Origin of the sequence: Ideonella aquatica, assembly GCF_018069755.1 — a bacterium.
GTDB classification, from domain to species: Bacteria; Pseudomonadota; Gammaproteobacteria; order Burkholderiales; family Burkholderiaceae_C; genus Ideonella; species Ideonella aquatica.
In genome coordinates, this window is record NZ_JAGQDE010000001.1 from 390,815 (window position 1) to 483,110 (window position 92,296).

Annotated in this window: 80 protein-coding genes, 1 tRNA gene and 3 pseudogenes (1 of these 84 only partly in view); 53 read left to right on the plus strand and 31 right to left on the minus strand. The window is 67.3% G+C overall.

Annotated elements, in window-relative coordinates; all coding sequences use genetic code 11:
* On the minus strand, nt 1–822 hold the 5' portion of the coding sequence (locus KAK06_RS01780) for a LysR substrate-binding domain-containing protein (RefSeq protein WP_210800024.1). The gene continues 87 nt to the left of window position 1, outside the view; the window shows 822 of its 909 coding nt (coding positions 1–822); the start codon lies at nt 820–822; its stop codon lies beyond the left edge, outside the window.
* A gap of 9 nt (nt 823–831) precedes the next feature.
* On the minus strand, nt 832–1,341 hold the full coding sequence (locus KAK06_RS01785) for a hemerythrin domain-containing protein (RefSeq protein ID WP_210800025.1): 510 nt from the start codon (nt 1,339–1,341) through the stop codon (nt 832–834).
* Nucleotides 1,342–1,436: 95 nt separating this feature from the next.
* Between KAK06_RS01785 and KAK06_RS01790 the strand changes: the two genes are divergently transcribed.
* Together KAK06_RS01790 and KAK06_RS01795 are read left to right on the plus strand one after the other, a co-directional pair.
* Nucleotides 1,437–1,856, plus strand: a complete 420-nt coding sequence (locus tag KAK06_RS01790) for a YbaN family protein (RefSeq protein ID WP_210800027.1) — start codon at nt 1,437–1,439, stop codon at nt 1,854–1,856.
* A complete protein-coding gene (locus KAK06_RS01795; RefSeq protein ID WP_210800028.1) occupies nt 1,853–4,576 on the plus strand; it encodes a serine/threonine-protein kinase in 2,724 nt (907 codons plus the stop codon). Before KAK06_RS01790 ends, KAK06_RS01795 begins: the two co-directional genes overlap by 4 nt.
* Here the strand turns inward: KAK06_RS01795 and dinB are convergent.
* Together dinB and KAK06_RS01805 are read right to left on the minus strand one after the other, a co-directional pair.
* Entirely contained in the window at nt 4,555–5,709 is a 1,155-nt protein-coding gene (dinB, locus tag KAK06_RS01800) for a DNA polymerase IV (RefSeq protein ID WP_210800030.1), read from the minus strand. The two genes, KAK06_RS01795 and dinB, sit on opposite strands and share 22 nt — an antisense overlap.
* 61 nt (nt 5,710–5,770) lie before the next feature.
* Nucleotides 5,771–7,039, minus strand: a complete 1,269-nt coding sequence (locus KAK06_RS01805) for a glycosyltransferase (protein ID WP_210800031.1) — start codon at nt 7,037–7,039, stop codon at nt 5,771–5,773.
* 267 nt (nt 7,040–7,306) lie between these two features.
* On the opposite strand from KAK06_RS01805, the gene KAK06_RS01810 reads away from it, so the two are divergent.
* The 3 genes from KAK06_RS01810 (at nt 7,307) to KAK06_RS01820 (ending at nt 10,727) form a co-directional block, all read left to right on the plus strand.
* Nucleotides 7,307–8,545 carry a DUF5666 domain-containing protein gene (locus tag KAK06_RS01810; protein ID WP_210800033.1) on the plus strand — a complete coding sequence of 413 codons (1,239 nt, stop codon included), beginning with the start codon at nt 7,307–7,309 and terminating at the stop codon, nt 8,543–8,545.
* A 101-nt stretch (nt 8,546–8,646) separates the two neighbouring features.
* Nucleotides 8,647–9,531 carry a DUF6502 family protein gene (locus KAK06_RS01815; protein WP_210800035.1) on the plus strand — a complete coding sequence of 295 codons (885 nt, stop codon included), beginning with the start codon at nt 8,647–8,649 and terminating at the stop codon, nt 9,529–9,531.
* A 23-nt stretch (nt 9,532–9,554) separates the two neighbouring features.
* Nucleotides 9,555–10,727 carry a DUF5666 domain-containing protein gene (locus KAK06_RS01820; protein WP_210800037.1) on the plus strand — a complete coding sequence of 391 codons (1,173 nt, stop codon included), beginning with the start codon at nt 9,555–9,557 and terminating at the stop codon, nt 10,725–10,727.
* A gap of 45 nt (nt 10,728–10,772) precedes the next feature.
* Here KAK06_RS01820 and argH read toward each other — a convergent pair whose 3' ends face one another.
* Nucleotides 10,773–12,203, minus strand: a complete 1,431-nt coding sequence (gene argH / locus KAK06_RS01825; RefSeq protein WP_210800038.1) for an argininosuccinate lyase — start codon at nt 12,201–12,203, stop codon at nt 10,773–10,775.
* 58 nt (nt 12,204–12,261) lie between these two features.
* Between argH and KAK06_RS24470 the strand changes: the two genes are divergently transcribed.
* Genes KAK06_RS24470 through KAK06_RS01840 form a run of 3 tightly spaced genes read left to right on the plus strand, consistent with a single transcriptional unit; the run spans nt 12,262 to nt 15,301 of the window.
* The gene (locus tag KAK06_RS24470; RefSeq protein ID WP_210800040.1) at nt 12,262–13,326 is read left to right on the plus strand and encodes a sensor histidine kinase; all 1,065 of its coding nucleotides are present in this window, start codon (nt 12,262–12,264) and stop codon (nt 13,324–13,326) included.
* A 2-nt stretch (nt 13,327–13,328) separates the two neighbouring features.
* On the plus strand, nt 13,329–14,099 hold the full coding sequence (locus tag KAK06_RS01835) for a LytR/AlgR family response regulator transcription factor (protein ID WP_210800042.1): 771 nt from the start codon (nt 13,329–13,331) through the stop codon (nt 14,097–14,099).
* Nucleotides 14,096–15,301: a hypothetical protein gene (locus KAK06_RS01840; protein WP_210800043.1), complete on the plus strand. Its 1,206-nt coding sequence runs from the start codon at nt 14,096–14,098 to the stop codon at nt 15,299–15,301. Before KAK06_RS01835 ends, KAK06_RS01840 begins: the two co-directional genes overlap by 4 nt.
* On the opposite strand, the gene ppc is transcribed toward KAK06_RS01840, so the two are convergent.
* Entirely contained in the window at nt 15,302–18,151 is a 2,850-nt protein-coding gene (gene ppc / locus KAK06_RS01845) for a phosphoenolpyruvate carboxylase (protein WP_210800045.1), read from the minus strand.
* Nucleotides 18,152–18,230: 79 nt separating this feature from the next.
* Between ppc and hemC the strand changes: the two genes are divergently transcribed.
* The 5 genes from hemC to KAK06_RS01870 all read left to right on the plus strand — a co-directional run bounded on the left by hemC (nt 18,231) and on the right by KAK06_RS01870 (nt 22,529).
* The gene (gene hemC / locus KAK06_RS01850) at nt 18,231–19,181 is read left to right on the plus strand and encodes a hydroxymethylbilane synthase (protein WP_210800047.1); all 951 of its coding nucleotides are present in this window, start codon (nt 18,231–18,233) and stop codon (nt 19,179–19,181) included.
* Nucleotides 19,178–19,984 carry a uroporphyrinogen-III synthase gene (locus KAK06_RS01855; protein WP_210800048.1) on the plus strand — a complete coding sequence of 269 codons (807 nt, stop codon included), beginning with the start codon at nt 19,178–19,180 and terminating at the stop codon, nt 19,982–19,984. The genes hemC and KAK06_RS01855 overlap by 4 nt, the downstream gene beginning before the upstream one ends.
* A gap of 88 nt (nt 19,985–20,072) precedes the next feature.
* Complete coding sequence (locus KAK06_RS01860; protein ID WP_310741013.1) at nt 20,073–21,095, plus strand: uroporphyrinogen-III C-methyltransferase; 1,023 nt, start codon at nt 20,073–20,075, stop codon at nt 21,093–21,095.
* Nucleotides 21,096–21,098: 3 nt separating this feature from the next.
* Nucleotides 21,099–22,346, plus strand: coding sequence for a heme biosynthesis HemY N-terminal domain-containing protein (locus KAK06_RS01865; protein WP_210800052.1), 1,248 nt, complete (start codon nt 21,099–21,101; stop codon nt 22,344–22,346).
* Nucleotides 22,347–22,452: 106 nt separating this feature from the next.
* Nucleotides 22,453–22,529 (plus strand) — tRNA-Arg (locus KAK06_RS01870).
* 40 nt (nt 22,530–22,569) lie between these two features.
* Here KAK06_RS01870 and KAK06_RS01875 read toward each other — a convergent pair.
* The 5 genes from KAK06_RS01875 to KAK06_RS01895 form a co-directional block, all read right to left on the minus strand.
* Complete coding sequence (locus tag KAK06_RS01875) at nt 22,570–23,640, minus strand: tyrosine-type recombinase/integrase (protein ID WP_210800053.1); 1,071 nt, start codon at nt 23,638–23,640, stop codon at nt 22,570–22,572.
* A complete protein-coding gene (locus tag KAK06_RS01880; RefSeq protein WP_210800055.1) occupies nt 23,637–24,038 on the minus strand; it encodes a hypothetical protein in 402 nt (133 codons plus the stop codon). The genes KAK06_RS01875 and KAK06_RS01880 overlap by 4 nt, the downstream gene beginning before the upstream one ends.
* Nucleotides 24,035–25,177 carry a hypothetical protein gene (locus tag KAK06_RS01885; RefSeq protein WP_210800057.1) on the minus strand — a complete coding sequence of 381 codons (1,143 nt, stop codon included), beginning with the start codon at nt 25,175–25,177 and terminating at the stop codon, nt 24,035–24,037. The genes KAK06_RS01880 and KAK06_RS01885 overlap by 4 nt, the downstream gene beginning before the upstream one ends.
* 2 nt (nt 25,178–25,179) lie before the next feature.
* Nucleotides 25,180–26,046, minus strand: a complete 867-nt coding sequence (locus tag KAK06_RS01890; protein WP_210800058.1) for a phage integrase N-terminal domain-containing protein — start codon at nt 26,044–26,046, stop codon at nt 25,180–25,182.
* Between the two features lie 643 nt (nt 26,047–26,689).
* Nucleotides 26,690–26,890 (minus strand): hypothetical protein, encoded by a 201-nt coding sequence (locus KAK06_RS01895; RefSeq protein ID WP_210800059.1) that lies wholly within the window; start codon nt 26,888–26,890, stop codon nt 26,690–26,692.
* Between the two features lie 444 nt (nt 26,891–27,334).
* Here KAK06_RS01895 and KAK06_RS01900 point away from each other — a divergent pair, with 444 nt between their 5' ends.
* The 6 genes from KAK06_RS01900 (at nt 27,335) to KAK06_RS01925 (ending at nt 40,750) form a co-directional block, all read left to right on the plus strand.
* Nucleotides 27,335–31,138: a DEAD/DEAH box helicase gene (locus tag KAK06_RS01900; protein ID WP_210800061.1), complete on the plus strand. Its 3,804-nt coding sequence runs from the start codon at nt 27,335–27,337 to the stop codon at nt 31,136–31,138.
* A gap of 409 nt (nt 31,139–31,547) precedes the next feature.
* On the plus strand, nt 31,548–33,101 hold the full coding sequence (locus tag KAK06_RS01905) for a class I SAM-dependent DNA methyltransferase (RefSeq protein ID WP_210800063.1): 1,554 nt from the start codon (nt 31,548–31,550) through the stop codon (nt 33,099–33,101).
* Nucleotides 33,091–34,359 (plus strand): restriction endonuclease subunit S, encoded by a 1,269-nt coding sequence (locus KAK06_RS01910; RefSeq protein WP_210800064.1) that lies wholly within the window; start codon nt 33,091–33,093, stop codon nt 34,357–34,359. The genes KAK06_RS01905 and KAK06_RS01910 overlap by 11 nt, the downstream gene beginning before the upstream one ends.
* Nucleotides 34,359–36,083, plus strand: coding sequence for a DUF8451 domain-containing protein (locus KAK06_RS01915; RefSeq protein WP_210800066.1), 1,725 nt, complete (start codon nt 34,359–34,361; stop codon nt 36,081–36,083). Before KAK06_RS01910 ends, KAK06_RS01915 begins: the two co-directional genes overlap by 1 nt.
* 303 nt (nt 36,084–36,386) lie before the next feature.
* Nucleotides 36,387–37,568 (plus strand): Fic family protein, encoded by a 1,182-nt coding sequence (locus KAK06_RS01920; protein WP_210800067.1) that lies wholly within the window; start codon nt 36,387–36,389, stop codon nt 37,566–37,568.
* On the plus strand, nt 37,565–40,750 hold the full coding sequence (locus KAK06_RS01925) for a type I restriction endonuclease subunit R (RefSeq protein ID WP_210800069.1): 3,186 nt from the start codon (nt 37,565–37,567) through the stop codon (nt 40,748–40,750). The genes KAK06_RS01920 and KAK06_RS01925 overlap by 4 nt, the downstream gene beginning before the upstream one ends.
* A gap of 296 nt (nt 40,751–41,046) precedes the next feature.
* Here the strand turns inward: KAK06_RS01925 and KAK06_RS01930 are convergent.
* From KAK06_RS01930 to KAK06_RS01985, 12 genes and pseudogenes are all read right to left on the minus strand, one after another.
* Nucleotides 41,047–41,970, minus strand: a pseudogene (locus KAK06_RS01930) (IS5 family transposase); the annotation flags it as partial.
* A 27-nt stretch (nt 41,971–41,997) separates the two neighbouring features.
* Nucleotides 41,998–42,819, minus strand: coding sequence for an IS3 family transposase (locus tag KAK06_RS01935; RefSeq protein WP_210800072.1), 822 nt, complete (start codon nt 42,817–42,819; stop codon nt 41,998–42,000).
* The gene (locus tag KAK06_RS01940; RefSeq protein ID WP_210800074.1) at nt 42,816–43,130 is read right to left on the minus strand and encodes a DUF1153 domain-containing protein; all 315 of its coding nucleotides are present in this window, start codon (nt 43,128–43,130) and stop codon (nt 42,816–42,818) included. Before KAK06_RS01940 ends, KAK06_RS01935 begins: the two co-directional genes overlap by 4 nt.
* Before the next feature lie 52 nt (nt 43,131–43,182).
* A pseudogene (locus tag KAK06_RS01945) lies at nt 43,183–43,656 on the minus strand (transposase); the annotation flags it as partial.
* Nucleotides 43,657–44,817 carry an IS30 family transposase gene (locus KAK06_RS01950; protein WP_210800075.1) on the minus strand — a complete coding sequence of 387 codons (1,161 nt, stop codon included), beginning with the start codon at nt 44,815–44,817 and terminating at the stop codon, nt 43,657–43,659. It lies immediately after the preceding pseudogene.
* Between the two features lie 336 nt (nt 44,818–45,153).
* On the minus strand, nt 45,154–47,694 hold the full coding sequence (locus KAK06_RS01955) for a M23 family metallopeptidase (RefSeq protein WP_210800077.1): 2,541 nt from the start codon (nt 47,692–47,694) through the stop codon (nt 45,154–45,156).
* 1,149 nt (nt 47,695–48,843) lie between these two features.
* Nucleotides 48,844–49,887, minus strand: coding sequence for a site-specific integrase (locus tag KAK06_RS01965; protein WP_210800079.1), 1,044 nt, complete (start codon nt 49,885–49,887; stop codon nt 48,844–48,846).
* 65 nt (nt 49,888–49,952) lie between these two features.
* Nucleotides 49,953–50,132 (minus strand): annotated as a pseudogene (locus KAK06_RS24690) (helix-turn-helix domain-containing protein); the annotation flags it as partial.
* Nucleotides 50,129–51,223: a hypothetical protein gene (locus KAK06_RS01970; RefSeq protein WP_210800081.1), complete on the minus strand. Its 1,095-nt coding sequence runs from the start codon at nt 51,221–51,223 to the stop codon at nt 50,129–50,131. The pseudogene KAK06_RS24690 and the gene KAK06_RS01970, both read right to left, overlap by 4 nt.
* Before the next feature lie 3 nt (nt 51,224–51,226).
* Nucleotides 51,227–52,093, minus strand: a complete 867-nt coding sequence (locus tag KAK06_RS01975) for a phage integrase N-terminal domain-containing protein (protein WP_210800083.1) — start codon at nt 52,091–52,093, stop codon at nt 51,227–51,229.
* A 644-nt stretch (nt 52,094–52,737) separates the two neighbouring features.
* Nucleotides 52,738–52,938 (minus strand): hypothetical protein, encoded by a 201-nt coding sequence (locus tag KAK06_RS01980; RefSeq protein WP_210800084.1) that lies wholly within the window; start codon nt 52,936–52,938, stop codon nt 52,738–52,740.
* A 639-nt stretch (nt 52,939–53,577) separates the two neighbouring features.
* Nucleotides 53,578–53,841, minus strand: a complete 264-nt coding sequence (locus KAK06_RS01985; protein ID WP_054018167.1) for a heavy-metal-associated domain-containing protein — start codon at nt 53,839–53,841, stop codon at nt 53,578–53,580.
* A 178-nt stretch (nt 53,842–54,019) separates the two neighbouring features.
* Between KAK06_RS01985 and cueR the strand changes: the two genes are divergently transcribed.
* The 29 genes from cueR to KAK06_RS02130 all read left to right on the plus strand — a co-directional run bounded on the left by cueR (nt 54,020) and on the right by KAK06_RS02130 (nt 82,008).
* Entirely contained in the window at nt 54,020–54,469 is a 450-nt protein-coding gene (cueR, locus tag KAK06_RS01990; protein ID WP_054018168.1) for a Cu(I)-responsive transcriptional regulator, read from the plus strand.
* Nucleotides 54,470–54,529: 60 nt separating this feature from the next.
* On the plus strand, nt 54,530–54,952 hold the full coding sequence (locus KAK06_RS01995) for a hypothetical protein (protein ID WP_054018169.1): 423 nt from the start codon (nt 54,530–54,532) through the stop codon (nt 54,950–54,952).
* A 99-nt stretch (nt 54,953–55,051) separates the two neighbouring features.
* Nucleotides 55,052–55,411 (plus strand): hypothetical protein, encoded by a 360-nt coding sequence (locus KAK06_RS02000; RefSeq protein ID WP_157548467.1) that lies wholly within the window; start codon nt 55,052–55,054, stop codon nt 55,409–55,411.
* A complete protein-coding gene (locus KAK06_RS02005) occupies nt 55,408–56,859 on the plus strand; it encodes a TolC family protein (protein ID WP_054018171.1) in 1,452 nt (483 codons plus the stop codon). The genes KAK06_RS02000 and KAK06_RS02005 overlap by 4 nt, the downstream gene beginning before the upstream one ends.
* A gap of 17 nt (nt 56,860–56,876) precedes the next feature.
* Complete coding sequence (locus tag KAK06_RS02010; protein ID WP_054018172.1) at nt 56,877–58,301, plus strand: multicopper oxidase family protein; 1,425 nt, start codon at nt 56,877–56,879, stop codon at nt 58,299–58,301.
* A gap of 47 nt (nt 58,302–58,348) precedes the next feature.
* Nucleotides 58,349–58,852, plus strand: a complete 504-nt coding sequence (locus tag KAK06_RS02015; protein WP_054018173.1) for a cupredoxin domain-containing protein — start codon at nt 58,349–58,351, stop codon at nt 58,850–58,852.
* The gene (locus KAK06_RS02020) at nt 58,849–59,250 is read left to right on the plus strand and encodes a copper-binding protein (protein ID WP_310741014.1); all 402 of its coding nucleotides are present in this window, start codon (nt 58,849–58,851) and stop codon (nt 59,248–59,250) included. Before KAK06_RS02015 ends, KAK06_RS02020 begins: the two co-directional genes overlap by 4 nt.
* Complete coding sequence (locus KAK06_RS02025; protein ID WP_157548470.1) at nt 59,247–59,660, plus strand: hypothetical protein; 414 nt, start codon at nt 59,247–59,249, stop codon at nt 59,658–59,660. Before KAK06_RS02020 ends, KAK06_RS02025 begins: the two co-directional genes overlap by 4 nt.
* An 89-nt stretch (nt 59,661–59,749) precedes the next feature.
* The gene (locus KAK06_RS02030; protein ID WP_054018176.1) at nt 59,750–60,178 is read left to right on the plus strand and encodes a hypothetical protein; all 429 of its coding nucleotides are present in this window, start codon (nt 59,750–59,752) and stop codon (nt 60,176–60,178) included.
* 140 nt (nt 60,179–60,318) lie between these two features.
* A complete protein-coding gene (locus KAK06_RS02035; protein ID WP_210800086.1) occupies nt 60,319–60,783 on the plus strand; it encodes a hypothetical protein in 465 nt (154 codons plus the stop codon).
* 24 nt (nt 60,784–60,807) lie between these two features.
* A complete protein-coding gene (locus tag KAK06_RS02040) occupies nt 60,808–61,095 on the plus strand; it encodes a DUF2933 domain-containing protein (protein WP_210800088.1) in 288 nt (95 codons plus the stop codon).
* Nucleotides 61,092–61,751 carry a methyltransferase family protein gene (locus tag KAK06_RS02045; RefSeq protein WP_210800089.1) on the plus strand — a complete coding sequence of 220 codons (660 nt, stop codon included), beginning with the start codon at nt 61,092–61,094 and terminating at the stop codon, nt 61,749–61,751. The genes KAK06_RS02040 and KAK06_RS02045 overlap by 4 nt, the downstream gene beginning before the upstream one ends.
* 89 nt (nt 61,752–61,840) lie before the next feature.
* Nucleotides 61,841–62,104: a DUF2933 domain-containing protein gene (locus KAK06_RS02050; RefSeq protein WP_210800091.1), complete on the plus strand. Its 264-nt coding sequence runs from the start codon at nt 61,841–61,843 to the stop codon at nt 62,102–62,104.
* Between the two features lie 10 nt (nt 62,105–62,114).
* On the plus strand, nt 62,115–64,568 hold the full coding sequence (locus KAK06_RS02055; RefSeq protein ID WP_375140868.1) for a heavy metal translocating P-type ATPase: 2,454 nt from the start codon (nt 62,115–62,117) through the stop codon (nt 64,566–64,568).
* A 14-nt stretch (nt 64,569–64,582) separates the two neighbouring features.
* On the plus strand, nt 64,583–65,134 hold the full coding sequence (locus KAK06_RS02060; protein WP_210800093.1) for a metal-dependent hydrolase: 552 nt from the start codon (nt 64,583–64,585) through the stop codon (nt 65,132–65,134).
* A 236-nt stretch (nt 65,135–65,370) separates the two neighbouring features.
* On the plus strand, nt 65,371–65,928 hold the full coding sequence (locus KAK06_RS02065) for a hypothetical protein (protein WP_310741015.1): 558 nt from the start codon (nt 65,371–65,373) through the stop codon (nt 65,926–65,928).
* A 138-nt stretch (nt 65,929–66,066) separates the two neighbouring features.
* Nucleotides 66,067–67,380 (plus strand): TolC family protein, encoded by a 1,314-nt coding sequence (locus KAK06_RS02070; protein ID WP_210800095.1) that lies wholly within the window; start codon nt 66,067–66,069, stop codon nt 67,378–67,380.
* Nucleotides 67,381–67,382: 2 nt separating this feature from the next.
* Entirely contained in the window at nt 67,383–69,032 is a 1,650-nt protein-coding gene (locus KAK06_RS02075) for an efflux RND transporter periplasmic adaptor subunit (protein ID WP_210800167.1), read from the plus strand.
* Nucleotides 69,029–72,199, plus strand: coding sequence for an efflux RND transporter permease subunit (locus KAK06_RS02080; protein ID WP_210800097.1), 3,171 nt, complete (start codon nt 69,029–69,031; stop codon nt 72,197–72,199). The genes KAK06_RS02075 and KAK06_RS02080 overlap by 4 nt, the downstream gene beginning before the upstream one ends.
* Before the next feature lie 132 nt (nt 72,200–72,331).
* On the plus strand, nt 72,332–72,679 hold the full coding sequence (locus KAK06_RS02085) for a copper-binding protein (protein ID WP_210800098.1): 348 nt from the start codon (nt 72,332–72,334) through the stop codon (nt 72,677–72,679).
* 183 nt (nt 72,680–72,862) lie between these two features.
* Nucleotides 72,863–73,819 (plus strand): patatin-like phospholipase family protein, encoded by a 957-nt coding sequence (locus KAK06_RS02090; RefSeq protein ID WP_210800100.1) that lies wholly within the window; start codon nt 72,863–72,865, stop codon nt 73,817–73,819.
* Between the two features lie 243 nt (nt 73,820–74,062).
* On the plus strand, nt 74,063–74,425 hold the full coding sequence (gene czcI / locus KAK06_RS02095; RefSeq protein WP_210800102.1) for a cation efflux protein, CzcI family: 363 nt from the start codon (nt 74,063–74,065) through the stop codon (nt 74,423–74,425).
* A 145-nt stretch (nt 74,426–74,570) separates the two neighbouring features.
* Nucleotides 74,571–75,854, plus strand: a complete 1,284-nt coding sequence (locus KAK06_RS02100; RefSeq protein WP_210800104.1) for a TolC family protein — start codon at nt 74,571–74,573, stop codon at nt 75,852–75,854.
* A 62-nt stretch (nt 75,855–75,916) separates the two neighbouring features.
* Complete coding sequence (locus KAK06_RS02105) at nt 75,917–76,477, plus strand: hypothetical protein (RefSeq protein WP_210800105.1); 561 nt, start codon at nt 75,917–75,919, stop codon at nt 76,475–76,477.
* Nucleotides 76,474–77,604, plus strand: a complete 1,131-nt coding sequence (locus KAK06_RS02110) for an efflux RND transporter periplasmic adaptor subunit (RefSeq protein WP_210800107.1) — start codon at nt 76,474–76,476, stop codon at nt 77,602–77,604. Before KAK06_RS02105 ends, KAK06_RS02110 begins: the two co-directional genes overlap by 4 nt.
* 1 nt (nt 77,605) lies before the next feature.
* Complete coding sequence (locus KAK06_RS02115) at nt 77,606–80,725, plus strand: efflux RND transporter permease subunit (RefSeq protein ID WP_210800109.1); 3,120 nt, start codon at nt 77,606–77,608, stop codon at nt 80,723–80,725.
* Between the two features lie 66 nt (nt 80,726–80,791).
* Nucleotides 80,792–81,172: a type 2 periplasmic-binding domain-containing protein gene (locus KAK06_RS02120; RefSeq protein ID WP_210800110.1), complete on the plus strand. Its 381-nt coding sequence runs from the start codon at nt 80,792–80,794 to the stop codon at nt 81,170–81,172.
* 11 nt (nt 81,173–81,183) lie between these two features.
* A complete protein-coding gene (locus KAK06_RS02125) occupies nt 81,184–81,738 on the plus strand; it encodes a hypothetical protein (protein ID WP_210800112.1) in 555 nt (184 codons plus the stop codon).
* A gap of 18 nt (nt 81,739–81,756) precedes the next feature.
* A complete protein-coding gene (locus KAK06_RS02130; protein ID WP_210800114.1) occupies nt 81,757–82,008 on the plus strand; it encodes a hypothetical protein in 252 nt (83 codons plus the stop codon).
* 14 nt (nt 82,009–82,022) lie between these two features.
* Here KAK06_RS02130 and KAK06_RS02135 read toward each other — a convergent pair whose 3' ends face one another.
* Nucleotides 82,023–82,358 (minus strand): DUF4148 domain-containing protein, encoded by a 336-nt coding sequence (locus KAK06_RS02135; protein WP_210800115.1) that lies wholly within the window; start codon nt 82,356–82,358, stop codon nt 82,023–82,025.
* 154 nt (nt 82,359–82,512) lie between these two features.
* Between KAK06_RS02135 and KAK06_RS02140 the strand changes: the two genes are divergently transcribed.
* Together KAK06_RS02140 and KAK06_RS02145 are read left to right on the plus strand one after the other, a co-directional pair.
* Nucleotides 82,513–83,199 (plus strand): heavy metal response regulator transcription factor, encoded by a 687-nt coding sequence (locus KAK06_RS02140; RefSeq protein ID WP_210800117.1) that lies wholly within the window; start codon nt 82,513–82,515, stop codon nt 83,197–83,199.
* Nucleotides 83,196–84,560 carry a heavy metal sensor histidine kinase gene (locus tag KAK06_RS02145; protein ID WP_210800119.1) on the plus strand — a complete coding sequence of 455 codons (1,365 nt, stop codon included), beginning with the start codon at nt 83,196–83,198 and terminating at the stop codon, nt 84,558–84,560. The genes KAK06_RS02140 and KAK06_RS02145 overlap by 4 nt, the downstream gene beginning before the upstream one ends.
* 40 nt (nt 84,561–84,600) lie before the next feature.
* On the opposite strand, the gene KAK06_RS02150 is transcribed toward KAK06_RS02145, so the two are convergent.
* Together KAK06_RS02150 and KAK06_RS02155 are read right to left on the minus strand one after the other, a co-directional pair.
* Complete coding sequence (locus KAK06_RS02150) at nt 84,601–84,933, minus strand: DUF3703 domain-containing protein (protein WP_247652575.1); 333 nt, start codon at nt 84,931–84,933, stop codon at nt 84,601–84,603.
* Between the two features lie 20 nt (nt 84,934–84,953).
* Entirely contained in the window at nt 84,954–87,227 is a 2,274-nt protein-coding gene (locus KAK06_RS02155; RefSeq protein WP_259373585.1) for a heavy metal translocating P-type ATPase, read from the minus strand.
* Nucleotides 87,228–87,304: 77 nt separating this feature from the next.
* On the opposite strand from KAK06_RS02155, the gene cadR reads away from it, so the two are divergent.
* A complete protein-coding gene (gene cadR / locus KAK06_RS02160) occupies nt 87,305–87,748 on the plus strand; it encodes a Cd(II)/Pb(II)-responsive transcriptional regulator (protein WP_210800124.1) in 444 nt (147 codons plus the stop codon).
* The gene (locus KAK06_RS02165) at nt 87,748–88,089 is read left to right on the plus strand and encodes a YnfA family protein (protein WP_210800125.1); all 342 of its coding nucleotides are present in this window, start codon (nt 87,748–87,750) and stop codon (nt 88,087–88,089) included. Before cadR ends, KAK06_RS02165 begins: the two co-directional genes overlap by 1 nt.
* A gap of 84 nt (nt 88,090–88,173) precedes the next feature.
* Here the strand turns inward: KAK06_RS02165 and arsA are convergent, their stop codons facing one another.
* From arsA to KAK06_RS02190, 5 genes are all read right to left on the minus strand, one after another.
* A complete protein-coding gene (gene arsA / locus KAK06_RS02170) occupies nt 88,174–89,949 on the minus strand; it encodes an arsenical pump-driving ATPase (protein WP_210800132.1) in 1,776 nt (591 codons plus the stop codon).
* A gap of 18 nt (nt 89,950–89,967) precedes the next feature.
* Nucleotides 89,968–90,336, minus strand: coding sequence for an arsenite efflux transporter metallochaperone ArsD (gene arsD / locus KAK06_RS02175; RefSeq protein ID WP_210800134.1), 369 nt, complete (start codon nt 90,334–90,336; stop codon nt 89,968–89,970).
* A 64-nt stretch (nt 90,337–90,400) separates the two neighbouring features.
* The gene (locus KAK06_RS02180) at nt 90,401–91,048 is read right to left on the minus strand and encodes an aquaporin (protein WP_210800136.1); all 648 of its coding nucleotides are present in this window, start codon (nt 91,046–91,048) and stop codon (nt 90,401–90,403) included.
* A gap of 11 nt (nt 91,049–91,059) precedes the next feature.
* Nucleotides 91,060–91,548: an arsenate reductase ArsC gene (locus tag KAK06_RS02185; RefSeq protein WP_210800137.1), complete on the minus strand. Its 489-nt coding sequence runs from the start codon at nt 91,546–91,548 to the stop codon at nt 91,060–91,062.
* Complete coding sequence (locus tag KAK06_RS02190; RefSeq protein WP_210800138.1) at nt 91,548–91,736, minus strand: hypothetical protein; 189 nt, start codon at nt 91,734–91,736, stop codon at nt 91,548–91,550. The genes KAK06_RS02185 and KAK06_RS02190 overlap by 1 nt, the downstream gene beginning before the upstream one ends.
* Here KAK06_RS02190 and istA point away from each other — a divergent pair.
* A partial coding sequence (gene istA, locus KAK06_RS02195) for an IS21 family transposase (protein WP_210800139.1) occupies nt 91,729–92,296 on the plus strand: 568 nt, incomplete at its 3' end. The genes KAK06_RS02190 and istA overlap by 8 nt on opposite strands.

Sequence of the window (92,296 nt, forward strand, 5' to 3'; positions counted from 1 at the left end):
GTTGCAGCGCGCCAGACGGTAGGCGAAGGCCGACGTGCTGCCCGGCGTCCTGCCGGCGCCCAGCAGCGGCTGCAAACGTCCGGCGCGCAGCCAGGCGCGGGCGATCGACGGCCGTGACAGTGCCACGCCCTGGCCGCAGGCCGCGGCCTCCAGCGTCATGCCCAGGTCGACCAGGCGCGGGCCGCGGTCGGGTTCGGGCCAGTCCAGGCCCTGGGCACGGAACCAGGGCAGCCACGGCTCGGCCGGGGTGCGCAGCAGCGGCAGTGTGCGCAGCACATCCAGCGAATCGGGTGGCACGCCGTCGGCCAGCAGCGCCGGGCTGAGCAGCGGCAGCACCGGGTCGTGCATCAGCAGCTCGCCCTCGTCGGTGGCCAGGTAGCGCACCTCCAGGTCGGGGTCGCTGAGCGGGCCCTCGAGGTAGGGCACGGTCAGCGTGATCTCGAGCTCGATGTCGTCATGGGCGCGGGTGAAGGCGGGCAGTGCCGGCACCAGCACCTCGCGCGCGAAGGTGGGCGGCGAGGACAGGCGCACCTTCTGCCGCCGCTGGGCGCTGCGCCGGTGCAGCGGCACCGCCGACAGCAGGGCCAGCGCGGCGCGCACCTGCTCCAGGTACTCCTTGCCCACCGCGCTGAGCGACAGCGCCTTGGGGCCGCGCAACAGCAGCGGTGTGCCCAGCAGGTCTTCGAGCGAGGCGATGCGCTTGCCGATCGCGCTGGCGGTGACCGACAGCTCGTCGGCGGCGCGCTCGAAGGTGCCCAGGCGCGCGGCGGCCTCGAAGGCGCGCAGCGCGTCGATCGAGGGCAGGCGCAGGTCGTCGGCCATGCGGGGCGGTCAGGCCGCGGCAGGCTGCTCGGCGGGGGAGGGCGAGCAGCTGCTGCCGCCGCAACCGGTCTGGGCATCTTCGGCCACCGGCGGCCGCGCCATCACCCCCGTGGCGGGGTCGAAGCCCACCTGCTGCAGGTGCGAGGCCAGTGCCGCATCCATGCTCTGCGCATGCTGAACGAACCACTTGGCCAGCTCGGGCAGCACGCGGGTGAGTGGGCCGAAGTCCTGCTCGTCCTGGGCCAGCCGGGTCACCTCCTGCATCAGCTCGAGCACCTGGCCGTGCTGGTAGCTGTGGCAGTTCTCGGGCGCGAAGCCGGTGGCCGCCATCCAGCGGTCTTCCTGGCCGAAATGGCCCACGGTGTGCTCGACCAGGTGGCGGTAGGCCGCCAAGCCCTCGGCGGGCGAGCGGGCCAGCGCTTCCTCGGAGGCGGCCAGCAGGTCGACGAACTCCTGGTGGGTTTGGTCCATCTCGGGATGGTCCAGGGCGATCTCGGGACTCCAGTGCAGCGAGGGCATGGCGGCGGTGTGATGCAGTCGGAATGGGCAGGATTGTCGCCCAGCTGCTGTCCGGGCGGTCTGCGCTGGCGCAGGGGCGGCTACCATCGGCGCCGATGTCTGCTCCGCCCGCCCTGCCGCCCGTCACCCGCTCGCGCTGGCCCTGGGTGCGGCCACTGTGGTTGCTGGCCGGTGCGCTGGCCCTGGTGACCGGCATCGTGGGCATCTTCCTGCCCTTGCTGCCCACCACGCCGTTCGTGCTGTTGGCGGCGGCTTGTTTTGCCCGGGGCAGCGCGCGCTGGGAGGCCTGGCTGCTCGGCCACCCGCGCTGGGGCCCGATCGTGCGGGAATGGCGCGCGCACCGCGCGCTGCCGCTGCGCGCCAAGCAATGGGCGACCGCCATGATGACGGTCAGCAGCCTGTGGGCACTGTGGGCGCTGCCGACGCCCTGGTGCTGGGTGCCGGCCGTCTGCTGCAGCGCGGTGGCAGCCTGGATGTGGTCGCTGCCGACCCGCGGTCACGCTGAGCACCGATGACGACCCCCTCCACGCCCTGGAGCGGACTGGACGCACCGTCCTGGCAGCGCCTGCGCGGCCTGCTGGACCAGGCCCTGGCGCTGCCGGCGCCGCAGCGCCAGGCCTGGCTGGACGCGCTGCCGCCCGACGCTGGCGACCTGCGCGAGCCGCTGCAGCGCCTGCTGACCCTCAGCGAGGACGAGGCCAGCCGCCTGGAGGCGCTGCCGGCCATGGGGCCGCCCGGCCCGGAACCGCTGGCGCCCGGCCACCTGATCGGGCCGTACCGGCTGCTGCGGCCGCTGGGCCAGGGTGGCATGGCCGAGGTCTGGCTGGCCGAGCACCGGCAGCTGCTGCAGGGTCGACAGGTGGCGCTGAAGCTGCCCTTCGCCCAGGCCTGGCGCAGCGGGCTGCCCGAGCGCTTTGCCCGCGAGCGGGCCATTCTGGCCACGCTGGCGCATCCCAACATTGCGCGCCTGTATGACGCCGGCGTCGACGAGCAAGGTCGGCCCTGGCTGGCGCTGGAGCTGGTGCAGGGCCAGCCGCTGGACCTGCACTGCCAGCAGGCCGAGCTGGACGTGCCCGCACGCATCGGCCTGATGCTGCAGGTGATGGATGCGGTGGCCTATGCGCACGCCAGCCTGGTGGTGCACCGCGACCTCAAGCCCGGCAACATCCTGGTCAGCGCCGACGGCCAGGTGCGGCTGCTGGATTTCGGCATCGCGCGGCTGCTGGAGGACGGCGTGGCCGAGGACAGCGAACTGACCCGCGAGCTGGGTCGCGCGCTGACCGTGCCTTACGCGGCGCCGGAGCAGCTGTCGGGCGGTGCGATCGGCACCGCCGCCGATGTCTATTCGCTGGGCGTGGTGCTGTTCGAGCTGCTCAGCGGCACGCGCCCCTACCGCCTGGACCGCGGTACCCGCGGCGAGCTGGAGCAGGCCGTGCTGCATGCCGAGCCGCGCCGCGCCAGTGAGGCCGCCACCCCCCCTGCGCTGCGGCGCGCGCTGCGCGGTGACCTGGACACCATCCTGGCCACCGCGCTGCAGAAGGACCCGCGCCAGCGCTACCCCAGCGTTGATGCCTTTGCTGATGACCTGCGCCGCCACTTGCAGCACCTGCCGCTGCGCGCCCGGCGCGAGCCCTGGTGGGTGCTGGCGCGCAAGGCGGTGTGGCGCCACCGTGTGGCCTCGGTGGCGGCGGCAGCCACCACGCTGGCGGTGCTGGGCGGGGCCGGGGCCGCCTGGTGGCAGGCCGAGGAGGCGCGTGCCCAGCGTGACGCCGCCGTGCTGGCGCGCGAGCGCGCCGACCGCGAGGCCGAATCGGCCCGCCGCGCCGAGCATCTGGCGGCGGCCCAGGCCGACCTCTCGAGCTTCGTGCTGTCCGACTTTGCCGGGCGCCATGCCGATGAGGAGATGGTCAAGCAGCTTGACAGCGCCTTGCTGATGGTGCGCGCCCAGTACCGCGACGACCCCGGCCTGCGCGGCGCGCTGCTGCTGGGTGTGGGCGAGCAGTTCCGCTGGATCTCGGAGCAAGGCCGCGCCAATGAGGTGTTCGATGAAGCGGCACCGCTGTTGCAGCAGCACGGCGATGCCGGTGCGCTGGCGCAGCTGATGTGCATCCGTGCCGCCATGCACGCGATGGCGGGTGACTCCGACGCGGCGCAGGCGCTGCTGAAACAGGCGCAGGCGCTCAATCCCCAGCAGACCGCCGGCCAGCTCACCGCCCGCGCCGAGTGCCTGCTGGAAGAAGCGCTGATGGCGCGCATCGTTGGCCAGCCCGGCCAGGCGGTGGCCCTGATCGGCCAGGCCCTGGCGCTGCAGCAGCGCGCCGGCCTGTCGCGGCGCGAAGCACACTCCGAGGCGCTCAACGCACTGGCCCGGGCGCAGCTGGAGGCCGGGCAGTTCGCCGATGCGGTGCGCAGCACGCGGCGCAGCATCGCGCTGCTGGACGACATCGGACGCGCCAACACGCCGGGGCTGCGCAATGCCTGGGGCGTGCTGGCCAGCGCGCTGCGCGAGGGCGGTCAGGCGCGGCAGGCCGAGGCGGCGCATGGCGGCGAGGGCCGCTTCAGCGCCGCCGAGGGCAGCCAGCCGCTGCCGGTGCGCATGGAGCTGGCCACAACCTGGCTGGCGCTGGGCCAGTGGCAGCGCGCAGCCACGGCGCTGGAGCAACTGGCCGGCGAGGCCCTGCGGCAGGAGGCGCCGGGCAATGCGCGTTTCTCGCTGGTCCAGGCGGGCCGGGCGCGGTTGGCGCTGGGCGATGTGGCGGCCGCGCGGCGCGACCTGGCGCGCGCCGAGGTGTTGGTGGCCGCCGCCCGCCAGGCCGGGCGGCCACAGGCGCGCTCGGTGCTGATGCTGGCGATCGATGTGGCGCTGGCCGAGGGGCAGCTGGACCAGGCCCAGGCCCTGCTTGACGAGACGCAGACCCTGCTGCAGCGCACCGCGTCGACCACACCGCATGTCTGGAGCCCCTGGCACCGCTCACGCGCCGTGCTGGCCTGGCGCCGCGGCGACCTCGACCAGGCCCTGCAAGCGGCTGCCACCGCGCTGGCGCTGGCGCAGCGGCATGTGATCGACCCGCAGGCCAGCGTGGTGGTGGCCGAGGACCTCTGGCTGCGCGCCCGCCTGCGCCGGGCCAGCGGCGACAGCAGCGGCGCCCGTGAGGACGCCCACCTGGCGCGCCAGCACCTGGAGGCCGCTGCCGGCCCGGCGCACCCCTTGATTCAGGTGATCGACCGCTTCTGACCCGGCTCCAGCCGGGCCACCCGCACGCCCAGCAGGCGCAGCCGCCTGGACAGGTCCACCCGCTTCAGGCACAGGCCGGCGGCGTGGCGGATCGCCGCTGCGTCCTGGGTGGCCTCGGGCAGCGTCAGGTCGCGCGTGACGGTGCGGAAATCGTCGAAGCGCAGCTTGATGCCCACGGTGCGGCCGGCATAGCGCTTTCGGGCCAGGTCGGCCGCCACCTGCTCGCACAGCTGGGTGAAGATGCGGCCCAGCTCGGTGCGGTCGCGCACCGCGTGCAGGTCGCGCTCGAAGGTGGTCTCGCGGCTCATCGACACCGGCTCGCTGTCGGTGACCAGCGGCCGATCGTCGCGGCCATGCGCGGCCTCGTGCAGCCAGGCGCCGTAGCTGCGGCCGAAACGGGTGACCAGGTCGGCACGCGGGTGGGCGGCGAGCTGGCCGATGGTCTCGATGCCCATGGCCTGCAGCCGGGCACCGGCCTTGGGGCCGATGCCGTTGATGCGCCGCACCGGCAGCGGCCAGATGCGCTCGGGCAGTTCGTCGGCCATCAACAGGGTCAGGCCGTCGGGCTTGTCCAGCTCGGAGGCGATCTTGGCGAGCAGCTTGTTGGGCGTGACGCCGATCGAGCAGGTCAGGCCGGTGGCGCGGTGCACGTTGTTCTTGATCTCGCGCGCCAGCGCGCGCACGCCGCCCAGTGGGTCGTGGCCGACGGTGTCCTGGGCGCCGGGCACCTGGGTCAGGTCGATGTAGATCTCGTCGATGCCGCGGTCCTCGATCACCGGCGCCAGCTCGGCCACCGCGGCCTTGAAGCGGCGCGAGCAGGCGCGGTACAGCTCGAAATCCACCGGCAGCAGCACCGCCTCGGGGGCGCGCTGGGCAGCCTTCATCATGCCCATGGCCGAGTGCAGGCCGCGGGCCCGGGCCTCGTAGGTGGCGGTGGTGATGACGCCGCGGCCGGTGTAGTCACCCAGGCGGGCGAAGCGCCACTGGCCGTCGGGGCCGCGCTCGGGCTGGTGGCGCCGGCCGCCGCCGATGACCACCGGCTGGCCGCGCAGCTCGGGGTAGCGCAGCAGCTCGCAGGACGCGTAGAAGGCGTCCATGTCGAGGTGGGCGATCAGGCGGCGGGGCGGTGACATGGCAGGGGCTGTATGGATCTCCAGTGTAGCCAGCGCACCGGTTTGCGGCGAGCGGCGCGGTTCAGCGCATCGCGGCGTCCACCACGTCGGCCGCGGCAGCGCTGGCGTGCTCCCCGTCCGGCAGCGTGGCCGCCAGGGTCAGGCAGTGCGCGCGCAGCGCGGCATCGGTCCGCAGCGTCTGGATCTGCCGCGCCAGCCGGCCGACGCCGGCGGTGGGCGGCAGCACCCGCGCCACACCCAGGCGCTGCAGGCGCGCGGCGTTGTCGACATGGTCGAAGGCCCAGGGCACCAGCAACTGCGGCACGCCCGCCGCCAGCGCCAGCGCGGTGGTGCCCACGCCAGGGTGGCTGACCAGCAACTCGGCGTGCGGCAGCACGGCGCGCAGCGGCAGTTGCACGGCGTGGCGGCAATCGCCGGGCCAGCAGGCATCGGCCGGCGCCGGGCCCAGCAGCAGCAGCGGGCGGCCCAGGCGCTCGGCCGCCTGGGCCAGGCGGTGCTGCCAGGCGCTGGCCTGCCACATCGCGCTGCCAGCCAGCCCGACGATCGGCCGGCGCTCGACCAACCAGTCGGCCCAGCCCGCGGGCAAGGGTGCATTGGCCGGGTGGCCATCGAACAGCGTGAAGCCGGTGCACTGCAGGCGCCGTGTCCACGGCGGGCCGGCCCAACCCTCGGGGAACAGGCCCAGCAGCGGGCCCGGGCTGGCCAGCTGGCGGCTGATCAGTTGGCGCGCGGGCAGCGCGGGCAGGTCCCAGGCTTGGCGCAGCGCCGCCCAGCCGGGGTCCAGCAGCGGATCCAGCCAGGTGCGCTCGGCCCAGCGCCAGGCTGGCGCGCGCCAGGTGGCGGGCAGGGCACGCAGCCAGGCGGCGCCCGGCAGGTGCGGGAAGTCGTGCGGATTGAACAGCCAGGCCGGCGCGCCGTGGGCGGTCACCCAGGGCAGGCGCCAACGTTCGGCCGCGAGGCGCGCGCCCAGGGCCAGCGTGCTGCCCAGCAGCAGGGGTCGGGCGCCGGCGCGTACCAGCGGATGCAGCGTGGCCAGCGTGGCCTGTGCGGCGCTCAGGGCCATCGGCCACAGGGCCTGCGCGGCGCGGGCAGGCAGCCACAGTGCTGGATCGGCCAACAGCGCGTGTTCCTCGTCAGCGCTCAGCAGCGGCGAGACGGCCAGGCCCAGCGCTGACAGCGGGGCCTGCTGCGAGGTCGGGCACAGCATCCGCACCCGTCGGCCGCGGCGCTGCAGCGCCAGCGCCACGGCGGCCAGCGGCAGCACATCACCACGGGAGCCGACGGCCACCACCACCACCTCAGGCAGCGGGTCTGCGCAGGGTGCTGTCATGGGGCGGGCCCGGTCATGGTCGGCATTGTAGGAACGCCCGGCACGGCGGGTGGCCGCCGCGGTCCGCATCGAAAGACCATCCCAGGATACAGGTCTTTGGTGATGCCTCTTGAAAAGTGCAAACAGCACATTTATTATTCAAGCACGCTGATTCACAGCGCTACCACCGGCTCCCGGGCCGGATCCAGGTTCAGGCATCGGGCAGGGATGCAGGAATCACCATTCAGCCAGCGTGCCCCGCAGGGGTACTGGCATGAGGAGTGACTCATGGTCCGCATCGCATCCCGTTCTTCCGTTCCTGCCGCTGCTCGTCGGCAATTCCTGGGTCGTCTCAGCGCCCTCACCCTCAGCCTGGGCCTGGCGGCCTGCGGCGGCGGCGGTGGCGGCGGCGGCAACGACGACTCCGGCAACACCGGCGGCTCGAATCCCGCCGTCTCATTCACCTCGGGCGTGATCAGTGGCTTCGGCTCGATCATCGTCAACGGCGTGCGCTTTGACGACAGCGCCGCCACCGTGCTCGATGACAAGGGGGGCCGACTCTCCCGTGACGACCTGCGCCTGGGCGCCCAGGTCGAGATCGAGGGCGGCTCGATCGACCGTGCCAGCGGCCGCGCCACGGCGCTGACCATCCATGTCGGCAGCGAGCTCAAGGGCCGCGTGACCGCCGTGAACCCGGGCGCTCAAAGCCTGAGCATGCTGGGTCAGACCGTGCTGATCACCTCCACCACGGTGTTTGACGACAGCCTGGGTGGCGGCCTCTCGGCCATCAGCGTGGGCCAGTTGCTCGAGGTGTATGCACGCTACGACGCGTCGCAGGGGGCCTACATCGCCACCCGCATCGAGCGTGAGGGCAGCAGCAGCGAGTTCAAGCTGCGCGGTGTGGTGTCGTCGCTGGACACCTCGACCCAGACCTTCCGCATCGGCAGCGCCGTCATCAACTACGCCGCCGTCACCAGCGTCCCGACCACCCTGGCCAATGGCGCCTGGCTGCGGGTGCGCGTGCAGCCGACCCAGGTGGCGGGCCAGTGGGTGGCCACCGCGCTGGAGGACGGTCGCCACCGCTCGGGTGACGACCGCTCGGAGACCGAGGTCAAGGGCTTCATCACGGCCTGGACCTCGGCCACGCGGTTCAGCGTTGACGGCATGCCGGTCAATGCCGACAGCGCCGAGTTCAAGGACGGCCGCTCGGTCATCGTGCTGGGCGCCTTCGTCGAGGTCGAGGGTGCGCTGCGCGACGGCGTGCTGGTGGCCCGCGAAGTCAAGCTCGAGGACGACGACGACGGCCACCATGGCGAGGACTTCGAGTTGCACGGCCAACTCTCCGGCCTGGACACCGTCAACCAGCGCTTCACGCTGCGCGGCGTGAGCGTCGATTACAGCCAGGTCAGCGAATGGCGCGACCTGAGCGAAGCGTCGCTGGTGGACGGCCTGCGCGTAGAGGTCAAGGGCGGCCTGTCGTCGGACGGCAACACGCTGATGGCCTGGCGCATTTCGCGCGAAGACTGAACCGCATCCCCGTCACCTCGATGGGATAGCCCCAAGCGGCCCGTGGGTCTGTGTGTAATTCGCACATTTCCACGGGCTTGGCGGTAAGATCTCACTTGCCCATGAGCCAGGAACTCCCCGACGAACTGCCGGCCGACCAGCAGGCCATGCTGGAAGCCGCCAACGCCACGCTGCTGCCGCTGGCCCGGCTGGCCGTGGCGCGCGGCGTGCATTTCGGTGTCATCGAGGAGCGCCTCAAGCAGGCCTTCGTGCAGGCCGCCCGCGAGGCCAATCCGGGTACCCAGCCGCACCGCCAGGTCAGCCGCGTCAGTGCCACCACCGGCATCAACCGCCGCGAGGTCACCCGCCTGATCCACGGCCAGTTGCAGCAGGCCCGGCCACGCCGGCCGGTGGCGGCCGAGATCTACCTGCATTGGCAGATCGACCCCGACTACCGCGACCGCCAGGGCCAGCCGGCCACGCTGCCGCGCCAGGGCGCCAAGCCCAGCTTCGAGACGCTGGCGCGGGAGATCACCTCCGATGTCCACCCGCGCAGTCTGCTGGACGACATGGTGCGCCTGGGCTACTGCCGGCTGGTCGAGGACGGCGCCAAGGTCGCCTTCGTGCGCGATGGCGCGGTGCCCACCAACGACCTGCCGCGCCTGATCCGGGTGCTTGGCGACAACGTCGGTGCGCACTTCATGGCCGCAGTCGAGAACGCGCTGCGCGACGACAAGCCCTTCTTCGAGCGGGCCCTGGTGGCGCACGAGGTGCCAGCGTCGGCTGTGCCCGAGGTCAAGCGCCTGGTGTCCGAACACTGGGCCGAGTTCCGGGGTCGCGTGGTGCCGGCGCTCGAACGCCTGATCGACGAAGGCGCCAACAGCGATGAGCCGCGGCGACGCCTGCTGCTGGGCATCTACCATCATGACGCGACCGAGACGCCCCCGCCGGCGCCCGCTACCATGCCTTCGGAGCCGCCCGCCGACCCATCGGCCCCGGCGCGCTGAGGCATCGCACAGAAAGTCCGACCATGAACCTTCTTCATCCCTTCCCGCTGCGCCGCGCGCTGGCCGCGGCGCTGGGCAGCCTGGCGCTGCTGGTGGCCTGCGGCGGCGGTGTGTCCGAACAGGGCACCGGTACGCAGCCGGTGTATGCCTCGGGGCCGATCAGCGGCTTCGGCTCGGTCATCGTCAATGGCGTGCGCTATGACGACACCGGCGTCACCGCCAAGGACGACAGCGGTGCCAGAGTGGACCTGTTGCTGGGCATGGTGGTGCAGATCGATGGCGAAAACCTCGACCGAAGCACCACGCCGCTGCCCACCGCTACCGCCAAGGCGATCACCGTGGTCAGCGAATTGCTGGGCCGGGTGGATGCGCGCGACGACGTGGCCGGCACGCTGACCATCCTGGGTCAGACCGTGTCCATCCTGCCGACGCCGGCCACCGACCGTGCCGTCGCCGTGGGTGACCTGGTCGAGGTCTACGGCCTGTACGACGTGGCCAACCAGCGCTACACCGCCACCCGCATCCAGCACCGCTCCGGCGTCAGCGCGCTGCGGCTGCATGGCAAGGTCGGCAGCGTGGGCAGCAACAGCTTCACCGTGGGCGGCGCCACCATCCGCTTCACCACCGCCCCCGACGGCCTGGCGGTGGGCGCGGTGCTGCGGCTGAAACTGGCCACCACGCCGGTGGCGGCCAACACCTGGACCCTGGTGAGCGCCCAGACCTCGACCGCCAAGGTGCCCGCAGACGACACCGAGGTGGAGGTCGAGGGTGTGATCTCCAGCTACACCTCGCTGTCCAGCCTGGTGGTGCAGGGCATCACGATCGATGCCAGCGGGGCCCGGCTCGAAGGCGGTACCACCCTGACAGCGGGCATGACGATCGAGGCCGAAGGCGTGATGCAGGGCGGCGTCCTGCGGGCCACCAAGGTCGAGATCAAGCAGGACGAGGACGGCGGCGGCGGTGGCGGCACCGAGCCCACCGAGGTGGAGATCACCAGCGCCATCGCCAGTGTGAACACCGCGAGCAAGACCCTGGTGTTGAGCAAGGGCGCGCAGAAGGTGGACTACTCGACCGCGCGCTTGAAGGAGGGCCTGCTTGAGTCGCAGCTCGTGGCCGGCCTGCGCATCGAGGTCAAGGGCGTGCTGTCCAGCGACGGCAGCACCGTGCTGGCCTCGGAGATCAAGGTCGACGACTGATCCCCGGGCGCTGCCCGGCGGCGCCGAACCCGGCGCCGACCGGGCTCAGCCCAGGCGTGCCAGGTGCCGCTCGATCTGGGCGCGTGCCTGCTCGGGTGCCGTGCCACCCAGTGTGCGGCGCGCGTCCATCGAGCCGCGCAGCGTCAGCACCTCGAACACATCCTCGCCAATGCGGGCGTCAAAGCCCTGCAGCGTGGCCAGCGGCAGCTCGGCCAGGTCCAGGCCGGCGCGCAGGCCTTCCTTCACCGCATGGGCCACGACCTCGTGGGCATCGCGGAAAGGCAGGCCCTTCTTGACCAGGTAGTCGGCCAGGTCGGTGGCGGTGGCGTAGCCGCGCAGCGCGGCGGCCTGCATGGCCTCGGCTTTCACGGTGAGTCCACCGCTGCGCGAGCCATCGGCCGCCAGCTCGCCACCCACCATTTCGGCCATGATGCGCAGCGTGTCCTTGACCGTGTCCACGGTGTCGAACAGCGGCTCCTTGTCTTCCTGGTTGTCCTTGTTGTAGGCCAGCGGCTGGCCCTTCATCAGCGTGATCAGGCCCATCAGGTGGCCCACCACGCGGCCACTCTTGCCGCGCGCCAGCTCGGCCACGTCGGGATTGCGCTTCTGCGGCATGATCGACGAGCCGGTGCAGTAGCGATCACTCAGGTTGATGAAGCCGAAGTTCTGGCTCATCCACAGCACGATTTCTTCCGCCAGGCGCGAGACGTGCACCATCACCAGGCTGGCGAAGGCGCTGAACTCGATCGTGAAGTCGCGGTCGCTGACGGCGTCCAGGCTGTTCTGGCACACGGCCTCGAAGCCCAGCGTGCGGGCCACGCGCTCGCGGTCCAGCGGGTAGCTGGTGCCGGCCAGCGCGGCGGCGCCCAGCGGCAGGCGGTTGACCCGCTTGCGCAGGTCGGCCAGGCGTTCGGCGTCGCGGGCAAACATCTCCACATAGGCCAGCAGGTGGTGCGCAAAGCTCACCGGCTGCGCCACCTGCAGGTGGGTGAAGCCCGGCATCACGGTCTCGGTGTTCTGCGCGGCCACCGCCACCAGGGCGCGCTGCATGTCGGCCAGCAGCTCGGCGATCTGGTCGATCTCGCCGCGCAGCCACAGGCGCACGTCGGTGGCCACCTGGTCGTTGCGGCTGCGGCCGGTGTGCAGGCGCTTGCCGGCATCGCCCACCAGCTGGGTCAGGCGGGCCTCGATGTTCAGGTGCACATCCTCCAGCTCGAGCTTCCACTCGAAGGCACCGGACTCGATCTCGGCGCGGATCTGCGCCATGCCGCGCTGAATGTCGGCCAGGTCCTGGGCGCTGATCACGCCCTGGGTGGCCAGCATCTCGGCGTGGGCCAGGCTGCCGTCGATGTCGGCGGCCCACAGGCGCTTGTCAAAGAACACGCTGGAGGTGTAGCGCTTGACCAGCTCGCTCATCGGCTCCGAGAACAGGGCCGACCAGGCCTGGGATTTCTTGTCGAGTTGGTTGCCGCTCATCGTGCCACGGGGAGTTCGGGGAAAACGCGCATTCTACGAACCGGGCGAGAATCCGCGCGTGAGCACCGCCCCCGACACCGGACACAGCACGTTGTTCGACGACCTGCGCGACGCGGTCGAAGCCGGCGTCAGCGCGGCCGAGCCGGCCTCGCTGGGGCCGCTGTGCCGCGTCGGCATGGTGCTGCGGGCGCTGCTGGTGGCGGTGAGCGTCACGGCCATCGGGCTGGCTTTCAGCCATCCTCGTCCGCTCGACTGGGCGCTGGCCATGGGCTCCTGGGCCCCGTGGGTGGTGCCATCGACCTTGCTGTGGCTGCTGCTGGCCTGTGCGGCCGGCCAGTTGCTGGCGCAGCGGCGGCCGGACTGGGTGGCCCCGTTGCAGGCGCTGGCCGGAGCGCTGGCGGCGGCACTGGTGTGGTTGGTGCTGGACCAGTGGCGCCTGGCGCCTCGTCCGTCCACGCTGCTGGCGCCGGCACTGGCCGGCGGCGCGCTGGCACTGCTGATGGTGCGCACGGTGCGCTGGCGCGAGCGGGCGCGTCTGCCGGCCACTGCTGCCGCGCAACTGGCTGACCTGCAGACCCGCATCCGTCCGCACTTCCTGTTCAACACGCTGAACACCGCGATCGCACTGGTGCAGCACGACCCGCGCCGCGCTGAAGAGGTACTGGAAGACCTGGCCGAGCTGTTCCGCGCCACGCTGGGCACGCTCAACCGCGCCTCCACGCTGGCCGAAGAGGCCGAACTGGCGCGCCGCTACCTGTCGATCGAGGAGCTGCGCTTCGGCGCGCGCCTGTGCGTGCGCTGGGACCTGGACCCCAATGCCGCTTCGGCGCGCCTGCCCACGCTGGCGCTGCAGCCGCTGGTGGAGAACGCGGTGCGCCACGGTGTGGAGCCGGCCGCGCGCGGCGGCACGATCGAGGTGCGCAGCCGTCGCCGGCGCGACCGCGTGCTGCTGTCGGTCACCAACACCGTGCCGGTGGACGCCCCGCCCCGCCCGGGGCACGGCATCGGTCTGGCCAGCGTGCGCGAGCGCCTGCGCCTGCTGCATGACCTGGACGCCGACCTGCACAGCGGCATCATCGAGGACGGCCGCTGGCGGGTGAGCCTGTCGCTGCCGGCGGAGTGAACATGCCCGACACCGTGTTGACCGTGCTGATCGTCGACGACGAGCCCTTGGCCCGCATGCGCCTGCGCGGCCTGCTGGCCGACGCCACCCAGCCTCGGCTGCAGGTGCTGGCCGAGGCTGGGAGCGCCGCCGAAGCCCTGCACGCGCTGGCCCGTCAGCCGGTGGACCTGGTCCTGCTGGACATCCACATGCCCGGCCTGGATGGCTTGGGCCTGGCCGAGCGGCTGCGCGAGCAGCAACCGGCGCCGGCCGTGGTCTTCGTCACCGCCCATGCCGAGCACGCGCTGCGCGCTTTCGAGCTGGAGGCGGTGGACTACCTGACCAAGCCGGTGCGCCGCGAGCGATTGGCCCAGGCCGTGCAGCGCGTCGCGGCGCGACGCGGTCAACGTCCCGTCCCCACGGCGCCGGTCGATGAGCGGCCCATGCTGGTGGTCAGCGACCGCGGCCGCGTGCTGCGCATCCCGCTGTCGGAACTGGTGTACCTGCGCGCCGAGATGAAGTACGTCACGCTGCGCACGCGCTCGCACAGCTATGTGCTGGACGACTCGCTGGGTGAGCTGGAGCAGCGCCTGGGCGAGGCGGTGATCCGCATCCACCGCAGTGTGCTGGTGGCGCGCCAGGCGGTGCGGGCGCTGGCCCGCCATCCGCTGGACACTGGTGAGGACACCGGCGAGGGCTGGGCCGTGCAGGTTGAGCCCACCGGCGAGTGGCTGCCGGTGTCGCGGCGCCAGTTGTCGGCCGTGCGGGATGCGCTGGCCGGCGGGGCGGCGTGAAGCGTCGCTGGGTGGGCGTCGGCGCCGGCCTGGCCATCGGGCTGTGGCTGCTGTGGATGCGGTGGCCCGAGGCCATGCCGGCGGTCACGGACCAGGCGGTGCCAGCGGCCTCCCAGGCTGTCGCGCCAAGGGTGCCCTCGGCGTCCACCGCGGGGGTCAGAGCCGCCCGTGGCGAAGTCGCTGATCCAGTCGATCCTGAGCTGCCGGCGCTGGGACCGGCTTGCGGCTACGGCCCCTGGCTGGGCGACGACGCGCTGCCCGATGCCGTCGCCCGGGCCCGCGTCGACCGGGCGCTGGGCCGGCAAGTGGTGAGCACATTGCAGCAATCCTCATCCGAGCTGGACCAGGCGGTAGGCTGGTGGCTGGCGTCCACGCCCTTCAATGTCATCGAGCCCGCCTTGCAGGACTGCACGGGCCGAGGCTGTCAGACGGCCCTTCAGCAAGCGCAAGAGCGCGTCGAGCGGGCGGCGCCCCGGCGTGACCAGGCCTCGGAGAAACTGTTGAGCCTGGCCCAGGCCAGCCAGGATCCCGCGGTGGTGGCGTTGGCCCTGAGCCAGTGCGCATCGGCGCCGCAGCCACCGGCCTGTCGGGCTGAGCTGTCGGCGCGTTGGGTGGCGCTGGAGCCCGACAACGCGGCGGGATGGCTGGCGCAGGCTCAGGTGGCCCAGGAGGCCGGTGACCCGGCTGGCGTGGTGGTCGCCTTCCACCAGGCCACTCAGGCGGCGCACAACCGTCCCCCCAGCGCCTGGGTGGCCCGCCATGTGGTCGCGCTGCTGCCCGCCGAGTGGCAGGGCCTGCCGCGCCTGAGCCTCCAACTGCAGTTGCTGGGCAGTGTCGCCAGGCTGCAGGGTCCGAATGCGGCGATGTTCGAACACTGCCGGGACGCCGGAGCCGCCGGGCAGGCCAATCGCCAGCAGGCCTGCGAGCGCCTGGCCGAGCGCCTGCTGCGCGATGCGCCGGATCTGTTGTCGTGGGCCGTGGCCACCGGCTTGGGGCGCCAGGCGCGCTGGCCCGCAGAGCGCCTGGCGGCCCTGAAGGCCGAGCGCGAGCAACTGGAGGCGCTCTTCAACCCCCTGAGGCTGGAACACCCCCCGGGCAGCCCCGGCGAGTGCCGCGCGCATCAGCGCGGCAGCGCCTGGCTGGAGCGCAGTGTGCAGATGGGCGAGCTGGCCCACCTGCGATCGCTGCGGCCCTCGGACTGATCAGCCGGTGTTGCGCAGGCCGGCCGCGATGCCGTTGATCGAGAGGTGGATGCCGCGGCGCACGCGCTCGGCGTGCGGGTCGGTGTCGCGCTGCTTGCGGTAGCGCCGCATCAGCTCGACCTGCAGGTGGTTCAGCGGGTCCAGATAAGGGAAACGGTGCTCGATCGAGCGCGCCAGCGCGGGGTTGCTCTGCAGGCGCGCGGCTTCGCCGGTGATCAGTGACAGGGCTTCGGCGGTGCGGTCCCACTCGGCCTTGACGGCGGTGAAGATCTTCTTGCCCAGGCGCTTGTCCTCGACCAGCTCCACATAGCGCGCGGCAATCCGCAGGTCGCTCTTGGCCATCACCATGTCCAGGTTGGACAGCAGGGTGCGGAAGAAGGGCCACTGGCGCACCATTTTCTGCAGCAGCTCCAGGCGCTGGGCGCGGGCCTTGGGCTCCTGGCCCAGGTAGGCATCGACGGCCGAGCCGAAGCCGCACCAGCCTGGCAGCGCCACCCGGCATTGGCCCCAGCTGAAGCCCCAGGGAATGGCACGCAGGTCCTCGATCGCGCGGGTGGCCTTGCGCGAGGCCGGGCGCGAGCCGATGTTGAGCTCGGCGATCTCGCGGATCGGCGTGGCGGCGAAGAAGTAGTCGGTGAAGCCCGGGGTCTCGTAGACCAGCGCGCGGTAGGCCGCCATGCTGGCCTGGCTGAGCGCCTCGGCGGCCTCCAGGAAGGCCTTGGGCGCGGCCTTGGTGGGGTGCAGCAGCGTGGCTTCCAGCGTGGCGGCCACCAGGGTCTCCAGGTTGCGCCGGCCGATCTCGGGGTGGGCGTACTTGGAGGCGATCACCTCGCCTTGCTCGGTCAGGCGGATCTGGCCGTTGACCGTGCCGGGGGGCTGGGCCAGGATGGCCTGGTAGCTGGGGCCGCCGCCGCGGCCCACGGTGCCGCCGCGGCCATGGAACAGGCGCAGGCGGATGCCATGCTCGGCCGACATCGCGCTGAACTGCTCGACCAGCGCGATCTCGGCGCGGTAGAGCTCCCAGTTGCTGGTGAAGAAGCCGCCGTCCTTGTTGCTGTCGGAGTAGCCCAGCATCACGTCCTGTTCGCCGCCGCTGCGGCGGATCAGCGCCGCCACGCCAGGCAGCGCATAGAACTCGCGCATGATGTCGGGTGCATGGCGCAGGTCGGCGATGGTCTCGAACAGCGGCGAGACGATCAGGTCGGCCACCACGTCGTCCTCGCCCAGCACGCCGCGCAGCAGGCCGGTTTCCTTCTGCAGCAGCAGCACCTCGAGCAGGTCGGAGACGGTCTCGGTGTGGCTGATGATGTAGTGGCGGATGGCCTCGGGGCCGAAGCGGGCGCGGCCTTCGGCGGCGGCTTCGAAGATGGCCAGCTCGCCCTGGGCCAGCGCGGAGTACTCGGCGGCGCGCACCCGCAGCGGGCGGGCATCGCCCAGCAGGCGCAGCAGCAGCGCCCGGCGGGCGGCTTCGTCCAGCGCGGCGTAGTCGGGCTCGATGCGGGCCAGCTTCAGCAGTTCAGCCACCACCAGCTCATGCTGGTCGGAGCTTTGCCGCAGGTCCACCGTGGCCAGGTGGAAACCGAAGACCTGCACCGCGCGGATCAGTGGCGCCAGCCGCGGCGCCACCAGTGCCTGGGCGTGGTGGCTGCGCAGCGAGGCCTCGATCACCCGCAGGTCGGCCAGGAACTCGTCGGCGTTGAGGTACGGGTTCTGCGGCGCCACCGCATGGCGCAGCGCCTCGGTGCCGGTGAGCTCGTGCAGCGTGGCGGCCAGGCGGGCGTACATGCCGATCAGCGCGCGGCGGTAGGGCTCGTCCTCGCGGTGGGGGTTGCGGTCGGGCGAGCGCTCGGCCAGCGCCTGCATCTCGGGGGTGACCGGCGACAGGATGTTCGAGATCGACAGCTCGGCGCCCAGCGTATGCACCTCGGTCAGGTAGTGGCGCAGCGCGGTCTCGCCCTGGCGGCGCAGCGCCAGGCGCAGGGTGTCGGCGGTGACATTGGGATTGCCGTCGCGGTCGCCACCGATCCAGTGGCCCATGCGGAAGAAGCCGGGCACCGCGTGACCGGGCAGGGCCTGTTCGATCTCGCGGTACATGCGCGGGATCTGGCGCAGGAAAGTGGCGTGGTAGTAGCTGAGCGCGTTCTCGATCTCGTCCGAGACGGTGAGCTTGGCGTAGCGCAGCATGCGGGTTTGCCACAGCTGCGTCACGCGGGCGCGGATCAAGTCTTCGTTCTCCTGGCGCTCGGCCTCTGAGTGCAGCGCGTCGCGGCGCTCGATCAGCTGGGCGATGGCGCGCTCGGCGTCGAGGATGGAGGTGCGCTGCACCTCGGTCGGGTGGGCGGTGAGCACCGGCGAGATGTAGGCCTGCTGCAGCGCTTCGGCAATGTCGGCGGCGCGGTGATCGGCGCGGGCGAGCTTCTCGAAGCAGTGGGCCAGCGAGCCCTCCTGGTGGGTGCCGGCGGCCTCATGGACTTCGCGGCGGCGCACGTGGTGGCGGTCCTCGGCGATGTTGGCCAGGTGCGAGAAGTAGCTGAAGGCGCGGATCACGCTGACCGTCTGGTCAGCCGACAGGTTCTTCAGCAGGCGGTCCAGCACCCGGCCGGCCGAGGCGTCCTTCTTCAGCCGGAAGGCCACCGACAGCTGCCGCACCCGCTCGATCAGGTCGAAGGCGGCGCGGCCTTCTTGCTCGCGGATCACGTCGCCCAGGATGCGGCCAAGTAACCGGATGTCCTCCATCAGGGGCTTGTTCTTGCTGGCGGCGTCGCCGTCCTGCGTGCTCCTTCCCTGTGCAGACGGCACGGTCTTGGTGCGCTTGGGGCGGCTGGCGGTGCGTTTTTCGGCGCGGGGCATGGACGACTCCGAATGAAGTAACCAAGTTACCAATCGGCAATCGTAGCAGGAGTGGTGCCAGCGCGGATAATCCGCCAACATGAATTCTTCTCAACCCGACACCGTCGTCATCGCCACCCGCGAGAGCCGCCTGGCGCTGTGGCAGGCCGAACATGTGCGCGACCGCCTGGCGGCCGAGCTGTCGCTGAAGGCCGAGCTGCTGGGCATGACCACCCGCGGTGACCAGATCCTCGATCGCAGCCTGTCCAAGGTGGGCGGCAAGGGCCTGTTCGTCAAGGAGCTGGAAACCGCGCTGGAAGACGGCCGCGCCCGCCTGGCGGTGCACTCGCTGAAGGACGTGCCGATGGACCTGCCGGCCGGCTTCGTGCTGGCCGCCATCCTGGAGCGCGAAGACCCGCGCGACGCCTTCGTCTCCAGCCGCTACGAGGACGTCGACGCGCTGCCCCAGGGCGCCTGCGTCGGCACCTCCAGCCTGCGTCGCGTGGTGCAACTCAAGGCCCTGCGGCCCGACCTGCGCATCGAGCCGCTGCGCGGCAACCTCGACACCCGGCTGCGCAAGCTCGATGAAGGCGGCTACGACGCCATCGTGCTGGCGGCGGCGGGCCTGAAGCGCCTGGGCCTGGGCGAGCGCATCCGCGCCGTCTTCAATGAGCAGCGCATGATCCCCGCCGCCGGCCAGGGCGCACTGGGCCTGGAGGTGCGCGAGGACGATGCCGCGCTGCGCCAGGCGCTGCAGGCCTTCATCCACACGCCCACCTGGCTGGCCACGCATGCCGAGCGCGCGGTATCGCGCGCCCTGGGCGGTAGCTGCTCGGTGCCGCTGGCTGCGCACGCCGTGGTGACCGCTGGCCAGATGCAACTCGACGTGGCCCTGGGCAACGCCGCCGATCCGTCGCAGCCGCTGCTGCGCGCCCGCCTGAGCGGCCCGGTGGCCGACACCGCAACCGCCGAGGCGCTGGGCCAGGCGGCTGCTGCGCAGCTGCGCCAACAGGGCGGCGACGCCTACCTGGCCGCCGGCGCGGCGGCATGAGCCCGGCGCCCGCCGGGCCGCTGCTGCTGGTCACGCGGCCTGAGCCCCAGGCCAGCGACTGGGTGCGGCGCCTGCAGGCGCTGGGCCTGCGCGCGCGGGCCTTGCCGCTGCTGGCCGTGGGGCCGGCGCCCGATCCGGCGCCGCTGCGGGCAGCGCGTCAGGCGCTGGTGCCCGGCGCGTTGGTGATGTTCGTCAGCCCCAACGCCGTGCTGCAAAGCGCCGCGGCGGGTTTCTTTGACGGGGCCTGGCCCGACGGCGTGCGCGCCGGCGCGACCGGCCCGGGCACGGTGCGGGCGCTGCGCGACCAGGGCGTGGCGGCCGAGGCCATCGTCGCGCCCGCGGCCGATGCCGCCGCCTTCGATTCCGAGCACCTGTGGCAACAGCTGTCGCGCGAGGACTGGCGCGGCCGCCCGGTCTGGATCGTGCGAGGAGAGGGCGGCCGCGACTGGTTTGCCGACACCGCCCGCGCCGCCGGCGCCCAGGTGCAACTGGTGCAGGGCTATGCGCGCGGCGCGGCCCGCTGGACCCCCGAGCAGCAGCAGGGGCTGGCCGACGCATTGGCCGCGCCGCAGGCGCATTGCTGGCTGTTCAGCAGCAGCGAGGGTCTGGAGTATCTGGCGGCCGCCGCGCCCGGTGCCGACTGGTCACGCTCGCGCGGCCTGGTGACGCATCCGCGCATCGCCGCCGCGGCACAGTTGCTGGGCCTGGGTGAGGTGCAACTGATCGGTGTGGGCGTCGAGGCGGTGGCGCAGGCGCTGGCCCAGGGGCGGTCGATACAATCGACGCCCAATGGCGAGCCCTGATCCCCAGTCCCCCGAGACCCCGGCCCAAGCCCCTGTGTCGGCTGCGGCGCCGCTTGCGCCGCCGGCAACACCGGCCCCCGTACAGACCGTGCCTTGGCGGTCGCTCGGCCTGGCCGCCGTGGGCGCCGCCAGCGTGGCTGCCGCGGTGCTGGCCTGGAACACCCAGCAGCGCGTGAAACAGCTCGAGCAGGAGCTGGTGCGCCGTCAGCAGGGCAGCCAGGATCTGGCCACCGAAGCCCGACTCTTGGCCCGCCAGGCGCAGGAGGCGGGCACCGAGCTGCAAGGCAAGCTGGGCGTGCTCGAAGCCCGCGTGGCCGAGACCGCACTGCAGCGCAGCCAGGTCGAGGAGCTGATGCAGTCGATGTCGCGCTCGCGCGACGAGAACGTGCTGGCCGACCTCGAGGCCTCGCTGCGCGTCGCGCTGCAACAGTCGGCGATCACCGGCAGCGCCGAGCCACTGGTGGCCGCGCTGAGACAGGCCGACGAGCGCCTGGCCCGCTACAACCAGCCACGCATGGAGCGTGTGCGCCGCGCCGTGGTGCGTGACCTGGAACGCGTGCGCGCCGCCCAGGTGGTGGATGTGCCCGCGCTGGCCGTGCGCCTGGACGAGGCGGTGCGCCAGGTCGACGATCTGCCGCTGCTGACCACACCCGACCGGCGCGCGCCTGGCCACCCGGCGGCCAGTGCGTCTGCGGCCACACCGGCGGCGCGGGCCTCGGCGCCCGAGCTCGACGGTGTCGCCTGGCGTGAGGTCTGGAATCGCTTCAGTGCCGCGGTCTGGCTGGAGGCGCGCTCGCTGCTGAGGGTCACGCGTATCGATCGCCCCGAGGCGGCGCTGATGTCGCCCGAGCAGGGCTTCTTCCTGCGCGAGAACCTCAAGCTGCGGCTGCTCAATGCTCGGCTGTCGCTGCTGTCGCGCCAGTTCGATCTGGCCCAGGCCGACCTGGCTCAAGCCCAGCAGATGCTGGAGCGCTACTTTGACCGCAGCTCGCGCCGCGTGCAGTCCACCAGCGAACTGGCCCGCCAGGTGGCCCAGCAGGCCCGCCAGGTCAGCCTGCCGCGGCCCGAAGAAACGCTGGCGGCGCTGGCCGCTGCCGTGGCAGGACGCTGATCGATGCGTTCGCTGATCTGGCTGGTGTTGATCTTCACCGTGGCCGTGGTGTCGGCCACCGTGCTGGGTCGCAATGATGCGCTGGTCTCGGTCTTCTATGACCAGTGGCGCCTGGACCTGTCACTGAACCTGTTCCTGCTGCTGTTGCTGGGTGCCGTGCTGCTGACCTTTGCCGCGCTGCAGGCCGCCAGTGGTCTGCTGAGCCTGCCGGGACGGGCGCGTGAGTGGCGCCTGCTCAAACGCGAACGCGCCGCCCACGCCGCGCTGCGCGAAGCCTGGCGCGAGCTGCTGGCCGCCCGCTATGCGCGCGCCCAACGGGCCGCGCAGCGTGCGCTGGAGCTGCAGGCCGAGGTTCCGGAGCTGAAGGACGACGTTGGGTTTTCGGTGCTGGCCCAGATGGCGGCGGCCAGCGGCCAGCATCGCCTTCAGGACCGCCGGGGTCGCGACGAGCGTGTGCGCCAGACGCTGGCGCTGGTCAAGGAGGGCAAGCTGCCCGGCGCGGCCGCCGACGGCGTGCAACTACTGGCTGCCGAGTGGGCCCTGGATGACCGCGACGCAGCGCGCAGCCTGGCGCTGCTGGGCGAGCTGCCGCCGGGCGTGGCCCGCCGTACACAGGCGCTGCGCCTGCGTCTGCAGGCGGCGCGGCTGAAGCGCCAGCCGCTGATGGCTCTGCAGACCGCGCGCCTGCTGGCCAAGCACCAGGGCTTCTCGGCCGAGGCTGCGCGCTCGCTGCTGCGCTCGCTGGCCATCGAGGCACTGGAGGTCGGCTACGACCTTCAGCAACTGCAGCAGGTCTGGCAGGCGCTGGACGCCAGCGAGCGCGCCGACGCCTGGGTGCTGGCCCGCGCCGCCCGCCGCGCCTGTGACCTGGGCCACCCCGAGCAGGGCCGCCAGTGGCTGCAGTCCGCCTGGGACCAGATCGCCCGCCTGGAGCCCGACGCGCGCAAGGAACTGTCGCTGGCCCTGGTGGCCTGCGCCGCGGGCGCCGGCACCGATTGGCTCAACCGCGTGGAAACCGCCCTGGCCCGCCACGGCCACGAGGCCCCGCTGGTGGCCGCTGCCGGCGCCGTCTTCGCCGAGCGCCAGCTGTGGGGCAAGGCCCGCCGGCCGCTGGAACAAACGGCCGCCGCCGACGACTTGCCTGCCCGTGTGCGCCGCGACGCCCTGCGCCGCCTGGCCCAACTGGCCCGCGAACAGGACGACGAGACCACCGCCGCCCGCCACGAGCAGCGCGCCGCGCAACTCGACTGAGCGCCAATCAGCAGGCAGCTTGCCAACGCAGAAAAAAGCCTGCTATACTGCTAGCTTCTGCAGACGGCAAGCGGCTCTTACCAAAGAGTCATGCGCTGAGTGCAATGCGGCTGTAGCTCAGTTGGATAGAGTACTTGGCTACGAACCAAGGGGTCGTGGGTTCGAATCCTGCCAGCCGCGCCAGAATTTGCGTTCTAGATCAACGGGTTAGATGCTTCGGCGTCTAGCCCGTTTGTCTTTGGTCTGGGGACTTTTCGGGGACTTTCTCCCCACGTCCCTCGCGTTGTCGCTCCTCATGCTCGCGCCGCAGCGTGGCCAGGCTCTTGTTCCAGCGTCCGCTGTCCTCGCGGATCTTCTCCAGCGCGGCATGCAGCTCCACGATCTGCGCCACGCTGTAGTGCTGGGTCATCGAGCGGGTGCTGTGCCACAGCAGATCGGCCACCGTGCTTTCCGGCACGCCGCACTCCCGCAGCCGCATGCCCACGGTGTGCCGCAGGTCATGCACATGCAGGTCCCCTAGGCCCGCCTCCCTGCGGGCCCGTTGCCAGGCGGTGTTGCTCATCATCTGCACCGGCCGGTAGGGCATCTGCGCCGGCAGCGCCAGGTTCTTCACCCGCTCGCGCCGGTACACGAAGACGTAGTCCTCGTGCATGCCCCGCACCGACTCGATCACCTGCTGCGCCACGCTGTTGCACACCACCACCCGCGGTCGACGCCGGCCCTTCACGTGTTCGCGGGGGACCTCGAACAAGGAGATGCCCAGCTCCGGCACCTGGATCTCCCAGGCCCAGCGCAGGTTGCAGACCACGTCGTCACGCACACCGGTGTTCAGGACGAACAAGGCCATGCGCGCCAGGTGGGCTGGCAGGCGGGGCAACAGCTCGCGCTGCTCGCTCCAGGTGATCGGCCGGGGCTCGCGCTGATGGCCTACCAGCGGCAGCATCGTGATGGCCGGCGCATGCGTCAGCCAGGTGTTGCCGTTCTCGTCGCGCCAGTGGCGCGCTGCCAGGTTCAGGATGCGACGCACCACGCCCAGGCTGAGGTTGACCGTCTTGTGCGAGCGGCCCTGGGCCAGCCGGCGCCTGATGAAAGGTGCCAGCGTGCCGTCGTGCACCTGGTGCAGGCCCAGGTGACCGATGTCGGGCATGACCGCGTCCAGCAAATGCGACTCCGTGACGATGGTGGGTTTGCTCTGGTAGGTCAGCAGGTAGTGGGTGGCCGCCTCGTCAAAGCGACGCACAGCCCGCTCACCGTCGACCAGCACGGCACGCAGCCGCTCGGTCTGCCGGATCAACCAGTCCTGCGCTTGCGAATGCGTGCTGAAACGCTCGCGTAGTCGGTGTCCCCGGTACTGCTTGTCGACCTGCCAATAGCCGGCGGCGTCTTGGTAGAGTCCTCTTTGGCCCATGGATGTGCTCCTTTCTCCAGGCTGGGCCACTCATTCCTGGGGCCATTCTGCCTCTGCGATTCAGCGGGTGTCGACGGGCTGGCCGGGCCAGAGCGCTCAGCGGATTCCTGCAGCAGGGCGTCAAACAAGGCATCGAGCTGGTGCCGGTCGAAGATCAGGCAGGCGCCCTGGCGCATCGGCGTCAGCCGCGGGCGCCAATGGGTGTCGAAGGTCTTGCGCTTGACGCCGGCATACTCGATGGCGGCCAGGTAGCTCAGGCCGCGTGGCAGGGTGGGCCGGCTCATGGCTGCTCGGGCACGTCGCCGTGCAGGTCGCGCCAGCCCTTCATCACCGCCACCGCCTCCAGCGCTACGGGCAACTGCCGCGCCAACACGGCTTCGCGGGCCAGCCTGGCGCGCGGCGGCCAGGCGGCTGCGGCGGCGCGTTCGGCCCAGGCCAGCAGCTCGGCCTCGCTGGCCAGGTCCAGGCGCCGCTGCCACTGTGCGCGTGCTTGGGCTTCGGCCTGTGCGTCCCGCGTATCGCCGGGCTGCGTCACGGCCGGTGCCTGCTGCTGGCGGTGCTGCGCCTGCCTGCGCAAGGCCATGCGCAGCCCACCGCTGGGCTGGAAGGATCCGCCCTGCACAGCCGCCACCAAGCGACCCAGCCAGGCCACGGTGTCGCCGATCGGGGCCACCTGCCCCAGTGCAGCGCGTTCCATGCGGTCCGAGAACTCGTCTGCCACCCGCTGCTGGTCGTCGGCCGACAACTCGGCCACGCAGTGCTGCAACGTGGCGCGGTAGGGCTCGGCGGCGGTGGTGAGCGCCAGCGTCCTGGCCTCACCGCTGGTGTCGACAAGCACACCAAAACCCGCATCGTTCGCTGCGCCAGGAGAGTCGTCTCTCACCACCACCTCCACGTGGGGTGGGGTGGTCTTGAGAGATCTCTTGAAAGACATCTCTGTACAGTGGTCGGCGTCCACGCCACCCGCCGGTGGGGACGTGTGCTGCTGATCCACCGAGGCGCCCATCGTCGGTCGATCGGTGGCGCTGCCACCGGTGGGACGGCTGCTCTTCGCGGCGGCCAGCACCGCCTGCAGCCGTTCATGGTCGATCGCGAAGAAGTTGGTGCGGTCGCAGTGCTGCTTGCGGTGTTGCTCCACCAGCAGCACACCGCATTCGCGCAGCTGGCGAATCACCCGTTTGTGAGGGTCGATCGACAGCCCGATCGGTACGCGCTGCAGCAGGTCGCGCTGGTTCCAATAGACCCAGTAGCGGCCGTCGATCAGGCAGTCGGCATGGCGCCGGGGGTCTTGCGCCTTCAGCCCGGCAAAGTAGTGCAGCTGCTGCAGAAAGATGGCCGAGGCCGGGTCCAGGTAGCGCGCTACCGACGGCGACACAGCGATCAGCGGCTCGCCAGACAGCAGTGGGGTGTTAAGGCGTTCCATGCTCAGCGCCCCAGGTAGATCGCCACGATCTGCTCGCGCGCGTGGCCCAGCTCGAGCGAGATCTCCAGCCGCGCCCGTGCGTCGACAGACCGCTGCTCGCCACTGAGCTCGCGCCGTGTGGGCCCGCCGGCAGCCGGTGCCTTCCAGCCGGTCTTCGCCTCGTAGCGTTCCTGCGCGTACCGGTGCCGCAGACCATGCACGCCGTTGATGCCGGCCCTTTGGCACTGCGCGCGGAAGCTGGCCAGGTGCTCGCGGTAGGTCAGGCCCTCGGGAATCAGGCTGCCCTTTCCAGCCAGGTCCTTGGCCCGCTCCAGCACCTGCCGCTGCGCCTCGTTGACGATCGGCACCTCGCGCGGCCGACCGCCCTTGGTCCAGGAGCCCTGCAGCCTCAAGACGTTGCCGCCATCGGCCATGTCCGGCCGGATCTTCAGGGACTCTTCACGCCGCAGCCCAAAGGCTGCCTGCAGCGCCAGCGACGCCAGCACATGGGCCGAGCTCACGCGCTCCAGCTGCGCCTCGGTCAGTGACTTGGCTTTGTCCTCGTTGGTGACGTAGCTGCGTCGCTCCACGCCCAAGGTGGCGTTGTCGCGCGCTACCACATTGGCCTTGCCGACCTTCTCCGCCCACCAGCGCACCGCGGCCAGGCGGTTCTTGATGGTCGCAGCGGAGATGCCCGACTCGGTCCAGTGGCTCACCAGCGCGGCCACATGCTTCTCGCGCAGGTTGTCGGCGTGCAGGTCGCGGTAGCCCAGGCCATCCAGTTGGTTGGCGATCAGGCTCAGCATGCGCTCGCGGTTGGCCTGCGTGGCATGGCTGCCGTCGCGGTTGCGCGCCGACAGCTGGCGCAGCTGAAAGTTCAGGTTCTTCATCTCAGGCTCTTTCTCTGAACGTTTGCGTTTGGGGGGGGCGGTGTGTCTGCTTGGGTCAGTGTTTCTGGTCGTCCTGGCAGGCGTACCTGACCGGGACCTCTGCCGCAGCAGAGCGAAGACCTCCGGACACCACTCCGGTGGGGTACTGTTCGAATGGGCATTCGCCGCCGCAGTACGTACGGCATTGGCGGGCATGCGCCTTGGTGTGCGGCCCTTTTGGGGCCGACCCTGGTGACGCGCATACCAACCCCTGGAACGCGGGGTCAGCGGCCGTGCGGGTGCACGGCAAGACAGGCCTTGCGCCTGTCAGTTCAGAGATCAGAGAGCGAGCAGCTCTTCGTGGTGGAGCAGCTTGCGCAGCACGGCGCCAGCGCTCCAATCGGTCACGCAGTGGCGTCACGCAGCAGCCCAGACTGCCGCAGGGGGCGGAAAGGTCCAGCTGGCGCGGGGGTGGCGGCGGCGTCACTGGCAACGCCAGTGACGCCCCGCAAGCTGCGGCAGCCACCCGCGGTGGGCGCTGCCGTGTTCAGGAAGCCGCTTGAATCAGCGGCGACTGCGCCAGTCTGACCAGACCACCCACAGGGGTCCGGCCATCAGCGCCAGGAACGAGACATAGGCTGCGGCAATCAACCGCCAGGTGCTGTCATCCATGCTGCAGCTCCTTGCGAAGTTGCACAGCCACGTTGCTGGCCACCAGCCACAGCGGCAGGTACCAGATCATCAGCCAGCCGTCCTGGCGTTGCCAGGACAGGGCCACAAAGGCGAGCGCGTACAACAGCGCGACGCGATGGACCACACCAGCGAGAAAGTCGCGCTGGCGCAGATTGAGATGGATTGACATCATCTGCTGATCTCCTTGGGAATGGAGGAGACGCAGCAGAGCCCGCAGAGCAGGGGATGCTGGCATCCCCTGGGGGTGTGGAAGAGAAGAAAACCCCAGAACCAACGCCCATCTCGGGCCGTCGGTCCCACCGCTCTTTCGGGGGCCTATCGGTGTTTGGTTGCTCGCCAGAGGCGAGGCAGCTAACGCGCATCGATGATAGGAAACTCGACGCTTCAGCGCAAGCAGTTGGGCAGCGAAGCTCACTGCCAACATGCCGGGTGTTGCCCACCGCGCCGGCCGGCCGGTACGTCGCAGGCGCCGACCGGCCGGCGCCGTGGACAACCGCAGCGGCGACGTCGTATCCTGTTGTCGAGCCACCACTGCGCCTGCTCGTTCGCGAACGACAGCGCGTTGGCAGGGGGGCAGCTGAGACGCCGCAGGCGTCATCGCAAGGGAGATGTGTCCATGGCAACGGGCGGACAGCGCAAGGGCCCGGACGAGCAGTCCGCACCCGATGCCCGGCGTGACGCACTCGCTGCGCTGCAACTCTGGCTGACCTTCGAGTACCTCAGCCCGCAGAAGCCACCCCAGCCCCAGCTGGACAAGGACGTTGGCGTGTGGGAGCTGCCACCCGCCGACGAGGGTGACGAGCACATGCCTTGGGTTGCTCCTGACAAGATCAAGGCGCTGGACAGATTGTTCAAGGGCAAACGGCGGTTCATGCTGTTCGGTGGGATCGTCAGCGGTCCGGAGTTGGTCGAAACCGCGCGCGACCTGCTAGGCGCCCCGCCCATGGACTTCAGTGAGCAACGTCAGCCCGTCAATGCGGCGTCTTTCGTGATCCCTCTCGACGCGCGCGGCCAAGTGGCTGGGGACGTGTTTGTCAGCACAGTTCCATGGGCCATCGCGTGCATGCAAGCTGCGCAGCGCCAAGGCAGACGCTTTGACTTCTCAGGTTTCTTTGGCCCAGGGGGCGTGCAGGAACGGGTCAAACTGGCTGTGACCGATTTGCTGCGGACACGTCAGCTCATTCAGGACGAGGACGATGCGCCGTCCCCCGGTGCCGAAGCCGCATCGGAAACGAACGCGGAACCTGGCATCGACGCGACAGCGGGCGACCAGGATCCCTCGCTAGACAGCGGAGACGCCGCTGCCGAGCGACAAGCTGTGCGGCCCATCGACGCCGCCGACGTTCATGCCATTGCTGACATCGTCTTTGCTTCCACGGGCTGGCGGCCGACCCAATCTCAGCCTTGGATCATTCAAACGCTGCGCGCGTCTGCTAAGGACCAGGACAAGCGTCCCGACGATCCCCTCAACAGCTTCCACGCAGAGGAGCTGGAACGGGTGCAGGGCGAGTACACCGCAGGTCGCTGCGGGGCGACCCTGATCCAGTATCTGGAGGCGCCGGTCCACCCAAATCGCTGCGACCTGGACAGCTCGCGCGAGCACCTCGTGAATGGCGTGCATCCTCAACGCATGCCCAGGGCCTGTTGGCCCGGCGCGTTTCCGCTGGTCACGGCTCAGCAGTTCGCTGTCAACACCATCATGCGGGACCTGGAGGACGGCGGCCTCTTTTCGGTCAACGGGCCGCCGGGGACGGGCAAGACGACGCTGCTCAAGGATGTGCTGGCGGCCATCGTGTCTGACCGCGCCGATGCCCTGATGACCTTCTCAAGCCCGCTGGACGCTTTTGTGTCCAGGCTCAATGTCGAGAACCATGCCTATCCGGTCTGGAGACTCGATGATCGGCTGCGTGGCTTCGGCGTTGTGGTGGCGTGCAACGCCAACGGCGCCGCCGAGAACATCAGCAAGGACCTGCCCGGCCTGGGGGCGATCGACCGTGCGATAAACCTGGACTACTTTGCCGAGGTGGCTGATTCCCTGGGTCTGCCCCGAGACGCGACGCAGCGCCCGCTCAGGCGATGGGGCGCGGTGGCCGCTGTCCTCGGACGACAGGACAACCGTTTCGCATTCGCGACCGACTTCTGGGATGGTCGTCAGGATGAAAGTCGCAAGAAACCTGCGGACAAGCGCGAAACGGCACAGGACGATGAGCCCGAAGAACCGCCCGATCCGCTGCGACTGTTCACGCTGCAGGAGTGGGTCGACGCATTCGGCGGGACCGTTCCCTCGTGGTCCGAGGCCAAAGCGCAGTACGCTAAAGCGCGCCAGAGCGCCTGCGCCGCGTTGGCGCGAACTGCTCATCTGGCCGATGTGTTGGCGGCGACCGAAGTACTTCCGAAGCGGCTGGAAGAACAACAGGAGCGCCATCGGGAGCTCACCCGCAGACAGTCCGAGTTGGCCCATCAAGTGGCGGATGCCCAGGCCGAGGTGGCCACTTCCAGCGGCGATGTTCAGCGCACCGAGACGGTCCTTGTCGCGCTGCTTCGGCTGGTGCGGCAACAGGACGCCCTTCGTTCTGCGCAGGACCGGGTTGACCAGCTTCACCAACAGGCGCCCCGCCGGACGCTTGAGGCCTTGGACGACAGCGTGGCCAAGGAGGAACTGGCGCGAGCACGAATCCAGGAAGATCTCCAGGCCCACGCGTCCATGAAGCCCGGTGCCATCGCGGCCTTCTTCTGGCGAGGCAGGCAGCACCGCTGGGAATCGCGACAGGACGCATTGACGGCCGACCTGGACCACCGCCGTCGGCAGCTGGAACAGCTGGAAGAAGAGCGCGCCGGATTGATGCATTGGCAGCGCGAGCTGCGCGTGGCGACGGACCAGCTGACCGCAGCCCAGCACCAACTGGGTGTCGCACACGCCGCAGCGCGGTCGGCGTGCGGCGACACCATCGTGTCAACCCATGAGGCCAAGGCTCACTACAACGAGGCCAAGGCCCGGCTGGAACGGTCCTCGCAGGCCCTGGACGTCCTTCGGTCGAGGGCCGAGAAGACCACGGAAGCGCTCGACGCTGTCGCAGCTCAGCTGAAAGCGGACCGCGTGGCCCTGGCCGCCCATCGTGGTGCGTTGGATGCGGCGGGATGCTTCGACCAGGACGCCGCCGTCTGGCGTCTCCATGAGGCCCCCAGAGACGAACTGCACCGCACGGCACCCTACCAATCCGGGACCGAGTTGTTCCACGCCCGGCGCGCACTGTTTGCCGCAGCCTTGGATTTGCACAAGTCCTTCATCGTCCATGCGTGGCGCAAGCTGAAGCCGACGCTCTATGGTTCGATGGGGCTGATCAGTGGCCGCATTGGCGCCCACCAGGTGCACGGTGGACCGATGCCCTTGTGGGATACCTTGTTCCTGGTGGTGCCTCTGGTCTCAACCACCTTGGCCGCTTGTGCACGACTGTTCCGCGGCGTTGGCAGGGAGCAGCTGGCCTGGCTGTTGATTGATGAAGCGGGCCAGGCCGCGCCACAGCACTGCGTCGGGGCTTTGTGGCGGGCCCGGCGTGCCGTCGTTGTCGGCGATCCGCGGCAGTTGGAGCCGATTGTGGGGACGCCGGTCGAATTGGCCGACCCTTTGCGCGAACGGTGCGGTGCCCATGTGCGCTACATGCCGCCGACTGCATCGGCCCAGACCCTGGCCGATCGGTCCAACCAGTACGGGATGTACCTGCAAGACGACGGCCTTGGCGAGCCACTGTGGCTGGGCGCGCCCTTGCTGGTCCATCGCCGCTGCATTGAGCCGATGTTCTCCATCTCCAATGCCATCGCCTATGACAACAAGATGGTGTACGGCGCTGGCGTCGATCCTCCTGACCACGATGCGCCGACCAGCCAATGGCTGGACGCCTCGTCTGAGGGCCATGACGGACACTGGGTTGCGGGGCAGGCGGGGCGTGCTTTGCAAGCCATGCGCAAGCTCGTCGGGCGCCAACCCCGCGACGCAGATGGCAAGCCGCGCGCGTTCGTGATCACGCCCTATGTCGTCGTGGCCCGCAAGATGGTGGCATTGCTGGCCAAGGAGTACGGCCGGGATGTTGCGGCCGAGATGTGCGGTACGGTCCATACCTTCCAAGGCAAGGAAGCCGACTATGTCGTGCTTCTGCTGGGCGGTGATCCCCACAAGCCGGGCGCGATCTCGCACTACGCAGGCAAGAACCCCCAACTCCTCAATGTGGCGGTCACCCGCGCCCGCAAGCGCCTGTATGTTCTGGGTGACCGGGCGTTCTGGACCGGCGCTGGCGACATGCATGGTTACTTCCGGCGCATGGGACGGGTGCTGGACGAGCATCTTCGTTCCCACAGGAACCGATCAGCCGGTCAACCTACTGCGGAGGATCCCGCACTGGACCCAACTGGCCAGCGTGCCTAGTCGTTCGATGGATGGGAAAAGGTGTGGCTATCTCGGATCGGCACCGCGGTGCTACGAGTCAAGCTATTCGAACATGCCTATCCATCGAGGAGCGCAATGGGGCAGGCGATTGCTATCGTCTACACCTCGTAAGTTGTCCACCGCGCCGGCCGGCCGGTACGTCGTAAGCGCCCACCGGCCAGCGCCATGGACAACGGAAGTGGCACGACTGCGCATGCCCACCAAAGAGGCAGAGGCCCTCGCAGCCCTTCTCCTGCCCTTTCGCGGCCCTGTGCTTCGCGCCGCCAGTGGAACTGTCCGATCGCGGGTGGACACTTCGACAAGGCCATCGCCCCGCGGGCCGAACCGCCGCCCATTGCTAGACTGAGCCGCCTGCACACCGACGCCGGCCGACCAAGAACAAGCCCGAATGATCGACGACCTGAAGAAGACCCTCTGGGCCACCGCCGACAAGCTGCGCGCCAACATGGACGCGGCCGAGTACAAGCACCTGGTGCTGGGCCTGATCTTCCTGAAGTACATCTCCGACACCTTCCAGGCCCGTCGCGCTGAGCTGACGCTGCGCTTTGCCAACCCGGCCGACGAGTACCACTTGGACGGTGCCACGCCCGACGACATCGCCGCCGAGCTGGAAGACCGCGACTACTACCGCGAGGCCAACGTCTTCTGGGTGCCCGAGGCGGCGCGCTGGGAGGCCATCCGCGCCGCGGCCAAGCAGACCGACATCGGCAAGCGCATCGACGACGCGCTGAGCCTGATCGAGGCCGAGAACCCCAAGCTCAAGGGCATCCTGGACAAGCGCTTCGCCCGCGCCCAGCTTCCTGACGGCAAGCTGGGCGAGCTGGTGGACCTGATCTCCACCATCGGCTTCGGCGAGAGCGCGGCCACTGCGCGCGATGTGCTGGGCCAGGTCTACGAGTACTTCCTGGGCATGTTCGCCAGCGCCGAGGGCAAGCGCGGCGGCCAGTTCTACACGCCGCGCAGCATCGTCAAGACGCTGGTGGCCGTGCTGGCGCCGCACCACGGCAAGGTGTACGACCCCTGCTGCGGCAGCGGCGGCATGTTCGTGCAGAGCGAGGAGTTCATCCTCAGCCATGGTGGCCGGTTGGGCGACGTGGCCATCTTCGGCCAGGAGGCCAACCCCACCACCTGGCGCCTGGCCGCGATGAACCTGGCCATCCGTGGTATCGACTTCAACCTCGGCCGCGAGCCGGCCGACACCTTCACCAAGAACCAGTTCCCCGACCTGCGCGCCGACTTCATCCTGGCCAACCCGCCGTTCAACATCAGCGACTGGTGGCATCCCAGCCTGTCGGGCGACGCTCGCTGGGAGTACGGCGACCCGCCCCAGGGCAACGCCAACTACGCCTGGCTGCAGCACATGCTGTGGCACCTGAAGCCCGGTGGCCGCGCCGGCATCGTGCTGGCCAACGGCAGCATGAGCAGCAGCCAGAACAACGAAGGCCAGATCCGCGCGGCGATGGTGGAGGCCGACGTGGTGGAGGTGATGATCGCGCTGCCAGGGCAGCTGTTCTTCAACACGCAGATCCCGGCCTGCCTGTGGTTCCTGGTGAAGGACAAGCAGCAGCGCCGCGGCGAGGTGCTGTTCATCGATGCGCGCAAGCTGGCCACGATGATCAGCCGGGTGCAGTGCGAGCTGAAAGATGAGGTGATCGAGCGCATCGCCGGCACCGTGGCGGCGTGGCGCGGTGATGTGGGCGCGGGTGAGTACGTTGACACGCCTGGCTACTGCCGCAGCGTGGCGCTGGCCGAGATTGCCGAGCACGGGCATGTGCTGACGCCGGGGCGCTACGTGGGCGCCGAGGCCGTCGAGGACGATGGCGAAGGCTTCGAGGCCAAGATGCAGGCGCTGACCGAGAAGCTCGGGGAGCAGATGGCGAAGGGGGCGGAGCTGGATGCGGTGATTCGGCAGAAGCTAGGCGGGCTTGGCTATGAGTTTTGAGTGGCGGCCGTTCACCGAGCTTCTCGCGGCCATCGTCGATAACCGCGGCAGGACTTGCCCGGTTGGCGATGCAGGTTTGCCGTTGATCGCCACGAACTGTATCGACGACAGCAGCCTCTATCCGCGCTACGAAACGTCACGCTTCGTAGCGGACGAGACCTATAGAACCTGGTTCCGCGGGCACCCTATGCCGGGCGATATTTTGTTTGTGTGCAAAGGCAGTCCTGGCCGCACAAACTGGTGCCCTGATCCAGTGGACTTCTGTATTGCCCAAGACATGGTCGCAGTACGGGCCGACCTTGCGAAGATCTCACCGAAGTACCTTTTCGCTGCACTTCGTTCGTCGTTGGTTCAAGCGCAGATCAGCAACTTGCATGTCGGAACAATGATTCCGCACTTCAAGAAGGGCGATTTTGGCAAGCTCCGCATCCCTGTTCCTGATGCCGGTGCCCAGGCTGAGATCGGCGATTTCTATTTCGACGTCTCTATGCGCATCGCCCTTCTGCGCGAAACCAACGCCACCCTCGAAGCCATCGCGCAGGCGCTGTTCAAGTCGTGGTTCGTCGACTTCGATCCCGTTCGCGCCAAGAGCCAAGGCCTCGCCCCGGCCGGCATGGACGAAGCCACAGCAGCCTTGTTTCCGGAGGGGTTCGAGGATTCAGAGAAGGGACCAATCCCTCGCGGCTGGCGCTGGGTCAGCCTTCGAGATGTCGTGAGCATCTACGACTCGAAGCGCATCCCGCTGTCAGGCCAGGAACGCGCAAAGCGACGCGGCCCATTTCCGTATTACGGCGCTGCCGCCCTGATGGACCATGTCGACGACCACCTCTTTGAAGGCACTCACGTGCTGGTTGGTGAAGACGGATCTGTCACGCAGCCCGACGGAATGCCGGTGCTCCAGTACGTATGGGGCAAGTTCTGGGTGAACAACCACGCGCATGTTCTTCAAGGTGCCCATGGCATCTGTACTGAGCACGTGCTCCTTTCGCTACGCAGCACCAACATCCAGCATCTCGTGACCGGTGCTGTGCAGGCCAAGCTCAGCCAAGGGAACATGTGGCGAATCGACTTCATGCTTCCATCGAGAGAAGTCGCAGGTGCGTTCGCTTCGATCATTGGGCCATTGTTCGCGCGGTTTCGGCAGAACGCGGAGCAAGCACAGTCGCTTGCCGAGGTTCGCGATGCGCTGCTCCCTCGCCTGATCTCAGGTCAGCTCCGCCTGCCCGAGGCCATCGCCGAAACCGAGGAAGCGCTCTGATGTCCGTCCCGCATGCCGCCGACCTGCTGCGACTGCTCGACGAGTTGAACAGCCAAGTCGCCGACGACCTCGAAAGCGAGTTCCTTGACTTCAAGCCTTGGCAAGGGCCGAAGGAAGACCTCAAGCTGGCGTGCGAATACGCGGCCTGCTTTGCCAATGCGGGAGGCGGCGTGGTGGTGTTCGGCGTGGCCGACCGGGTGCGCGGTCGCGCACAGGCGATCCACGGTGCGCGCGGCCATGACCTGGATGTGTTCCGACGCGGCATCTTCGACGGCACGCGGCCGGGCGTGTTGGCCGAGGTGTTCGAGCTCGATGTGCCGGAGGGCACTGGCAAGCTGCTGGTCGTGCGCGTGGCCGAAGGCGATAGCAAGCCCTACGGCACCGCGGCAGGCCTGTTCAAGCAGCGCATCGGCAAGAACTGCATGCCGCTGGATCCGGTGAGCTTCCAGCGTGCGCAGGTGCGCAGCGCCGCTGTGGACTGGAGCGGCGCGCCGGCCACGGGGGTTTCGTTGACGGACCTCGACCCCTTGCAGATCGAACGCGCCCGCCAGGTGCTTCGTAGCAAGGCGCCGTCGTCGGGGCTGCTGGAACTGCCGGACGAGGCCTTCCTCAGCGGGTTGGAAGCCTTGCGCGATGGGCAGGTCACCCACACCGGCCTGCTGCTGTTCGCGCGGCGCGAGGTGCTGGCGCAGCGCTGCCCGCAAGCCCAGTTCCACTATGTGCTGCATGACGGCGAAACCAGCGTCGCGCGCAACGACATCGAGCGCCTGCCGCTGCTGGAAGCGGTTGACAGGATGGAGCAGGTGTTCACGGGCCCGCTGAACCCCGAGAAGGAAATTGAGCTGGGCCTGTTCAAGCTGCGCGTCCCGCAGTTCCCGCTGGAAGGTGTGCGCGAAGCGGTGCTGAACGCACTGACGCACCGCGACTACCTGAACCCCGGCGAAGTGCTGGTGCGGCATTCGGCCGGCGAACTGGTGGTGACCAGCCCCGGTGGCTTCGTGGCCGGCATCACGCCCGACAACATCCTTCGACACGAAGCCGTGCCTCGCAACCGTACCTTGGCCAATGCGCTGGTGAAGTTGCGGCTGGTGGAGTCATCGGGCATTGGGCGGCGGCGCATCTTCCGTTCGGCGCTGGTGTACGGGAAGCGCCGGCCGGAGTACCAGACCGACGGCCACTCAGTGACGCTGCGCATGTTCAACCGGGAGGCCCACGACGCGCTGGCGCGGCTGATCGCTCGCCTCGATGCGCAGGGGGCCGAGGTGGCGCTGGACCAGTTGCTGGTGCTCGATGCAATGATCGGACAGGACTTCATCGACATCGGGCAGGCCGCCCAGGTGCTGCAGCTCGGCAAGGACGACGCCCGGCGTGTGCTGGAGCCGATGTGCCTCCCGCCGCTGAGCTTGCTGGAGCGGCGTGGCCATACGGCAGCCGCCACGTTCCACCTGTCCAAGGGCGTCGCCAAGGAATTGAAAGGCAAGGCTGCCTACACCCGTACGCGTGGCCTGAACCCGATCCGCTACGCGGAGATGGTGCGCGAGTACTTGCGCGACCATCGCCAGATCGAGAACGCCGAGTTGCGAGAACTGCTGGGGTTGGGCGACTCGGCGTCGGCGCAAGTGGAGGCGTCGCGCTACCTGAAGAAGTGGAGTCAGCCCGATGGGTTTCTGGACCGGCAGCGGGTGCGGGGCACCTGGGTCTACACGCTGAGGGTGACGGCTTAACAGACCACTTAGCAATCCGGCCTAGTGCCTGCGCTTTTCCGGAAATCTCTTTGAAATCAAAGGCTTGGCGCTTAGCTTGTTAAGCGCACTTGCTAAGTGCCCAGGACGCCTGCAGACCAGAAAGCGAAAAGCCCCGGCGAACCCACCGAGGCTGTAGCGCCAACCAGGAACCCCCGATCCACTTGGCCCGAGAGTGTACGGGCGCTGGCGCCGCGGTCCTCCGCAAGCCTGCTTTCGAAGCCTTCCCATAAATTAAAGAACGCTTTACTATGGTCGCCGGCTGCTCAAGCCAGCTTTCATACGATGCGCACCACCGGCACCACCGTCACCACCACCACGCTGGGCGAGGCGGTGCAGGCCTTTGTGCCCCATGCGCTGCCGCCTGCCGATCCGCCGCTGGCGCCGGAGAGCTACGCCGCCGCCAACCACCGCGCCGAGATGGCCCTGGCCCGGCTGGCGGGCGTGGCCGGCCTGGTGCCCTCGGTCGACTGGCTGCTCTACAGCGCCATCCGCAAGGAGGCGCTGCTCACCTCGCAGATCGAAGGCACCCAGGCCACGCTGACCGACTTGTTTGACGACGAGGCTGGCCAGGTGCTGGCCAACACGGCCGATGTCGAGGAGGTGACCAACTACCTGCGCGCCTTCCGGCTGGTGCGCGACAACCTGCGCAGACCGACCGGCCTGCCGATCTCGGTGCGGCTGCTGTGCGATGCCCATCGGCTGCTGCTGGACGGCGCACGCGGCGCCGGCAAGCAGCCGGGCGAGCTGCGGCGCTCGCAGAACTGGATTGGCGGCACCCGGCCGGGCCGCGCCACCTTCGTGCCGCCGCCACCCGACCGGGTGCCGGCGCTGCTGGCCGACCTGGAGCGCTTCATTCATGATCCGGCGCCTGCGCTGCCGCCGCTGCCGCCGCTGGTGCGGGTGGCCCTGGTGCATGTGCAGTTCGAGACCATCCACCCCTTCCTGGACGGCAACGGGCGCATCGGCCGGTTGCTGATTGCCGCCTTGCTGGAGCAGTGGGGCCTGCTGCCCGAGCCGCTGGTCTACCTGAGCGGCTACCTCAAGCAGCACCAGGCGGAGTACTACCGGCGGCTGTCGGCCGTTCGCAGTACCGACAAGGAAGGGGGTGACTGGGAAGGGTGGGTTGCCTTCTTCCTCGATGGCGTGGAGGCCGCGGCCACCGACGCCGAGCGCGGCATCGTCGCGATGGCCAGCCTGATCAACGCCGACCGCAAGCGCCTGTTGGCCGCGCCCCGCGTGGGCGCCGTGGCGCTGCGCCTGTTCGAGCTGCTGCCGCTGATGCCGCGCTTCACCATCGAACAGGTGCGCCAGAAGCTGGACACGACCTTTCCTACCGCTACCGCTGCAGTGAAGCTGCTCCACGACTTGGGGATACTCACCGAGCTGACGGGTCAGAAGAAGAACCGCCTGTTCAGCTACGCTGCTTACGTCGAACTGCTCAGCGAAGGGACCTGGCGCCCATGACGGAGGACCAGCTCGAACAGGAGTGCCTGGCATGGCTGGCCGACGTGGGCTGGCAGCACCGCCATGGGCCGGACATCGCGCCTGATGGCGACGCACCCGAGCGCGACAACTACCGCCAGGTGCTGCTGCTGGGGCGCTTGCGCGCCGCGGTGGCCGCGCTGAACCCGACCGTGCCCGCAGCGGCCCGTGAGGACGCCGTCCGCCAGGTGCTGGACCTGGGTACGCCGGTGCTGCTGGCCGCCAACCGCCACTTCCACCGGCTGCTGGTGGGCGGCGTGCCGGTGCAATACCAGCAGGACGGTGAGACGCGCGGCGACTTTGTACGCCTGGTGGATTGGGCCAACCCGCTGCGCAACGAGTGGCTGGCCGTCAATCAGTTCTCGGTCACCGGGCCGCACCACACGCGCCGGCCCGACATCGTGCTCTTCGTCAACGGCCTGCCGCTGGTGCTGATCGAGCTGAAGAACCCGGCTGACCTGAACGCCGACGTGTGGAAGGCCTTCCACCAGATCCAGACCTACAAGGCGCAGATCCCGGACATCTTCCAGACCAACGAGGTGCTGGTGGTGTCCGATGGCAGCGAGGCGCTGCTGGGCTCGCTCTCGGCCGACAGCGAGCGCTTCATGGCCTGGCGCACGATCGATGGCGTCGCCCTCGACCCGCTGGGCAAATTCCATGAGCTGCAGACACTGGTGCGCGGCGTGCTGGCGCCGGCCTACCTGCTCGACTATCTGCGCTACTTCGTGCTCTTCGAAGACGATGGCCAACTCGTCAAGAAGATCGCCGGCTACCACCAGTTCCACGCAGTGCGGTCGGCCATTGCTCAGGTGGTGACCGCCTCGCGTCCGAACAGCGACGCGCGGCTGCGCGGCAAGGGTGGCGTGGTCTGGCACACCCAGGGCAGCGGCAAGAGCATCACCATGACCTGCTTCGCGGCGCGCGTGATGCAAGAGCCGGCGATGGAGAACCCGACCATCGTCGTCATCACCGACCGCAACGACCTGGACGGCCAGCTCTTTGGCGTGTTCAGCCTGGCGCAGGACCTGTTGCGCGAGCAGCCAGTGCAGGCCAACACGCGGCAGGAGCTGCGCGCACTGCTGGGCAATCGTCCGAGCGGTGGCATCGTGTTCGCCACCATCCAGAAGTTCATGCCGGGCGAAGACGAGGACATCTTCCCGCTGCTCTCGGACCGCCACAACATCGTCGTGATGGCCGATGAGGCGCACCGCACGCAGTACGGCTTTGAGGCGAAACTGAAGACACCGAAGTCGGCGCCGAGGGCATCGAGCGCACTGACAACGGGCGATGGCCAGCCATCCGAGCACCGGGCCGAGTTCGCGCCGAACGCGAAGTACCAAGTGGGCTATGCGCAGCACCTGCGCGACGCGCTGCCCAACGCCACCTTCGTGGCCTTCACCGGCACGCCGGTGTCGGGCGAAGACCGCGACACGCGCGCGGTGTTTGGCCACTACATCAGCGTCTACGACATGCAGCAGGCCAAGGAAGATGGCGCCACCGTGGCCATCTACTACGAGAGCCGGCTGGCCAAGCTGGGCCTGAAGGACGACGAGATGGCCACCATCGACGACGAGGTGGACGAACTGGCCGAGGACGAGGAAGAGAGCCAGCAGGCCAGGCTCAAGAGCCGCTGGGCAGCGCTGGAGAAGGTGGTGGGCGCCGCGCCGCGCATCGCCCAGGTGGCGGCCGACCTGGTGGCGCACTTCGAGGAGCGCAACAAGGCGCAGACCGGCAAGGCCATGGTGGTGGCCATGAGCCGCGAGATCTGTGTGCATCTCTACGACGAGATCACCCGCCTGCGACCCGACTGGCACAGTCCCGACCCCGAGCAAGGCGCCATCAAGATCGTGATGACCGGCTCAGCCAGCGACAAGGCGCTGCTGCGGCCCCACATCTACAGCGCGCAGGTCAAGAAGCGGCTGGAACAGCGCTTCAAGAATCCGACCGACCCGCTGCGCCTGGTGATCGTGCGCGACATGTGGCTCACCGGGTTTGATGCGCCCTGCGTGCACACGCTCTACGTCGACAAGCCGATGAAGGGCCACAACCTGATGCAGGCCATCGCGCGCGTGAACCGCGTGTTCAAGGACAAGCAGGGCGGCCTGGTGGTGGACTACATCGGCATCGCCAACGAGCTGAAGTCGGCGCTCAAGGAATACACCGCAGCGCAGGGCCGCGGCCGGCCGACGGTGGACGCGCACGAGGCCTACAGCGTGCTGGCCGAGAAGCTGGACGCGCTGCGCGGCATGCTGGCCGGCACGAACGGGTATGGCTTCGACTACAGCGACTTCCTCACCGGCGGCCACAAGACTTTGGCCGGGGCGGCGAACTACGTCTTGGGTCTGAAGGATGGCAAGAAGCGCTTCGCCGACCTGGCGCTGGCAATGAGCAAGGCCTTCACGCTGTGCTGCACGCTGGACGAGGCCAAGGCCGTGCGCGAGGAGGTCGCTTTCTTCCAGGCCGTGAAGGTGATCCTGACCAAGCGCGAGATCAGCGCGAGGAAGAAGTCGGACGAGGAGCGCGAACTGGCCATCCGGCAGATCATCAGCTCGGCCGTGGTGTCCGAGGAAGTGGTCGACATCTTCGACGCCGTGGGCCTGGACAAACCCAACATCGGCATCCTGGACGACGCCTTCCTGGCCGAGGTGCGCAACCTGCCCGAGCGCAATCTGGCCTTGGAACTGCTGGAGCGGCTGCTCGAAGGCGAGATCAGGTCACGCTTTGCCAGCAACGTGGTGCAGACTCGAAAATTCTCGGCCATGCTGGCCAACGTGGTGCAGCGCTACCAGAACCGATCCATCGAGGCCGCGCAGGTGATGGAAGAGCTGGTGGAGATGGCCAAGAAGTTCCGCGAAGCCGCATCCCGCGGCGAGCAACTGGGCCTGAACGAGGACGAGGTGCGCTTCTACGACGCCCTGGCCAACAATGAATCGGCCGTGCGCGAGCTGACCGACGACACCCTGAAGACCATCGCCCACGAACTGGCCGAGAACCTGCGCAAGAACCTGACCGTCGACTGGTCCGCCCGCGAGAGCGTGCAGGCCAAGCTGCGGCTGATGGTCAAGCGCATTCTGCGCAAGTACAAGTACCCGCCGGACCAGCAGGAGGCGGCGGTGGAGTTGGTGTTGCAGCAGGCGAGGGCGCTGGGGGAGGCGTGGGGTTGACCGTGGAGCTTACACGGCGGCCGGTCCAGTAGTTGTCCTTGCTGACCGGCCTGGGCCCCGGAAAAGCATGCTCTGTTGAGGTCTATGAGTGAGGCGTTGGCACCGAAAAGTCTGCTACAGCTTCGGATACTACCTTTAGCAACAGCCCTCCAAATAATGCTATCAGCTGGATGGTTATGATCTCCAATAGGGGCGGAAGGATGACTTCCATCATCATATGGTCCGCAAATGCGTAAACCATCGATGCTGCTCACCACGTGAACTCCTTCAAGAATCAGTAGTCGGACCTGCGAATTTCAATTCCCAACCCCGACGGAGCCCCAACGCCGACGCAGCGTTGACGGCGACGGGGCCCCAAGCGCCGTCGCCATGGCGGCAGTGACCCGCTGCACGACGAGTGCCAGCAACGCCAAGGCGCAGTAAACGCCGGCCAAGCCAAGACGGGCGATCGCCCGCAGCAGCCAACGGATGTTGAACCCGGCCGCGCACAGCACCGCATGCAGCGCGTCGCCCTCGCTGCCCTTGAGCCAGCAGCGGTCCATGCGGTGATCGGCCTTCAGGTGCCCGATGGCCGGCTCCACGGCCTGGCGCCGCCGCAGCCAGGCGCGCTGCTGGGTTGTCAGCGTCTTGCTCTTGCCCCGGTGAACGAGCTGCACCGGAGCAATGTCGGCATCAACACCGCGGTAGCCCAGGTCCACCATCGCGGTGCTGGGCTTCACGCCGATGTCTTGCAGCAGTGTGCCCGTCTGCTCCAACTGTGCAGCCAGTGTGTGGCCGTCGTACGGGTTGCCGGGGAAGCTGCGTGCGCCGACCATCAGGCCGTGTCGGTGGGTCACCGCCACGCTGACCTTGACGCCGAACTCGTAGGGCTGACGCGCGTTGCCTTTGCCGATGCACTCGACTTCCGGAGCGTGCAGCGCATACAGCTTGCCCTTGTCGTGCGGCTTCTGCGCATGCAGCCGCTCGGCGCGGTGGAGCCAGACCGTCAGCGGATCTTGCGCCGACTGCGGCAGGGCCGTCATCTTGCGCCGCACCTCGCGCAGCAGGCTGCCCAGGATCGTGCGCTGACGGCGCAGCACGCGCTTCAGACGCTTGAACTGCTTGGCGTGCGCATAGCCGGCCGCCCGGCGGCGCAGCGTCTTGCCTTCGCGTTCGTGGGTGAGCTTAAGCGCGATGCCGGCTCGCTTGGCCAGCCGGGCGATCTTCTCGCGCGCCACCTTGTATTGACCCAGCAGAACCTGCTCAGTTCAAGCCGCTATTGCATAAGCCTCAGCGGGGGTCCTCATGTTCAGCGCCTGGTGAGGGCGCCGGTGGTTGTAGAAGTGGATCCAGTCCCCGATCAGGCGGCTGGCGTGCTGCAGTGACTCGAAGCGGTGCCGATGGACGCACTGCTCCTTGAGGGTGCGGATCACACGCTCGACCAGGCCGTTCTGCTCCGGGCTGTGGGGCGTGATGAACTCCTGCTTCAAGCCGTAGCTGCGCACCAGCGCCGTGAAGCTGCGGCTTGTGAAGACCAGGCCGTTGTCTGATCGCAGCAGGAATGGCGCTGGCACCCGGCCCAGCGTGCCGAAGCGGGCAATCAGGGCCTGCTCCAGCGCCGACTCGGCGGTCTTGGATCGGCCGCTGCGCGACAGGTGCCAGCCCAGCAGCTCCCGGCTATGGCAGTCGATCACCAGCGCCATCGTCGTCCAGCCATCCCGCCCTGCCCAGACGCGGCACATGTCCGTGGCCCAGCGCTCGTTGGGCGCCTGGGCCACTGAAGGCAGTACCTGGATGCGGGGCCTGAAGCCCACGGGCCGGCGTCTGACCTGCCAGCCCTTGAGCTGGAAGATGCGCTGCACCGTGTTCTTGTTGAACCCCAGCAGATGCGCCACCGTGCGGTAGCCAAAGGAGGGGTTCTCCTCGATCATGGCCTTGATGGGCTGAACGAGCCGCTCCTGCACCTTGGGCGCTGCCTTGACTGGGCGGTAGTACACCGTGCGCCTGGGTACATCGAACCACCTGCACAGCTTGCTGATCGAGACGGTGATGCCATCGGCTTGCAGTCCCTGGTGGATCGTCTCGATCACTTCTCGTCCTCGCCCAGCAGGGACTGCAATTTTTTTCGGGCACGCAGCTCCAGCATCGCTTCGCCGTAGGCCTCCTGAAGGTCCTTGAGCTGGCGCTCGTACTGCTCGCGTACATCCTGCGGGTTGGCCTTCAGGGCGTTCTCCATGCCCCGGCGGCCATCCTCCATCCAGCCCTCGATCTCCGAGGGAGGCAGGTCATAGGTCCGGCTGGCCTCGGCAACGCTGGTTTTGCCCTGGATGATCTCCAGCACCAACGCTGTCTTGCGCTTGGCCGTCCAGCGCTTGATCTCTTCGTCCATCAACGTACTCATGGTGTCGTCCTTTCGACATTAACACCTGAGCAGGTTTTCACTGGGTCAATACAACCTCCAGCAGTCGGCTGTCGGTGGGGTGGGCGATGGCCTTCTCCTGCACCGTGGAGTCGACGATGACGCGCTCGAACTCGCGCTTGCCCACCGCCTTCATCGCCACCGCTGCCTCAATCGTGGACTTGAGCAACTGCTCCACGCCGGCCTCGCCCAGCACGCGCCTGAAGCGCCCGATCTGCGTGGCATCGCAGGGCAGCTTGGGCGTGTAGTACGCCATGCCGCTGAAGAACTGCCAGACCACGTTCTCGCTCCAGCGCTCGACGAGTTCCTCGTCGCTGAGGTTGAAGGCGTGCTTGAGGTACAGCAGCGCCAGCATCAGCCGGATCGGCAGGCGCGGCCGGCCACGGCTGCTGACCCCAGAGCCTGCCACCTGCAGGGTCGGGCCGAACAGGTCCGCTCCCTCGACCTGCCGGCCAGCGCGATCCTTGTGCGCAAAGGCCGGCGCCAGCGCCTTCTCGATCTGGCGGATTCAACTGGTCAATGCAACGGTCTGGCTGAACATCTCAGCCGGCGTCCTGAAGCCGAGGGTCTTCCTCGGCCGCTCGTTCAATTTTCGGGCCAACGAGTTGAGCACGTCTTGTGAGTAGCCCGAGATGTCGATGCCCTTGGGCATGTACTGTCGCAGAAGCCCGTTCGTGTTCTCATTGCTGCCGCGCTGCCATGGACTGCGCGGATCGCAGAAGTAGACTTGGATGTCAGTGGCCAGCGTGAAGCGCTTGTGATCGGCCAGTTCCTTGCCGCGATCCCAGGTCAACGACTTGTAGAGTTCTTGGGGCAGCGCGCGGGCGTGGTGGATCAGCGCATTGACAACGGTCTCGGTATCCTTGCCGGCCACCTTCACCAGCATCACGTACCGCGTCTGGCGTTCGACCAACGTAGCTATCTGGCTGCCTCGACTGCCGAACAGCAAGTCACCTTCCCAATGGCCAGGCACTGCGCGATCCTCGACGCCGGGGGGCCGCTCGCTGATGGGGACGGCGCCGACGATTTGACCGTGGCCTTCAGTCTTCTGCGTGTGGTGGCGTGATCGGCGCATGGCACGGGTGCGCCGCAAGTGCTCCAGCAGTTCCTTCTTCAAGGCGCCGCGTGCCTGAATGTAGAGACTGCGGTAGATGGTCTCGTGTGACACATGTAGGCTCTGATCGTCCGGATAAGTATGCTTGAGCCATCCTGCGATCTGCTCCGGCGACCACAGCTTGCGCAGTTTGTCGGACACGATGTTCGCCAACGCAGGGTTCTCGGTCAGTTTGCAGCGCTTGGGGCGATGCGCTCGCTCCAGGGCCGCCTCGTCCGCCTGGGTTGCACGGTAGCCAATCCGCCCGCCGTTGCGGTTGACTTCACGGCTGACCGTCGACGGCGCCCTGCCGATTCGAACTGCGATCGATCGAATGGAATGACCTACGGCCATGGCCCGCGAGATCTCCTCGCGCTCGCCCAGCGACAAAGCCAACCGTGAGCGGTGCCGCTGACGCGGCGCGATCCCGCCTGACTCAGCAAGAATGCGCTGCACCGACGAATGTGCCAGGTCAAACAGCTGGGCGATCTGCTGCAGCGACCAGCCTTCTTTCCAGCGTGCCCACATCTGGGCCTTCTGGGCATCCGTGTAGTAGATCCGAGGTCGCTGCTTCATCGCAACACTCCTTCCGCCAGGCGGTCATAGTGTGTTGCATCGATCGGTTGAATCCGCCCTCCTCCCAGGGCATTCGGGTGGCCAGCACCGCCAACGGGTGACGCAGGTCGATCATCTGATCCAAGCGGGCGCGGAAGAAATCGTCGGTGTTCATCGGCGGTCAAGAACTCCCGGAAACTGCGCTCCATTGAATCGCTTCCTGGGAGTTCTCGCCATCGGCATTCACCCCGCAGAACGAGTGTTCATGCGGGTTGTGGGCGTATTGCAGGGACGACTCAGTACCCCAACTGGAGTTGGCGCCAAAACCTTCGCGGTGCTTTTGTTGGTGGTTTCGCGCTATCGGCCATAGACCAGAATGGATGACCCGGAGTTGATGAACAGAGTTGAACCATCCGCGGAGAAGACTAATGCACCTGGGTCGCCAGATGAAACATCGGTCGGGTATGGGGTTGTCTTCAGCAAATCTCCAGAAACACTATAAACCTGAAAGTCCCGCGCTCTCTTTAGATACACATTTGTGCCTGCTCTATTAAATGCGGGTACTGTCGGTGTCAAGTATTGTTGTGCCATGCGTTGAACTGAAGTGACGACGGGAGTCGAAGTTTCCAATCCGGAAACGCCAAATAGCGTAACCTCGTGAAAACTGTCCAATGTCGAAACTGCTACATAGCGCCCATCCTCTGAGACGGATACGCCCGTAACGTTTGGCGTATTTCCAAAGAGTCTGCCCAGATCGAAGTCGGGTCGCCCTTCAATATGGATGCGAACCTTGTAGTCGCCCCACGATACTGAGACGAATCCAACTACTCCGCCAATTGTTCGGAAGGGTGAATCAACTGCGGATTCACTCAGTTGAAATGAACGTCCACCTGATATTCCGCCTGGAATAGAAATCTTGTAGACGTCATTGACGCAAGTTGGTGTGCAGAAAAGGCCAGTGGTTGAAAAAAGACTGTCACCAGATCCATTGATCTTCAAACGTCCGGGATCTACTGATCTGGGAGGAGTTAAACCATTCTTTCCAACGCCCGAGTTGCTGAACGGAAGGTAGTCTACTATTGACTTGGAAACAAGGTCAATGACAGGTATTTGGGTCGCTCCGTTTGCCCCCAAGAACACTCTGCCGCCTGATGAGGGAACGCTAGTGACACCCACTGGCTCAGTACGTCCGAAATCAGAGGGAGTGGGTACAATATCTGCAGCAGCCTTCTGGAAGTTTGTTGAACTCCAAAACTCGACACGCCCTGTATCATTGACAGAATAGAAGTTTCCAGCGGGTGTAGTGCCAATCGCTCGAAATATTCTACCTGGCGTACCGTTGACCCGACCACGAAGAATCCAGTTCAAATTTTCGCCAGCGGTCTGACCGCACGGCTGCCCTTTCGGATCGGAATACTCTATTTTTGAAATCAGAGTTCTTGGATTCTTCATCCCAATATCTATTACACCGTCCCTCGTGGTCTGATACTTTGGGGCAACTGAAGGGTCTACTGCCGGCCCCTCTTGAACCTCAATGTGTGCATGAATCGGCCACATGGAGCGGCTATATCCGGCCTTGCTGCTCCCACCGCCTCCACTGAAGCCCACCAAGCAACCCTTCGTTACTTGACTCCCTACCGAAACACCGTCGGCTATGCGATCCAAGTGCAAATACCGCCAGACTCGCTGCGAATTCCTAGCGTCGCGAATCGCGACCAGTCCCAAAGGAGACGCACCTCCCCCAGGGAGATTGGTTGAAACCGCTTCGACCGTGCCGTCTACAACGGAGAACTGTGGAATGGAGCGCCGCTCAGCATCCGACCCTGCTGTTGTTTCACTGAGCCAAACTCGGTAGTCTACGCCGGTGTGCCAGCCGCCACCCTTTGGGTCCGTAACTTCGGTATTTAGTACTGCACCACAACTTCCCGCAAATAGCTGGTTGACCCCTTGCCCTTGTTCGTTCATGCCGGCCAGATAGCGGTCACCTAGAATCATTCTGCCGAGCTCAGGATAGCTGATCCCATCCTCAGTCTCAGGGCAATAGGGATCCGCAAGAGCGTTCCCTCTTTTCTTCCTCAAAATACTTCCTTGCTTCCTCATCAAGGCAATAGCGCCGGCATTTGCCGAAATACGAGTGGAAAGTTCGTCAGATCTTGGAATCAGCAAATTGGAATCAAGCCAGTCGATAGCATCGCCGATAGTAATGAATACTGGCGCACCCGCGAGTGCAGGCGCAACTGAGTTAAGTATATGGTCCGCGTTTACCTCATCCGCGCCTGCCCGGAAAGAAGCCGCGCTCCGGTATAGTAATCCTTCTTTTCTCTGTAGTTCTGAGAGTGCTCCAGCCAACGCATAGTGCAGCGATCTTTGACTTGAGTTCTTTGGTGCCGAGTATATTTGTTTCACGCTGTTCAGAGAGAGTGCTGAGCGTACCTGCTCTTCTGCTGCCGCAATATCCAATCCACGAGCTCGTGCAACGCCATCCACAATGGTAGAAATAGGCGTTACAGAACCCTTTTTGGCGCTAGGAGAGCTGAGGTAAACATTCCGAATCGCTCCTCCGCCTTTAATGTAGGATTGACCCTCGACGATATAGATCTGCATAGGGCCGCGATCTAATCCTTTAGCGACGTCGAAGGTATATGATCCGTCCGAATTTGTATTTGACATAGCCAATGGCTGCCTGTCTACTCCCCAAGTGAGGGCCCCTTTGAAGAGAGAGGCTTGAGAGTTCACTACAGGCCGACCGATGTATACTGTACCGGTCACAGTCAGGTTTGCGACTACTTCATTTCCATCAGGAATTTCTTGCGCAGCATGCGCACCAGCAGAAAAGCCCGCAGCACTCGCTACGGACAATTGGAGCAATTTGATAGCCCCCCATTTTGCTGGATGCATTTTATTTACCTTATTGAGGTTGTGATTGTTACATTTTTACTGTCGCACAAGTTTGACTATCTTCAACCCCTTGAAGTTAGGGGGGGTGGTTGTCTTGTGTGACGAATCGGACGCTGGAGGGAACTAGGCGTCTGCGCGGCAGACTTCTGCCCCGTGGATGATGCTGGGGAACTGGGGCGCAACGCGGAGGGGGGGGCGGGCTGCTGGCGCGCGCCGCTGCAATGCACCGGACCTGAGGAAGGTCTGCACAGCACACCGAGCGGCGTGCTGAGGCGCTGATCAGATCGGAGTGTGATGCTGCCGGCCCCCCATTTAGCCGCCCTTGCAGTTCACCAGCCCAGAATGTGTCACCGGCATGGCCGTTTTCGCGGGCTGCGGACCTACTCACGCGTTTGCTCCCAACAGTTGCGCCGCACCAACCACGGACTCGCCGCTGCAAACAGCGTATGCACTTGCGCGGTGCACTTGGCCAGTCCGCGGTATAGCACTTTGACGTGCTCGAACTGGCACTTGACCAGCCGACGCGGCCGCTAGCAGGATGTTGAAGAACTGATTCCGGGTAGCCCGAGCGATGCATTGGGGCTATCAAGCCTCGCCTTCGGCTCGTGCGATACCGGGGAAGCACCCTTCGCCAACTCCGCTCGCCTCAGGTCTTGATAGCCAAATTGCATCGTGCCGCACCAGTCAAAACGGTTCTTCAACAACCTGCTAGCGCAATGCCGCGAACCCGGGGCCGGTTCCGCTGCACAGTCGGATGTCGAACGGTCCCGAGGTGGCCAAATTCACCGCCGCACGGCCTCTTCATGATGAACGAAGTTGACTGTGCCTCAGCTGCAACACATAGCGCGCGGCGACGATCCGGTGCTGTTGCCTTTGGTGATGCAGCCGCCGTTCACTACGGCGCTGACGAGAACGTCCGGTCAGCACCTCGCTCAGCCACCCCATGCAGTTCAATACGGTGACTGGTATGGGGAGTTCCCGGGGACTGACCCCGCCAAAACAGACCAAACCAGCGCAAATTGGGGAATGAGTGGCTCAGAAAAGTTCAATGAAATCAACGGCTTAAGTTCGAAATCTCACCTACGAACCAAGGGGTCGTGGGTTCGAATCCTGCCAGCCGCGCCAGAATTTGCGTTCTAGATCAAGGGGTTACCGAAAGGTAGCCCCTTCGTCTTTCTGGGCCTGTGACGCATTTGTGCCGTGCCCGATGAGGGGCGCCAGCCGCTGCGCATAGGGCGCCAGGTGGTCCGCCGACAGGTGCGCGTACTTGCGAACCATCTCAGCAGACTCCCAACCGCCCAGCTCCTGCAACGCGAACAGAGGCGTTCCACCCTGCACGTGCCAACTCGCCCAGGTATGGCGCAGGTCGTGCCAGCGAAACGACTTGATGTCCGCGCGCTCGAGCGCGCTGTACCACGCCTTGGTGCTGACCTGCCGGATCGGCTTGCCGCGGAAGCTGAACACCAGCTCCCGATGCTTGCCGATCTGTCGCCTGACCACTGACATCGCGTCGTCGTTCAAGGGCACCGGTATGGCTCGCCGGGCCTTGGCTTGGTCCGGGTGAATCCACGCTCGGCACTGGGCCAGATCCACCTGGTCCCAGCGCAGGCCGGTCACGTTGGACCGCCGAAGACCGGTGGCCAGCGAGAAGGCGGCCATGTCCGCCAGGTGCCCAGGGAGTTCGGCCAACAGCCGGCCGGCCTCTTCGTGGCTGAGGTACCTGATCCGGCGCGTGGGCTCCTTGAGCATCCGCACCTTCGGGCACTTGTCCAGCCATTCCCACTCATCCACGCACCGTCGCAACACGGCACGCAGCACTTCCATCACGCGATTGACAGTGGCAGGTGCCACGCCTTCCGCCAGTTTGGCAGCGCCGATCCTGTCGATGCGATCACGCGTGATGGCTGTCAGCTCCAGACCCCTCAGGTGCCGGTCAAGCCAGCGCAGGTGGATCTTGTCAGCTTCGATCGAGGCCTTGTGGGCCTGCTCTGTCAGCCATCGAACGACCGCGTCGTTCCAGGTTCGCCGGGGGCGTTCCCCCAGCTTGTCGACTCGCCAGACTTCGGCTTTCAGCTTGTCGTGCAGTTCCTGCGCCTCGGCCTTGTTGCCGGTCTCAGCAGATCGTCGTACGCGCTCGCCTGTGGGCGAGGTGAAGTCGATCCACCAGACCGATCCTCGCTTGCGAAGTGACATAGGTGCTCCTTTCCAGAAGTCACTTGCAGCGCTTGCCGCTGCACAGGATACAGCGAGCGCACCCAGCCGAGCAGGTCCTCTTCGATGAAGACCCAGCGCCGGCCGGTCTTAGCACCGGGCACCCGCCCCAGCTTGGCGCGGGCACGCAGCTCCTCGGGGTGCATGTGCAGCAGTTCAGCTGCTTCGAGCAGCGTCAGCAGGCGCAGGCTGCGCGGTGCCGGCTCAGGGATTGGGGCGGCTGTCATGGCTCGATCTCCACAGTCCAGCCCAGCGCAGTGATTGCCTTGCGCAGCGCCACGGCCTCCAGTCGCTCAGGCACCTTGCGAGCCATCACCAGGGTGTGTACGGCTGTGCCTCGGCCGATGCAGGCGCAGTCGCGAGCGGCGTTGGCCAGGCGCACCAGGTCATCGTCGCTCAAGGCGTTCAGGAATGCCTGTATCGCCGCTCGCTTGCGTGCCTGTGCTGCCTGCTCGACCTCACGTGCCGGGTCTTGCCCCCGCTGAGCCGAGGCCCGCGCTCGCCGGGTTGCCAAGGCCTGTCCGACCCTGAGTCCACCGCTGGGCTGGAACTCGCCGGCCAGTGCTTTGCGCCGCAGCGCACCCAGCCAGGCCGCCACATCGCCGATCTGCGGCGCGCCGTGGTGCGCCACCCGGCTGGCTCGGTCCGATAGCTCGTCGGCGATCTGTTGCTGCAGTTGCTGGGGCAGTCCTTCGGCCGCCGTCACCATCGCCGGCCGGTAGACCTCAGCCTCCTTGCTCAGCACCACCCCCACCACGGGCGCCGCAGGCGCCGCATCCGCGTTGCGCGCGTCGTCAGGTGGGGTGTCTGTAGATGTCTTTGGAGAAGTCTCTGTCCAGTGATCGGTGGCATTGCCACCGATCGACGTGTGGTCCTTCGACTGAACAGGCGGTGGGTTTGCCACCGACCGATGAGTGGCTTTGCTACCGATCGGTCGATCGGCCAAGGCCTTCGCCACGTAGGCATCGAGTTCGTCGTAGTTGATCGCGTAATGGTTGGTGTGATTCCAGGCCTGCGCTCGGTGCTGTCTGACCTCCAACACGCCGATGGATTGCAGCATGGCGATGACTCGCTTGTGTGGGTCATTCGAGCGGCCGATCGGCACCCGTTGCAGCAATTCCTGCATCGACCAGTGAACCCAGAAGCGGCCGTCGATGAAGCTGTCGCGGTAGCGCTCCGGGTCCTGGCGCTTCAGGTGCAGGAAGTAGTGCAACTGCTGCAGAAAGATGGCGGCTCCGGGACCGAACACCCACAGAGCCTTGGGCGATACCCCGATGGGTGGCTCGTCAATCAACAACGCTTGACCAGGTCGACTCATGGCTTATCTCCCCAGGTAGATCGCCACGATCTGCTCGCGCGCATGGCCCAGCTCGAGCGAGATCTCCAGCCGCGCCCGCGCGTCGACCGATCGCTGCTCGCCACTGAGCTCGCGCCGTGTGGGCCCGCCAGCAGCCGGTGCCTTCCAGCCGGTCTTCGCCTCGTAGCGTTCCTGCGCGTACCGGTGCCGCAGCCCATGCACGCCGTTGATGCCGGCCCTTTGGCACTGCGCGCGGAAGCTGGCCAGGTGCTCGCGGTAGGTCAGGCCTTCAGGGATCAGACTGCCCTTTCCGGCCAGGTCCTTGGCCTGCTCCAGCACCTGCCGCTGCGCCTCGTTGACGATCGGCACCTCGCGTGGCCGACCGCCCTTGGTCCAGGAGCCCTGCAGCCTCAAGACGTTGCCGCCATCGGCCAGGTCCGGCCGGATCTTCAAGGACTCTTCACGCCGCAGCCCAAAGGCCGCCTGCAGCGCCAGCGACGCCAGCACATGGGCCGAGCTCACGCGCTCCAGCTGCGCCTCGGTCAGCGACTTGGCCTTGTCCTCGTTGGTCACATAACTGCGTCGCTCCACGCCCAGGGTGGCGTTGTCGCGTGCCACCACATTGGCCTTGCCGATCTTCTCCGCCCACCATCGCACCGCGGCCAGGCGGTTCTTGATGGTCGCGGCAGAGATGCCGGACTCGGTCCAATGGCTCACCAGCGCGGCCACATGCTTTTCGCGCAGGTTGTCGGCGTGCAGGTCGCGGTAGCCCAGCGCATCCAGTTGGTGGGCGATCAGGCTCAGCATGCGCTCGCGGTTCGCCTGCGTGGCATGGCTGCCATCGCGGTTGCGTGCCGACAGCTGGCGCAGCTGAAAGTTCAGGTTCTTCATCGCTTGCGTCCTCTCTGAACAGTCGAATTCCGGGGGGGCGGTGTGTCTGTTGGGGTCAGTGTTTCTGGTCGTCCTGGCAGGCGTGCCTGACCCGGACCTCTGCCGCAGCAGAGCAAGGACCTCCGGACACCACTCCGGTGGGGTACTGTTGAGACCTGGTGGTCGCCGCCGCAGTACGCACGGCATTGGCGGGCATGCGCCTTGGTGTGCAGCCCTGGTGGGGCCGACCCTTGAGACGCGCATGCCAACCCCTGGAACGCGGGGTCAGCGGCCGTGCGGGCGCACGGCAAGACAGGCCTTGCGCCTGTCAGTTCAGAGATCAGCGAGCGAGCAGCTCTTCGTGGTGGACCAGTCTGCGCGGCATTGCGCCACCGGTCCAACTTGTCACGCAGTGGCGTCACGCAGCAGCCCAGACTGCCGCAGGGCGCGGAGAGGTCCAGCTGGCGCGGGGGTGGCGGCGGCGTCACTGGCAACGCCTGTGACGCCCCGCGAGCTGCGGCAGCCACCCGCGGTGGGCGCTGCCGTGTTCAGGAGGCCGCTTGAATCAGCGGCGACTGCGCCAGTCTGACCAGACCACCCACAGGGGTCCGGCCATCAGCGCCAGGAATGAGACATAGGCTGCGGCAATCAACCGCCAGGTGCTGTCATCCATGCTGCAGCTCCTTGCGAAGTTGCGCAGCCACGTTGCTGGCCACCAGCCACAGCGGCAGGTACCAGATCATCAGCCAGCCGTCCTGGCGTTGCCAGGACAGGGCCACAAAGGCGAGCGCATACAACAGCGCGACGCGATGGACCACACCAGCGAGAAAGTCGCGCTGGCGCAGATTGAGATGGATTGACATCATCTGCTGATCTCCTTGGGAATGGAGGAGACGCAGCAGAGCCCGCAGAGCAGGGGATGCTGGCATCCCCTGGGGGTGTGGAAGAGAAGAAAACCCCAGAACCAACGCCCATCTCGGGCCGTCGGTCCCACCGCTCTTTCGGGGGCCTATCGGTGTTTCGCTGTTCGCCAGAGGCGAAGCAAATTGCGCATATGGATGATAGAAAACTCGACGCTCCAGCGCAAGCAGTCGGGCAGCGAAGTTCACCGCCGACATGCCGGATGTTGCCCACCGCGCCGGCCGGCCGGTACGTCGTAGGCGCCGACCGGCCGGCGCCGTGGACAACCGGGCTCTGCGGAGGGCTGGATCGGAGGCGGTGGCGCCAAGAAATCGGCTACAGATTTTGCGCGTTATCTGTAGTCTATATGGCCCAAGCAGCCCCTCGTTTGGCACAATCGTGGGTAGACTCGATTCGGCAGGATGATGGTCGCCGTCAAGCCGACGGCACTGCCAGCCTAATCTACAGCCGCCCGTCGAACGGCGACTAGTCGACGTCCTGAGAAGTGTTCTTATCAGGACGTCATTTGCTAGACAGAAATTCATCATGGCCGAGTTGGCGCTTAACACCAGCCAGCTCGGCCACTCATGAAGGCCGATGCGAACTCAGTGGCATGAGCCGCAACACGTGCGGGTGCTGCCGGCGCCTGCAGTCGCAGCAGCCGCCGACATGACCTGCTCCGGCGTGTACCCAGCGCCGGCAATCGCATCGCGAATGTGCTGGGCATCGACTGCGGTCGCTTTGACCGTCACCAGGTGCCGAGTGAGGTCGATCGTCACCTCGGCGGCGTGGTCGACACTCTTCACCGCCTTGGTGATGGCGCCGGCGCAGTGGCCGCAGGTCATGTCGTTGACTTGGAAGGCAAGCATGGGGCGTTCCTTGGAACTGGTTGAGGGATGATCTGCACTCTCAAGCCTCCCACCGTTGGAAGGTCAAGCGGAAACCGCGTGCCCACGCGAGCGCGGCCGGAATCCTAAGGATGTGCTTGACCTTCCAACCATAGGAAGGATCAGAATGCCTGATCCGCGCAATGACAGGAGTCCGGCCATGAACATCGGTGAAGCCGCCGGCGCCTCGGGCGTCTCGGCGAAGATGATCCGGCACTACGAAAGCGTCGACCTGTTGCCGCCTGCCGCACGCACCGACGCAGGCTACCGGCAGTACACCGAGAAGGACGTGCACACGCTGCAGTTCATCCGGCGGTCCAGGGACCTCGGATTCTCGATCGACGAGATCCGCGGCCTGCTGAGCCTCTGGCAGGACCGTCGCCGGCCCAGCCGGCAAGTCAAGGCCATGGCACAGGCGCACATTGCCGAACTGGAGCAGAAAGCCCAGGAGATCCTGGCCATGAAGTCGACGCTCGAACACCTGGTGCACTGCTGCAGGGGCGACGACCGGCCTGACTGTCCGATCCTGGAGAACCTGGCAGACCACAGCCATGCCAGCGTGCAGGCCGTGGGCAGACCCCGGGCCAGGCACGCCTTCGCGCAGCGATGAGGGCGGGGGCGCTTGTGCGCGCGACGATGCCTTTCGGCTGTTTCGGCTAGAGTGCGTGCTATGCAGGTCTGGCTCCGGCTCCTGATCGTCTGGTTCATCGCCATCGCGCTTCCCGTTCAGGGGATGGCGGGCCTGACCATGGCGCACTGCGCACCGAGTCACGAGCGCATGGGGGCCGCTGCGCAGGTGATCGCGCACCAGCATGCGGACCAGGATGCCGGTGTCGCCCATCATCACAACGGCGATGCGGCGGATGACGCCGAGGCTGCCCAGGACCCGGTGAAGTCGGACAAGATGTCTAATCTGGCCCAGTACAAGTGCAGTTCGTGCGCTTCATGCTGCGCTGGCTCGGCACTGCCCAGTGCGATGCCCCGCATCCCGCAAGTCGCAGCGGTGCCGACCGTCTTCGCCGAGGCCATGATCAGCGTCGACGCCTTCGCGTCCGACGGACCCGACCGGCCACCCCGCAACCACCTCGTGTAGCCGGTCCCCGATCGGCGTGCCTGGCACGCCATCGGCCACCGGACCCGGTCACTCCTCGTCGTACCGACGGGGAGATGCTGACTCCGACACGAGGACATCATGGTCGCTTCCCTCCCGCGCTGGCTGATGCCAGCCGCCCTCTGCGTCGTGGCAGGGTTTGCCGCTGCGCAGACCTCAACATCCGCCGCACGAAAACCCGACCCGCTCGATCCCGGCGCAAGTGTGCCCACTGTGGCGTACGAGTCGGCGTTCAGCCGCTACCGACGTACCGCGGACGACAAGGTCATCCCCTGGCGCGAGGCCAACGACACCGCCGCGCGCATCGGTGGCTGGCGCGCCTACGCCCGCGATGCGCAGCAGCCCGACCCCGCCGCGTCGGCGCCCGCCGCAACGCCCGCCCAACCTGCCACCAAGGCCATGCCCATGCCGCAAGGGCATGGCGGCCACAAGATGCCATGAAGACGATCGTGCTCACACCATCGAACTGGGGCCCACCGGTGGTCAGGCCACGCCTGCAGCTCGTGCTCCTGCTCGCTGCGGCTGCGACGCTCGCCGGCTGTGCCTCCTTCAGCCCGGACGGCGGCTTCTCCACGGTCGAGCAAGCCGCCAGGGAGCGGCTCGGCAAGGAGGTCCGCTGGGCCCGCACACCTGGCGACCAGGACGGCATCGACCAGCGTGTCGCAGAACTGCTGGCCAAGCCGCTGTCCGCGGACGATGCGGTCCAGATCGCGCTGCTGAACAACCGTGGGCTGCAGGCCAGCTTCCAGGAACTGGGCATCACGGAAGCTGAAGTGGTTCAGGCTGGCCGCGTCCCGAACCCCGGCTTCAGCTTCAGCCGTCTGCGGCGCGGCGACGAGATCGAGCTGGAGCGCGGGATCCACTTCAGCCTCGCGCGGCTGATCGCCATGCCGATGATCAGTGCCATGGAGGCGCGGCGCTTCGAGGCCACCAAGGGCATGGTCACGATGACCATGCTGTCGGTGGCGGCAGACACACGCAAGGCCTGGGTCACAGCGCTGGCCGCGGAAGAGACAGTGCGCTACATGCGTCAGGTGAAGCAGGCCGCGGAGGCGAGCGCCGAACTTGCGCGTCGCATGGAGCAGGTCGGCAACTTCAACAAGCTGCAGCGAGCCCGCGAACAGAGCTTCTACGCCGACGCCGCCTTGAACCTCGCTCGCGCCGAGCAGGCCCAGCGGGCCACTCGCGAACGTCTGACGCGGCTGCTTGGCCTCTGGGGCGCGCAGACCCAGTTCAATCTCCCGGATCGACTCCCGGACCTGCCGCAGGATCTGGTCGACCGCCCGGACATCGAGCGCGTCGCGCTGGCGCAGCGGCTGGATGTGCAGGGCGCCAAGCTCGCCGCCGAGCAGACCGCGCGCAACCTCGGCCTGACGAAGACCACACGCTTCATCAACGTGCTCGAACTCGGCGCGGTGCGCAACAGCTCCAACGAGGCTCCCACACAGCGCGGCTGGGAGATCGGCGTCGAACTGCCGTTGTTCGACTGGGGTGGGGCCCGCGTGGCCCGTGCGGAAGGGGTCTACATGCAGGCCGTGCACCGCGCAGCGGAGACAGCCATCAACGCGCGCTCCGAGGTGCGCGAAGCCTACGGTGCCTGGCGCTCCGCCTACGACATCGCGCGCCACCACCAGGACGAGATCGTGCCGCTGCGCAAGCAGATCGCCGAGGAGAACGTGCTTCGCTACAACGGCATGCTGATCGGGGTGTTCGAGCTGCTGGCCGACGCGCGTGCGCAGATCGGGAGCGTCAACGCCGCCATCGAGGCCAAGCGCGACTTCTGGATTGCGCAGGCCGATCTCGACATGGCCTTGATTGGCAAACCCAGCCTGGCGGCGGCTGCCGGCCCTGCCGGCGCGACAACGGCGGCTGAAGCCCAAGGCCACTGAACATGAAGGAACTCCACATGCTTTCCCGACGCAAGATGCTGGGCGGCGCCGGCGCCTTCACAGCTGCCGCCGCTGCAGCCTCCGTCAGCAAGGTGGCCATGGCCGCCCTGCCGGAGCCGGTCATCCAGACCAAGCCCGACACCATGCCACCGCTGGTGCCCAACACGGGGCGGCCCTACAACCCGGTGGTCACGCTCAACGGCTGGACCTTGCCCTGGCGCATGAACAACGGCGTCAAGGAGTTCCACCTGGTGGCCGAGCCGGTGGTGCGCGAGATGACCCCCGGCTTCAAGGCGCACCTGTGGGGCTACAACGGCCAGAGTCCGGGCCCAACCATCGAGGTCGTCGAAGGCGACCGCGTGCGCCTGTTCGTCACCAACAAGTTGGGCGAACTCACCAGCATCCACTGGCACGGCCAACGTCTGCCCAACGGCATGGACGGCGTGACTGGGCTGAACCAGCCCGGCATTCCGCCAGGCAAGACGTACGTCTACGAATTCGTGGCACGGCGCCCCGGCACCTTCATGTACCACCCGCATGCCGACGAGATGGTGCAGATGGCGATGGGGATGATGGGATTCTGGATCACCCACCCCAAGGCCAAGCATCCGCTGATCGACGAGGTGGACCGTGACTTCGTCTTCCTGCTCAACGCCTACGACATCGATCCTGGGGCCTACACGCCCAAGATCATGACCATGCTCGACTTCAACCTGTGGAGCTGGAACAGCCGCATCTTCCCGGGCATCGATCCACTCGTGGTGCGCAAGAACGACAAGGTCCGCATCCGCATCGGCAACCTGACGATGACGAACCACCCGATCCACCTGCACGGGCACGAGTTCCTCATCACCGGGACCGACGGCGGCCCGACGCCCAAGAGCACCCGGATGTACGAGGTGACGACGGACGTGGCGGTCGGCCAGATGCGGCAGATCGACTTCCTCGCCGACGAAGAGGGCGACTGGGCCTTCCACTGCCACAAGAGCCACCACACGATGAATGCGATGGGGCACAACGTGCCGACCATGATCGGCGTGGATCACCGCGGCGTGGCCAAGCAGATCACCAGCTTGATTCCGGACTACATGGTGATGGGCGAGCGTGGCATGAAGGACATGACCGAGATGGAGATGCCGCTGCCCGACAACACCGCCGCAATGATGACCGGCACAGGGCCCTTTGGGGCGGTGGGCATGGGCGGCATGTTCAGCGTGCTGAAGGTGCGTGCGGATCAGAAGCCCGGCGACTACAGCGATCCGGGTTGGTACAAGCACCCTCCCGGGACCGTGGCCTACGAGTTCACCGGCAGTCTGCCCGATCCGGCCCGCTTCAAGGCTGACGCCAGCCCGGGGCCAGGCGCCATGCCGCCGATGGCCAAGCCTTCGAAGGAAATCGAGGTGCGGGTGCGCAAGCCCGCGAGCGGGCACAGCGGCCATTGACCTCAGCGTTCCGTCCAAACACTTTCCTGCCTCAAGAGGACATCCCCATGCATATCAGCAAGCGTCAATTGCTCGTCGCCATTCCTGCCACCCTTCTCGGCGCGCCGGGGCTGGTCCTGGCCCACGGTGACGAAAGCCACCCCAAGAAGGCCGGACCGGTCAAGAAGGAACAGAAAGACTGGGGCATCGCCGGCGATGCCAAGGCTGCCAAGCGCAGCATCGAGGTCGGCATGGCCGACAACATGCGGTTCACGCCCGATCTCATCGAGGTTCGGCTGGGCGAGACGGTGAGATTCGTTGCCCGAAACGCCGGCAAGGTGATGCACGAGTTTGTCATCGGCACCAAGGCCGAAAACGGCAAGCACGCCGAGTTGATGGTCAAGTTCCCGGGCATGGAACACGACGAGCCCTACATGGCGCACGTGCCACCCGGCAAAACCGGCCAGATCGTCTGGACCTTCAACCGGCCGGGCGACTTCGAGTTTGCCTGCCTGATCGCGGGCCACTACCAGGCCGGCATGGTCGGCAAGATCACCGTGTCTGCCAAGTGATCGACAACCACCCCAGCATCGTCGAATCCGGATTCAACCAACCCCTCCAAAGGAATCTCATCATGAAAATCATCGCCATGGCCGCCCTTCTCGTTGTCCTGTCGGCTCCCGCACTGGCGCAGCAGAAGGCCGAGGACCACTCGGCCCACCATCCCGCGGCCGCCGCGTCAGCCGCCGACATGACCGAGGGCGAGATCCGCAAGGTCGACAAGGACGCGAAGAAGCTCACTATCAAGCACGGCGAGATCAAGAACCTCGACATGCCCCCAATGACCATGGTCTTCCAGGTGAAGGATGCCGGCGTGCTCGACAAGGTCAAGGTCGGCGACAAGGTCCGCTTCGTCGTCCAGAAATCCGACACGGGCTTCGTGGTCACCGACATCCAGGCGGCGAAGTGATCCAAGCCGCAGGGACGGGAGTGCTTGGGCACCGAGCAGCAGCCGGCGTTCTGGCCGGCGTCTCGCTCTTGATGGGCGCCGCTGCGGCCCGGGCAGAAGTCATCGAGCTGCAATGGCAGGACGCTGGTCGCTTCGAGCGCAGCCTGACGATCGCGCCTGGCAAGTTCGCCGAGATCTGCGGTCCGTTGGAGGCGGGACAGGCCGTGCAGTGGTCCTTCGACGCCGACCGCGCCCTCAACTTCAACGTCCACTACCACGTGGACAAGGACGTTCGGTACCCGGCCAAGAAGGAGAACGTCAAACGTCTGCAGGGGGATCTGTCGGTCGACGCTAGGCAGGACTACTGCTGGATGTGGACCAACAAGACCACGGCGGCGACGAAGCTATCCGTCACGCTGAGGCGGAAGTAGAGTCACGCAGGCGGTCGATCGCGCGGATTGATGTCGCGCAAGAGCGCCACCGAACGGAGTCGTAGGCTGGAGGAGTTCCCAATCCTTCGATGTCCACCTTTCACTTCACCCATCGACGACTGCGCCGCACGGCTGGTGTGACGCTGGTGGTCTGGCTGTTGGCCCTCGCGGCCGGCGTCGTGAATGCGTGCGCACTGGGGCCGGCGGGACCGGAACGCGTGGGACTGCACGCCGAGGTCCCATCGCATGAACAGCACCGCGACGACGGCGAACGGCCGGGACACCACCACGGGTCGGACTCCGGTCAGAAGAGTTGCCTGAAGTTCTGCGATGACGAGTCCTCGGCCGTCGTCAAGGTCAAGCTGCCTGCCGTCGATGGCAGCGCGGTCTTCGCGGTGCTCGCACAGCCCTGGCAGCCGATCGCTGCCACGGGCAGCACGGGCTGGGGGCTGTCGTCACAGCGACCCGGCTCCCAGGGGCCGCCCCTGGTCATCCGCTTCCTGCGCCTGACCCTATAGATCTCCATGCCTGGCCGCCGGCGGGACGTGCTCCCGGACCGGCGGCCTGCGCACGTCCGGTCATTGGCGACTCCGCCGAGTTCGACCGTCCTTCCTTCCGTGGCGAACAACCGCCTGCCTCTCTCGATCAGGAGATCCACATGTCTGCCTTCACGACCCTCACCGCTGCTGCGGCTCTCGTGCTTCTCACGGCCTGCGCCAGCCCTGGCGGCACCGCAGGCGCTCCGGCCGCGAAGGCCGACGAGCACGCCGGCCACCACCCGGAAGCATCCGCGGCGGCACCCGCGGCCCCGATGCCCGCCATGCAGGAGCGCATGAAGGCCATGCGCGAGATGCACGACAAGATGATGAACGCCAAGACACCCGCCGAGCGCCAGGCCTTGATGGCCGACCACATGAAGGCCATGCAGGACGGCATGGACATGATGAAGGGCATGGGCGGCATGGGGGGCATGGGCGCCATGGGCGCAGGCATGGGCGATGGCAAGGGCATGCCTGCCGAGATGGCCAAGCGCCACCAGATGATGGAAGGGCGCATGGAGATGATGCAGATGATGATGGAAATGATGATGCAGCGGCTGCCGAACTCACCGTCGGCCCGGTGACGGCCGACGACACCGGAGATCCTCATGGACACCCTGCACACCCACGGCCAGTCGACCCCGTCGTTCTGGCGTTCGCGCTACGGCATCGGCTGGCTGGTTCTGGCCGGCATCGCAGCCTGGTTCCTCTGGACCGAGCACCGCGCCCACCTGTTCGGCGCCTTGCCCTGGCTCGTGCTGCTGGCTTGCCCGCTGATGCACGTCTTCATGCATCGCGGTCACCACGGCCATCACGGTCGCGGCGGCACGCCCACACCCGCTGAGCGGCCTGCGGCCACGCCGGGCCCTGGCGACAACACGGGAGCTGCGCCATGAACAACGGCACACCCGCCTATGGCCTGTGGAGCCTCGTGCTCCTGAACTCGGCCATCTTCATCATGTTCGCGTTCAGCTTCTTCAAGCCGCAGACGGCCCGCGACTGGCGCACCTTCGGGGCGTTCGCCGCCTTCATCGTCGCGCTCTTCGTCGAGATGTACGGCTTCCCGCTGACGATTTACCTGCTGTCGGGCTGGCTGCAGACCAGCTATCCCGGACTGGACATCCTGTCGCACGACGCCGGCCACCTCTGGGCGACGCTGCTGGGCGACAAGGGCTTCGGCGGCGATCCGCACTCCGGCGTGCTGCACCTGCTGAGCTATGCCTTCCTGGGCGGAGGCTTCTGGCTGCTCTCCAGCGCGTGGAACGTGCTGTACCACGCGCAGCGTCGCCAGACGCTGGCCGTGAGCGGTCCGTACGAACGCATCCGACACCCGCAGTACGTCGCCTTCGTGCTCATCCTGTTCGGGTTCCTGCTGCAATGGCCGACCGTGCTGACGCTGCTGATGTTCCCGGTGCTGCTGGTGATGTACGGCAGGCTCGCCGTGACGGAGGAGTCGGAGATGCGGGCCCGATTCGGCGCCGAGTTCGAGCGCTATGCAGCGCGGACACCGCGCTTCATCCCGCACGTCGGCCGCCCACAAGAAACCGCTTGACCTTCACATCATGGGAAGGTCTAACTTTGGTGGCATGAACCCGGTGCCTCTGCAAGGTTGAACCACCCGGTCCCCACAAGGAGCCCACCATGTCGACCGACCATGTTCACACCTCGACCACCTCCCCTGTGCCGGCCCGCCCGGCGCGGGCCCTCTGGGTTGCTGCGGCAATGACGGCGCTGATCGCCGCCTTCTTCCTGCTGCGCGAGCACTGGGGGCACGTTGCCGGCTACTGGCCTTACCTCCTGCTGCTGGCCTGCCCGGTGATGCATCTGTTCCACGGACACGGGGGCCACGGTCACCATGGCCATTACGACGCGGGTACGGACCGCTCGACGAACCGGGACGCCTGAGAGCATGGACATGAAGTCGCACAACGGCCACGACGGGCACGTCCATGGCACCACCCCGGGCGCAGACGACCACGCGCATCATCACGTAGGCCACGAAGGACATGCGCACGGGGCGGGGCACGAACCCCACCACGCGCACCACGACGCCGCCGCACCGTCGGTGACCCAACCGCTGAAGGACCCGGTCTGTGGCATGACCGTCACCGCGCAGTCCGAGCACCGGACTGAGCATGAAGGCCGCCCGTACTATTTCTGCAGCGCGAAGTGCCTGGGCAAGTTCACCGCCGACCCCGCGCGCTATGTGCAGCCGGCGGCGCCTGCTGCGCCCGCACCCGCGCCTGCCGAGGCTGCGCCTGGCGCGGTCTACACCTGCCCGATGCACCCCGAGATCCGGCAGGACCACCCCGGCAACTGCCCGAAATGCGGCATGACGCTTGAGCCGGTGCTGCCGGAACTCGACGAGGCCGAGAACCCGGAGCTGGTCGACTTCAAGCGCCGCTTCTGGTGGACGCTGCCCCTGACCGTCGTGGTCACGGTCATGGCGATGTTCGGCCACCGCCTCGGCTGGTTCGACATGGCGCGGCAGAGCTGGATCGAACTGGTGCTCACCCTGCCGATCGTGCTGTGGGCCGGCGCGCCGTTCTTCGTGCGCGGCGCGCAGTCGATCGCCAACCGCAGCCCCAACATGTGGACGCTGATCGGCCTGGGTACCGGCGCGGCCTTCGCCTACAGCGTTGTCGCTACCGTGGCGCCGCAGGTGTTCCCGGCCTCGTTCGTGTCGATGGGCCGCGTCGCGGTGTACTTCGAGGCGGCGGCGGTGATCATCTCGCTGACACTGCTCGGCCAGATCCTGGAGCTGAAGGCGCGTTCGCAGACCTCCGCGGCCATCAAGTCGCTGCTGGGTCTCGCGCCGAAGACGGCACGCCGCATCGCGGCCGACGGCAGCGAGTCGGACGTGCCGCTCACGCATGTCCACGTGGGTGACCTGCTGCGCGTGCGCCCGGGCGAGAAGGTGCCGGTCGACGGTGTCGTGGTGGAGGGCAGCAGCGCGCTGGACGAGTCGATGCTGACCGGCGAGCCGCTGCCGGTGACCAAGCGGGTCGGCGACAAGCTGATCGGCGCGACGATGAACACCAGCGGCGCGCTGGTGATGCGCTCCGAGCACGTCGGCTCGGCGACGGTGCTCGCGCAGATCGTTCAGATGGTGGCGATGGCGCAGCGCTCGCGGGCGCCGATGCAGCGCATGGCCGACCAGGTGGCGGGCTACTTCGTCGTCGGTGTGGTCGGGATCGCGCTGCTGACCTTCTTCGCCTGGGGCTTCTTCGGACCGGAGCCGAGCTGGGTCTACGGTCTGATCAACGCGGTGGCCGTGCTGATCATCGCGTGTCCCTGTGCGCTGGGCCTGGCCACGCCGATGTCGATCATGGTCGCGACCGGCCGCGGGGCGACGAGCGGGGTGCTGTTCCGGGACGCCGCGGCGATCGAGAACCTGCGCAAGATCGACACGCTCATCGTCGACAAGACCGGCACGCTGACCGAAGGACGGCCGAGCTTCGAGCGCGCGGTGGCCGCGCCCGGAAACAGCGAGGACGAGGTGCTGCGCCTGGCGGCTAGCCTGGACCAGGGCAGCGAACATCCGCTGGCAGCCGCCATCGTGTCCGCAGCGCGGCAGCGGGGCCTGTCGCTGGAGAAGCCCGAGCAGTTCGATTCCGAGTCGGGCATCGGCGTGCGCGGCACGGTCGGCGGTCGATCCCTCGCGCTCGGCAACACCGCGCTGATGGCGCAGTTGGGGGTCGATGTGGTACCGCTCGCGTCGCAGGCGGAAGCGCTACGGGCGCAGGGGGCGAGCGTGATGCACCTGGCCGTCGATGCGCGGCTGGCCGGGCTGCTGGCCGTGTCGGACCCGGTCAAGGCGACGACGCCCAATGCGCTCAAGTCGCTGCGCGCAGCGGGCCTGCGGGTTGTGATGGCCACGGGCGATGGCCTGACGACCGCACGCGCGGTCGGCCAGCGGCTGGGCATCGACGAGGTCCACGGCGAGGTCAAGCCGGCTGACAAGCTGGAACTCGTCGCCAGGATGCAGGCCGAGGGCAAACGGGTGGCCATGGCCGGTGACGGCATCAACGATGCGCCGGCGCTGGCACGCGCCGATGTGGGCATCGCGATGGGCACGGGGACAGACGTGGCGATGAACAGCGCCCAGCTGACTCTTGTGAAGGGCGACCTGCGCGGCATCGCGACCGCCCGGGCGCTGTCGGTGGCCACGGTCGCCAACATGAAGCAGAACCTGGCCTTCGCCTTCGTCTACAACGCGTTGGGCGTGCCGCTGGCGGCCGGGGTGCTGTTTCCGTTCACCGGCTGGCTGCTGTCGCCGATGATCGCGGCGCTCGCGATGAGCCTGAGCTCGGCGTCGGTGATCACCAACGCGCTGCGACTGCGCAAGGCTACGCTGCTGCAGGACTGAGTACCGGGCCTACCGTGGACATCATCGCGCACACGCTCTGGGCCGCGGTCGGTGCAGCGGTGGTGCACCGCCGCAGGCGGCTATCGCAAACGACGGTGGTCGCCACGCTGATCCTGGCGGCACTGCCCGACGTGTTGCATCTGCTGCCCATCGCGGGGTGGTGGCTGTTCAGCGATGGCTCCTTCGCCGCCTTGCGCGGCTATGCGGTGGCGATCCCGGGCCAGGAGCCGGGCCTGCCGCAGCTGGTCCAGCTGTGGTCGCACCACCTGCACTGCGTGATGCACAGCGCACCGATCGCCGCGCTGGCAACCCTGTTGGTCTGGGGCTTGCGGCGGTCGCTCTGGTTTCCGCTTCTCGGCTGGTGGTCGCACATCGTGATCGACGTGTTCACCCATTCGGCCGACTACTACGCCGTGCCGGTGCTCTATCCGTTCACCGAGCGCGGCTTCGACGGCATCGCGTGGACTACGCCCTGGTTCATGGTGGCCAACTACCTGGCGCTCGCGGCGGTCGGCATTTGGTTGCTGGCAAGCAGGAGGTCTTTGCATGGATGCAATGGTCCGTAGAGGGGCCAGCCTGGGCTTCGACCCTGCGTTCTCGCCCTCGCCAAGTTCGCCGAGAACATCCTCGGGTGCCCGTTCATCACGGTCGGCTTGCGGCCTGGCTCGTTGAAAGGCGTCGGGTGCAAAGCTCGAATCCGAGCAGCGCGAATATGTCGCATGTGAGCCAGTAGCAAGCCTGACATTCGCCCCAATTCATTCACCCCAATACAGATGGTTGCCCCTACACTAACAGGTGCTGGGTGACCTCCAGCGTTCACTGCCCAATCAGTTTTGGCCCTCATGATCGCCTCTCCAACCCGCAACCCGTGCTGCGCATTCAATGCGCTGCCATTGGCGTTTCGGGGTTCGCAACCATGACGCGCTCTTTCCTGAAGGCGGTGGCCCGTGGCCTCGTCGGCGTCGTGCTGGCAACGCAGATGCTCATTGCCGCCTATGCCTGCCCCTCCCTGGCGCTGCCCGCGGCAACTGCCATGCAGATGCCCGATGCGAGCATCTCGGCAGTTGAACAGAGCAGTGCAAACGCCGACATGTCGGCCGCACAGGCCGGCAACTGCGACGACATGGCTGGCGCCCTGGATCCCGCAGCGCCCAATCTCTGCGCCGAGCACTGCAAATATGGTCAGCAGAGCGATCACGCGCCGACCTTGAATGCGCCGGCGGTCGTGCTGGCCGCTTTGTATTCCCTGCCGCTGGTGCCCGTGACGGCACCACCGCCGCGTCCTGCGGCGGCCACGCTGAGTGCACTGGTTGCGGCGTCTCCACCGCACGCCATCCTGCACTGCGTGCACCGAATCTGATCCTCCAGACGACGCGGCGCTGAGGGCCCTTCGGGTCGCTCGGCGCGTCGGTCGTGCCCGGCCGCGTCTTGCGAGTTCCTGCTCGCCGACGTGAATCGGGCCCGACACGAAGCCCCCGGTTCGTTGTCTGGAGTTTTCATGTTCACAGTTCCGTTTCAACGCGAGCGGCGTGCGCGCTGTTCGCTGCGATGCTGGGCCGCTGCATTGGCCATGGGCGCGCAGCTTGTCGGCCTGGATGCGTACGCGCAGCAATCCCTGAGCCTCGAGCAGGCGCTGCGCCTGGCCCAGGAGCGTTCACGCCTGCTGGTTGCCCAGGACGCCGGCGCCGCCGCGGCACGCCAGATGGCGTTTATCGCAGGGCAGTTGCCCGATCCGGTGCTCAAGACCGGGCTGAGCAGCCTGCCGATCAGCGGGCCGGACCGGTTCAGCTTCACTCGTGATTCCTCCACGATGGCCACGGTGGGCGTGATGCAGGAGTTCACGCGCGCCGACAAGCGCACAGCCCGCGCAGGGCGGTTCGAGCGCGAGGCTGAGGTGGCCGAAGCTGGGCGTGCCGTGGCGCTGGCCGACCTGCGGCGCGACACCGCGATGGCCTGGCTGGATCGCCTGTACCAGGAGCGCATGCGCGAGTTGTTGCAGACGCAGCGTGCCGAAGCCGCCCTGCAGATCGAGGCTGCAGAGGCGGCGTACCGGGGCGGACGCGGCATGCAGACAGATGTGTTTGCGGCGCGGTCGGCCGTTGCCCAGATCGAAGACCGTATCCGGCAGTCCGATCGGCAGATTGCCACGGCCAAGACGCGGCTCGCGCGCTGGGTGGGCGAGGGCGCGAACCAGGCGCTCGGCGTGCCACCCGACCTGGGCATGATCCGCCTGGACGCCGAGCGCCTGGAAGCCGAACTGACCCATCACCCGCAGATCGCGCTGATGGTCCGCCAGGAAGCCCTGGCCCGGGCCGAGGCGGACGTCGCGCGCGCCAGCAAGCGCGCGGACTGGAGCGTCGAGCTGACCTACAGCCAGCGCAGTTCGGCCTACTCGAACATGGTCTCCGTCAATCTCTCGATCCCCTGGCAGTGGGACCCGAAGAACCGGCAGGACCGCGAGGTGTCGGCCAAGCTCGCACTGGCCGAGCAGGTGACAGCCCAGCGCGAAGAGGCCACGCGCGAGCATGTGGCGCAGACCCGCGCATGGCTGCAGGAGTGGCAAGGCAATCGGGATCGCCTGACGCACTACGACCATGACCTGATCCCGCTGGCCAGCGAGCGCACCCGTGCCGCGATCGCTGCCTACCGCGGAGGCGGGGGCACGCTGAGCGCCGTGCTGGAAGCGCGGCGCATGGAGATCGACACCCGCATGGACCGGCTGCGCCTCGACATGGAGACGGCGGGCCTGTGGGCCCAGATCGAGTACCTGATACCGGCCGAGCACCCTGCAGGCGCCGTCACGGAGAAATGAACATGACGAAACTCAAACCCCTCTTGATCGGCCTGATCGCGGTGGGCGTGCTCGGTGCTGCCGGCTATGGCCTCTACGCCATCGGCATGAACCGCGGCATGGGCATGGCTCCCGCAGCCGGTAGCGACGCAACGGCGGGAGGAGCGGCTTCGACGGCCGCGCCCGTCGGGACCCCGTCCAATGAATCAGGCGAGGACGCCACGCGCCGACACATCAAGGCGGGCATCAAGGCCGGCGACGTCGATCCGACGACTGGCAGGAAGGTCTTGTACTACCACGACCCCATGGTGCCGGGGAACAAGTTCGACAAACCGGCCAAGTCGCCGTTCATGGACATGATGATGTCGCCGGTCTATGCCGACGGCGACAGCGACGGCAGCAAGGTCACGGTCAGTCCGCGTATCCAGCAGAACCTGGGCGTGCGCACCGCCGCCGTCACGCAGGGCACGCTGTCGCCGCAGGTGTCTGCGGTGGGCAGCATTGCGTTCAACGAGCGTGACCAGGTCATCGTGCAGGCGCGTTCCACCGGCTATGTCGAGCGCCTGCATGTGCGTGCCACGCTGGACCGCGTGGCCAAGGGGCAAGCGCTGGCCGAGTTGTACGTGCCCGACTGGATCGCCGCCCAGGAGGAATTCCTTTCGGTGCGCCGAATGGAGGGCACCGACCTCGCACCGCTCGTCGATGGCGCCCGACAGCGCATGCGCCAGGTCGGCATGAGCGAGGCGCAGATCGCGCTGGTTGACAGCAGCGGGCGCACGCAGCCGCGCATCACGCTCATCGCACCGATCGGCGGCGTCGTCACCGAGCTGATGGCGCGCGAAGGCATGACGGTGATGTCCGGCGCCACGCTGTTCCGCATCAACGGTCTGGGCACGGTGTGGGCCAACGCCGAGGTGCCGGAGAGCCAGTCGGCGCTGCTGCGCCCAGGTGCGAAGGTTCAAGCCGTCAGCCCGGCCGTGCCTGGCACGAAGTTCGACGGCAAGGTGCAGGCTATCCTGCCCGAGGTCAACGCCACCACCCGTACGCTGAAGGCCCGCCTTGAGCTGGCCAACCCCGGCGGCGCGCTGGTGCCCGGCATGTTTGTGCAGATGCAGTTCACGGACATGCGCGAGCAGAAGGCGCTGCTGGTGCCCACCGAAGCCATCATCCAGACCGGCCGGCGCACCGTGGTGATGCTGGCTGAACAGGATGAGAAGGGAGGCCGCTTCCGTCCCGTAGATGTCGAGATCGGCATCGAGAGCGGCGGCCAGACCGAGGTCAAGCGCGGCCTGCAGGCCGGCCAGCGGGTCGTGGTGTCCTCGCAGTTCCTGATCGATTCCGAAGCCAGCCTGAAGGGCGTCGAGGCGCGACTGAATGTCGAGCCCCAACCCACCGCCGCCAATAACGCGCCGCGCCACCAGGGCGAGGCCAAGGTCGAAAAGATCGACCGCGACGCCGTCACGCTCTCGCACGGCCCCATCGCCTCGCTGAAATGGGGCGCCATGACGATGGACTTCAAGCCATCCCAGCGCGGGCTGCCGCGAGGGCTGGCCGTTGGCGACAAGGTCGGCTTCGAGTTCTACATGGATGCGGAGAACCTGCCGCAACTGAGCGCCGTCACCGTGTTGGCGCCCGAGCCCAACCCGGCTGCCGCCGCCGGGAGCAAGCCATGATTGCCAAGCTGATCCGCTGGTCGATCGCGAACCGCTTCCTGGTGCTGCTGACCACCGTGATGCTCAGCGCGTGGGGCGTCCATTCGGTGCTGCGCACGCCGCTGGACGCGCTGCCTGACCTGTCCGACGTGCAGGTGATCATCCGCACGACCTATCCCGGCCAGGCGCCGCGCATCGTCGAGAACCAGATCACCTACCCGCTGACGACAACGATGCTGTCGGTGCCGGGGGCGAAGACGGTGCGCGGTTACTCGTTCTTTGGCGACAGCTTCGTCTATGTGCTGTTCGAGGACGGCACCGACCTGTACTGGGCTCGCTCGCGGGTGCTGGAGTACCTGAACCAGGTGCAGGCGAGGCTGCCGCCTGGCGCCACGGCTTCGCTGGGCCCCGACGCCACCGGTGTCGGCTGGATCTACCAATATGCGCTGATCGACCGCAGCGGCCAGATGGACGCCGGCCAGTTGCGAGCGCTGCAGGACTGGTTCCTCAAGTACGAGCTGAAGACGGTGGCCAATGTCGCCGAAGTGGCGACCGTGGGTGGCATGGTGCGCCAGTACCAGATCGTGCTCGACCCGAACAAGCTGGCGGCCTACGCCTTGCCGCATACCAAGGTCGTCGAGGCGATCCGCAAGTCCAACCAGGAGAGTGGCGGCTCGGTTCTCGAACTTGGCGAGGCCGAGTACATGGTGCGCGCATCGGGCTACCTGCAGTCGCTCGATGACTTCCGCAAGATCCCGCTGCTGAGCACAGATGCCGGCGTGTCCGTGCGCCTGGGCGATGTGGCGCGCATCCAGGTCGGCCCCGAGATGCGGCGTGGCATCGGTGAGCTCGACGGCGAGGGCGAGGCCACCGGCGGCGTGATCGTGATGCGCTCGGGCAAGAACGCGCTGGAGACGATTGCCGCCGTGAAGGCCAAGCTGCAGCAGCTGCAGGGCAGCCTGCCCAAGGGCGTCGAGATCGTCCCAACCTACGACCGTTCCAGCCTGATCGAGCGTGCGGTGCAGAACCTCGGCTTCAAGCTGCTCGAGGAGTTCATCGTCGTTGCGGTGGTGTGCTTCATCTTCCTGTTCCACCTGCGCTCGGCCTTCGTCGCCATCGTCTCGTTGCCGCTGGGCATCCTCGCCGCCTTCATCGTGATGCGCTACCAGGGCGTCAACGCCAACATCATGTCGCTCGGTGGCATTGCCATCGCCATCGGCGCGATGGTCGATGCGGCGGTGGTGATGATCGAGAACGCGCACAAGCACCTCGAACACTGGAGCCATGCGCATCCGGACCAGAAGCTTGAAGGTGAGGAGCGCTGGCGGGTGATCGGCGACTCGGCCGCCGAGGTCGGGCCGGCGCTGTTCTTCTCGCTGCTGATCATCACGCTGTCGTTCATCCCGGTGTTCACGCTGGAGGCGCAGGAGGGGCGGCTGTTCTCGCCGCTGGCCTTCACCAAGACCTACGCCATGGCGGCTGCGGCCGGGCTGTCGGCCACGCTGATCCCCGTGCTGATGGGCTACCTGATCCGTGGACGCATCCCGGATGAGAAGACCAACCCGCTCAACCGCTTCCTGATCGCGGTCTACCGGCCGCTGTTGAACGCCGTGCTGCGGGCCCCCAAGCTCACGCTGGCCGCGGCCGCGCTCGTGCTGGTGGCAAGCCTCTGGCCGCTGCAGCACATCGGCGGCGAGTTCATGCCGCGCCTGGACGAGGGCGACCTGCTCTACATGCCGTCGGCGTTGCCGGGCCTGAGTGCGGGCAAGGCGGCCGAACTGCTGCAGCAGACCGACCGCCTGATCAAGACCGTGCCCGAGGTGGTCAGCGTCTACGGCAAGGCCGGCCGCGCCGAGACCGCCACCGACCCGGCGCCGCTGGAGATGTTCGAGACCACGATCCAGTTCAAGCCGAAGAGCCAGTGGCGAGCGGGCATGACGCAGGACAAGCTGGTTGACGAACTGGATCGCATCGTCAAGGTGCCGGGCCTGGCCAACATTTGGGTGCCGCCGATCCGCAACCGCATCGACATGCTGGCCACCGGCATCAAGAGCCCGGTGGGCGTCAAGGTCGCGGGCACCGATCTGGCAACCATCGACCGCGTGGCCGGCGAGATCGAGAAGGCCCTGAAGGACGTACCTGGTGTCAGCAGCGCGCTGGCCGAACGGCTGACCGGCGGGCGCTACGTGGACGTGACGATCAACCGCGACGCGGCGGCGCGCTTCGGCATGAACATCGCCGACGTGCAGTCGGTCATCACCTCGGCAGTGGGGGGAGACAACGTTGGCGAGACGGTCGAAGGCTTGCAGCGCTTCCCGATCAACCTGCGCTACCCGCGTGAGACGCGCGATTCACTGGAGAAGCTGCGCGCGCTGCCGATCGTCAGCGAACGCGGTGCGCGCCTAGTGCTGTCCGACGTGGCCGACGTCCGCATCACCGACGGGCCGCCGATGCTGCGCAGCGAGAACGCACGCCTGTCGGGCTGGGTGTACGTGGACATCCGAGGCCGTGACCTGAGGTCGGCGGTGCAGGACATGCAGCGTGTCGTTGGCGAGAAGGTCCAGTTGCCACCAGGCTACTCGGTCTCGTGGTCGGGGCAGTTCGAGTTCCTGGAGCGCGCGACCGCCAAGCTGAAGGTGGTGGTGCCGTTCACGCTGCTGATCATCTTCGTGCTGCTGTACCTGACCTTCAAGCGCTTCGACGACGCGCTGCTGATCATGGCGACGCTGCCCTTCGCGCTGGTCGGCGGCATCTGGCTGCTGTACCTGCTGAACTACAACCTCTCGGTGGCGGGGGCCGTCGGCTTCATCGCGCTGGCCGGTGTCTCCGCCGAGTTCGGCGTGATCATGCTGCTGTATCTGAAGCAGGCCTGGGATGCCCGCGTTGCCCAGGGCAGGACTGGCACCGACGACCTGCTCGACGCGATCCGCGAAGGCGCGGTGCTGCGTGTGCGCCCGAAGGCGATGACGGTGGCGGTGATCCTGGCCGGCCTGTTCCCGATCATGTGGGGCACCGGTACTGGCTCGGAAGTGATGCAGCGCATCGCCGCGCCGATGGTCGGCGGAATGATCACTGCGCCGCTGCTGTCGATGTTCGTGATCCCGGCGGCCTACCTGCTGATGCGGCGCAAGCCTGAGCCTTCGGCTTGGCGTCTGGCGTTCTGGCGGAGGCAGCGTGCTGCTGCCTGATCGCCTTCCTGCACTGGCGCCTCAACCCGGTGCCGCGCAACTCGCGTTGCGCGACAGCAGCGCCAGTGCTTATCCGTCCTACCGCCAGAGCTCCGTTTGCGCTCATCTCAACCCTCCTCAAAGGAAATCGACATGAAGAAAGCTGCACTCCCTTCGCTGGTCCTCGCCCTGCTCGCGCCCGCCATGGCGGCCATGGCACAGCCGAAGATGGACGACATGAAAAGCATGGACATGACCAAGAAGCCGGCCGCGACGGCGTCGGTGGTCCACAAGGCCATGGGGACCGTCAAGAAGGTGGATGCCAAGGGCGGCGTCGTGACGCTGGCGCACGAGCCGATCAAGTCGCTCAACTGGCCGGCCATGACGATGGGCTTCAAGGTCAAGGACAAGATGCTGATGGACAAGCTCACCGATGGCAAGAAGGTGGAGTTCGAGTTCACGCAGGACGACAAGGACTACGTTGTCACCGGCGTGAAGTGACCCGGTTGCGCCAGACGGGCGCAACCGTCCGTCAGGCGCACCGACCTGCTGACCGTCGCAGGCGCGAGTTGCTGCGGTCGATCTGCGGTTCCGGGTGTTCGGGCCCGGCCGTGAAGGGGAGCCAAGATGCGATCGAATCGGATTACGTGTACGTCCGCTGCATCGGCCGAGCCTGAGTTGGCGTTGGCTGATCGACTGGGCTGGCGTCGCCGGTCGCTGCTGCTGGCGGGCGTGCGTGCTGCGACTGCGGCACCGCTGCTCGGCGGCTGTGCCGCGTGGCAGCCTGGTCAGTCGGCCGAGCCCGTGGATGCGACCGAGGCTCCTGGATTTCTCCCGCCGCCCGACGGCGTGCGGCGGCCTGTCGCGCTGGTGTTGTCGGGGGGCGCCGCCCGCGGGTTTGCGCACTTGGGTGCTTTGCGGGTGCTCGAGCGCGAGGGCCTGCGGCCCGACCTGGTGGTGGGCACCAGCGCCGGCGCGATGGTCGGCGCGATGTGGGCGTCGGGCATGCCCGTCAGCGAGATCGAGCGCGCCGCGGAGCAACTCGACTGGACCGTGTTCTTCGACTTCGACCCCGTGCGCACCGTGTTGGGCGGCCTGGGGCTCGGCCTGGTGCCCGGGGCTCGGCTGGAGCAATTCCTGCGGCAGCACCTGCGTGGGCCGATCGAGCGCTTTCCTTTGCCGTTTGCTGCGGTCGCCGCCGACATGGAAAGCGGCGAGGTCGTGCCGCTGAACCACGGCGACGCAGCGAAAGCGGTGCGCGCGTCCTGTGCCGTTCCCGGCGTCTATGCGCCTGTGCGTGCCCGCGGCCGATTGTTGGCCGACGGGCAGATTGTCAGCCCGCTGCCGGTGATGACAGCTCGGCGGTTGGGTGCCATGCGGGTGCTGGCCCTCGATGTCGTGTACCCGCCGAACCACTCGGAGATGTCGAGCCCGGTGTCGATGCTGTTCCAGTCGCTGATCGTCTCGGGCTGGCGTCAGGTGCTGGCTGAGCGTGCGCTGGCCGATCTGGTGATCACGCCGGAGATTCGAACTTCGTCGCAGCTGGGCCTGGGGAGTCGGGGCTGGGTGACCGCTGCCGGGGAGACAACGGCCTTGTCTCGCATCGGGGAGATTCGCCGGCTCTTTGCTCCCTCACCTTGAGCAGCCTCCGAAGAATGGTAGGCGCACAACCGGCGCATTGACTCTGTGCACGCCGTGAGCCCGCAATGTCAGCGGCTGCGGGTGAGTACGTTGTGGTTGTCCCGGGTAGCGGTGTGACACAGTGGCTTTGCGGCAACCTCAAGTTCTTCCCACACCAGCCGAAAAGCCTCAAAGCGCTGCGCATAGTTGGGCCGTTGACCCTACCCAGCCAGCGCCAAGCCCTGTAGCTGCTACACTTTTGCCATGCGTCGCTGGTTCGCCATGCTCATGTTGGTCTTGCTGCCGTTCCAGTTCACCTGGGCGGCGGTGGCCAGCTATTGCGGACACGAACGTGGCGCGGCTGCCCAACACTTTGGCCACCACGAACACCAGCACCATGCCGACTCGGGTGCCGCGCAGGCCGATGGTGATGGTTCTGGCAAGACGCTGGGCGGCAACGATTTCGACTGTGCCAACTGCCATGGCAGTTGTTCCGGGATCGTGTCGCCATTGACGGGTTTGATGTCGCTTGACATCGCGACGCAGCCGGCCATGTTGGCTGCAGGGCTTGTACGCACCCTGGTGCACAGTCCGCCCGAACGCCCTCAGTGGGCACCCCTCGCCTGATCGGCGAGGCGGCTACTTCTCCCTCCTGAAGCCCGTCCGCGCCTGAGCGCGGGCCGTCATCGACGGCCGCTCAGCTGCGACGCGACCCGTCTGGGTTGCTCCCTCGTCGATCTCCCGTGAGTTGTTTTCAACACTGGAGCATCGGATGCACCGAGGAAATTTCATTGCGAACGCACGCTGGCGAAACACGGCCGGCGCGATCTTGACGTTGGCGCTCAGCGCCGTCTCCGCAGGGGCATTGGCGCAGACCCCTGCGAAGCCTGAACGCCTGACCTTGAGCCAGGCCTTTGAGGCCGCCTGGGCCAGGCAACCTGAAGTGGCTGCGCTGACGGCACGCCGCGAAGCGACCCGCGCGCAGCAGCAGGCTGCAGCGTCCTGGACCCCAGAACCTGTGGCAGTGGAACTGACCGGCAAGACCGACCGCCTGAACCGCAATCTGGGCACCCGCGAGTACGAGGCAGCCCTGGCCATTCCGCTGTGGTTGCCGGGTGAGCGGGGGCGCAGCCAGGCCCTGGCCCAGGCCGAAGGCCGTGCCGTCGAAAGCCGGTCCTTGGCAGCCCAATTGCGCGTGGCCGCCAGCGTGCGGGATGCCTGGTGGAACTGGCAACGCGCTCGCGCCGAGGCTGCCACTGCGCAAGGCCAGCTCGACAGCGCGCAGCGGATTGCGGCCGATGTGGGCAAGCGCCTCAAGGCCGGCGATCTGGCCCAGGCCGACCAGCACCAGGCTGACGGCGCGGTTGCCGCCGCACAGGCGGCGGTGGCGCAAGCGGACGCTGCCGTGATCGTGGCCGAGCAGTCGCTGCGCACCTTGGTGGCGTCGCCCGCCGTGGACTTCAAGGCCAGCCCGGCCGATCCGGGTGCCGAGCCAGTGCCCGATGCGGCAGTGAATGATCTGGACGCACACGGTGAACTCTTGGCATTGAAGGACCGCGCTGCCGTGGCCGAAGGCACTGCCGCCTTGGCTGCCACGCAGTCACGCGCCAACCCCGAGCTGACGGTCGCTACCACGCGCGACCGTGGCGCCTCAGGCGAGGCTTGGCAACAGACCTTCACCGTGGGTGTGCGCATCCCCTTCGGGGCGGGCCCGCGCCACGACGCTCGCACCGCCGCGGCCAGGGCCGAGACGCTGGAACTGCAGGCGCAGCTGAACCTGGAACGGGCCCGCCTGGCCGGCGAGCGTGACGCGGCCAAGGCCCGCGCCGACGGGGCGAGGCTGCAATTGGCCGCTGCCGACCGCCGGGCGCAACTGGCTCGTGAGTCCCGCGGCTTCTTCGACAAGTCCTTCCGCATGGGCGAGACCGACTTACCCACGCGGCTGCGCATCGAGGCTGAGGCCGCCGAGGCCGACCGCCAAGCCGCACGCGCACGGATCGAATTGGCCGCCTCCATCTCCGCCTGGCGCCAGGCGCTCGGGCTGCTGCCGCAATGAGGGCCGTCGCGGCACCGGTACTGCCGAGCGAGCCATCGAACAACGACTTTGGAAATTCCGCCATGAAACACTCCTCCACATTGGCTGCGATCCCGCTCGCAGCCCTTCTCTTCTTGACGACGCCAGGGGCCATGGCCGGTGACGGCCACGACCATGGTGCCGCTGCACCTGCGGCCACTGGGCCAGCCTTGCCCAGGTTCGCCGCGGTCTCGGACGTGTTCGAGCTGGTGGGCGTGCTCAACGGCAAGCAAATCACGCTTTACCTCGACCGCACCGCCGACAACAGCCCGGTCACCGAAGCCCAGATCGAACTCGAGGTCGCTGGCAAGAAGTTCAAGGCCGCCAAGCAAGGCAGCGACGAGTTCGAAGTCGTGTTGCCTGAAGCCCCTAAGCCCGGTGCGCTGCCGATCACGGCCACGGTGACGGCCGGGGCCGACAGCGACCTGCTGGCCGGCGAGCTCGACATCCATGAAGCGGCGCATGCCGACGAGGCTGAGCACAGCCATTCGTGGAAGGAGTACGCCGGTTGGGCGTTGGGGGGCATTGCCGCGCTGGCGGTGTTGTTGACGGTGGGCCGGCGCGTGATGCGCTCGCGCCAAGTTCGCATGGGGGGTGCAGCATGAAGCGCGCTTTGAATCTGAAGCAGCTGCGGCTGGGCGTCCTGGCCAGCGTTGTGATGGTGCTGTGCGCCACGCCGTTGGCCCAGGCTGGCGAAGGCCATGACCATGGTGGCGGTGGCGCCGCGCCCAGTGCCAACGGGCCGCAACGCCTGCCTGACGGCAGTGTGTTCCTGCCCAAGCCCGCGCAGCGCCAGCTGGGCGTGCGCACGCTGACCACGGCCGAAGCTGAGTTGCCACGCTCGGTGGAACTCGCCGGCAAGGTGCTGATGGACCCGAACGCCGGTGGCAAGGTGCAGCCGTTGAACGCAGGCCGCATCGAGCCCGGCCCGCGCGGCCTGCCCAATCCGGGCCAGGCGGTGCGCAAGGGCGAGGTGCTCGCGTACGTCGTGCCTTCGACGGCACCCATCGAGCGCTCCAACCAGTCGTCGCAATTGGCCGAACTGCGGGCCGCCAAGTCGCTGGCCGACAAGCGCGTGGCGCGCCTGAAGGAACTGGCGGACACGGTGCCGCGCAAGGACATCGAGGCCGCCGAGAGTGAATCCGCCAGCCTGACCGAGCGCATCGCCGCCATCGGTGGCGGCCTGGCCACCCGTGAAGCCCTGGTGGCGCCTGTGTCGGGCGTCATCGCCTCTGCGCATGCGGTGGCGGGCCAGGTGGTCGATGCGCGAGAGCTGGTCTTCGAGATCGTCGACCCGAGTCGCTTGCGCATCGAGGCCCTGGCCTTTGATCCGGCGCTGGCGGCCAACGTCGGCAGCGCCACATTGGCCATTGGCGACAAGCGCGTGCCGCTGGACTTCACGGGCGCAGCGCGCAGCCTTCGCGAGCAAGCACTTCCGTTGGGTTTCCGCGCCCAAGGTGCAGCCCTCGACAGCCTGGCCGTGGGCCAGCCGGTGCGCGTGTTCGTGCAGACCAAGGACAAGGTCAAGGGCCTGGCCGTCCCGGTTGCCTCGTTGATGAAGAACCCGGCGAACCAGACCATCGTCTGGGTCAAGTCAGGGCCTGAACGCTTCGAGCCCCGCACCGTGACGACGGAGTCTTTGGACGGCGTCAGCGTGTCAGTGACCGCCGGCCTGAAGGCCGGTGACCGCGTGGCCACGCAAGGCGCCACCTTGATCAACCAGGTGCGCTGACATGTTCAAGTGGCTACTCGACAACAGCCTCGGCAACCGGCTGCTGGTGATCATCGCCAGCGTGGTGCTGATGGGCTATGGCGCGTTCACGCTGTCCCGCACGCCAGTGGACGTGTTCCCCGACCTCAACAAGCCGACCGTGACCATCGTCACCGAGGCGGGCGGCATGGCCGCCGAAGAGGTGGAGCAGCTCATCACGTTCCCACTGGAAACCACGATGAACGGCCTGCCCGGCGTGGAGACGATCCGCTCGGTCTCCTCGGCGGGCCTGTCTTTCATCTACGTCACCTTCAACTGGAGCACCGACATCTTCCGCGCCCGCCAGCTCGTCAGCGAGCGCTTGGCGTCGATGGAAGAAGGCCTCGCTGAAGGCGTGCTGCCGCGCATGGGCCCGATCAGCTCGATCATGGGCGAGATCATGCAGATTGCAATTCCGGTGGACACCAGCAAGATCTCGGCGATGGCCGTGCGTGAATACGCCGACTGGGTGCTGCGGCCGCGCCTGCTGTCGGTGCAGGGGGTGGCGCAGGTCATTCCCATCGGTGGCGAGGTACGGCAATTCCAGGTGCAGCCCAACACGGTGCGTATGGCCGAGCTGGGCATCAGCCACGAGCAGATGGAGGCTGCGCTCAAGGGCTATTCCAGCAACACCTCTGGCGGCTTCCTGGAGCTGAACGGGCGTGAGTACCTGATCCGCAACCTGGGCCGCACCTCCAGGCTGGATGACCTGAAGAACCTGGCGCTCACGGCCAAGAACGGGCAGCCCATCCTGATGCGCCAGGTTGCCGAGGTGACCTTTGCGGCAGCCACCAAGCGGGGTGACGCGGGCTTCGAGGGCAAACCGGCTGTGATCCTGGGCATACAGAAGCAACCCTCGGCCGACACGATTGCGCTGACCCGCAACATCGAAGAAGCGCTGGCTGGGTTGAAGACCTCGCTGCCGGCCGGCATGGAGGCACCCAAGGTCACCTTCCGGCAGGCCAGCTTCATCGAGGCCTCGATCACCACGCTGCAAGGCAAGTTGATCGGCGCGTCGGTGTTCGTGGCCGTGATCCTGTTCTTCTTCCTCGGCACGCTGCGGCCCACCATCATTGCGCTGACCGCGATCCCGGTGTCGATCTTCATCACGGCCCTGGTCTTCCGCTACTTCGGCTTGTCGATCAACACCATGACGCTGGGCGGCCTGGCCATCGCCATCGGCGGCCTGGTCGACGACGCGGTGGTCGGTGTCGAGAACGTGTTGCGGCGCTTGAAGGAAGACCGCGCCAAGCATCCCACCTCGCGCCTGCACCCGCTGGAGGTGGTGGCCCACGCCACGATGGAGGTGCGGTCGGCGATCCTGTACGCCACGGTGATCATCGTGCTGGTCTTCATCCCGCTGTTCGCGCTGCCGGGGCTGGAAGGCAAGCTCTTCGTGCCGCAGGGCATCGCGTTCATCGTGTCGACGCTGGCCTCGCTGATCGTCTCGGTGACGGTGACCCCGGTGCTCAGCTTCTACCTGCTGCCACGCATGAAGAATCTGGACCACGGCGATACCAAGGTGCTGCGCTGGCTGAAATCCAGCTACCAGTCGTCGTTGCAGTCGGTCTTGAATGCGCCGAAGGCTGCCTTGACTGCGGCGGGTGCGGCGGTGGTGGTGGCGATGGCGGCGGTGCCGTTTTTCCCCACCACCTTCCTGCCGCCCTTCAACGAAGGCACGCTGCTGATCGGCCTGCGCCTGAACCCCGGCGTCACCCTCGCCGAAACCTCGGCCCTGGCTCGCCAGGCCGAAGTGCTGGTGCGCCAGGTGCCCGAGGTCACGCACGTCGGTCGGCGCAGCGGCCGCGCCGAGCTGGACGAGCATGCCGAAGGGGTGCACGTCAGCGAGCTGGACGTGGGCCTCAAACCCACGGCCGAGCTCACGCGGACCATGGACGAGATCAAGGCCGACATTCGCGCCCGCCTGGTCAACATGCCGGCTGCGCTGGAGATCGGCCAGCCCATCTCGCACCGCATCGACCACATGCTCTCGGGTGTGCGCTCGCAAATTGCGATCAAGATCTTCGGCGAGGATCTGGACGCCTTGCGTGGCCAGGCTGACGTGTTGCGCGCCAAGTTGGCTGCCATCCCGGGCGTCGCCGACCTGCAGATTGAGAAGCAGGTGCTGGCGCCGCAGATCAAGGTGCGGGTGGACTATGCCGCTGCTGCCCAGTACGGCGTGCCCGCGCCCCAGGTGCTGGCCACGCTGCAGAACCTGGTCGAAGGTGAGAAGGTCACGCAGATCGTCGAGGGCAGCCGGCGGTTTGCGCTGGTGGTGCGTGTGCCGGAATCGGCGCGCTCGGTGGAAGGCCTGGGCAAGATCCTGATCGAGACGCCGAGCGGCCGCATCCCGCTGTCGAAGATCGCCACCATCGAAGACGGTGACGGCCCCAACCAGATCAGCCGTGACGATGGCAAGCGGCGCATCGTGCTGTCGGCCAATGCCTCGGGCCGGGCCCTGTCAGAGATCGTGGCCGACATCCGCGCCGTGGTGGCCGACACCAAGCTGCCCGAGGGTTACTTCATCACCCTGGGCGGCCAGTTCCAGGCGCAGGAGGAAGCCTCGCGCCTGGTCGGCCTGCTGAGCATCGTGTCGCTGACGCTGATGTTCGTGGTGCTGTTCAGCAGGTACAAGTCGGGCGTGCTGGCCGCGCTGATCATGGTGAACATCCCGCTGGCGCTGGTGGGCGCGGTCATCGGCCTGTGGCTGTCGGGCCAGCCGCTGAGCGTGGCCGCGCTGGTGGGCTTCATCACCCTGGCCGGCATCTCGGTGCGCAACGGCATCCTGAAGGTCAGCCACTACATCAACCTGATGCGATTCGAGGGTGAGAACTTCGACCACAAGATGATCATGCGCGGCTCGCTGGAACGGCTGAGCCCGGTGTTGATGACGGCGCTGGTGACGGCCTTTGCGCTGGCGCCGCTGCTGTTCGAAGCCGAGCAGCCGGGCACCGAGGTGCTGCATCCGGTGGCCGTGGTGATCTTCTCCGGCCTGATCAGCTCCACCCTGCTCGACACCTTCCTGACGCCCGCGATGTTCTGGCTCTTTGGCCGCAAACCGGCCGCAGCGCTGATGGACAGCAAGGACGCCGAGGCCCTTTGATCCCTCTGGTGGCGAGTTCGCCCGCCACCCCGTTTCTCCCCAACGTACTCTCTCGAAAGGACTCCCATGAACAAGCAAGCCCTCCTCGCCGCCCTGGCACTGAGCCTGGCCGGCTCAGCATTTGCCGCTGGTGACCACAGCCACGAACACAAGCCCATGCACGGCGGCGTGGTCGTCGAGGTCAAGGACATGGACTATGAGCTGGTGGCCAAGCCCGCCGCCATCCAGCTGCACCTGCGCGACCACGGCAAGCCTGCCGATGTGGCCAAGGCCAGCGCCAAGCTGACCTTGCTGAACGGCACCGAGAAGCAAGAGGTCGAGCTGAAGCCGGCGGGTGACAAGCTGGAAGCCACCGGCAGCTTCAAGGTCGGGCCCGGAACCAAGGCCGTCGCCGTCGTCACCATCGGCGGCAAGCCCGCCGGCACGGTGCGCTTCGCGCTGAAGTAACGGGAGATGCCATGAACCAACCCCGTCTTGTCCATCGCAGAAGCTTGCTCACCGGCCTGTTGGCAGTCGGGTTGGTTCCTTTGGCAGGCTGCATGAGCAAGCCCGTGCGCCCCGCAAACGCAGATGGCACCTACTGCTATGCCGTCGGCAGGTCGCTCAGCCGCAAGCTCACCTGCACGACCGCGCCGATCCCGTCGCAGCAGGTCGAGGCAGAGGCCAAGCGGTTTGAAGCCACACCGGGCTTGCTCACCGTCTACGTCGTGCGCAAGCGCTGGGGGGATGCCAGGAATGTGGTGCGGCTGACAGTGGACCGTGACCCGGCCGTCGCCACGGTGCCCGAGTCGTTCGTGCGGCTGCGCCTCAAGCCCGGCGCACACCAGATGGTGGCGGAGTGGGACGAAGGTCGCGCGGCCCTGGACATCACCGGCAAGGCAGGCGAGGTGGTGTTCGTTGAACTGATCGGCTCGGTCTGGTCGTGGGGTAGCAGCTACCGGCTGGAGAGCGGCAACCCCGCGGAATCGCGTGCGCGCGCTTTGGGGTTGCGGCTGGTGGCCGATATCGGCTGATTTGACAATCTGCCTGCGATGCGAAAGCAGATTCCGGATGCGGACATCGCGCAGCTCATGCTGTGGATCTGGATTGTCGTCGTGCTCGTGGCCATTGCGCTCTTCGCGCTGTGGCGGCGATGGCGGAAGGCGCATCCTCCACCCACGATCCCGCCCAAGCTTGCCTACAGTCAAACGCTGGGCAAGCGATTGGCCACCGGCCGTCGAGGCGTCGGCAAAACCAAAAGCAAACGCGGGCCACCAGTGTCTGGTGGCCCGCGCGGCGGGTGAAGACAGACGGTGTATCAGCCGCCGGTCTGAAGCGCCAGGCGAGCACGGCGCTCTTCGGCGGGCTCATTGAGCATCTCGTCGATCACCTGCTGGCGGGTCTTCGCGGGGCCGATGGCCTTTTGCGGCAGCGGTGCGTTGCGCTGAATCAGCGCCAGGGTGCCGTCCTTGCGCGCAGCCTCGATCTCGGCCAGCACCTCAGCGCGCGTTTTCGTGCTCTTCCAGTGGTCGGGATGCTCGGTGTAGCCCCTCTCATTCGAGGCTGGGTGGTACAGCGAATTGGCCTGCGCAACCATGGGCAGACCCATGGCCAGAGCAACAACGGAGAGAGCGGCGTGTTTGCGGATGTTCATGGTCCTGATTCCTTTGTGAAGTGGCCGTCGACCTTGTGTCGCGGCATGCCTGAGGGCATGGACATGACTGTAGAAATTCGCCCCCAACAGAGATGGGACCAACACATGACAGAACGGCCATGTTCAGGCCGCTCCAGTTGAAGGCGTGAGGAACATGAAACTCCTGGTGGTCGAAGACGAGATCAAGCTGGCCGAGTACCTGCGCAAGGGGCTGGGCGAAGAGGGCTATGTCGTGGAGCTGGCGCACAACGGCGTCGATGGCCTGCATCTGGCGATGCAAGGCAGCCACGACCTGATCGTGCTGGACAGCATGCTGCCCGGCATCGACGGTCTGGGCGTGCTGGCGGCCTTGCGGCAGAGCAAGCAGACCCCCGTGCTGATGCTCACCGCTCGCCAGCGTGTGGAAGACCGCGTCAAGGGCTTGCAAGCCGGGGCCGACGACTACCTGCTCAAGCCGTTTGCGTTCTCCGAACTCGTGGCGCGGATACAGGTGCTGCTGCGCCGAGCGCGCCCAACGCGCGAACCTGAGGGGGCAACAGTCCTTGGCCTGGCCGACCTGGAGCTGGACCTTGTTCGGCGCAAGGCCACCCGGGCTGGCAGAAGGCTCGATCTCACGGCCAAGGAGTTCGTGCTGTTGACGCTGCTGCTGCGCCGCCAGGGGGAGGTGCTGTCCCGCACCGAGATTGCCGAGCAGGTGTGGGACATCAATTTCGACAGCGCCACCAACGTCATCGACGTGGCGGTGCGCAGATTGCGCGGCAAGCTCGATGCGCCCTTCGAGCGCCCCTTGCTGCACACGGCGCGTGGCATGGGCTACGTTCTGGAGGCGCGCGACGAATGAGCAGAAGCCGTGTCGGCTCGCTAGGTCGACGGTTGTCGATCTGGCTGGCACTGCAGAGCTTGACGGGCCTCTCAGTGGTTTGCGTGGCGGTCTACGCTGTCACGCACATGAACTTCGAGGCCAGGCAATCTGAGTCTCTCGCGCAGAAACAGGCTCAGGTGCGGCACCTGCTGACCGAGCCAGCTTCGCGTGATGACCCGGCCGTGTTGACCCACAAGCTGGATGATTTTTTCATCGGTCACCAGGAACTGAGCCTTTTGCTGCAGAGGCCGGATGGCAGCGTTTACTACCAGCGCACCGGCGGGGTCGCATCGAGCAATTTGCGCCAAGCCCATTTTGAAGTGGCTGCGCTGGCCACCGCGCCGCTGCCACTGACTGCCATCCTGACGCTGGACACCGACGAAGACCATCAATTGCTGCGCCGGTTGGCATTCACGTTGTTGGCGGCCGCGCTGGCCGGGGCCGCCTTGGGTTCGGCCGGTGGCTTTGTTTTGGTACGCCTGGGCTTGCGCCCGGTGCGTGAGCTGGTGGAGCAGACACGCAGGCTGGCGGCCGACACCTTGCATCGGCGCCTGGATGGTTCCGGCCAGGCCGAGGAGCTCGAACCGCTGATTGCGCAGTTCAACGACCTGCTGGGTCGGCTGTCGCTGGCCTATGAGCAGCTGGAGGGCTTCAATGCCGATGTCGCCCATGAACTGTGCACCCCGCTCGCCACCTTGATCGGCAGCACGGAGCTGGCCTTGCGCAAGGCCCGTGGTGCCGATGAGCTGCGTGAGGTGCTCGGCTCGAACCTGGAGGAATTGCAGCGCCTCGCGGGCATCGTGCAGGACATGCTGTTCTTGTCCCAGTCTGATCGGGGCAGCTCGGCCCGCCGTGTGGCCACGGCCAGCCTGGCTGCGTTGGCGCAGCGGGTGGCGGAATACCACGATGCCGCGTTGGACGAGGCCGGTCTCCAGGTCGAGGTGGTCGGTGACGCCGCCGGAGAGTTCGACCTGCCGCTGCTGCAACGCGCCCTGTCCAACCTGGTGGCCAATGCCACGCGCTACGCCGACCGTGGGACGAGCATCCGCATCGACATTTCCGAGGCAGCCCCTGGGGCGCTGCGGGTGGTGGTGGTCAACCAAGGTACCACCATCGAACCCGGGCACCTGCCGCGGCTCTTCGACCGCTTCTTCCGTGGTGACCGGGCCCGCAGCGGCGCCCATCAGAACCATGGGCTGGGCCTGGCCATCGTCGCCGCGATCGCACGCATGCACGGCGGGCAGCCGTTTGCGAGGTCAGCAGATGGCGTCACATCGATCGGCTTGACCTTGCTGCGCGCGCCAGGCGCGGGCAGTCCGTCACCGAATTCGGGGGCCTGACTGTCCTGAGGTGCCGGCCGCAGGGCCAGCCAAGCCCTTGTCAGGGCTTGTCGTCGTGCAGCAGATGCGCCATGTCAGGCGGCAAGGCCATCGGTTCGAACGGGCTGACGTCGGATGTGCCGATGTTGCCCAACGGCAGGCGGCCGCTCAGGTGCCCGATGGGTGTGAGCACCAGGCGCAGAAGTTGCCCACGGAGTTCGCGGCCGTCACGCAGTGCCCAGGCGGCACGCAGCATCAGCAGGTGCACGCGCAGGTGGAGGCCGATGTCCCGCTGACCGAGCACATGGGCGCGCTGCAGCAAAGGCATCGCGGCCATCGGCTGCGCTGCAGCGAGGTGATGCCTGGCTTCGGCCATGGCGGCAGCGAAGGCCATTGCGCGTTGAGAGCCGGGCGTCATCGGCCTTGCACCCTGGCTTGCAGCAAACGCAGCCCGTTGACCACCACCAGCAGGCTGGCGCCCATGTCGGCGAACACGGCCATCCACATCGAGGCATTGCCGAACACCGCCAGCACCAGGAACACCGCCTTGATGCCCAGTGCCAGCGCGATGTTCTGCCACAGGATGGCGTGTGTGGCCTTCGACAGGCGCACCGTCTCGGCAATGCGCCGCAGGTCGTCGTTCATCACCACCACGTCGGCGGCTTCCATCGCGGTGTCGGTGCCGGCCGCACCCATGGCCACGCCGATGTCCGACTGGGCCAGCGCAGGCGCGTCGTTGATGCCGTCGCCGGTCATGGCCGTCATGCCGTGCTGCGCCTGCAGGGTCTTGATGGCGTCCAACTTGTCCTGCGGCAGCAGGTTGCCCCGGACTTCGGTGATGCCAGCCTCCTGGGCAATGGCCGTGGCCGTGGCCTGGTTGTCGCCGGTCAGCATCACCGGTGTGATGCCCAATGCCTTCAACTCGGCCACTGCTTCCCGCGAAGATGCCTTGATGGTGTCAGCCACCGCAAACAGGGCTACCGGGCCGGTGTCGCAGGCCAGCAGGCTGACGGTGCGGCCGGCTTCTTCATGCGTGCGCAGCGTCGCTTCCAGCGCCGGCGAGCACTGGCCGCGTTCCTCGATCAGGCGGTGGTTGCCAAGCACCCAGGTCTTTCCGGCGATCTCGGCCTGCACGCCGCGCCCGGCAATGGCCTTGAAGCTCTGGGCCTGAACGCTGTTGGGCTGTAGCCCGGCTGCGATCGCGCGCGACACCGGGTGGTCGGAGTGGCCGGCCAGCACCGCGGCCATGTGTTCTGCGGTGTCAGAGTCAACGCCCGCAGCTCCGGCGGTGTCGAGCACTTGCCATGCCACCAGCTTGGGCTTGCCCTCGGTGACCGTGCCGGTCTTGTCCAGCGCGATGGCCTTGAGCTTGCGCGCACCCTCCAGGTACACCCCGCCCTTGATCAGGATGCCTCGCCGGGCCGCGGCCGCCAGGCCGCTGACGATGGTCACCGGCGTGGAAATCACCAGCGCGCAGGGGCAGGCGATGACCAGCAGCACCAGGGCTTTGTAGACCCCCTGCATCCAGGTCCAGTCCAGCAGCCAGGGGCCGAGCAGGGCGACGGCCAGCGCGATGACGAAGACCGCCGGCGTGTAGACCGCCGCGAAGCGGTCCACAAAGCCCTGCGTGGGCGCGCGTGTTCCTTGGGCCTCTTCGACTGCGTGGATGATGCGTGCCAGGGTCGAGTTCGAGGCCAGCGCCGTGACGCGGAACTCGAAGCTGCCGGTGTCGTTGATGGTGCCGGCAAACACCGGGTCGCCCACGGCCTTGTCCACCGGGATGCTCTCGCCGGTGACCGGGGCCTGGTTGATGCTGGTGCTGCCTGCCGTCAGGACGCCGTCCATGGGCACCCGTTCACCCGGCCGCACGCGCAGCACCGCGTCCAGCGCCACGCTGGCGACGGGCACGGTCAACCAGCTGCCATCGGCCTGGCGCACGGCCGCTTCTTCCGGTGCCATCGCCAGCAGGCCCTTGATGGCATTGCGGGCGCGGTCGACCGCACGCGCTTCGATGGCTTCGGCGATGGCATACAAGGCCATCACCATCGCCGCCTCTGGCCATTGGCCGATGGCGAAGGCGCCGGTGACGGCCACGGTCATCAGGGCGTTGATGTTCAGGCGCCCGTGCCGCAGCGCAATCAAACCCTTCTTGTAGACGTCGAAGCCCGCCAGCCAGATGGCGGCGGCGGCCATCGCCAGGCCGGCGCCTTTCCAGAGCAGCGTGTCTGGCGCGAAGTAGCCCACCAGCTCGGCAACGATGGCCAGAGCCAAGGCCATGCCCAGTGGCCCGTAGCTGGCCTGCTGGACGCCATGGTCGTGTCCGTCATCCGCGTCAGCGTGTCCGGGCGTTGCACCCGGCTGGGGCGCTGCCAGCGGCTGTGGATCGAAGCCGGCCTTGCGCATGGCAGCCACGGCCAGCTCCACGGCTGGCCCAGGGGCATCCAGCGCCAGGCTGCGTTGCCCGAGCTGGAAGGTCAGCGCCCGGATCCCGGCAATGCCTTCCACCGCTCGGCGGATCTCGGACTCTTCGGACGCGCAGTCCATCGTCGGCACCCGAAATCGCACCCAGTTGGCACCCGGAGGTGTCGCGGGCGCTGCTGGCGTCGTCGTACCGCAGCCGCAGCAAGATGCCTGGTTCTCTGATGTTGACGGTGTCGCTGCAGCAGCTTCTGGTCGATCCACGATCATGTCCTGTTGTTGGATGTCGCCATTGAAAACCCTGAAGTCGGTGTAAGGTCAAGCCTTCATCGGCAAGAGGGGACTCCATGCGCATCGGAAACCTGGCTGAGGCGACGGGCACACCGGTAGAAACCATCCGCTTCTACGAGCGCGAGGGCCTGATCCCTGCCGCCCAACGCAGCGACAACAACTACCGGGTGTACACGACCGCACATGCCGAGCGCCTGGCCTTCATCCGCCACTGCCGCAATCTGGATATGGCGCTCGATGAGATCCGTGCGCTGTTGCGCCTGCGGGACGCCCCGCCCGGTGACTGCGGCGAGGTCAACAACATCCTGGACGCGCATATCGGGCACGTGGCCCAGCGCATCCGCGAACTGCGGTCGCTCGAATCGACCCTGAAGGCGCTGCGTGCGCGCTGCCAGTCACCGCATGCGATGAATGCGTGCGGCATCCTGAATCAACTGGACAATGCCGCCGCGCAGGGCGTCAAGCCGGCCGGCCACCGCCACGTTCGCGGAGCCCACTGATGTTTGACTTCTTCCGCCTCACCGCACTCTTCGTCATCACCGCGCTGGCCGAAATCATCGGCTGCTACCTGCCGTGGCTCGTGCTGACCCAAGGTCGGCCGCGTTGGCTGCTGCTGCCGGCCGCTGCCGCGCTCGCGGTCTTCGCCTGGTTGCTGACCTGGCACCCGAGCGCCGCTGGCCGCACCTATGCGGCCTATGGCGGTGTCTACGTCGTGGTGGCCCTGGTCTGGCTGTGGCGCGTGGATGGGGTCATGCCGACCCGCTGGGACTTGATCGGCGGTGCCGTGTGCCTGGTGGGCATGGCCATCATTGCCTTGCAGCCGCGTCAGTCACTGGGCTGACGAGGCCATCAGCGGACTTGGCGCGTCAGGTGAAGTCTCCCGGCACCGAGGGCAGGGCCAGATCCGCCCCGATCGGCAACGCCTTCACGATTCGCGCCTCAAGTCATTCGGAACCTGCGTCGCCAAGCTGCTCAGCGCCAGTTCCCCGACCGGTGCCTCGACCTGCCAAGGGATCAGGGCGCATCGTTTCGCAGCAATCTGCATCACATGAGCGATGAACGGTGCCTCGTACGCGCCGCGTTGCGTCAACACCGGGTCGTGCGTCCCGCTCGCCAGCAGGCTCTGGTTGATGACCCATGCGAAGGGCTCGATGCCGGCGCGATGCAGATCGGCCTGAAGGCGTTCCGCCTCGTGCACGGGCGTCGCCTCGGCCAGCGTCACGATGAGCACGCGCGTGAAGAACGGATCGCGCAGGCGCGGCAGGAGCTTGCGCACCGACTCTGGCGAGTCCCCCTGGGTGCGGCTCACCTCCCGGTGGTAGGCCTCGGCCGAATCCATCAGCAGGATGGTGTGGCCGGTGGGCGCCGTGTCCAGCACCACGAACGCGTCCTGGGCCTTGTCGACCGACTGCGCGAATGCGCGGAACACCGCGATCTCTTCGGTGCAGGGCGAACGAAGGTCCTCGTCCAGCATCGCCCGCGCCTGCGCGTCCAGGCTGGCGCCGGCCTTGCCCATCACCTCGTTGCGATAACGCTCGACCTCGGCGACGGGATCGATGCGCTCGACGGTCAAGTTCGGCACCTGCTCGTCCAGGGCCCAGGACACGTGCGCGGCCGGGTCCGTGGTGGAGAGCACCACACGGCGGCCGCGCTCGGCAAGCGCCACCGCTACAGCCGCAGCGACCGTGGTCTTGCCGACGCCGCCTTTGCCCATGGTCATCACAAGCCCGTGACCGGCGGCCTCAATGTCGTCGACGATCGTCGCCAGGCCATCGGGCAGTCGGTCGATCGATGACACAGCGGGCGTCGTGCGGTCTTCGCTCTGAGGATGGAGGAAGGCCCGCAGCGACGCCAACCCGACCAGCCCGCGAGGGATGAACCCGGTCTGGCTGCGTGGCAGCGCCGCCAGGCCAGCCGGCATCTGCTTCACGGCCTTGGCATGGCGGCTCGACATCGCGCGGGCGACCGAATCGTCCGAGGCTGCTTCGTAGAGCCCGTTCAGGGCAAGGACCTGGTTGCGAACACCGAGATCGGCCAACTCGTGGCGGGTGCGATCCGCCTCTCTCAGCGCCGAGACTTCCGGGCGGGCGACAAGCACCACCGTCGTCAGCTGCCGGTCGGCCAGCGAGCGCACCGCCGCCGCGTAGGTTGCCTTGCTCTTCTCCAGGCCCGCCAGCGGACCCAGGCACGAACTGCCCGTCGTGTTGGTCGCGAGGAAATCGTTCCACGCCGACGGCAGGGACAGCAGCCGCAGCGTGTGGCCGGTCGGCGCCGTGTCGAACACCACATGGTCGAAGGCCTGCGTCACCTCGTTGCCGGCGAGCAGCCCGGCGAAGGCGTCGAAAGCCGCGATCTCGACCGTGCAGCCGCCGGAGAACTGCTCCTCCATGCTGCGAATCGCCGCCGGCGGCAGGATGCCGCGGTACGGCCCCACCATGCGCTCGCGATACGCCGCGGCAGCCGCCTCCGGATCGACGTTGAGGGCGCTCAGGCCCGGGACGCCATGGACCTCGGTCGGCGTGGTCGTCAACGGCGTCTCAAGCACCTCGTCGAGGTTGGACGCCGGGTCCGTGCTGACCAGCAGCACGCGCCGACCCTGCTCAGCCAGCCGTAGGGTGCTGGCGCAGGCCAGCGAGGTCTTGCCGACACCGCCCTTGCCGGTGAAGAAGGCAAAGCGCGTCTCGATGCCTGGGAGCGCCATGTCAGCCGCCGCCCGGGCTCAGCAGCACTTGCCAGGCGCGCATCCGCATTCTCCGAGCTTGACGCGGGGCTTCTCGGCTGTGGGGATGTCCAGGCCGAGCTTGCTGATCAGCTGCGCTTTCGACGGATACATGCCGGTCGACACGATGCGGCCGTCGACGGTCACGATGGGCAGGCGGTCCATGCTCGCGCCCATCTCCTTCATCACGTCGGCGTTGGTGGTGAAGGCCGCCGCGTTGTGGCTCAGGCTGTGGCGCACGATCTCGACGCCGGACTGACCCAAGGCCTGCAGGTCGGCGTTGAACTGCACCAGGACCGGATCGACGCTGACGCCGCACACGCCCGTCGGGCAGCACATCGCGGGTTCATAAACTTCAAGCTTGCTCATGGTGGATTCCTCGTGCGACTCTGGACATGGTCGGCACACATGCCCTGCAGGATATTGACCTCGCTCAAGCGTCGAGGCTACGGTGGATGAGCGCTCCGAGGCCCGCACCCACCAGCTGGGCAGCGACGAAACCGGGCACACTGGCCGGTGAGATGCCGGCGAAGGTGTCGCTGAACATCCGCCCGAAGGCTGCCGCCGGGTTGGCGAAGGATGTCGACGCCGTGAACCAGTAGGCGGCACCGATGTAGCAGGCGACCATCGCGGCGACCTTCGGGGCCGGGGCACGAAGGATCACCAGCAGCAAGCCGGCCGTTGCAACGGCCTCGGCGATCCACTGGCCGGTTCCGCCTCGCACCTTGGTCGAGAACTGCAGCAGCGTGGCATCGAACATCGCGTGCGCCAGCCAGGCGCCAAGCACCGCGCCGACGAGTTGCGACACCACGTAGGGGGCGAACAGCGATTTCGGCAGCGCGCCACGCAGGGTCATGACCAGGGACACGGCGGGGTTGAAGTGCGCGCCGCTGACCGGGCCCAGAACCTCGATGAGGATGTACAGGCCGCCAACTGTGGCGGCCGTGTTGGCTAGCAGCGAGATGGCCACATTGCCGCCAGCCAGGCGCTCGGCCATGATTCCCGAGCCGATCACCACGGCCAGCAGCAGCGCGGTGCCCAGGGTTTCGGCGAGGAGGCGCCGCTGAAGATCGGATCGCATGCGCAATCCGCTCAGCTCTTGTAGGCCTCGACGAGCGCGGTCTGCAGCTCGTCATTGCCCATGCGGTCCAGAGGCAGCGACAGCAGCTGCAGCATGCGGTAGCCGATGGCCTGGCGCGTCAGCTCGAAGGCTTGGCGCCTCTCGGCCTCAGGGGCGTTCGACGGATCAGGGTAGCCCCAATGCACCTTCACCGGGCTGCCCGGCCAGTACGGGCACTGCTCGGCCGCCGCGCTGTCGCACACCGTGATCACGATGCGCATCTCGGGCGCGCTTGGGCCCACGAACTCGTCCCAGGACTTGCTGCGCACGCTGCTGATGTCGATGCCCGCATTGCCCAGAGCCTCCAGCGCGTAGGGGTTGATCCGGCCACTGGGCGCGCTGCCGGCGCTGTAGGCACGCACGTCCTTGCCAAGCTTCTTCGCCCAGTGGTTGAGCATGCACTCCGACAGCACGCTGCGCGCCGAGTTGTGGGTGCACAGAATGAGAACGTTGGTGGTCATCACTGGGTTCCGATGTCCTTGATTTCGCGCTGGATCGCCATCTTGTCGAGGCTGGCGATCGGAAGTGTTGCCGCCGACCGAAAACTGACCAGCAAAGCTGCGTAGTGCCGATTCAAAACTGACCAGGGTGAGAGACCTACCCTGCTGCATTTAGTGGCAGGGGTTTTGACGGTGATCACCATGGCCATGAAGGGCAAGATCCGCGCGCTGAGAGAGCGCGAGGGCAAGTCGATCAGTGAGATCGCCAGGCGCACGAGCCTGTCACGCAACACGATCAAGAAGTGGCTGAAGGCGCCGGCCGAGGCGCAGCCGAAGTACCGGCGGCAGAGCGTGGCGAGCAAGCTCACGCCCTTCGTCGAGACGATCACGCAGGCGTTGAAGACCGACGCCCACCGACCGCGCCATGAGCGGCGCAGCGCGCGAGCGCTGCTGTCGCTGATCCAGGCGCAGGGCTATGACGGTGGCTACAGCCGCCTGACCGACTTCATTCGGGCCTGGCGGCAGGGCGAGGGGCAGTCCGTGACGGCCACCGCCTTCGTGCCGCTGAAGTTCGAGCTGGGCGATGCGTTCCAGTTCGACTGGAGCGAGGAAGGGCTGGTGGTGGGCGGCATCTACTACCGGGTGCAGGTGGCGCACCTGAAGCTGTGCGCCTCGCGGGCGTTCTGGCTGGTGGCCTACCCGAGCCAGGGCCACGAGATGCTGTTCGATGCACACACCCGCGCGTTCGCTGCGCTGGGCGGGATTCCCC

Bases quoted from the DNA above. Each gene is read 5' to 3' on its own strand.
- KAK06_RS01785 (WP_210800025.1), bottom strand. From the start codon at position 1,341: ATGCCCTCGCTGCACTGGAGTCCCGAGATCGCCCTGGACCATCCCGAG.
- KAK06_RS01790 (WP_210800027.1), top strand. From the start codon at position 1,437: ATGTCTGCTCCGCCCGCCCTGCCGCCCGTCACCCGCTCGCGCTGGCCC.
- KAK06_RS01795 (WP_210800028.1), top strand. From the start codon at position 1,853: ATGACGACCCCCTCCACGCCCTGGAGCGGACTGGACGCACCGTCCTGG.
- dinB (WP_210800030.1), bottom strand. From the start codon at position 5,709: ATGTCACCGCCCCGCCGCCTGATCGCCCACCTCGACATGGACGCCTTC.
- KAK06_RS01805 (WP_210800031.1), bottom strand. From the start codon at position 7,039: ATGACAGCACCCTGCGCAGACCCGCTGCCTGAGGTGGTGGTGGTGGCC.
- KAK06_RS01810 (WP_210800033.1), top strand. From the start codon at position 7,307: ATGGTCCGCATCGCATCCCGTTCTTCCGTTCCTGCCGCTGCTCGTCGG.
- KAK06_RS01815 (WP_210800035.1), top strand. From the start codon at position 8,647: ATGAGCCAGGAACTCCCCGACGAACTGCCGGCCGACCAGCAGGCCATG.
- KAK06_RS01820 (WP_210800037.1), top strand. From the start codon at position 9,555: ATGAACCTTCTTCATCCCTTCCCGCTGCGCCGCGCGCTGGCCGCGGCG.
- argH (WP_210800038.1), bottom strand. From the start codon at position 12,203: ATGAGCGGCAACCAACTCGACAAGAAATCCCAGGCCTGGTCGGCCCTG.
- KAK06_RS01835 (WP_210800042.1), top strand. From the start codon at position 13,329: ATGCCCGACACCGTGTTGACCGTGCTGATCGTCGACGACGAGCCCTTG.
- ppc (WP_210800045.1), bottom strand. From the start codon at position 18,151: ATGCCCCGCGCCGAAAAACGCACCGCCAGCCGCCCCAAGCGCACCAAG.
- hemC (WP_210800047.1), top strand. From the start codon at position 18,231: ATGAATTCTTCTCAACCCGACACCGTCGTCATCGCCACCCGCGAGAGC.
- KAK06_RS01855 (WP_210800048.1), top strand. From the start codon at position 19,178: ATGAGCCCGGCGCCCGCCGGGCCGCTGCTGCTGGTCACGCGGCCTGAG.
- KAK06_RS01865 (WP_210800052.1), top strand. From the start codon at position 21,099: ATGCGTTCGCTGATCTGGCTGGTGTTGATCTTCACCGTGGCCGTGGTG.
- KAK06_RS01880 (WP_210800055.1), bottom strand. From the start codon at position 24,038: ATGAGCCGGCCCACCCTGCCACGCGGCCTGAGCTACCTGGCCGCCATC.
- KAK06_RS01885 (WP_210800057.1), bottom strand. From the start codon at position 25,177: ATGGAACGCCTTAACACCCCACTGCTGTCTGGCGAGCCGCTGATCGCT.
- KAK06_RS01890 (WP_210800058.1), bottom strand. From the start codon at position 26,046: ATGAAGAACCTGAACTTTCAGCTGCGCCAGCTGTCGGCGCGCAACCGC.
- KAK06_RS01895 (WP_210800059.1), bottom strand. From the start codon at position 26,890: ATGATGTCAATCCATCTCAATCTGCGCCAGCGCGACTTTCTCGCTGGT.
- KAK06_RS01900 (WP_210800061.1), top strand. From the start codon at position 27,335: ATGGCAACGGGCGGACAGCGCAAGGGCCCGGACGAGCAGTCCGCACCC.
- KAK06_RS01905 (WP_210800063.1), top strand. From the start codon at position 31,548: ATGATCGACGACCTGAAGAAGACCCTCTGGGCCACCGCCGACAAGCTG.
- KAK06_RS01910 (WP_210800064.1), top strand. From the start codon at position 33,091: ATGAGTTTTGAGTGGCGGCCGTTCACCGAGCTTCTCGCGGCCATCGTC.
- KAK06_RS01915 (WP_210800066.1), top strand. From the start codon at position 34,359: ATGTCCGTCCCGCATGCCGCCGACCTGCTGCGACTGCTCGACGAGTTG.
- KAK06_RS01920 (WP_210800067.1), top strand. From the start codon at position 36,387: ATGCGCACCACCGGCACCACCGTCACCACCACCACGCTGGGCGAGGCG.
- KAK06_RS01925 (WP_210800069.1), top strand. From the start codon at position 37,565: ATGACGGAGGACCAGCTCGAACAGGAGTGCCTGGCATGGCTGGCCGAC.
- KAK06_RS01940 (WP_210800074.1), bottom strand. From the start codon at position 43,130: ATGAGTACGTTGATGGACGAAGAGATCAAGCGCTGGACGGCCAAGCGC.
- KAK06_RS01950 (WP_210800075.1), bottom strand. From the start codon at position 44,817: ATGAAGCAGCGACCTCGGATCTACTACACGGATGCCCAGAAGGCCCAG.
- KAK06_RS01955 (WP_210800077.1), bottom strand. From the start codon at position 47,694: ATGCATCCAGCAAAATGGGGGGCTATCAAATTGCTCCAATTGTCCGTA.
- KAK06_RS01965 (WP_210800079.1), bottom strand. From the start codon at position 49,887: ATGTCACTTCGCAAGCGAGGATCGGTCTGGTGGATCGACTTCACCTCG.
- KAK06_RS01970 (WP_210800081.1), bottom strand. From the start codon at position 51,223: ATGAGTCGACCTGGTCAAGCGTTGTTGATTGACGAGCCACCCATCGGG.
- KAK06_RS01975 (WP_210800083.1), bottom strand. From the start codon at position 52,093: ATGAAGAACCTGAACTTTCAGCTGCGCCAGCTGTCGGCACGCAACCGC.
- KAK06_RS01980 (WP_210800084.1), bottom strand. From the start codon at position 52,938: ATGATGTCAATCCATCTCAATCTGCGCCAGCGCGACTTTCTCGCTGGT.
- KAK06_RS01985 (WP_054018167.1), bottom strand. From the start codon at position 53,841: ATGCTTGCCTTCCAAGTCAACGACATGACCTGCGGCCACTGCGCCGGC.
- cueR (WP_054018168.1), top strand. From the start codon at position 54,020: ATGAACATCGGTGAAGCCGCCGGCGCCTCGGGCGTCTCGGCGAAGATG.
- KAK06_RS01995 (WP_054018169.1), top strand. From the start codon at position 54,530: ATGCAGGTCTGGCTCCGGCTCCTGATCGTCTGGTTCATCGCCATCGCG.
- KAK06_RS02000 (WP_157548467.1), top strand. From the start codon at position 55,052: ATGGTCGCTTCCCTCCCGCGCTGGCTGATGCCAGCCGCCCTCTGCGTC.
- KAK06_RS02005 (WP_054018171.1), top strand. From the start codon at position 55,408: ATGAAGACGATCGTGCTCACACCATCGAACTGGGGCCCACCGGTGGTC.
- KAK06_RS02010 (WP_054018172.1), top strand. From the start codon at position 56,877: ATGCTTTCCCGACGCAAGATGCTGGGCGGCGCCGGCGCCTTCACAGCT.
- KAK06_RS02015 (WP_054018173.1), top strand. From the start codon at position 58,349: ATGCATATCAGCAAGCGTCAATTGCTCGTCGCCATTCCTGCCACCCTT.
- KAK06_RS02030 (WP_054018176.1), top strand. From the start codon at position 59,750: ATGTCCACCTTTCACTTCACCCATCGACGACTGCGCCGCACGGCTGGT.
- KAK06_RS02035 (WP_210800086.1), top strand. From the start codon at position 60,319: ATGTCTGCCTTCACGACCCTCACCGCTGCTGCGGCTCTCGTGCTTCTC.
- KAK06_RS02040 (WP_210800088.1), top strand. From the start codon at position 60,808: ATGGACACCCTGCACACCCACGGCCAGTCGACCCCGTCGTTCTGGCGT.
- KAK06_RS02045 (WP_210800089.1), top strand. From the start codon at position 61,092: ATGAACAACGGCACACCCGCCTATGGCCTGTGGAGCCTCGTGCTCCTG.
- KAK06_RS02050 (WP_210800091.1), top strand. From the start codon at position 61,841: ATGTCGACCGACCATGTTCACACCTCGACCACCTCCCCTGTGCCGGCC.
- KAK06_RS02055 (WP_375140868.1), top strand. From the start codon at position 62,115: ATGAAGTCGCACAACGGCCACGACGGGCACGTCCATGGCACCACCCCG.
- KAK06_RS02070 (WP_210800095.1), top strand. From the start codon at position 66,067: ATGTTCACAGTTCCGTTTCAACGCGAGCGGCGTGCGCGCTGTTCGCTG.
- KAK06_RS02075 (WP_210800167.1), top strand. From the start codon at position 67,383: ATGACGAAACTCAAACCCCTCTTGATCGGCCTGATCGCGGTGGGCGTG.
- KAK06_RS02080 (WP_210800097.1), top strand. From the start codon at position 69,029: ATGATTGCCAAGCTGATCCGCTGGTCGATCGCGAACCGCTTCCTGGTG.
- KAK06_RS02085 (WP_210800098.1), top strand. From the start codon at position 72,332: ATGAAGAAAGCTGCACTCCCTTCGCTGGTCCTCGCCCTGCTCGCGCCC.
- czcI (WP_210800102.1), top strand. From the start codon at position 74,063: ATGCGTCGCTGGTTCGCCATGCTCATGTTGGTCTTGCTGCCGTTCCAG.
- KAK06_RS02100 (WP_210800104.1), top strand. From the start codon at position 74,571: ATGCACCGAGGAAATTTCATTGCGAACGCACGCTGGCGAAACACGGCC.
- KAK06_RS02105 (WP_210800105.1), top strand. From the start codon at position 75,917: ATGAAACACTCCTCCACATTGGCTGCGATCCCGCTCGCAGCCCTTCTC.
- KAK06_RS02110 (WP_210800107.1), top strand. From the start codon at position 76,474: ATGAAGCGCGCTTTGAATCTGAAGCAGCTGCGGCTGGGCGTCCTGGCC.
- KAK06_RS02115 (WP_210800109.1), top strand. From the start codon at position 77,606: ATGTTCAAGTGGCTACTCGACAACAGCCTCGGCAACCGGCTGCTGGTG.
- KAK06_RS02120 (WP_210800110.1), top strand. From the start codon at position 80,792: ATGAACAAGCAAGCCCTCCTCGCCGCCCTGGCACTGAGCCTGGCCGGC.
- KAK06_RS02125 (WP_210800112.1), top strand. From the start codon at position 81,184: ATGAACCAACCCCGTCTTGTCCATCGCAGAAGCTTGCTCACCGGCCTG.
- KAK06_RS02130 (WP_210800114.1), top strand. From the start codon at position 81,757: ATGCGAAAGCAGATTCCGGATGCGGACATCGCGCAGCTCATGCTGTGG.
- KAK06_RS02135 (WP_210800115.1), bottom strand. From the start codon at position 82,358: ATGAACATCCGCAAACACGCCGCTCTCTCCGTTGTTGCTCTGGCCATG.
- KAK06_RS02140 (WP_210800117.1), top strand. From the start codon at position 82,513: ATGAAACTCCTGGTGGTCGAAGACGAGATCAAGCTGGCCGAGTACCTG.
- KAK06_RS02145 (WP_210800119.1), top strand. From the start codon at position 83,196: ATGAGCAGAAGCCGTGTCGGCTCGCTAGGTCGACGGTTGTCGATCTGG.
- KAK06_RS02150 (WP_247652575.1), bottom strand. From the start codon at position 84,933: ATGGCCTTCGCTGCCGCCATGGCCGAAGCCAGGCATCACCTCGCTGCA.
- KAK06_RS02155 (WP_259373585.1), bottom strand. From the start codon at position 87,227: ATGATCGTGGATCGACCAGAAGCTGCTGCAGCGACACCGTCAACATCA.
- cadR (WP_210800124.1), top strand. From the start codon at position 87,305: ATGCGCATCGGAAACCTGGCTGAGGCGACGGGCACACCGGTAGAAACC.
- KAK06_RS02165 (WP_210800125.1), top strand. From the start codon at position 87,748: ATGTTTGACTTCTTCCGCCTCACCGCACTCTTCGTCATCACCGCGCTG.
- arsA (WP_210800132.1), bottom strand. From the start codon at position 89,949: ATGGCGCTCCCAGGCATCGAGACGCGCTTTGCCTTCTTCACCGGCAAG.
- arsD (WP_210800134.1), bottom strand. From the start codon at position 90,336: ATGAGCAAGCTTGAAGTTTATGAACCCGCGATGTGCTGCCCGACGGGC.
- KAK06_RS02180 (WP_210800136.1), bottom strand. From the start codon at position 91,048: ATGCGATCCGATCTTCAGCGGCGCCTCCTCGCCGAAACCCTGGGCACC.
- KAK06_RS02185 (WP_210800137.1), bottom strand. From the start codon at position 91,548: ATGACCACCAACGTTCTCATTCTGTGCACCCACAACTCGGCGCGCAGC.
- KAK06_RS02190 (WP_210800138.1), bottom strand. From the start codon at position 91,736: ATGGCCATGGTGATCACCGTCAAAACCCCTGCCACTAAATGCAGCAGG.